A 115,343-nucleotide genomic window follows, 5' to 3' on the forward strand; every position below is an offset into this window, starting at 1 on the left:
AGGATTGGAACTCGAAATTTCATGAGGCGTCTGAAAGTCTGGAATAGAAGGACCAGGAGGGTCTGACCGGTTACTTGGAGACCTTGGCGGTGTGCGCGCCGTGACCTTTGAAGGTACGGGTGGGTGAGAATTCACCCAGGCGGTGACCGACCATGTTTTCCGAAACATACACGCTCACGAAGTCCTTGCCGTTGTGCACCAAGAAGGTGTGACCAACAAAGTCAGGTGTGATCATGGAGCTGCGGGCCCAGGTCTTGATAGGGCGTTTGGCGCCGGTCTCATTGAGCTGGTCGATCTTCCAGAGGAGTTTCTGGTTGACGAAAGGTCCTTTTTTAAGTGAGCGTCCCATGGTAAGAGGAGGGCTGAATCAGTAAGTTTCTAAATTGCAGTTACTTGCCTTTGCGGCCCTGCACGATGAGACGGTTGGAGTACTTCCGCTTCTTGCGGGTCTTCTGACCCTTGGCATGACCCCAGGGGCTGAGAAGGTGCTGGCGACCACCACCGGACTTGGAGCGACCTTCACCACCACCGTTCGGGTGGTCGATGGGGTTCATACACATACCGCGGACTGTCGGGCGAACACCCTGCCAGCGCGTACGACCGGCCTTGCCGCTCACCACGTTCATGTGCTCCACGTTGCCCACCTGACCGATGGTTGCGTAGCACACCGCAAGGATCTTGCGGATCTCACCGGAGGGAAGACGCACGAGGGCGAAGTCACCTTCACGGTTGGAGAGAATGGCTGCCTGGCCGGCGGATCGGGCGATCTGGCCACCCTTGTTCGGGGTGATTTCGATGTTGTGGATCTGCGTACCGAGAGGAATGCGGCTCAGAGGAAGGGCGTTGCCCACTTCTGGTGCTGCCTTCTCACCTGCGACCACCTTGGCACCCACTTCGAGTTTGACCGGAGCGAGGATATAGCTCTTCTGGCCGTCTGCGAACTGGATGAGGGCGATGCGGGCGGAGCGGTTCGGATCGTATTCGATGCCGACCACGGTGGCGACGTCGTCACGACGGGAACGCTTGAAATCAATGAGACGGTACCGGCGCTTGTGACCACCACCAATGTGGCGGCACGTGATGCGGCCGGTGTTGTTGCGACCACCGCTCTTGCGGAGGGCCACCGTGAGATTCGGCTCCGGGGTGCTCTTGGTGATTTCCTCAAAACCAGGCCACTGCTTGTAGCGGTTTGAGGGCGTGTTGGGCTTGTAAGTAGTAAGAGCCATAACGCTGGGTTTGGAAATAGGTTGGCGGTTGCTCGGGCCGTCGACTAGGCGAGTTCAATCTTCTCGCCGTCTTTGAGCCGGACGACGGCTTTCTTCCAGTGGTTGGTGCGGCCAAAGTCGGCGCGACGTTCGCGCTTCTTCTTGCCAGCGTAGTTCATCGTGCGGACGCCGACGACCGATTTGCCAAAGATCTTCTCAACAGCCTGCTTGATCTCAAGCTTGTTGGCGCGGGGATCCACGTTGAAGACGTACTCGTTGAGAGTTTCGCCAAGAACGGTGGCCTTTTCGCTCAACCGGATGGTCTTGATGACTTGATAAAGGTCTTTCATGTTAGGCAGTCCTCCGGGCGATGGTTTCAAGGGCGTCGCCCGAGATGATGATCTTGTCGAACGCGAGAAGGTTCTCGGCATTCACGTCAGAGGCGGCCATGAGCTGCACGTTCTGAACGTTGCGTCCGCTGCGGAATGTCAGCTCGTCAAAGCTGTTGGCGAGCACGAGCACCTTGCGGGCATCCGTGAGGCCGGCGATGGCGGCGACAAAGCTCTTAGTCTTGCCGTCGGCGACCTGGAAGTCAGCCGTAACCAGCACGTCTCCGTCGTTGATGCGGGAGGTAAGCGCCGTGCGGAACGCAAGGGTCTTCACCTGACGAGGGATCTTCTTGGAGTAATCGCGGGGCTTGGGACCCCAGACCACGCCACCACCACTCCAGATCGGGGAGCGGGCGCTGCCCATACGAGCGCGGCCGGTTCCCTTTTGCTTCCAGAGCTTTTTGCCACTGCCGGCAACTTCATTGCGCGACTTCGTGGAGGCGTTACCCTGGCGGCGGTTGGCGCGGTAGGCGATGATAGTGTCATGCAACGCGTGGGCGCCCTTGCGGCCCTCCACCACTTGCACATTGGCCTGCTTGGCCGCGTCGATCGTTAATACATTCGATGCCATGATGACTGCACTCCTTTCAAATTACTTCTTGGCCTGCTTCTTGAGAGCAGGACGGACGATGACATAGCTGCCATTCGGTCCGGGAACGGCGCCCGCGATCAGGAGCACGCCGTCTTCTGCGCGACTCTGGACCACTTTAAGATTCTGTGTCGTGCGACGGTCGAAGCCGTGGCGTCCGGGCATTTTCTGGTTTTTCCAGACGCGACCAGGGGTCAGACGGCAACCGATGGAACCTGTCCGGCGGTGCATCATGGAACCGTGGGAAGCGGGCTGGCCCTTGAAGTTGTAACGCTTCACAACGCCGGAGAAACCCTTGCCCTTGGTGGTGCCGATCACATCGACATACTCACCGTCAGCAAACTTGTCTGCACCGAGGGTGGAACCGGCCTCAGGGGCCTCCCCTTCCGTGCGGAATTCGCGGATGACATACTTCGCGGAAGCATTGTGCTTCTTGAAGTGTGCCAGCTCCGGCTTGGAGCAGCGAGTTTCCTTCTTGTCGTTATAGCCAACTTGCACGGCGCTGTAGCCGTCCTTGTCTGCGTTCTTGACCTGGACAACCTGGTTGCCGGCCACGTCGATCACCGTCACAGCGACGGCACTGCCGTCCTTGAGGTAAACCTGGGTCATCCCCACTTTTTTGCCAATCAATCCGATGCTCATGGATGGTAATCCTCAGGTGTGACTTAGATGCGAATGGTAATGTCCACGCCGGACGGGAGGTTGAGCTTCTTGAGCTCGTCCACTGTGCGGGCGGTCGGGTCAACGATGTCCAGCAGGCGCTTGTGCGTGCGGATTTCGAAATGCTCGGAGGACTTCTTGTCCACGTGCGGTGAGCGGTTCACGTTGAACTTCTCGATGCGCGTAGGAAGAGGGATCGGTCCCGCGACTTTGGCGCCGGTACGCTTGGCGGTCTCGACGATCTCGGCCGTGGACTTGTCCAGGACGCGATAGTCGTAGGCGCGCAGGCGGATTCTGATGCGTTGGCTTTGCATGATGGGTACTCCCGCTGGTTGAAATGTTGGTTGTTAATTAGGCCTTCTTGCCACCGCGCTGCTCGACGATCTGGTCCACGATCTGTTGCGGCACCTGGTCGAAATGGGACGGCTGCATCGAGTAGGATGCGCGGCCGCTGGAGAGCGTGCGGATCGTCGTGCTGTAGCCGAACATTTCAGCCAGGGGCACTTCGGCCTTCACGATGCTCATGTTGTTGCGGCTGTCGATCGCGGTGATACGACCGCGGCGGCGGTTGATGTCACCCATGATGTCGCCCTGATATTCCTCAGGAGTGGTGGCCTCGACTGCCATGATGGGTTCCATCATGATACACTTGGCTTTCTTGAGGGCGTCTTTGACTGCGAAGATGGCCGCCATTTTGAAGGCGTTTTCGTTGGAGTCCACTTCGTGGCTGGATCCGTCAAGGATGTCCACGTGGATGTCCACCACTTCGTAGCCAGCGATGATGCCATTGTGCATGGCTTCGTTCACGCCCGACTTACAGGCATTGATGTATTCCTTGGGAATCGTACCGCCGACCACTTTGTTCTCCACGGTGATGCCCTTGCCGCGCTCGGAAGGATACACCTTGAGGATCACGTGACCGTACTGACCACGACCACCGGACTGCTTGACGAGTTTGCCTTCGCCGTCGGCTTCCTTGGTAAGCGTTTCGCGGTAAGCGATCTGCGGAGCACCAGCGTTGGTGTCCACCTTGAACTCGCGCAGCATACGGTCGCGCAGAATTTCGAGGTGAAGCTCGCCCATGCCGGCGATGATCGTCTGGCCGGTCTCTTCGTCGGTCCGGACCACGAAGGTCGGATCTTCGTCGGAGAGGCGCTGGAGGGCCATGGCCATCTTCTCCTGGTCGCCTTTGGCCTTGGGTTCCACGGCCATGGAAATAACTGGCTCTGGGAACGACGGGGGCTCAAGCAAGATATCGTAATCGTCTTCGGCGAGGGTGTCGCCCGTGGTGACGTTCTTGATGCCGACCATGGCGGCGATGTCACCGGAATAACAGCAGTCGATGTCCTTGTGCTGGTTGGCCTGAATCTGGATCAAGCGGCCCACACGCTCAGTCTTGCGGGTGCGGGGGTTGTAAACGACGTCGCCTTTTTTGACGCAGCCGGAGTACACACGGAAGAACACCAGCTTACCGACGAATTTGTCGCTCCAGAGTTTGAAAGCGAGGGAGACAAACTTCTCGCCGTCGTCCGGACGGGCTTCGATCTTGATTGCTTCGTCGTCAGCGCTCTGGCCTTGGGCGGCTGGAATGTCGAGGGGGCCTGGGAGGTAATCCACCACGGCGTCCACAAGATACTGAACACCCTTGTTCTTGAAGGCAGAACCACCTGCCATCGGGATGATCTTGAGACCGATGACGGCGCGGCGGAGAGCCTGCTTCACGTCATTGACTGAGATCGGCTTCTCTTCGAGGAACATCGTGCCGATTTCATCGTCCACGTTGCAGAGTTCTTCGACGAGTTCATCGTAAGCCTGATTGGCGATGTCAACCTGATCGCCTTCAAGTTCGCGAACTTCGTAGGTGGAACCGAATTTGTCATCGTCAGAGAAGATGACGGCCTTCTTGTTCACCACGTCGATCTGGCCACGAAGGCTGTCTTCAGCACCGATCGGGATGAGGATCGGCCAGGCGTTTGCGCCCAGCTTGGTGCGAACGTCTTCCACCACACGCTGGAAGTTGGCACCAGTACGGTCCATCTTATTGACGAACGCAATACGAGGCACACCGTACTTCTCAGCCTGACGGTAAACCGTCTCGGACTGGGGCTGCACACCAGCCACGCCGCAAAGCACGAAGATCGCACCGTCAAGAACGCGCAGGGAGCGCTCCACCTCAGCCGTGAAGTCCACGTGACCGGGGGTGTCGATGATGTTAACGCGAATGTCCTGGTTTTCGAAGAGCTTGACCGTACCTGGCCCGGGGAGCTGCTTCCACTTGGTGGTCACAGCAGCGGAGGTGATCGTGATCCCGCGCTCTTTCTCCTGTTCCATCCAGTCCGTGGTGGCTGCACCGTCGTGCACCTCACCGATCTTGTGGATCATCCCGGTGTAGAACAAGATACGCTCGGTGAGCGTGGTCTTGCCGGCATCGATGTGGGCGCAGATGCCGATGTTGCGGGTCCGCTCAAGCGGGTACTCGCGTTGGGGGGAATTCGGGGTGGCGGACATGAGTCAAAGATCAGGTGAAGAGGACGAACGACGTACGGGGAAAACTGCAGGACCGACTACCAGCGGAAGTGGGCGAAGGCGCGGTTCGCCTGAGCCTGCTTGTGCACGTCATCACGCTTGCGGATGGCGTTACCCTGGTTGGTGGACGCGTCACGCAGCTCGTTGGCGAGGGCGCGGTGCATCGGAGTACCTTTGCGGGAGCGGGCGAAGTTGACGATCCAGCGGAGCGCCATGGCTTCGGAGCGAGCCGGCACCACTTCGAGGGGCACCTGGTAGGTCGCACCACCCACGCGGCGGGCTTTCACTTCCACACGGGGTTTGGCGTTTTCGATCGCACGGGTCACCAACTCAAGCGGATCCACGGCGTCGCTGTTCTCATTCAGGGCGTCGATTGCGGCATACACGATGCGCTCGGCGAGGGACTTCTTGCCGCCCACCATGATTTTGCTGATGAGGTGAGCCACCAACTCGCTGTCATAGCGAGAGTCTTTGCTGACCGGTTTGTCGAAAACGCGTTTCCTGCGGGACATGGTAAATTAGCTGCTAAAGATTAAAGAGGCAGAGAAGGCCGGGCTTATTTCTTGCCCTTGCCAGTGGCGGCGGCTTGGCCCGGCTTCGGACGCTTCGCACCGTACTTCGAACGACCACGGCGACGCTTGTCCACCCCAAGGCAGTCCAGCGTACCGCGAACGATGTGATAACGGACACCCGGCAAATCCTTTACTCGGCCGCCGCGAACCAGGACGATGGAGTGTTCCTGGAGGTTGTGTCCTTCACCGCCGATGTAGGCGATGACTTCGAATCCGTTGGTCAAGCGCACCTTGGCAACCTTACGGAGAGCCGAGTTTGGCTTCTTCGGGGTTCTGGTCATCACCTGCAGACATACACCACGACGCTGGGGGCAGTTCGCAAGCGCGGGTGACTTGGATTTGACCGCTTTATCCTTGCGGCCATGTCGCACGAGTTGGTTGATGGTGGGCATACGATGTCAAAGAATTTTCACGTTCGCGATCGATAGCGATACGGAAAGACACGTCACCCTTGTATTGTGCGCATCTTGTCCGGAGCAGCTTCCGATAGGAAGACCCGCCGAAGCGGGCCTAGAAACCGTCCCGCGGTTGGCGGGACTAAGATTGTGGGAGCGCAGATGCTACAGAGGTTTCAAAAACGTGCAACCTCTTTTTCCGAGTTTTCTCCCCTTTCGCCTCGAAATTGGCATCTTTTTTCTATTTTGAGAACGCTTTTTTACCCTTGCAGCCCGTATCATCCCCCTTCAGCCTAGCTAGCATTGTTTTTCTTCGCACTCTTCGGCCACAACCTTCATCAGTTCCCAGCACGTGAAGCTGCTTTCCCTCGGTTACTCCGCTCTTGCATTCCTCACCTGTGCTGGTGCCTGCCTCGCGCAGACGGCAGGTGAGTTGATCACCCAGGGCGTTGATGCTCAACGCAAAGGCAACCCTGACCTCGCCATCACGCACTATACTTCCGCCCTCGCCAAGGGGCTGGATTCCCGGTTCGAGGCGATTGTTCTGCAGAATCGTGCTCTCGCTTGGGTGGAGAAGTTCTCCTGGCAAAAGGCCATTGCTGATGCCGACGCCGCCTTGAAGCTCAACCCCAGCTCTGCCACCGCCTATGCCGTTCGCGCCGAGGCGAGAAAAGGATTGCGGGAGAATGATCGTGCGATTCTGGATTACAGCGAGGCCATCAAACTGGAACCTGGCGACCCCATTTATCTGAACAATCGCGGAAATCTCTTCGATGGGCAGCAAAAATGGGATCTCGCTCTCCAGGATTTTGACAACGCCATCAAAATCCAACCCCGCTATGCCCATGCCTTGGCCGGACGGGGCGAAGCCCGGCGCAATCTCGGCCAGTTTGAAAAGGCTCTGGAAGATTTTAATGCCTCCATTGAGCTGGATCCCAAAAATCCTGGGGCCTACAATAATCGCGGCCTGACCCAAGCCAGCCTTGGCAAGCGTGAGGAAGCCCAGGCCGACTTCAACAAGGCCATCGACCTGCTGCCCAATTTTGCTCCCGCCTACAACAATCGCGGGTTCAACTACGCCAACCTCGGCCGCCCCAAGGACGCCCAGACGGACTACAACCACGCTCTGAAGATCGACCCCGCTTACACCCCGGCCCTCAACAACCGGGCCATGTTGCGCGTCTCAGAAGGCTCCTTGAAGGACGCGATTGCCGATTTCTCAGAGATCCTCCGCCTCCGCCCGGACAACATCCACGCCTACAACAACCGTGCGGCAGCCTACGACAAGGCCGGTCAACCCGACAAGGCGCTTGCCGACCTCGACACCGCCATCAAGCTGGCTCCCCAGGATGGTCAGACCCACAAGAACCGGGCCATCGCCTACGTGAACCGGGGCCGCTGGGACGAGGCGCTTACAGAGTTTACCACCGCTTCCACCCTCCTTCCTGAGGATGTGGAAACATGGAATTGGTTGGGACGTTTGCTGGGCTCTCATCCCAAAGACGAACTCCGAGATGGCACCAAGGCCATCCAGGTCGCCACCAAGGCGTGTGAATTGAGCCAGTGGAAGAACGCAGATTGCCTCGACACTCTGGGTGCAGCGCACGCGGAGGCGGGAGATTTTGAGAACGCCAAAAAATACGCCCAGCAGGCGCTGGCCGATCCCAATGTGCCTGCGCCCACCCGCCAGCGGATGGAGCGCCGTTTCAGCCTGTACCAGCAGGGGTTGCCCTACCACATCCCAGCCATCGCTAGGTGATTCAGAACCATCCGCTGCCCGCCTAGACCCGCACCCAGTCAAAGAAACCGAGTTTCTCCAGCTCTTCCCTGAGCGCCTGCTGTTGAGCACTTCCCAGATTGGCGTTGGGGAGTCGGGCGGGGCCCACGTCCACACCTAGGAAGCTCATGGCTACTTTGGCGGCCCCCATGTAGCCCAATCCCGCGAAGAGCTGGATCAGTTGGACTCCCCGAAACTGCTCGATGCGAGCTGATTCCCAATCCCCTGCCTGAAAGGCACTGATCATCCGGAGATAGATCGGCGCTGCGAAGTTGAATCCGCTTCCCACCGCTCCTTTGGCCCCCATCGCCAGGGCACCCAGCATGTGCTCATCCACACCGAAGGGCAGATCCCATTTCCCCTCACCCGATCTCAGGCAGAACTGGTAAGCCATGAGGTCGGGATTGGTGAATTTCAGCCCCGCCAACGTTGGAATTCGGTCCGGCGCCTGATTCAGAAACTCTGCCATGGGAAACGACACCCCGGTCATGGAGGGAATGTCATAGTAGTAAAAGGGAGTGGCAGGTGCTGCCGAGGCGATTTCCGCGCAGCAGGCAATGAGTACATCCAGCGACCGCGGCTTGAAGTAGGACGGGGTCAAGGCGGAGATAGCCACCGCCCCCAGAGCCTCCGCCTGAGCGGCCAGCTCGCGGGCATCCGCGATGCAGTTGGTCCCCACGTGCACCACCAGGTGGAGCGGAGTCCCCTTGGCCACATCGCTCCAGCGCTGCGCCAGAGCTCGTCGCTCATCCAAGGTCAAAGAGCTGCTCTCGCCCGTCGTACCACCGAGAAACACGGTGCCCACCCCAGTGCGAAGGTAGTGAGCCGCCTGCAGCTCCACCGCCCCCAGGTTCAGGCTGCCGTCGGCGTGGAAGGGAGTGTGGCTGGCTACTACGAGACCATGAAGGGGATGCGTCGGTGTCATCTGGATGCGATTTGACCGCAAACATAGGAGAAGCATGACCCGCTCCCAGCGAGAACCACTTGTCTTTTCCCCAGACAGGTCACCTACTTCTTGAGCGTTCCACCCTTCACAAACGTGGGCATGATCCGCACCGTCCGGGGAGCGGATGCCTCCCCTTCCAGCCGTTCCGTGACCAGCCGGGAGAGTTTGCGGGCAAACAGCTCCACATTCGGGGAGTAACAGGCGGGCGGAGGGATCATATGCTCCAGCAAGGGATCATGATCCCGGCACACCACGGCAATCTCCTGCGGCACGCTCAGGCCGCGCTGTTGCAACCAGCCCAGAACAGTCAGCAGGTGCGGCACATGAAAAACAAACAACCCGGTCGGCCGGATCCGGCAGCCAAACGCCCGCTCCAGGCCCGCCACCACGCTCTCCACCGTGCCGTGATGCAGCACGCTGGTCACCGGCCCGCCTGCGCCCTGTTCAAACCCCACCACACTTTCCAGATCCCCGGCGATCTTGGTATCTGGCCGCACAATCGCCAGTCGCTGATGCCCCGCCGCCAACAACCGACCCGCCGCATGACGGCAGCAGGCGGTAAAATCCACATCCACTGAGGCCAGCTTGATCTCTGGATGCAGGGATCCCGCCACCACCGCAGGGAGCCGACGGTCCGCAAACCATCTCTGCATCTCCATGGTGGAGCGATACAGCACCCACGCAGCCGGGCGCAGCCGTGCCTTGAGCGATTCCAACGTCGCCCCTGGCTGCCGGCGATAGGCCGCAGCACATTCTTGAAACTCCAGCAGCCAGCCCCCGTCTGCCAGCTGCTCCCGCAGCTTGTCCATCCAGAGCACAGCCGCCGCAGGTAGCTGGTGAGCAGGCACCGCAGACAGCATCACCACCACACGCTGACTCATTGGCGGACCAGATCCCCTGCCCGCAGAAGCCACGATCTCCCGACGCCGCCCCTGCCCCCCTTTTAGCCAGTGATCCTGCTCCAGTTCCGTGAGCGCCGCCCTCAGGGTCACCCGGCTCACCTGCAACTTCTGAGACAGCTCATGCTCCCCGGGCAGCACCCCCACCCACTCCCCGGCCAGGATCGCCTCACGCAGCACTTCAACGGTCTGAGTGACCAGGGAGGATCGGCGGGGTAGACGGTGCATGAATTCGACAAAGCTAAGACACCAGACGCCAAATTTAAGAGCTCAATCCAGCCGCTGCAATGCTGCCAGCACCTGATCCACATGTCCGGCAGGTTTCACCTTTTCCAGCACCTCCTTGATCAGACCATCCGTGCCGATCACAAAGGTGCTTCTTTCAGTCCCCATGTACTTCCTGCCGTAGAGGCTCTTCTCCACCCACACGCCGTAAGCATTCACGATTTCATGCTGCTCGTCGCTGACGATCGGAAACGGCAGTTCGTGCTTCTTGATGAACCTCTCATGAGACTTAATGCTGTCGGGGCTCACCCCCAGCAGGTGGACCAGCTTCTTGAGCCGCCCCCAGGAATCCCGCACATCACAGGCCTGCGTCGTGCACCCAGGAGTGTTGTCCTTGGGGTAAAAGTACAGCACCACCGGCTTGTCCCTCAACTGGCTGAGTGTGATCACCTCGCCAGAAGCATGGCCTCCGCCTACGATAGGCGCGGTGAAGTCAGGTGCAGGGGTGCCAGGGAGAGGTTTGCTCATGCGCACTTCCTACATCCTCCAGGCCACCCGTGCCGTAAAGATTTGCAACCCAAGGTTACCGGGGTTAAGGAAGCGATCCCCTGTGACTGTCGCCAATCAAATCACCCTGGCTAGAATCCTCCTCATCCCCGTGTTCGTGGGGTTTGCGGTGTACTATTCTGACAGCGTGAAGGCAGGCCACCCCAACGAGTCTCTGCGCTATTGGGCGATGGCCGTTTTTGCCGCAGCAGCCCTCAGCGATGGCATCGATGGGTGGGTGGCGCGTCGGTTCAACCAACGAAGCAAACTGGGCGTCATCCTTGATCCTCTGGCGGACAAGCTGCTGCTCATGACGACCATCATCACGCTCAGCTTCACGGCCTGGCCGGCGAAGCTGCCGCTCTGGTTCGTCATCCTCTATCTCACTCGCGAGGTGCTCAGCATCGCGGGAGCTTTTGTTATCAAACATGTGGCTGGCTCAGTCCACATCCAGCCTCATTGGACGGGCAAGTCCGCTACCGTCGGCGAAATCGTCGTCGTCAGCGTGGCCATGCTCAATCTCACCCCCCTCGTGCTGCCTGCTTCCATCGTCGCCGGCGTCTTCATCTTCAGTTCCGGCATGGTCTATCTGGCTGTGGCGGTGCGTCAAATTCAAGCTTCCGGTCATGGAAATCCAGAATCCTAAAATGGTCGCCATCGTCGGCCGCCCCAATGTGGGGAAGTCCGCCCTGTTCAACCGCCTCGCAGGCAAAAACATCGCCATCGTTCATGATCGCCCCGGGGTGACTCGTGACCGCCTGGTCGCCTCCTGCCGCAGAGCCGTGGTGCCGTTTGACATCATGGATACAGGCGGCATCGGAGCCACCATCGAGGACGAGTTCGCCGCCCAGGTTCAGGCCGAGGCCAACCTCGCGATGGAAGAAGCGGACCTCATCCTCTTCGTCGTGGACGGCGTGGATGGCGTCACCCCCATCGATCTTGAGTTGTCCCGCACGCTTCGGAAGAGCCCCAAGCCCATCATCTTGGTGGTCAACAAGGCGGATTCTGACAAGCGCCGCGCCCATGGTGCGGAGTTTGCCAAGCTGGGCTTCAACCACCTCGTGGACGTCAGCGCCGTGCACGGTCTGCGCATTGACGAGCTCATGGCCCTCATCACCAGCGAGCTGGGGTTGAAGGGGGCAGACGGCAGCACGGAGCGGGTCAAGCCTGCCAAGCGTCCGTCCCGGAGCAGAGGCAAGGACAAAGACAAGGGCAAGAAAGCCACCGAGGAAGACTCCGGGGAGGAAACTGGCGATGAGGGCGAGGAAGAGGCAGCCGCCACCCGTCCGCAGAAGCCCCTTCGCATCGCCATCGTCGGGAAACCGAATGCCGGAAAATCTTCATTGGTGAATGCCATCTTGGGCGAGCAGCGCACCATCGTCAGTGAAATTGCCGGCACCACCCGGGATGCCATCGACATTCCCTGCACCGTTGCAGGAAAGAACTACACCCTGGTGGACACAGCGGGACTTCGCCGCAAGGCAAAGATCCAGGACGCCGTGGAATCCTTCAGCGCCATGCAGGCCACGAAGACGATCCGCCGCGCGGATCTCTGCCTGCTCATGGTGGATTGTGCGGAAGGCATCAGCATGCAGGACCGCAAGATTGCGAGCCTCATCGTGGAGTATCAAAAGCCCTGCATCATTCTCCTCAACAAGTTCGACCTCTACCATCCCTCAGGGAAGATGAAGGATCGCTCAGAAGAGTTGCTGGAGAATGCCGGGCGCGAATTCTTCTTCCTGCGCCACGCTCCGATGATCCCGGTTTCTGCCAAGGAGAAGCAGTTCCTCGACAAGGTGTTCAAGGCCATTGAACGTGTGCACCACGGAGCCAAGAATCCTCCCGGCACCGGCGTGCTCAACCGCATGCTGCAGAAGGCCATCGCGAACTCCCCTGCCGCCGTCGGCCGCTCCGGCAGTTCCTTCAATCTCCTCTACGCCACCTTCAAGAAAGAAGACGAACCGTCCCCCATTCCGGTGCCGAACATCGTCCTTTTTGCCAACCGGGCGGACAAGCTCCAGGAAAGCTACCTGCGCCACCTGGAGAGCACCATCCGCGAGGCTTGGCCCGCTGAAGGTCTCCCCTTCCAGTGGACCATCAGGGGGAAAGAGAAGAAGGCCGACATGAAGTCGAAGAAGAAGCGCAAGTGATGCCGCGCCGGCCTTGGCCGGAACGCTCCATCCCACGTCAGCCTCTGTATCGACGTTTCGCGATGCGGAAGGCGACGGTGTGTTCGTCTTGAAGACTCCTAGGGTGCTGGCGTCGATGACCCCGCTTCAGTGACCGCCGTCGCTGGGCGTCCCGCAGGCACATGCTCGCACTGGGCCAGCAGCACACGCTGCAACGGCCCAGTCTTGCCCCCGGCCAGCGTGGGCTCGTGAATGAAATAGAACTGCCAGGCCACCACCTGGCTCAGTCCGCCATGATCCTCATTCCAATGTCGTACCATCCAGTCCCCATACGCCGGACGGAACTCATGGTACCGTTGTAGCCAGAGATTCATCAGGTACTTTTGCCAGCGGGCATCCTTGAAGGTGGAGCTCAACCGGGGCGGTTTGCCCCAGTCTGTCGGAGCACCCGCGCGCAGCAGATCCACCTCGCTGCCGTCAGAAAGTCCCGCCCGGAGGACGAACCACCCGTCCTCCCGGGTCGGAAAAGGGGCGAACATGCTCCAGTGCTGATCCAGACGGAGCGCAAACGCCGCCCCGTTCAGGGATCGCGGAAAGAACTTCTCCCAACGTGGAAAATCGGTCCCCCGCAGATTCCAGAGAAAGACGTACATCAGGCAGGCTGCAGCGAACATCCCCACCACGGGATGGGTCCGCAGACCTGGCGTTCGCGGCGCCTCGGCGGAGCGCCGGTCCACCACCCCAAGGCGGTCCCACCACGCTCCCGGCAGGAGCCCAAGCCAGGCAGTGATCATCAGCCAGGGGAAGGCCCCAATGTTCATGCACAGTCCGATGCCCAGATGAAACAGGATGAAAACTCCACAGAGCAACCCTCGCAGCACTGGCCACCGCCCTGTCAGGAGCAGAAGAAACGGCCCCAACAGTTCCAGCCAAACCGTGCCCCTCGTCAGCCACCGGCACAGTTCCGCGTGCTCCCGGAGCCACACTCCCACCGGCAGAGCAAACAGGTCCAGATGCAAGGCGGTTTGCAGGGCCGTACCTTCCACGAACCACGCCCCTCGGTCCTTCATCATCGCAGAGAAAACATAAACAAACGCCACCTGCAGCACCCAGCACACTGCTGGAAACGAGATCCATCGTACGGGCAAAGCTTCCCTCCCCTGTCGCAGCTCCCGGCGAGCATCGCAGGACCACCATGCCCCCAGGGGAAGAAACAGGCTCCAGAAAAGCAGCAACCGCATTACCGCATCCGCGCCATTGGTCACCAGCGGATTGCGCGACTCTAATGAGCACGCCAGCACCCAACAGAGCAAATTCATCCACCGTGTGCGCCATCCCAGCACCAAGCCCACTCCCGTAAGCAGTTGCACGGTCAGGAGCAGCTTCGCAAAAGTCACGCCGCCGCTCAAAGCGTGAAGAGACCACTGGGCGGTATTCTCCCAGAGACGTTCCTTCAACACCTTGCTCGTCAGCACACCCGCATCGGAATAGAAGGCTTCCACGTTGGTGAACGCGATGCCGACATCCACCAGGATCAGCAACCCCAGTCCGATGCGAAACAGTGCCAGAGATCTTAGATCCAGAGAAAACGCCTCCCCCAGCCTCTTGCCGAACTTCCGCAGGAATCCCAACCATCTCCACCTTCCAACACCCCCCTCATCGGTCTCAACCGGTTCAGAAACTGGGGCGGCGGAATTCTGCATCCGCTAATATTCTACATGTCTTATGGAAACTCCACCCGCAATTCCCGTGCTTGAATGCGCGTTCTTCAAAACCCCGACGAACGTTTCTTGATCCCCCGCCCGTATTTCGACTAGCCTCAAAGACTCTCCCACTCATGACCCGGTTTGTACGCAGTTATTTCCACACGGAGCGGGATGCCGTGCGTGCGTCGCTCTATACCACCGTCCGGGCCGGGCACCTGACCGCCGACAAGACCCACCACATCGAGCGGGAGACCCTGGCCGGACACGAGCTGGTGTACTGTCTGCGAGGTTCCGGCACCGTGCGGGTGGCCGGCCGCGTTCACCGGGTCAAGGCCAGAGGCCTCTACTGGGTGTCCTGCTGGCATCCTCACCAGTATCAGGCCGATCCTACTCATCCTTGGGAGCTCTACTGGGTCCGCATCGAAGGGCCGGGGCTGGATGCCCTGGCCTCTCTGCTCCGGATTCGGGAGACGCCAGTCTTCCCCCTGCTGGACGATACCGCCGCAAAGGCATGCTTCATGGAGGCCTTTAACATCCTGGAGTCCCCCAGCCCCAATGCGCCCGCCTCCATGCACGTGGCCATCGCCCAGTTGTTGTCGCTGCTTTATGAGAACCGTTTCAAGGACGGTGGCCAGGACGCGGAGCCAGTCCCCAGCACACTGGAGCGCCCGCTCATCCGTATGCGCCAGCACTATGCGGATGCCCTGCGCCTCTCAGACCTCGCCCACCTGGCAGGCATGAGCGTGAGCCACTTCATCCGCACCTTCAAGCGCACCATGGGCACCAGTCCCATCGACTGGCTGCGTCGGGAAAGGATGAACCAGGCCAAACATCGACTCATCGATACGGACGAGCCCATCAAGGAAATCGCCCGGCAGTGCGGCTACCGGGATCCCTACTTTTTCAGCAAAGACTTCAAGAAGCTCACCGGGCTGCCGCCCACAGACTACCGCGTGCAAGAGCGCGGCCGCGCGCACGAGACCTCGTAGAACCCCTCTTACCGGAACAGGGCCAGAGCCATGGCGATCAGGAGCACCAAGGCGGTGAGCCACCACAGGGGTTTCAGCCCGCCAAAGTTCCACTTGGGGCGTTGACCGAACTCCCGGTGCATGAACTCGTCATAATCAAACTCAGCATCGGGCAGATCCAGACCATCGTAGTCGCTCGCAGCCAGATTCCATCCCGTGCTGTGATCAGCTCCGCATCCCCTGCAGGCAGCTGCCTCTGGCGGAACATCCTCCCCGCACACCGGGCACACGTCAGGCGTGCGCGGACGGCTGTTGTGGTATCGCTTCTTCACAGACAATCCCAACGTGGCATAACGCCCTCTGGATTCAACCTGTCACGACCAGCCGCGGATCCTCTTTCCCGGCCAGACCGCGTTGCAGCTTCGCCAGTGGCTCCTCGATTTTTCCTGAGTAACCTGCGAGGGCCTGGGTCAGACGGTCCTGCCAGCGAAGATGCATCTGGTTGAAGACCGTGCATCCCCACAGGAAAACGTCGCGCCCTTTGCGCCTGGCCCGGACTCGTTCGGATTCGATCAGCGGTCCCACCAGTTGGTTGGGATCCGCTCCATAGTTGCCATGGAGAGCGAGCAGTAACTGTCCCAGCAGAAGAAAGGGAGCATCATCGGCACACCAGCGCGCCGTCACCACCCGGGTGTGCATTTCCTCGTACACCTCTCCCAGCAGGCTCAAAAGCTTCTGGTCTCCCAGTTCCCATGCGTCATCGAGCAGGCTGATGGCGAGATAGTTCGGCGGCAGGTTGTCATCCGGCCCCTTGTTCCCGGAGCACATCGCTGCCCCTACCGCATTGGTGAAGGTGCGGAAACGGCGAAACCGATCCGGACTGGCCTCCTGATCCGCCTCACCCCATTGAGTCAACCCAATGGTCTCTGTGATGTTGAAGCTGTATACCTCCGGCACCTCACCGGCGTGATAAATAGCGGTGAACTGGTGAATGTACCCCGTCCCGCCTTGCTCTTCTGGGCAGAATTCAAAGATGTCCTGCGGCGTCACATGACTCAAGGCATCTTGAAAAAGCTGCTGACTGGCGGGGTTCATGATGAATGCATGTCCATTTCGAGCGGGCTGTGACAGTCGGACCAGCCATTAATTTTGCAACCAGTTCGGCAAAATTGGATCGATTCCGCCACTCCATAAGATTCAAGCGTCCCAGACCACCTCCGCTTTGTCCGAAAAGAACACCCCAAAGAAATTTCCCACGCGCAGCCAGCCATCGCGCCTTACGCCATCAGCATCAACAATGGCAATCCGGAAGACGTACTGCCCCCGAAGAAATGTCAGGATAAAAGGCCCGGTGTCGAAAAAGCGAACCTCCGACTGGATCGGCTGCTTGCCAGTCTCCTTCAACCATTCACGCATGATCTGTTTGGCACGCAGAATCTGCGCGCCTGTCCCGCCGGCTATCAGAGCCACCACGAGAGCCATTTGCAGGAGCCCGACGACCATGCGCCACAAGAACCACAACGTTCATCCTCATGCAAAGGCGGCTTCAGCAAACGGGGCCCGGCAATGTCAATCGCACCTCACTCTTGTTTCACCAGCTTCAACGCACTTGCCTCCACCCTCAGCTGCCTGGCTCTTGGCATGTTCCATCCTTTGGGCACATCATGATAGCCGATCCACAAGTCTCCGTCGGAGGGACCTTCGATGACATAGGGGTAAGTCACACTCTTGCCCCGGACCAGCGGCACCGGGCGGGACCAGCTCTTTCCATCGTCGGCGGAGAGTGCCAACTGCAGCTCCCTTCTCGCCTTGGCCCGATGGTTCCACACTAGCGCCACTCGCCCGTCCCTCAATCGAGTGAGGCTGGCGGGTGCGGAGGCGGCATCGATGGTTGTAGGCGCAGGCACCGTCCAGTTGAGCCCGCCGTCTGAGGAGTGAGCCTCCCAGAAGACCTTGCGGGTGGTGCGAATCAGCATCCAGATCCGGCCGTCCTTCAACGCCAGCACCGCTGGCTCCAGCGCCCCTTCGTGATCGCCCGCTCCACCGATGTCCAATGGAGCGCCCAGATCCCAGGTGGATCCGCCATCTGCGGAAATGGCAACGCGGCTGACCAGACGCCCCGGATTGTTCACGTAGTGGGAAAACGGCACCACCAGTTTTCCATCCGCCGTTTCAATCGCCCCATTGGTGGCCCCGCTGTAGCCGGTGAAGATCCTCTGGGGCGCTGACCACGTGACGCCCTGGTCCTCGCTGCGCGTCGTCCAGATGTCACTGGAAGTGTCCGGGGTGGGATTGACGCCGTGCCACGCCCACTTCTTGAATCCCAGGTAGAAGACATGAATGGTGCCGTTCTTGGAGACCAGCACAGAAGGGTGTGAGGGCTGACAGTCCGGATGGCGGGCCACTTCCTGCTCAGGCTCCCACGTCTTCCCGCCATCAAGCGTGCGCCGCGCGGCAATCCACACCGTACCGGGTTTGCTGTAGTAGCTGGAGGGGGTGGAATACACCGCCATCATGGTGGTTCGATCCTTCAACAACGCCAACCCACTCCCCAGGACAGTATCGTGCGGAGAATCGAGCGTGATATCCTTGGCGGCAGGATGGATGATCGCCGTAGCCCCACTCGTCTGCCAGGCTGGGGCAGCCGTGATGGGCAGCTTCCTCTCCTCCGCCACTTTCAGCAAAGCTGCCTTGAGCTGATTGCCCACCACACGGTGTCCTTCATCGTTGGGATGCATGCCGTCCGCGAGCAGTTGATCCACACTGCCTTTCATCTCAGCGGCTCGGGCGGACATCGCCGGCGGCACATCCACCAGCGGGACGTTCTCTTCCGCCGCGATGAGCCGCACCTTTTCCGCATAGGGATTCAGCGTGACATTGAAACCGTCGGGCTGATCCGGCAGATATGGTGCCCGTCCGTACATTTCCTTGAGATTGGCCGTCCAGCGCAGGGGATTGGGAGTCATCAAGACCACCGCCGTCTTTCTGGCCTTGAGCGTCTGCACAAAGTACCTCAGGTTCGCCTCATAAGCTTCCAGCGTCACTCGGGGCCCCGTCGCCGCGGGTTGTTTCCAGACATCCACAGCCGAGTCATTGATGCCAAACTGGATGATCACCACCTCAGGATGCTTCGCCAGCACCTCCCCCTCAAACCTCTGCCTCGCCATCGTGGTGGTGTTGCCTGGAACCCCGGCATTGATCACCTGCACCTGCCGCAACTCCTCCTGCAAAATGAGGGGATAAATTGCGATCGCACCACGCGGCGCGGTGGTGGAATCCCCAAAAGCCACAATGGTGACAGGCCTCCCCTGCTCTTGCCCCTCCGCAGGGAAAGCCCACGACATCAACAAGGCCCCAAGCCCGGCACACAGCCACCCATGGAATCGCAAAACTCGCATGCCTTCACTACGACCCCTACTCGGGTGACTTGCAGGAATGTCCTGGTCACAATCCCTGACCAGACGCTTTGCCCTCTTTCACCTCCAGGTGGCAACGTCGTCCCAGCCAGGCTACGAGCCACACAAAAGCCAGCGCACCCGCTGCGATGCCCAGACAGTACAGCGCCACCACAGAATAGCCTCCTACCACCCGGGGATTGAGGAACGGGTAGGGGTACCAGTGTGCCCAAGTGCCGCGCAGCAGCGACCAACCCGCATAGATCAGGGGATACACGGCCCACCGGGTGGCACAATGAACAAAGGTCATTTCTTTGCTGCGCGGAGGATCTACCAGCCAGTCCACCACCAAGACCAGAGGCATCAAGCGGTGCAGCACGGTGTCCACCCAGGGAATGGTCGTCTGCAACGCCACCTGATACCCCGCGAGCAGCAGGCCATAGACAACCCCGGTGATGCTCATGTAGAGCACCGCTGCACCACGAATGTGATGCCATGCGTCAGAACCCCCGCCAGATCGTGCGCCTCCCAACAAGACGGTAGCAGCAAAGAGATTGCTCTGGATGGTGAAAAAGCTGAAGAAGTTGACCACGGGAAACTGGGTGACCGTGTAACTTTCATAGAACTGCACCGCGATCGCAGACAGTGCCAGCAGGGCAAACGCGGCGCGTGCCCAACGCAGGGTCAGAGAGGCACCTTGCCCTGACCGCGTCATGGAGCCCCCCTTTCATCCGCCACCGCGAGCCGCCCTGCGTGAAGGGAGGCGTCTGAGGGATTGAACATCGCAAAATAAGGGGAATCGATCCAACCCCGCGTCGGATGCAGCAGCCAGGATCGGGCCTCCCCTTCCCTCTCAAAACCCACGGATTCCAGTAATCTCACGCAGCGATGGTTGAGGCTGTCACACATGGCATTGATCTTGAAAACGCCCAGTTCCTCAAACAGAATCGCGGTGACCGCCGCAACGGCCTCCCTTCCAAATCCTTTCCCCGCATGGGGATGGTGAATCACCACTCCCAGGTTCACGCTGTAGTAAGGCAGCACATAGCCAACCGGCACCAGCCCTACCACCTTGCCGGTTTCTCTCAAGACCACCTTGAAGACCAGACTCCGGGACTTTTTGAATCCCGAAGGAAACCTTCCCGCTCGAATCCTCCGACGAGTCTCCCGGGCCGTGTGGGGACCGGAGATCTCGAACTTGTAGTTTTCCGGATCCTTGTCGATCTCATGTACCTGACGCCAGTCACGGCGCACCGCCAGATCAATCTCCAGTCGCTCAGTGGAGCGGGCCAATGTCGGCACATGCACAGGTTTTCCAGACTCACGTGGCACGACCACAAAGACACCACACCCACCGCACACCATGAGCCTCCCCACCCAATGCTGCTCCACCTCGAAGGTGGCACGGCATCGGCAATGGAAGGCGTGAAGGGGCTGAGTCATGAAGCAGCTGTAGCGGTGTGGCCACTCGGGGAACCGTCAGAGTCATCCGGCGATCACCATCACCATCTCCCGAGTATGTTCGGAGAGCCCCTCCCACTCCTCTGCGTCGATGAGTTTCCCCGCATGCATCAACGCCAGTTGCAATAGAGCGGTGGACCTCCGGGGATTGTCAAAGATCCGCGCCATCTCGTTCTGAGAATCGCGCGCAAATTCGAACACATCCAGCAAACGCTCCTGCGGAGTCTTGCGTTCGGATACGGCAAGCCTCTGCAAAGCATCCAGTTTGCTTTGAGAAAAGCGCTGAAGAGCCGCCTGATGAATCAGCCTGAACTTCTTCCAATCCGCTTCTGGTATGTCTCTAAACATGGTGGCCAAAGATTTGCCCCATGCTATCCGAAACTCCTCTGCAAGCAACCCGCACCCCGCGTTCCCGTCTATTCCATCGCATCCCAGATCACCTTCGTGTCAGTGAACTGGCGGAAACGCTGCACCCGGCCTCCAATGAGATCGTAAATGTGTGCGGCCGGTGAATTGAACGTCTTGCCCGTCAATCGGTGCCGTCCGCGATAACGGCCGATCACGACGATGGAGTTGCCGGCATCAAGGTATCTTTCCACCTCATACTTCCAGTCCTCCCAGGTGTCGTCAAACGTGCGGAACACTCCATCCACTACCGCCTGCGGCCCATGCCACGTGGCCCCTCGCGGAAACCCCTCGTTCTGGATCCACTCCAGGTCCGGTGCACAAATGGCAATGAAGGCATCATAGTCCTTCTCGCGAAACGCCTTGTACAGGTCATGCACAATCTGAAGATTGGTTTTCACGCCAACGAGATACGTTTTCCAGCGCCCGTCTGGCGCACCAGTGCCGCAATTCAACGCGGCTTGTGAAGACTGCGGGCAATTCTCAAGGCCTCGTCATCTGGCGGAGTGACCACCGGAAATCCCGCCTCATCAAACGGCAGACGAGAAGTCGCCTCATAAAACTCTGCGTCCGTCAGGGGCTTGAAGTGCTCTCGAAAACCGGCAACAGGATCATCCAGACAGACCCAATACCCAGTGCCATCATAGTCACGCACGATCCGCCCTTTCAACATGCGCTCGTAGACTGCGGAATAGGACTCCTCAATCGCATAGTCCTTTCCGCCGAAGGACCCTGTGCTTCAGAATTTCCTCGACATAGTCTTTCGCAATCAAGAAGCGTCGCCCCTTGATCCTGGCCACCATCGTGAACCCGAGCATTTCACTGAAAAGCTCCACTACCTTTGGGGAAAAAGCGCCTCGATCTGCGAGGTAAGCACAGGTGAGTTCTTTGTCCGAGACGAAGTAATCTCCCATCGGCCCCATCCAAGGTTCAGGATGGTCGCAAAACCCAAGGTGATGCAGCAGAAGTGTGAGATAGCGGTGCATACAAGGCATCGTGGCCGTGAGATCAATCAGGGCTCACATTGCTGCCCCCTCAGCCACCACCTTGATGTGGTCGAGCACCCGGTGGTGAATCTGATGAATGATCGCGTCAGAGATGTTCCCCCAATACCACTGCGGTGCCATCTCGTGGCGATACCACGTTGTGCCTTCCAGGATCACTTTCCCATCCTCTTCGATGAGCCGAAACTGCCCACGCTCAGATCTCAAATGACCATGCAGATGGGCAGCATCCACATGCTCATAGGGGGAGAACTCATCCATGGGTGCCGGGCTCGATGTTACATCAAACGCCAGTAGATGCGGAGCTTCCCATCGGGTAATGGGTTCCACAAAGTCCCCTGTCGAAAAGGTACAGTAACGGATGGCTCCCACCCCGGCACCGTCAATCCTGGCTTCGATCGGACAGGCGATACCCGCCTTGAAAATCCAGGCTGGCTCGGAGGTAATCTTGGGGAAAGCAACCACGACATCCCAGACTCGCGCAATTGGCGCATCAATCTCGACCCTGGTGATCACTTGACGCAGAGGCGGGGAAAATGGCGTACTTCCCTCAAAGGCCACCAAACCTGGAAACATGACTACCGCGAGAAGGGGCACAAGAGTTGTGCCCCCTTTTGAAAAGGAAGCCCCCACTGCATTACCAATCAAAGCTCCGATGACATTGGCGATCATGGCCAGAGGCAGCGCCATCAACAAGCAAATCAGACCGTCCATTGCCACCAGCAGGATCATCAGCCCCAACGCCAGCTGTGAAACAATGGCAGTCCAGTAGGCTCTGCCGAACGTGACATCCCGGCGGTACGAGGTGCAGAATGCCGACAAAAATGAAACCAGAATCGGCACCCCTATGAAGAGGACGAGGGCATACCGCTCGAATGCACTGATCCCATACACTGCGATCCCAAAGCCCACGAGCGCGGGCGCTAGAATGGCGAACCAAGGATTACGAATGGCTGCTGTCATAGATGGTCCCTCAATCCTCCCATCTGGAACCCCGGACTACAACCTATGCCATGGAAAAACGCAAAGTACGATGAATCAGGAATGCGGTGTCTGCGCGCCGATCATCCCGACAAAAGCATCCGCATCCCGACGCAGGGTCACGCCTGGGCCTGGGACGTCGGGCTGCGAAGGACGTGAAGCGGCCACCCGGTTCCTGAAGGCGTGAAGCGGCGCGCGAATGCGAATCTGAGCCACCACATAGCCTTCTGAAGGCCCAATCGAGAACTCTGTCCGGCCCTCTCCTGGATAGAGGAGCTCCATGCGCCGGTGGAGATTGCTCAAACCCACGCCGCTGGCAGGGCTGACATTGACACGCTCATCCGCGACTTTCCAGACGCTGTTGCTCGTCACGCGGATGATCAACTCCCGCTCCATCGCCAGAAAATCTGGCACTTCACTGTCGAAGATCATCCCGGCCACTTCTTGCAGGTCCGGGGTAACTTCTTGCTCGTGGCGTTCACCATGCACAGGATGCATCCGGAGTTCCTCCAGCACCGCTTCGTCCCCAGATCCCTGACGATGGTCCACCTGAATCCAGAGATACAGAGGATGATTGCCTGGAGCCCGATGTTTGATGGCATTTTCCACCAGCGGCATCATGAAGACTCCTGGCACCGGGATGTGCCGGCTGGACGCGTTGTCCACATCGACCTTGAAGATGAGATCATCCCCAAAGCGTGCCCGCTCCACCTTCAGGTATTCACCAATGGCATCCAGTTCATCACCCAGTGGCACCAGCGGTTTGTCACGGTTGGCAAGACAGAAGCGCAAATAGTCCGATAACCCCCGCACCACGGGAATCACCCTGGTGTTGCCATGAGACAGGATGGTGATGGCATTCAGAGCGTTGAAAATAAAATGGGGCTCCAGGTGCGCACGCAGCATGAGGAGCTCCGACTCCCTCTGGCGTGCCGCCGTGAGCGCGAGGCGCTTCTCATTCCTCTTCGCGCGGAGGAAAGAACGAAGAATGAAGAACAGAAGCCCCCAGAAGAAAAAGAGGATGAGATGCAGGGAGAAGGAAGCAGCGACAAAAACCGGCGCGCTCACATTGCCTCGGCCGACCTGCATCATGTGAAACAGCCACTCTGCCGCCACCCCGTCCAACGCGGCGGCTAATGTGGCCAACCCCACGAGCAAGGGCGCCAGCTGAATAGGCTTCAACTTCTGGGCAAAGGGTCTGTGAAAAACCCACCGCAAGCCCAGGCAGAGAACAAATGCGATCAGGTCGCGGCTCAGAAAGAAAAGCATGTCCGGCACGACGGTCCCCCAAGCACCGCCCTCAGGCTTGGTGATCAGCACCCGGGCGGGGAACATGGTCAGAAAGAACAGCAGCCACCCTCCGCAATGGAACTTCCAAAACAAGGGTAGCCGTTGGAGAAACTGGAACACGTGCGGGGTAATAGAGGCCGAAGAGGAGGGATCCAAAACTGTACCGAACCCCACAATCGCCAACCCCGGGCACCTGTTCTGGTTGCTATCTGCTACAGATAAGAAGAACCCTTGGCAATTATTTTTACTAACACAATTAAGTTCTGTGATAGTTCGCCCCATTTGCGATTCTGCCCGGGCGAGGTATGACATAGGCCTTCCCTCCCATGTCCTTGATTCACCGGCTTTACCCACTGCTCCGTCCCCTGCTCTTTCAACTCGACGCTGAAACCGCCCACGAGTGGACGGTGAAGCTGCTCAAAATGGGGCATGCGCTGGGAATGCTGGAAGGTGCAGACTCCGACGCTGGTCCGGCCCGGCCTCCTATCAAGGTCCTCGGCCTCGAGTTTCCCAATGTCGTGGGTCTGGCCGCCGGCATGGACAAGTCCGCCGCGGCGGTGGATGCCTGGGGAGCCTTGGGATTTGGCTTCGTCGAGGTCGGCACGCTTACCCCGCGTCCTCAGCCCGGGAATCCCACCCCCCGCTTGTTCCGCCTGATTGAGAAGGAAGCGATCATCAACCGCATGGGCTTCAACAACCCCGGCATTCAGGCCGCTGTCGCCCGTCTGGAAAGGCGCCAGGGCACCGGAATCGTAGGCGTGAACATCGGCAAGAACTTCGACACCCCCAACGAAAATGCCGTGGACGACTACGTCACCTGCCTGCGGGCCGCTTATCCCGTGGCTGATTACATTGCCGTCAACATTTCCTCCCCCAACACCAAAGGCTTGCGCGATCTGCAGGCCGAGGAACCGATCCGCCGACTGGTCGGAACTTTGAAGGAGGAGCAGCAGCGTCTGGCTGCCCGCCATGGTGACAAGAAACCGCTGCTGGTGAAGATCGCCCCCGATCTGGACTCCACCCAGATTGACAGCCTGGCGCGTGTCTTCACAGAGCAGCAACTGGATGGCGTGATCGCCACCAATACCACCATTTCCCGCGAAGCCGTCGCGGGCCATCGCCTGGCGGATGAAACCGGCGGGTTGAGTGGAGCGCCTCTCACCACCCGGTCCACGGAGGTCATCTCCGCCCTGCGGGCCGCCCTTCCCGCGTCTATGCCCATCATCGGCGTGGGCGGCATCCTGACCGCAGACCACGCTCAGGCGAAGCTGGATGCAGGCGCCGCCCTCGTCCAGGTGTACACCGGCCTCGTTTACCGGGGCCCGGCGCTGGTTCGCGATATCGCCAAACTGGCCGTCCCGGGCAAAAATTGAGGGAATAAAGCTCCAACGAGCAGCTCCCATCTTCGTTCCTAGAAGTGTGAACCTGTCACCGCTGACAACATTTCAGCGGTGACAGTCGTTACTCCCCTATGTCTATGACCGCCCTCCTGTCCCAATCCCGACGGCACAGCCTGTTCCTCCTGGCCTTGATCGCTCTCACCCTGGCTCCACTCGGAGTGCGGGCTCAGTTTGGTCTGGACAACAAACCGGTGACTGGCGAGCTCGTTTCTGAGCTCAGCACCATCGGTGCTGGAAAGCCCTTCAAAGTGGCGGTGAAGCTGGAGCACCAACCTACCTGGCATGTCTATGGCAAGACCATTCCCGAAGGAGCTCCCGGCCTGCCCACCCGCGTCACCTGGAAGCTGCCGGAAGGCTGGAAGGCAGAAGAACTCCCGTGGCCAGCCACCCATCGCATTCAGTCCACGGGCGGAGTCATGATGGATGCCTACGAGGGCACCGTGTACCTCCCCTATCAAATCACCCCACCCGCCTCTGCGGCGGCGGGAAGCGAAGTGAAACTGGACGGACAAGTGGACGCACTGGTTTGCGATCCGCAAACCTGCATGCCAGTGAAGCTGCCCTTCACCCTGACGCTTCCTCTCGGTGCTGAACCTGCGGTCAATGCTGCAAACAGCACCGTTTTTGCTGCGGCCAGTTCGGAAAAAGCGCCACCTGCACCGACTCCAGCGGTGGAGCCCAAGCAGCCCGAGGTCTCCCCGGCACCCAAGACCGCTACCCCAGAGCCCGCTCCCGTGCCGGCCGCTTCTGCTGAAGCGACCCAAGCAACTGCACCGCCTCAAGCTGAAGGCGGGTTGGCGGGAAAGCTCCTCCTCGCATTCGCGGGTGGATTGATTCTTAACGTCATGCCCTGTGTGTTCCCCGTCTTGGGCATCAAGATTCTCGGTGTGGTGAATCAATCGGGGGAGGACCATCGCCGAATCGTGCTGCACGGGCTGGCCTATACCTTGGGGGTGCTGGTGTGTTTCTGGGTGCTGGCCGGCATCATCCTGGCGTTGCGCTCTGGCGGGGCACAGATCGGCTGGGGAGCTCAACTTCAGTCTCCAGTTTTCGTCCTGCTGCTCACCCTCTTCCTCTTCGCCTTTGGCCTGAACATGGCCGGTCTGTTTGAAGTGGGGACCTCAGCCACCGCTGTCGGCAGCGGGCTCACGCAAAAAGCAGGCTTGGGCGGCTCCTTCTTCTCAGGATTGCTGGCAACGGTGGTGGCCACTCCCTGTGCAGCCCCCTTCCTCGCCCCCGCTCTGGCCTACGCCTTTGTGCTGCCCCCCATCCCCTCTCTGCTGTTCTTCACCGTGATTGGGCTGGGCCTTTCATTCCCTTATCTGTTGCTCTCGGCATTCCCCAAACTCGTCGGCCTTCTGCCGCGTCCCGGAGCCTGGATGGAGAGCTTCAAGCAAGCCATGTCCTTCCTGATGTTTGCCACAGCTGCATTCCTTCTCTGGACCTTCGCCGGGATGGTGGACGACTACGGCCTGCTCAAGGGCATGTTCGGTCTCGTTCTCGTGGGCGTAGCGTGCTGGATCTACGGACGCTGGCAGCTCCCCTACAAGCCGTCCAAGACCCGACTCACTGCAGCCGTCCTGACCCTTGCTTTCCTAGTATCCGGCGCGGTGCTTGCCTGGCCGGAACCCCTTCGCAAGAAGTCCGCCGGCACCGCCAATGGCGAAGTAGCGGCGCTCAACTGGAAGGAATGGTCCCCCGAACTGGTGGCCCAACTTCGAGACGAGAAGAAGCCCGTGTACATCGACTTCACAGCCCGCTGGTGCGTGACCTGCCAGACGAACAAACTCGTGTATCGCGACGACTCCTTGCGTAGCGAATTTCACCGTCTCGGAGTGGTGACCCTCAAGGCTGACTGGACCAACCAGGATGAAGTCATCTTCAAGGCCCTCCAGGAACTGGGGAAAGCCGCTGTTCCCGTGAACGTGCTCTACGTTCCGGGCAAGAAGGAGCCGGTGGTGCTGAACGAGTTGCTCACCGTGGCCCATGTGAAAGAAACCCTGGGCAAGATCGAGCAGCCAGTGGCAGCGGTGAAGTAGCCTTACGGCCCGATCCCCGGTAATCAGCCTGGTCATGAGCCTTCGCCGTAATGGGCGAAGGCTTTTTGTTTGCCAATCATCGGCCGGCACCGTCCGACAAACAAAAGGTGTGACCCATTTCCAGGTCACACCTTCTTGATCTTGATCAGAGGAGTTCCGACAAACTACTTGCGGCCTTTTTCCTTCTCCTTGTCATCGTCCTTGTCGTGGCCGCGCTTGCCCCCCTCACGACCACCGGCCGGAGGATTGTCTTCACGGCGCTGGATCTGGGGTTGGGGACGGGACTCTTCGGCACGGCGTTGCTGGCTCTGCAACTGTTGACGACGGCCTTCCTCCGCTGCCCGGCGGGAGCGCTCTGCGGCCTCACGCTGGCTGTCATCACTGCGGCGACGGGCATCTTCCATGGCCTTGCGCTGGCCGTTCTCTGCTTCACGACGCTGCGCACCTTCTGCGGCAGCGCGCTGCCGGTCCTGCATTTCCTTGCCAGCACGCTGCTGTTTTTCGCGCTCGACGTTCCGCATGCGCTCCTGCGCTTCATTCTGCTCACGGGCCCGGGACTCCATCGCCTTGCGGCGTTCCCCTTCCATCCGTTCCTTGGCAGCCTGCTCACCGCCTTCACGTTCACGCTGCATGCGCACAGCATCATCGCGCTTTTTGGATTCCATGGCCGCCTGGCGCTCTTTGTCGCGCTGAGAATCACCCCGCATCTTTTCCTCACGGTCGCGCTGCATACGTTCCGCGTCATCACGCTTCTTGGACTCCATGGCCGCCTGACGCTCTTTTTCGCGCTGGGCATCCATTTTCATTTTCTCGCCGCGCTCTTGATCCACACGTTCACGCTCCGCCATCTCCTTTTTCTTGGCAGCATCTTCACCTTCCATGGCACGACGACGCTGCTCTGACTCGATGGCATCGCGACGTTCCTTCTCACGGCGGTCGGCCATGTCGGGAGGAGCCCCACCAGGGCGGCCTACGCGTCCATCTTCATCATTGTTGCGTTTGCGTTCGCGGTCATCCATGGCGGTGCCACCGCGCTGTTCACGCAGCTTCTTCTCCTCTTCCAAGCGACGGGCAATGTCCGCCTGCGAGGCACCGCCAGGGGTCAGGCGTTCGTCACGCCCCCCACCGGGCAGGGCACCAGGTCCAGTGCGACGGTCTTCGCGGTTCATGTCACGTCCATCACGATTATCCCGCCCCTTCTGATCCCGGTCGTCATTGGCACCAATCCGCCCATCCCGTTCCCGACCACCGACCACTTTCTCTGGCATCACTTGGGGACGCGTACGATCACCATCCTGACGCATGCGTTCGCGAATGCGTTGAGCCACCGCCGGGTCCTTGACGCCGTCCCAGCCGCGGTCAATGCGACGGTCCGTCACGCGTTCCTTCACCTTGGCAGGTTCACGACGCTCATCATCACGGAAACGGCGGATGTTCGGGGCAGCCACCAGGAAATTATCCCCCTCACGATGGTTGATGCCGCGTCCATATTCCTTTGGATCGCGGCGCATGCGCTCAAAGTCAAAGTCGTCCCGCCGACGCAGCTTCATTTCCCGCACTTCCCGCGCACTGCGTTCCCGCACGAACCCGTACTGGGGCCCGCCAATGTAAACGTTGTTCACGATCGAGTCACGGTAGCTGATGTGAGTGATGTTGACCGAGTTGTTGATGATCGTGACGTTCCGCTCGTAGGGCATGATCACCGTGCGCAGTCGGGGTTCGCCGAAATCACGGTATCTGACGAAGTTGTAGCAGGAGGGTCCAATATCGTAGTAGTCATCCACCCAGGTGTTGAACCCAATGGAGATCTCAAACCGTGCTTCAGGTGGCAAGGGAGCCCAGCCCACATACTCCCTGTCTGGCGTGTCACGCCATGACACCCATGCCGGTGCCCATTCATACCCAGGCACCCAAACCCATCCCATTCCTATGACGCGGGCCCAGCGGCCGTAGTGGTAAGTGGCCCAGCCAAAGTCTTCGTTAGAAACCCAGGTCCAGCCGCCATCGGTGTGCGCCCAGGATCCGTCGGAGTAGGGACGCCACATCGGGTCATCCATGGCCGCGTAGGGACGCCAACAATATCCGTAGTCATCGACTTCAACCCACTCCCCGTAGGGATCCAGGGAGTCGTAGAAGAGTTCAAACGAGACCGTTTCCTGTGCCTGCACGGCACGGGGTGGGAGCGCGACGCACCAGAGGGCGAAGCTTAAGAGTAATAACGGAAGTGTTTTCATGACGTTGCAAGGGGGTGTTGGAGTGAAAAGCCTAGGACCAGTCCCCGCCCATACAGACTGGCCCGGTCGCTCTTCTATTCACTAGATCGCAATCCAATCCCCCGGAGGCTGCTTCGATCATGACCTTCCTCGCAGAGCGCCGCCGCACGAGCACCCTTTTCTCCCATTCAGAAAAGCAAAGGCCTCCCGAAAGGCAAGCATGCCAGCCGGGAGGCCTGGTGAAGAATTTGTAGATTTAGGAACCGGCAGAACTCTAGGCAGCAAACGCCTCGGTAGACTCCTCTGCCGCGGTTGTGCTGGAGCGATGGGCCAGCGGGATGGCCGACCAGATGGCCTTGGCCATTTTTTCGGGTGTGGTGGCATCTCGCAGGGCTTTTACCCCCACGCGGCACTTCACCTCACAGAAGTAGGTGCTCTGAATCGGAAGCTGTAGCCCCATCCTGGTTGTGGGATTCAGCGCCGCGGGGAAGCAATTGTCCTCGGGCAAGCCGCTCACATCCTGACCAGTCTCCATCAAAAGCATCTCGCGGAGACGGGCGTGCACTTGGGCCAGCGTCATCACTAGCCTGCCACCAGGCGACACGCCCAAGGTGCGCTCTTTGACCGTGATCAATCGATTGATCGTGATCCCAGCATAGTGGGCGGCTTGTAGCGCCCGGGGCCGGTCCGTCGCAACAACCGCGGTTCGCATGGACGCCGCACGCGTGCGGCTCTGCGGCGGGATTTTGGGGATCGAGCCTCGCCGACCTCCCACCAATACATTTCTCTGTGCCGTGCCGACGCCGATGCACGAAGGCATGGACGTCCCATTCAATGATTTCCGCGATTTCATGGGGTGATGGAGTCTTGAGGATTTGCCTACCCGAACCAAGTGTCGGGGCTACTTCTCTAAATCCGTTTGGAGTAATAAAACGCACTGTGGATGACCTCTGTTGCCAGAGCAGCACGCGTTGGAAATAATATTAAGTAAAAGCCCTACCCTTCACAAGAATTATTTATGCTAATTGCGGAAATTTTTCAGGTTGCTGACCTTATAGCAATTTAGTTGCTGAAGGCTCCGGGGGAGGACTCACTTGAACCATCGAAACAAACGGCCAAAGAAGCCGTCTTTTTTTTCTCGAGGCTCAGTTCGGGTGAAAATTCCCCCTCCCCCATGCACCGCGCAAGCTGACTGCGGCACCATCTCCACGGGCAGTTCATCGGTGTAGGCTTGACCGGCCTGCTGGCAGGCAGCAGTGGCCAGCTGACCGCTCACCCGGCACAGGGTGACCTCGCTGTCGAGGGCCTCTGCCGCCAGCGCGACAGGTTTGTAATCCAGAGCCACCGCTGACTTCATCACATCCGCCCACACGGGGAGTGCCAGCTTGCCGCCATAGCCACCCGGAGCAATGGTCTGTGGAATATCCAAGCCCACCCAGACGCCGCAGGTAATCTCCCCAGTGTAGCCGACGAACCAGGCATCTTTATAGTCATTGGTGGTACCGGTCTTCCCGCCCGCCCTTTCCTTGAACCCATATTCGCTGCGGGCCGGGGCTCCCGTGCCCTGGTCCATCACCTTTTCCATGAGACGCCGCGTGGCATTGGCAATGTAGTGAGGCATGGCGATGGCCTCCAGCACCGGCGTGGAGTAGATGACCTCTCCCTCGGAGTCGGAGATGCGCTCGATGAGAAAAGGTCGCCGTCTCACGCCCTGATTGGCAAACACGCTCATCGCACTGGTAAGGGACTTCAGGCTTGTGCCCATGTTCCCGATGTAGATCTGGGGCGTGATCACTTGAGGCTCTCCCAGGCCGGAGTCACGCAGGAGCGCGAGCACATTCTCCATACCAGCATAGTTACCAACGCGCACCGTCATGGCATTGCGACTGCGCACCAATCCCACCGACGCAGGCTGCCACCCGAGAAACTTTCCGTCAGAGTTGTCGGGACTCCAGTTCGTGTCGGTGTCCTGCAACTCACCGGGGCGGATCGGAGCATCTTCCACCAGCGTGCCGGGCAGCAATCCCTGCTGGAAGGCTGCGGCATAGATGAAGGGTTTGACCGTCGAGCCGATGGGCCGCGTACCCTGAAGCGCCCGGTCAAAGCGGCTCTGGGTAAAGTCCCGCCCTCCCACCACTGCCAGGATGCCGCCCGTGTGGTTGTTCACTGCCAGCACCGCCCCTTGCAGATAGGGTACGGACTGAGGTTCCGTCACGCCATCCCAGGCCGCATCAAACTGCGCCTTGGTAGGGTGAGTGTAGCTGCGCTGCTTTTCCACCTCCTTCAGCCGCTTCTCCAACGATGCCTCCGCCGCAGCCTGAATGTCCTTGTCCAGGGTGGTGTGGATCACCAGCCCGCCGTCTTCCACATCCTGGTCGTTAAGGATCAGTTCCAGATCGCGGCGCACCGCCTCCATCATGTAGTTGTCCTGGGAGCGGATCACAGGCAGCGCCGCCACCACGATCTCCTCCTTCATGGCCGCATCTGCCTCGGCCTGGGTGATGGCCTTGGTGGTGACCATCCGCTTGAGCACATCGTCCCGCTCCTTGAGCGCTCCCTTCCAATTTCGAAATGGGGAAAAGCGGTTGGGGCTGCGGATGATGCCAGCCAGCATCGCGGCCTCACCCGGAGTCAGCTCGGACGCCGACTTGGCAAAGTAGGCCTTGCTCGCCCGTTCGATCCCATAAAGCCCACTGCCGAAGAAGATGCGGTTCACGTAAAGTTCGAGAATCTCGTCCTTGGACTTCTCAGCCTCGATGCGCCTCGCCAGCATGACTTCCACCAGCTTGCGATGGAGGGTCTTCGCATTCAGCCCGTCAAAACTGTTGCGCGCCAGCTGCATCGTGATGGTGCTGGCCCCCTGCACGGCGCGTTTGTCCTTCAGGTTGCGCACTGCCGCACGCAGCACCCCGATGTAATCCACTCCGCCGTGGTCATAGAATCGGGCGTCTTCCCGAGCCAGCAGCGCCTTGATGAAGAACGGTGACACCTTGGAGAACGGCACCACCACCCGGTTCTCCCCGTGTAGTTTGCCCAGCTCCCGCCCCTTCACGTCCAGCACCACTGACCGCTGCGGCATCTCTCCCAGCTTGGCCACATCATACTGGCGGGCCATCTGCCCAAACACCACCAACACGGTGGTGCCAGCAGCAGCCCCTAACAACAGCACGATCAATCCCAATCGGGTCAAAATACGACGAAAACGATGGCGCGGAGCTTTGATGGGCTCGGGAGTCGGCAGAGCGGGATCGATCATGCGGGATGGGATTGCAGTTCCTCTCACCTGTGCTTCCGCCAAATGCAAGCCGTGCGAACGGCGGGTGAATTCTCTGTGAATTGGCAAAGAAAACAAGACATGGCGGCACGCTTCTGGGGCAGTGAGGGAATCCAAAAGCGGAATCGGACTTTCCTTGCACAGTGAGCGTTGCCGTTTGAAGTATCCCCTTCCCCATGTCTGACACCTTTCTGCCCGAATCCGCTGTCACTCTCATCCAGGCCGCCCTGCTCGAAGATGTGGGCACCGGAGATCTCACGTCCGAGTTCTTCGTGCCGGAAAACAGCTTGGCCAAGGCCCGCATCTTCGCCAAAGAAAGCGGAGTCACCGCCGGTGCGGACATCGCACGACAGGTGTTTGAGGCAGTGGACTCCTCACTCTCGGTGCACCTAGAGCGGCACGATGGCGTTCCTTTCGAGCCGGGGGACACCATCCTCCAAGTGGCTGGCCGTACCCGCAGCATCCTCACGGCGGAACGCACCGCTCTCAATTTCCTCCAGCGCCTGTGCGGCATCGCCACGCAGACCCGCCGTCATGTGGAGGCAGTGCGCCCGCATTCGGTGAAGATTCTGGACACCCGGAAGACCACCCCAGGCTGGCGTCTGCTGGAGAAACATGCCGTCAAATGCGGCGGTGGCACCAACCACCGCATCGGCCTGTATGACATGGTCATGGTGAAGGACAACCACCTGCTGGCGGATGACCGCCAGGAAGACCTGCAAGCCGCGATTCACGCCGTGCATCAGAAGCACCCACGGGTCCGCATCGAGCTGGAGGCCGACACCCTGGAACAGGTGGAACGATTCCTGAAGCTCGAAGGCGTGGACGTGATCCTGTTGGACAACATGCCCCCGGATGTGCTCCGCCAGGCCGTAGCTCTGGTGGACAAGCGGGTGCTGCTGGAAGCCAGCGGTGGAATCACCCTCGACACGCTGCCTCAGTACGCGGCCACCGGTGTGGATGCCATTTCCATCGGCGCGCTGACCCACACGGTGCGGGCGCTGGACCTCTCTCTGGAGCTCCTTTAACGCAGCCCTTAGGGCGCGTCCCATGCGATGATTTTGTTCCCGGATGGTGGCGAGGCCTCCACTCCGGGTTCCAGATACCATTTCTTGGTCGCCACCCCCATGATCAGGATGTTGTCCTTCACGACCACTCCGGTAGGCTTTTCAAACTTCGAACCTCCAGCCGTGGCCAGTATCATGTGGGTAGGATTGCTGTTGCGACGGGCATCGACGTAGTTCCCCTCGATCACGACGCCATGTGAGGCATTGACCACCATGATGATGCCGTTGTTTTGCAGGGTGGAAGTCGTCACCACGGTATTGCCCTTCAGGAGGACTTCGGCAGAGCGGTCCTCCACATGCAATGCCTCTGCCCCGTAGTTCTCGATCCGACAGTCCTGTACAGTCGCCTTCTGAACATTGGCAAACCCGACGGCAAATCCACCGGAGGCGTTCTTGCTACGGTTGTCCCGGAACACACAGTCACGCACCAGGATGTCACGCATGGTGCCGTTGGGAGCATTGAACTCCAGATCGGAAGATTCATTCTCCGCAAACTCGGAGTTCCGCACCAGCACGCCCTCCACACTGCCCTTGGCTTGATTGGACTGGAAGAGACCGTACGTGCAGCCACGGATCTCCACCCCATCCATCTCAAACCGGGTCAAATCACCGCCCCCTACCTGAAGCGCATGGCAGTAAGTTCCGGGATGACTGGCCGAGTTTCCTATGAAGCGGCAACCGCGCAACGTCAGCCCTTCCACCTTGCCCACCACAGGCATCATCACCAGAGGAAAGGCACCTCGACGCTCCATGGTGATGCCCTCCAGCACCACTCCGCTCTGCGGGCGCAGAAACTCTCGGTATTCCTTGTCGCCCCCTTCGGAGGTCAGAACAAATACTGACTTCCTCCCCTGCCCCAAGATCGTGACCCCTGACGGGACCGTCAGTCCCCCCTTCCCCAGCACCACCCGGTACTCTCCCGGAGGGATCAGAAGGGTGTCACCTGCTTTGAGGGAACCTAACACTTTCCCCAGACTTTCCCGGTAGTCATTACTACCGTCCGCCAACTTCTGGACATCTGGCGGGGGGAAGACCACGGTGCCCGCCTGCGCCACCGCCCCCGACATCACGCCGAGGGTCAGACAAGTGAACCACAGCCAGGGCCGGAGCAAGGAGATGGTTTGGGACATGAGTGCGAGGAAAGAAAATACGTCCATCCCGCCCCGGTATTTTCAGCCACATGCATGCAGGCACGCAGTCAGTCAGACAGATCTGGCCTGCGTCACTTGACCCGCTCCCGCCCGGACATGCGAAGCCGACCGACCTGATCACGCGTGAAGGTGAACTTTTCCCGGACGGTCGCAGACTTCTCACTGCTGCCATACTCGACCCGCACCATGACGACAAAAGGCGCACAGACGATCTTCTGAATTCTGAACACAGGTTCCGCCTTGGGCCGGAGAAAGCAATACAGCGGCAGGTGGGGACGGTCAGCGTTCCAGATCCATCGCGCCAGGGGAAACTCGGGCACCTCAGAGAGCGCCACCAACAACTCACGCACCATCGCCTCCCCATACTCCCGGCCGAGCTTCCCAGCGGCCCGCCGGCTTCTCAGGTGCTCCATCCAGGCTGCCACGGGATTCTGATGCACCTCCTCCATCTCCTCAATGAGCTGGAGGGCGTGTTCGTTCATCGCTTCACGAAAGGATTCCCGCGAGAGATCCCCGCGATCAAAGGCGGCAAAGATCTGGCGCGGAGTCTGGAAGGAGGCGGGCGGTAGGGACGACACGAGACTGATACGTTGACGAGAGAATTCCCGGCCGCAAGTGCACGGCTGCGTTTCCCAGCCTTCGCCCCCAGGCTCGGTTCTGCGGTTGAACTGATGACCAGCCCCCGCCATGATGGCTGCCCCGCCTGCTCCCGACACCTGCCATGACTCTCGCCGACTGGTACGACACGCCCTTTTACTACGACATCATCTTTGACCAGGACACGGACAAGGAGGTCGCCTTCCTGGAGACGATGATGCGACGTCATGGAGGGAAAGCTGGCGAGAAACCTCTGAAGATCCTGGAGCCCGCCTGCGGGTCCGGTCGGCTCATGGCAGCCCTGGCACAACGAGGTCATGGGGTGTGGGGCTTTGACCTGAACGAAAACATGACGGCTTACACCCGTCAGCGACTGGAGGAACTGAAGGCCCAAGGGACAGTGTGGGAGGACCGGATGGAGGACTTCAACCTTCCCCGCAAAGCGAAGACGAAATTCGACCTCGCCCATTGCCTGGTCAGCACCTTCAAGTACGTGATGGAGGAAGCGGGTGCGGCCTCCCACCTACAGCGCGTGGCCGACAGCCTCCGGAAGGGCGGGCTTTATGTCCTGGGCCTGCACCTCACGGACTACGACGATCCCAACGAACAGCACGAGCGTTGGGTGGGAAAGCGCGATGGCGTCAAGGTCATCTGCAATACCCACACGTGGCCAGCAGATCGCAAGACTCGCCGGGAGGATCTGCGCACCCGCCTGCACATCACCCAGGATGGCCGGACCGGGATTCAGGAAACGCGCTGGCAGTTCCGCACCTACAATGCGCGCCAGCTCAAGGCTCTGCTAAGCAAAGTCCCGGACCTCACCTGCGTGGCCTGTCACGACTTCAACTACGATGCCGAAGACCTTCGGAAGCTGGATGACAGCTATGCGGACATCGTGCTGGTTTTGCGACGCAATTGACTTGCACAAAACTGGCAGCAATGACTACCTTGAAGGCATGAAGCATACCCTTCTGCTTGGTTTGGCCTTGGGAGCCCTCTCCCTGCTCCTCTCCTCCTGCATGGCCACCAAAGGTCTCGGTCAGGACATGCAGATCTTGGGCGAGAAGATCGAACACAAGGCTGACGAATCCATTGCCCCCCGTACCCCGCCACCCTCCGCTGGTGCGTACGTGGCACCGCCCCTCTGAAGCGGCGCAATATTTCCTCGGGCCAGCCCGACTGAATCAAGAATCAACGCACCACGGGGTCCCCGGCCACTCCGGAGCGGCTAATAGCCCGGATGGCCACCGCTTTGGCCCCCGGGGGCATGGTGTAGATTTTCACTTCGGTCGGCAGCAACCGCTTGCCCACCCAGTTGCCGTTCTCATAGGTCTGCACATACCACCACTTGGTCAGCGAGAGCATGCGCTCATCCAGGTAGTCCCATGAGACGGTGTTGCCTGAGACATTCATCACCGGAGTGAGCGGCTTCTCCATCCCCAACCACGAAGCGGAGGGCGGAATGGCAAAATCTTGGTAGGCCCGCTGACGGCACAAATCTGCCAACGTCCCTTTGTTCTTCCCCAGAGCGCTATAGTTCCAGTGCAAGTGGCCTGGCGGCATGTAGGCCGCCCGCGTCCGAACAATGCCGATCTGGCGGAGGATTTCATGCGGTTGACGGTCCTGCATCACCCGGTCTGAGGCCATGCCGGGCCAGATGTGCCGGCGGGCAGTGTTCTGCGAGAGCCACCAGTCATAGAGCGCGGCAAAGCTCAGGTTCTTGGGCTCATTCGGCCAGTAGAGCTGCGGAGCCATGTAGTCCACCCAACCGCGCTGCAACCACTTCAGGGAATCTGCGGCCAGGGCTTCGTAGGGATCGAGCGCCCCTTTCGCGTAGCCGACCGGGTTGTTGGGCCGCCAGATGCCAAAGGGGCTGATGCCCACACGGACCCAGGACTTTTCCCGCTTCACCATATTGTAGAGCTCTTCCACAAAGGTGTTCACGTTCTCCCGCCGCCAGTCAGACTTGCCCAGCTTTCCACCCGCTTTCTGGTAGGCACCGTAGCTGCGGTCATCCGGGAAGGGTGCCCCCTTCACGGGATAGGGGTAGAAGTAGTCATCCATGTGGACGCCATCCACATCATACCGCGTCAGCACATCCTGCATCACTGCCAGGGAATGGGCCCGCACGCCCGGCTCACCAGGATCCATCCAAGTGTCTTCACCGTATTTCATGCACCACTGCGGGTGCGTGATCGTGATGTGCTTTCCTGCCCCCTTGTACTTGGGGCCGCTCAGGGCGCGGAAGGGATTGAACCAGGCGTGCAGTTCGATACCACGGGCATGAGCTTCCTTGATGAAAAACGCGAGCGGGTCCCACATCGGATCGGGCGCCTTGCCCATCTCGTTGGTCAGCCACGGCGACCAGGGTTCTAGGTTCGACGCATAGACCGCATCCCCCGCCGGCCGCACCTGGAAGATGAGGGCGTTCAGCTTGAGTGTGACCGCCTTGTCGAGAATGCCCGTCAGCTCAGCCTGCTGCTTCGCCGTGGGATCGCCGGGCTCGAACGGAAAATCAATGCCGCGCACCGTGGCCACCCAGGCCCCGCGGAACTCACGCAATGGCTGAGGGGGTGGCGGCACCTGGCTTTGACCGGGCGCAGAGGATGGGACCCACCCTGCGGCCAACGCCGATGCGACAGAGATGGCCAGGCGTACCCGGATCCGGTGGAAGAAGGAGGGGGGCATGCGCGCACTTCATGCCTTGAAATGCGTCGTTGCGCAAGCTCCCAATCCCCTCACTCGAGCCCGGCTGGTCGGCTCGCTTTACCAGTGAAGATCGGTTCTCCCCGGCGTTAAAGTCCGCAGTCGCTCTCTTTGCATGAATGCTCCCCGCCTACCCCACGCTGACCTGCTGCAACTCAAACGCTGGAACACCCCTACCATTTATAACGGCTGGGAACAGATCACCCGCCGCAATCCCTGTGCAGACGGCTTTAATCGCGAGGAGACTCGGGACTACATGCCCCAGATGGGTCCCATGGTCGGGTACGCCGTGACTGTGGTCATCGAGCCCAGCAATCCCAACCACCGCACCCTGGCCGACGCTTGGCTGAGATACCGGGAATATGTGGCCAGTGTGCCCGGACCGAAGATTGTGGTTGTGCAGGATCTGGACAAACCGGGGGTGATCGGCGCATTCTGGGGAGAGGTGAACAGCAACATGCATCGTGCCCTGGGCTGCGTGGGCACGATCGTGGATGGAGCCATTCGCGATGTGGATGAGATGACCAACGCGGGATTCAAAGCCCTGGCACGACGCCTTTGCGTAGGGCATGCAGCCGTTCACCCGGTACGCTGGAACTGTGAGGTCGAGGTGTTCGGCACCCCCGTCCAGCCGGGCCAGCTCATTCACGCGGACAAACACGGCTTCCTCGCCGTCCCTGCCGAAGATGAATCAGGACTCCTGGATGCCGCCCGCTTCATGGACGCGAACGAATGCAACACCGTGATCCCTGCCGCGCGGGGCACCTCAGGTTTGGCGGCCGGGCAGATCCTTGATCAACTGGCAGCTGCGGGGCGTCAGTTCGGGGAAGCGGCTCGGGCGAAATTCCAAAGAGATGGCGAGTGGTAGCCAGCGATGGCGACCGTTCTCATTCACCAGTCATCCATGAAACTTCCCCGTCATCTCCGGTCACTGATCTCTGGTCTGGCCGCTGTCACTTTTTCCATGGCAACCGCTGCCGCCTCTGAACCTTCGTTGAAGTGGGAAAAGCTGCCCGCCCTGCCGGACCCGGAGGGCTTTGCCAGCATGTACAGTGGCGTCAGTCACGACACGCTGCTGGCCGCAGGTGGGGCCAACTTTCCCGGCAAACGCCCCTGGGAAGGCGGGACCAAGGTCTGGTATGACACGGTGTGGGCGCTGAACCAGCCCACCGGAACCTGGCAGAAGGCAGGTCAGCTTCCCCAACCGCTGGGCTATGGCGCGAGTGTGACTTGGCGGGATGAAGTGATCTGCGCCGGGGGCAGCCACTCTGCGGGACATGTGGCAGATGTCTTTGCCCTGCGGCTCGATCAAGGGAAGCTGGTCACGCGCTCCCTCCCCAAACTTCCCAAACCCTGCGCCAACATGAGCTGGGCGCTGGTGAATGACGTCCTCTATCTCTCCGGTGGGATTGAGCGGACCGATGCGACCTCGGCGATGGCCACCCTATGGAGTCTCCGCCTGAGCGATGCCAATGCATACTGGCAGGAACTTCCCCCCTGCCCCGGGACGCCCCGCATGCTGGCCGTGGCAGGCGCATGGGAAGGAGCCTTTTACCTCTTTGGCGGCGCGGGCTTACAGCCTGGCCCAGATGGCAAGCCCAGCCGGATCTGGTTGAAGGACGCCTGGCGATACACTGCTGGCAGTGGCTGGGAAAAGCTGCCCGATCTGCCTCGCGTAGCGGTTGCGGCCCCTTCCCCTGCGCCCTCCGTTGTAGAAGGGCTGGTGATTGCTTCAGGTGATGATGGCAGCAAGGTGGGGTTCAAACCGGAAACCGACCATCCCGGCTTCCCCAAGAACGGACTGCTCTTCTCGCCCCGCACTGGCACTTGGGTGGAGCTAGCCTCCGTACCCTTCTCCTTGGCCACCGCACCGGTCACTCCTTGGCAGGGAGGCTGGGTGATTCCCAGTGGTGAAGCCCGCCCCGGCTATCGCACCCCGCAGGTGTGGTTCATGAAACGCTGATCTTGTCCCGGTCGTCTTTGGGCGAGTCTCTATTGAGGCTCTGAGTCGTCGAGTGCGGTGACGGTTCCCAATCATCATCCATCGGAGACTTCCGCCCGACGGCCCGCCAAGCCATTACGAGGCCGATCAAAGTCACAACGGCCGCCCCGAGGAACGGCAGTCCCGGCCAGGAGCCGAGGGAAGGTTCGCCAAGCTGGGTGGCCGTCACGCCCGCGAACGCCGCGGGACCAATGACACCAGCGAGGTGAAAGACGGTGGCCCCCACCATATCACCAAGCCCGGGCTGCATCTTCGCGGGGTCAGTCCCGATCCCAATGGCAAACAGCCACGTCCAGAGCAGAGGCCCCACAATCCCTGCCACACTGGTGAGACTGTTGAGCGCCCCTTGCACGGCCCCCTGCTCATCCGGCCCCACTTCGCGCGTGATCATCGCCTGCGCGGCCGGGCCAGCAATGCAGCCCAGAGCTCCTACCACCAGCACCAGATAAACCATCCATCCTTGAGTGGCCAGACCATAGCCCACCATGCCCAGTGCCGTGGCCAGCAAACCAAAGGCCAGCCCCTTCCGGTCTCCCAAAACGCCAAGAATTTTCCCCGCCAGCCCTCCCTGGACCACCGCCATCAGAATGCCAACGATGGCCAGTGATGCGCCGACGTGCTTGGTGTCCCAGCCATATCGGATGCCTGTGTAGAGGACCCAGAGGCTGGGATAAATGTTCTGCGCCAGGTGGATGAAGAAGTGCGTCTCAGCCAGACTCACCACAATGGGCCATCTCCGCAGTGCCAGCAGGGAACGAATGGGGTGCGCACTGGCCCACTGAAAGGGGCGGCGGTTTTCCCGCTTCACAGATTCTGGGAGCACGAAGAGCCCATACAGGAAGTTCAAGAGAGTGATGCCGGCAGCCACGAGAAACGGCACCCGAAGCCCCACATCCCCCAGCCAACCGCCCGCCAGCGGCCCAGCTACAAAACCCAGACCGAATGCGGCGCCAATCATGCCGAAGCCCTCAGCTCGTTTCTCCGGTGGGGTGACGTCAGCGATGTAGGCACTGCAAGCGCTGAAGTTCGACGCGGTGATCCCCGCAATCACCCTGCCAACATAGAGCCATAGGAGGCTGGGGGCCCAGGCGAGCAACAAGTAATCCAGCCCAGAACCCAGCAGCGCCAGCAAAATGACAGGACGCCGTCCGAACCGGTCGGACAAGCTCCCGAGCACCGGCGAGAAAACGAACTGCATCAGGGCATAGATCGCCCCCAGCCACCCCAACGCATGAACGGAATGCAACACGTCCCCTCCCTCCATCTGTTCGACGAGCTTGGGAAGCACTGGCACGATGAGCCCGACCCCGAAGATATCCAAGAACAGGGTGATGAAGATAAAAATGACGGCGGGCTTCGGACGGGCCATCGGCGACCATAGCGAGGACCTGCTTCCAGGTGATGAAAATGTTTCCTCAGGGGAAAACAGGTTGATTCCGGCGAATTGTTTATTTGGCCGCAGCCACGTCTCTCCCACCGACGATTTATTTTCATCGGATGAATAGATTGCTCAGCAACCTCGTCAGTTGCAGCGTGACACTATTTCCCCAAAACGCCATGAAACTGAACCAGTTGCTTTCCACCGGATTGGCCGCACTTGCGCTCATTCCCCTCCTCGCCACCTCTGCCAGCGCTGCTCCCCCAAAAGGCGACCGTGACCGCGATCGGGATCGTATCCCTGCGGCAGTGATCCAGCTCGACAGCACCTCCCATCAGCTGGTGGACGCCTATGAGTCTGATCTCCGCCGTCACAAGCAAGGCCCCCCTCGTGGCAATGAGCGCCGCTTCCTGGACGCCACCCGGAGTCTGGAGGCTGCCAGCCACACCTTGAGGTCGGACGTGGAGTCCCGCCAGTCTCCCCGCAAGCTTCAGGGCACATTCTACTCCCTGAGAAATGCGATGGATCAGGTCTCCCTCGCCAGCCGGGATCTGCGCCTGACGGAGCGGACTCGGGGAGTACTCTTTCAGACCCGCTCACTTGTGAAACAGGTGGAGGACCAGAAGGGCTACCTCTTCGCTCGTGCTGAGGACAAAGACCGTCATGATCACGACCACGACCATGACCATGATCGCGACAAGGATCGCCCCCGCGGTCCTGGTGGAATTCTGAAGAAGCTCTTCGGAAACTGATCCCGCCATCTCTTTGAGCGTGAGTCACCCTTGTGTGGCTCACGCTTTTTTTATTGCCCGGTCCCGAGCCGCCCTGCACCTGCCATATCCGCCACTTGCACGAATCCTCCGTTTGCATGAAGGGAGTGCCCCATGCGGCTCACCCGTTATCTCCTTGCCCTCGTCAGCGGATTTGCCCTCACGTTTGCTTACCCTCGCTGGAACGTCGGCCTCCTCGCCTGGCTTTGGATCTTCCCAGTGCTCTACGCCCTCTGGAGCAACCGGCTCTTTAGCCTGGAGAGGAAAAAATCCAGGGTGCGGCACGGATTCAAGGTCGGCTACGCCGCTGGCTTGGCTTTCTTCGTGCCCAACCTTGCCTGGGTCCGACATTCCTCCCGGGTGGTCCATGGAGCCATTGGCAACGAATGGATGGGCTGGGGACCAGAGCTGATGGGCATGGGGGCCGTACTCGGCCTGAGCCTGTATCTGTCCCTCTACTGGGGTCTGTGGGGTTCCTTCGCCGCCACCATCGCCCGGCCTCGCATCAGCGCTGATGGACTGCCGACCGACGGAGACTCTGGAAAACTCTTCAGCGTCTCGCTGGAGTCCCTGCGCTCAGCGTTCCTGACGGGAGCCATGTGGGTGGCCTGTGAGTGGCTTCGCGGCATCGTCATGACCGGGTTTGGCTGGAACGGCCTCGGGGTGGCGCTCCATTCCAACATTGCCATGATCCAGAGCGCTGATCTGGTGGGAGTAACCGGCCTTTCCTTCCTGCCGGTGTTTGTGGCCGCGATCGGGTACAACACCGTTCTACGGTTCCGTCAGGAAATCCGTACTTCCCGGGTGCGACCGCATGCAGACTTCTTTCTGGCCATCTGCCTGCTCCTCACCAACTTTGGCTACGGAGTGTACCAGCTTTCCCGGCCCTCCGGAGAATCCGTGCGTCTCAACCTCCTGATGGTGCAGCTCAATCTGCCCCAGGGGGAAAAATTCCTGGCGCGAGGCACAGGGGAAGGGGTCGAGGAAATCTACCATGGCCTGGCGCGGCTTACCGAGCTCTTTGTCACCCGGCCATCCGAAAACAAGCCCGATCTCGTGATCTGGCCGGAAAGCGCCCTCCCCTATCGCTTCCATGATCCTAACCACATTCCTTTCCTCAATGACGTGCTTGGCATGGGAGATTTTTCCCTGCTGACGGGTACGGACATCGAGCTTCCCAATGAAGCGATGTACACGGGTGCCGCCCTCATGAAGGGGACCTTTGATCATCATCAGCTTTATCAGAAGATCCATCTCGTCCCGTTCGGCGAGTACCTGCCGCTCCGGGAGATCCCCTTGGTGCGTGCCGCATTGGGGAACGTGCTCCCGGGAGATTTTCAGCCCGGCACCTCCACCGAGCCCCTCCTGCTTGACCGCCCCTCAGGCGTCCAGTTGATCCCGCTGGTCTGTTTCGAAGACACCGTAGGCCGCTTGGCCCGGAAATTTGTCCGGGAGGCCCCGCAGCTTATCGTGAACCTCACCAACGACGGCTGGTTCCTGCAGAGTGAAGAAAACGAGGTTCATCTGGCCAACGCCATCTTTCGCAGCATCGAGCTTCGGCGTCCCATGGCCCGGGCCTGTAACACCGGGGTGACCTGCGTGATCGACGCCCAAGGACGCATCCCCAAAGGCGCCAAGCTGCTGGATCGCAAAGGCAGCGTCTTCACAAAAGGTGTCTTGGATCAACAGGTCAAGATCGAGAAGAAGCCGGAGCTCACCTTCTACGCCCGCTTTGGCGACCTGTTCTCCATCATCATGCTCAGCCTCTGCGGTCTCACCATCGCAGGAAAGTTCATCCTTTCCCGCAAGCAAAAGACCGCCCCCGCCGAAACAGCTTCAGGAGCCAACACGAAATAGAACCAAGAGCTACACCAGCTTCACGTAGTACTTCCCCGGAAGGGGTTTCACCACGCGTTTCATCTCGAGCTTCATGAGCGTCGCGGAGACCGCCGGGCCGGAAAGGGTGGTGCAGCGTCCGGCGATTTCATTGATATGCGCTTCCCCGGAGCCGATGGCTTCGAACACGGCGGCCTCGTCCAACGCCAGAGTGACGCCAGGTTGCACGCTTTCCACCCGTGGCGCTTGAGGCTCCGTCGGGAACAGGGTCATCAAATCATCCAGGACATCCCCACCATCCAGGATGAGCTTGGCCCCCTGTTGAATGAGCCGGTTACACCCTTGGGATGACGGCCTGTCAATATTGCCCGGCACGGCATAGACCGTCCTCCCCTGCTCCACAGCTTGTTGCGCCGTAATGAGAGAACCGCTTCGCCCCGGGGCCTCCACGACGACAATCCCGCAGCTCCAGCCGCTCACGATGCGATTCCGCATGGGGAAAGTCTGCTTGTCCGGCGGGCAGTCCACCGGAAACTCGCTGATGACGGCTCCGTTTTCGGCGATCTTCTCTGCCAGCGCTTTATTCTCCGGCGGGTACAGTTTCCCCAAGCCCGAGCCAATCACGGCAATGGTTCTTCCCTTGCTGGCCAGCGCTCCTTCATGCGCCGCGGTATCAATGCCTCGAGCGAGGCCGCTGATCACGCTGTAGCCTGCATAAGCCAGCTGGAATCCCAGCTTCTTGGCCGTGCTCAAGCCATACTGGGTGGCATGCCGTGACCCCACGATGCCAATGCCATGCTGGTCCCGTGGAAGCAGCGTTCCCTTCACGTAGAGCACCAGCGGCGGATCATAGATCTGTTTCAACAGCTTGGGATAGCTCGCGTCATCCTGCGTGAGGACCGTGATCTGTTCTTCGGCAATCCTTCGCAGCTCCCGGCTCAGATCCACGCGATCTTCCCACCCGGCCACCAGTTGAGCCAGCTCCTCCCCAAAGCCCTCCACCCGCTTGATATCTGATGCCAAAGCGGACAACGCCTCCACCGGACCGCCAAACCACTCCACCAATCGCCGCACCCTCACCGGGCCGATTTTGGGCAGAAGATTCAGAACGAGATAGGCTTCGGTACGGGTCATGGGAGGACTGAGTGGCAAAGGTCAACGCGAAGAGAAACAACTACTCATTTGTACAGTTGCCCTCGCGTGTGTCAACCACGCGCCGGGGTCCAATGTGAACTCTCCGGAGCAAGTACGATTATTATCGTTGACCAAATCAAACTACCTATGCCATTTTATACGATAATCATCGTACATCTACCACACATCGGCGAGCAGCTTGATCTATGGACTCGATCATCAACTCCCCCTGGCTCAATCATCTTGGGATGGGCTTGCTCCATTCCCTATGGCAGGGGTTGGTCATTCTAGCTGTCACGGCCACCATTTTGGCACTGTGCCGACGACGTTCCCCAGAAGTACGTCATCGGATCTGCCTGGCAGCAATCGCGTCGTTGACGCTTTGTGTACCAACAACCGTAGCTTGGTTGGGCCGAGCTACTGCCACGTCTTACGCCCTCCAGAACCGCTCTGAGGCTCCTGCAATCGCTCCCACAACGATGTCGCCGGGAACTCTATCCACCCCACGCGTAAATAGAGAGACCTCGTTGTCCTCGCCATTTTCCAACGAGCTTCAGCCTCTCTCAATCTCACAGTGGCGATTCAACTGGACCGCAATCATTGCTCTGGGATGGGTGCTGGGCATCGTACTGCTCACCCTGCGATTGTTGGTTGGGCACCGGATTTTCGCTCGCATCAGATTGGGAGCCTCCTCGTGGGTCGCGCCGCCCCACGTTGGCCAACTTCTGACCAGAATCGGTCTGCACACTGCCAAGATCCTGGCTTCCCCCGCTGTGCCTGTGCCCCTGGTCGTTGGCTGGATTCGTCCAGTGGTTCTGCTTCCAGCACAGCTGATTGGCAGGATGGACCAAGAGTCATTGCAGACGCTGCTACTGCATGAACTGGCCCATCTCAAACGACGGGATCCGGTGATCAATCTGGCACTCACAGCCATCGAAACTCTGCTTTTCTTCAACCCTGCGGCTAGAGAGTTGGTCCGCCGGGTCAGATGGGAGGCTGAACTCGCCTGCGATGACTTTGTCATTTCCATAAACCCAGATCGTCAGGTCTATGCCAGGGCATTGGCTCAACTGGAAACGTTCCGGGATGAGAGACTTGCATTGGCTGCCACAGGACACCATCACCTGCTGACGCGGCTGCAAAGGATTCTCCGTATGCCAGCCGATTCTAGCCCGAAAGGTCTGTGCCCCCTCTGGCATCCGGGTCTGATGATCCATGCGGTGACAGCTTTGTCGCTAGTCTTCGCCGTTATCGCCGTGCCTCGCGCGGCCCGCGCGATGACCGATGAGGAGAGGATTGCCTCAATCTCTGCCATCGAGATCAATCTACCAAAAGAGTCCGAGGTCCAATGGACGGCTCGAGCACAACTGGTTGACGACGCCGGAGTAACCTTGCCTGTGGTGAACACGAAGATCGCAACGTTTTCTATTGGAATATCAGACGCATTCGAGACGGATGTGTCGTCGAGCTTCAATGTCCGCGGGCGAGGGCAGTGGGCACAAGTCTCCGCCTGGCCTGATGGGTACGCTCCGGTCACTACGAGGATACCCTCGCCTGACCTTGCATCCGGCGCAGCCTCCCATCAGGTAAGAATCGAAAAAGGATTCCCAGCAGAACTAATGATCGTCAACGAGGCTGGCGAACCAATCCCTGGCGCGATGGTTACTGTGGATTCTCCGGCACCCGAAAGAAGCGCCTTCCAACTTCGATCTCCGTTTGAATCTCAATCAGACGGCCGAATTCGTTTCGGCAATGTTGCAGCTTCGTCCCGTGTCACGTTGGAAGCGTTTGCCCACGGTTATGAATGGACCCTTTTTGGGGGCATACGTTTTTTACCGGGCGAAGTGAGAACTCTTACTTTGAAGCGGGCCACTCCAATCACGCTGAAGGTGCTCGACCAGGAGACTGGGAACCCCGTCGAAGGCGCCTGGGCGTTCTGCGGAGGTCGCGGCTGGGGAAACTCCTTCAATAGCTGGTCTGATCAACAGCCCCCGCTCGCTTCGACTGCTTCAGACAGAGAAGGCCGCCTGGACTTGGATGTTTGTCATCCGTCCAGTCTGTATGGTGTGATCGTAAAGGCGCCTGGATATGCCCCCAAGGCATTGCTCATCCCGCAAGGTGGGGCCAGTCGCCCCAACCATCTGCAAGTCCATCTCACGAGAGGGCTGAAATTTGACGCAACGATCCACGACCCGCTTGGCATCCTCCCTGAACTCGCAGCAGGTGTGAAGTTCTCAGCGATTTCCACGCTCGATCTCCCGAAGCTAAACGATTGGCAACTGAGTGTGGGTTGGAGATCAGTCATCCCAATGGACCGCGGGCTCAGAAACCAACGAGTCGCCCTAGGAGAACTTTCTCCAGGCCCCTTGGAAGTAGTTTTGGGACGAGGACTCACCTGGAAAAGAGACCTCGCTCATTCGCTGAGCGACCTGGATCTGTACATCACTCGATCAGGAATCACCGAAACGCCGCCGGCCAACTTCGCCGAAGAACAAAGAGAGACCCGCAAGATCATCTTTAATCTGGTCCCTCCGAGAGGCGGTCCTCGGGCTTCAGGTGAAGTCGAATTCAACGTCCAAGCCAAACCGAAATTTGTCAGGGTGGAGAACAACTCCCTGCAATTCGACGCGCCTCTGGGAGCCCAGGTATCAACCGAGGGGCATGGGCTGAAAGGCTACACCCTGTTCGGAAGGTTTCCTTTCTTCGTGGTCACTGCAGGCGCATCCCCTGTCATACACGAACTGGCCTTGATTCCAGCAGGAAGTGTTATCGCAAAGCTGGAACTCCCCGAACGTCTTGGCAATGTCTCAGGTGATGTTCTGGACGATAGCGAGCTTGGCACCTCAAGACCTCCCATAGCCCCAAGGATCGAATTCTTGAAGGATTCTCAAACTATCTACATCTCGAACCTTCCATTTGGCAACAAATACCGGTTGATGCTCAACGCTCGCTCGCTCTTCATCGAAAGCTCATTGTTTGCAATCGATGAAGAGAATCCAATTCGTGAGTTCATCTTCACCGTCCGTCCGAGCCCACCCATCCAAGTCACTATACTGGAGCCGGACGGTTCACCTTGCCGCAACAAACCAGTCAGGTTGCGGTACACGAGCCACCTTTACACAAGTAACAAGGCAGAACAATTCACCGACGGAGATGGGAGGTTGACCATTGAGAGCCTCAATTTTGAGGCTCCCGGAAAACACCATCTCACGCTCCCCGCTGAACCAGGAATCCAAGCATTCGAAGCGTATCTTGTGCCCGACGCCCCCTTGCAGCAATTTCAACGGCAGATCGCGAACTAAAACCGCAGCCCTTTGATCGCGCTGATGATGTGCGCTTCGGTGACGTGCTTGCTCACGTACGCATCTCCCAGGGCACGAAGCAGCACGAACCGGATGCTGCCTTCGCTGAACTTCTTGTCGTGCTTCATGTAGTCCAGAATCGTCTCCGTCGTCATCCCTTCTGGCAGCCGGGTGGGCAGTTGGAAAAGCTTCACCATGTTGGCGATCTTGGCGCGCCCCACGGGAGGCAGACCCGCGAGTTGAGCGGACAAGGACGCGGCAGCGATCATGCCCAGGCTGATGGCCTCGCCGTGGAGCAACTGGCCATAACCAGCGCTGGCCTCAATGGCATGGCCGATGGTGTGCCCAAAGTTGAGCAGAGCGCGCTCGCCCGTGAGCTCATGTTCATCGGCTTCCACGATGCGGGCTTTGATCGCCACATTGCGGTGGATCAACGCTGCCAGGTCGCCTTTGCCCTCTGCCACCTCGGCGATGGCTTCAAACATGAAGGCATCCCGGATCGCAGCGTGTTTGATGATCTCTGCGAACCCCTCGCGATACTCCCGTTCTGGGAGGCTGGAGAGGGTGTCCACATCCGCCAGCACCAGGCTGGGCTGATAGAACGTGCCGAGCAGGTTCTTGCCCTCAGGGGTGTTCACCCCCGTCTTGCCACCTACACTGCTGTCCACTTGGGAGAGTACCGTGGTGGGCACCTGGATAAAGGGAATGCCGCGCAGGAAGATCGAGGCGGCAAACCCTGCCAAATCCCCGATCACGCCCCCGCCCAATGCGACGAGAAAGGACTTCCGGTCCAAACCTGCCTTCAGCATCTCACGGCAAACGTCTTCCACCACCGCCATGGCCTTGCTAGGCTCTCCCGCGGGCACCGCCACCAGTGTGGCCGTGATCCCACTCTGTTCGAGGCTGTCGATCACCGTCTGGCCGTAAAGCGGCTCGACGTTGGTGTCCGTCACCACCACACACTTTTTCCGGCCCAGAAGCTCGGTCGCGTAGGTACCAACATGCGGGAGCAAGCCGCTCCCCACATAGACATCGTAGCTACGTTCGGCGAGATTGACGCGGACAGAGAGGCAGTCGGACATGGAACTCCCAGTCATGAACGGGGAGGAGCCGAGCGCAAGCGGGTTTTAGCACCACCTCCCTCACTTCTTGGCTTTGTCCTCGAGTGAGTCCCAACCCCAAGGATTCTCCACCATCCAGGTGAGTGCCTGCCGCATTTCGGGATCTTCCAAGCCAGAGATCCACTTCCGCATCTCATCTGGCTTCCACATGGCCCAAAATCGCATTCCGCAGAAGGTCCGATCCAAGGCACCATCGTCGTCTGAGTCAAAGCTCTTCCCGGAGAATACCTTGATCAGCATGGAACGAGGATACTGTTCCATCAAGGCAGGGCTCGTGATGAACGAATAAGCGTAGCGAGCCGCCTCTCCGACATCAATCTGCAGCCAGCGCTCCATTTCCAGGATGCCCCAACCGTCGGGAAAATGAACCAGCCCTTGTCCTGAATGAGCGGTCTGCCACTTGCCAATATCGAAATCACGCAAGGCTCCCAGTCCCCAATGACTCCGGTTAAAAGCTCCACCGGTGGGATATGCCGCATGCCAGAGAACTTCTGAGAGTGGGTCGGGGCTTGCCTGCATCGCACCCGCCTTCAATGCCTCAACGGGACTTACCTCAGCCCAACATCCATAGAGGGCAGGCAAATATCCACCCCTATCCGCCTCCGCCAGCCATGCTTTCCTCGACTCCCCGGTCACATGCTCAAGAAGGATACCGCGTGCGGCCATGCCCGTTTCGCTGAACTTCGGGTTCTCACGTTTCGCCCAAGCCTCCATGGAGGCTCTATCCAGTTGCGCCCAAAGCGATAGGAACGACAACGTGATGGTCTGTTGTTCCGCATCGACCGTGCCGCCGTTCTCCTCCTTGCGAGCCATGTCGAGGGCCAAGTCGACAAGCTTCGAAGCAAACTCAGGCTTCACACTGAGGCAACGAACCATGCTAACCCGCCTCTCAGGACCTTCAGGTAGCAAGCTCGCAAAATGGTTCAGATTCCAATCCCCACTACTCCTGAGAATCTTGACCAGCCCACTGCCGTCAATAGAGACATCATCCCCCGATGGTCCATCAGGCAGACGCGAAGGAGGCAACGATCCCGTGCGATCGACATATGCTGCGGCATACTCCTTCAAAATACGGATCTTTTCATCCTTCCGCAGTTCCGAGGCTTCTATGGCTGGGCCAATCGCCGCGACATCTTCTGGCATGATCCAGAACGAAGACTTCTGGAATGCCGCTGGGTTGGCTGCAGTCACCTTGCCCCAGTCCCAGCGGGCGAGATCCAGAAGGTTGTGAGAAATAGTCACGTCCAGCAGCTCTCTTGCTTTGCGCCATGCACCTTCGGGATCGCGCTCGGCCCATACTCTCAGGAAAAATGACGTGAGCGCGCGAGGATGCTGTGTGCCTTCGTATACCACGCTCAATCGAAATGCTGACTCGAGATTCGCCACAGGGATCTCGCGAAGGTATTCGGCCAACATGGGATACCGGACCGTCACATCAGGTTCTTGGAACAGAACCTTCAGCACATCTGGCATGGATAGCCTTTCATCGTCCCATGGCACTCGCGTCAATGGAGCAAAATCTGAAGGCTTCCAGTCCAGTCGCTGGGCTGAGGCTGGCAGAATCGCCATCAGCGAGATCATGATCATCAACAGCCGCGCTTTCATGATTTAGAGAATCAACTTTTTCAACTCAGCGACCACTTGCCCGCTTCCCCCACGGATTCTCCAGGGTCCAAGTTAGGGCTTTCTGCATTTCAGGATCCTCCAATCCGGCAATCCAATTCCGCATCTCATCCGGCTTCCACATGGCCCAGAAGCGGAGCGCGCACAGGGTCCGGTCAATCATGTCGGAGTCTGAAGCCGCGTCATCGTCCCCCTTCAGCAATCTGATCAGGTCCCCTCTCGATATGGCCTTGGAGTCCGGAAACCGAGTGAGATACTCAAAACCATATCGAGCCGCCTCCCCCGCATCGACCTCCAACCACTGCTCCATCTCGGTGTAACCCCAATGCCAGACAACCGATTGCACTGCCTCTTCTGACATGTCCGGGAGAACACGACGCAAATCATAACCCCGCACTGCTTCCAAACCCGGATGACTTCGATTGTAAGATGAGGCCCCTGGATAGACGGCCTCATTTGCCACGCCACACAAGATGTCGGGATCGCCATATTTGCCTGCGGCTTCCAGCGCTTGCAAGGAGGTCACACGGCTCCATGCCTCCAGCAACTCCACAAGCGAGGATGGCGGATTCTCCGCGACTCGCGAGGCCGCATCAATCCAGCGTTTCCGAACATTCGCTTCAACGCTGCTCATCAGAATTCCCTGAGCCGTTCTCCTGACCGTGTCGCTCGTGAGGCGGGGTGCATCGATCCACTCGAGCATTCCAGATCGATCCAACTTAGACCAGAGCAGCAGATGACAATGCAAGTCACTGTCGATGGGCAAAAGCTCAATCCATTCCTCAGCAGCAGCAGGCTGCATAGCCATCAGTCTTGCCACCCCAGCGCGGATCGCCGCCGACTTGCGATGTGCTTCATCTACGGCCTGCAGACGCGTCTTCAGATTCTCCGCCGCAAGCTCGAGCACCTGATTCAATTCCAAGTCTCGTGCGGAATAGCCTGAAGCAGGTGAATTGGGCAATGTCCCCGCCTTGTCGATGAAGAGATTCGCGTAGTCTCTCATCAACTGCTTACGAAGCTCGCCAGGCCGTCCTGGATCCGCCAACGCAGGCCCCAATCCCCCTAGGGATGAGACGTTCAACCAGTATGAAGATGCCCGGAACGCATTGAGGTTCACCACTCGCAAGGGACGATTATCCCACCTGTCGAGGTCCAATGGATGTCCTTCCAACACCACACACTCCATCAATTCCTTTGTCTTGGCCAAAGCCTGTTCAGGCTCACGCGCAGCCCACAATGGTAACAGAAGCCCCACCAGATCATTTGGGCGCTGAGTGCCTTCCAACTTCACACAGAGCTCAAATGCTGCCTCCAATTCCGACCCTGGCAGATGCTTGCGAAAATACTCAGCCAGCACGGGATACCGCACTTCGGGATCGGGCTCCTTGAAAATCTTCTCCAGGACATCGGGCATCGACTGATCGTGCTCCCACCAAGGCAATGACGTGAGGGGCAAAAACTCGTCAGCCTTCCAGTCCAGCCGCTGGGCCACTGAGACACTGGCGAAGCAAAACAACACAGAGAGGCAGACAAACGGCAACTTCATTAGGAGGTGCCTTGGAAGGTACAGGCAACCGCCTTTCCCGTTCAAGAAGCTTCTGAGCCATCCTCTCCGTTTCACCATTGGCCCTGCGTTATCCCGGGTCCAACTAAGGGGGAACTCATCTCGAGATCATCTCCAAGACGGCGACAGGAGACTTTTTCGAGCAAGCCTCCAGCCAAGCCCTTCCTCGAAGAGGATGCGGCTACAAGCCCAACGTTGGCGAGCTTCCAGCGAGTCTACGTTGGGTGCATGAATGCAGTTGCTTACTCCGAAGGAGTTGCGGCGGTCTGCGCCACGTGATGTGCGCAGTGTTCAATGGCATTCAAGGTAGAAACTTCAGCGCAGTCTCCCTCAGCTCATCACCACTCGTCTGATCTTCCACTGTCCCCTCTCTTCTAGCAGGCCAGTTACTTGCTCAGTCCTTCGGCAACGGCTTCGATTTCACGGAACACAGCACCATCGACCTCTAACTCTTGCCTGATAACCGTGGAGTCAATCACCCAGACAGGTTGGTCCAACACTTCCGGCTTGGGTTTGGGAGGATAAACGGGCACGATGAAATACGGCCACTTGCTCCTTACCCGCTCTACAGCCGCAATGATCGCCTCGACTTCTTCTTGAGTGTGCTCGATTTGAGTCGTCCCCCAGTGGGAATAATACACGTGATGTGAAGCGAGGGTGTAGTATACGACTCCCTCGTGTAGGGCACGCCCCACGTTCGAGAAGATGTTCCCGATCAGCATCGTGTGGGTCGGGTGAAAGGGAGGTTCTGGGAGCAAAGCGGGCGAGGCGAGGAGGCTGTTCCGAATGTGAACCTGGTGAGGGTCAATTCAACTCTTCAAGAAAATGGAAACACCTTTCCCTGTCCGGCAGCAGCTTAATCTGGTCATCAATCAATCAATTCCCGGCAACTGAATTTCAGGCCAATCCCGCTGCCCCTCCTCCATCTCCAACACCTCGAACCCTTTTTCCCGACGGAACCACTTCTCCTGGCGCCGGGCGTACTGGCGGGTGGCGAGCTGGATGGCCTCGATCATCTCTATTTCAGACAACTCCCCAGCCAGATGGCGGCGAACCTCATTCACGCCAATGGCTTTGTCCGCGGTTCCGGAAAGGTCTCCCGCCGCAGCGACCTCTTCAACAAGGCCAGCCTTCACCATGTTCAGGACCCGCTGATTGATCCGAATGTGCAGCACCTCTTTGGGCCATTGGAGCCTTGCTCCCCGATAGTCGGGTTCATGCATCTTCCAGGCGGATCGCAATTCAGACTGCGGCTGGCCAGTCAGCAGACAGATCTCCAGTGCTCGAGTCACGTACCGATCGTTCTTCAGATTCACGGTGGTGGCAGCGTGCGGATCCCTCATCAACAACCAAGCCACCCGCTCCCTCGCGGTCAAGTGCTCCAGCTTGCTTCGCAAACCAGCATCAGAAGGCAAAGGGCTCAATCCATGCGTCAGCGCTTTGACGTACAAGCCGCTTCCTCCCACCACAATCGGCACCTTGCCTCGGGAAGCGATCTCGTCGATCACCTGCTTGGCCAGCTCAGCATAGAAGGCCGCGTCCCCGACTTCCGTTAGAGCCAGCACATCATAGAGATGATGAGGCACTCGTGCCCGCTCCTCTGGCGAGGGTTTCGCGGTGCAGATATCAAGCCCTTTGTAGAGCTGAAACGCGTCCGCATTGACCACCTCCCCTCCCCAGCGTTCCGCAAGCTCCACCGCGAGCGCAGACTTCCCCGACCCGGTGGGACCGACGACGAAAAACGGAGGGATGGCGGGATGCGTGGACACAGAGTGAGGCTGGGCAGCTCCTTCAAGGTGGTAGCTTAGCTCTCCGACTCAAGAAAAAACCGCCTGCCCACAAGAAGCGGACAGGCGGTTGGGAAGGTCAATTTTCGGTCGACGAAAGCTTAGGCAGCAAGCGTTGGGCCGGGCTCCTCAGAGGAGGCCTCGGATTCGGCAGGGGCCTCCGAAGACTCTCTCCGGGGCTCCTCGTCATCACGAGGAGACATCGGCTTGGCACCACCCACCACGAGGGGGCGGCCCATGAAGTCTTTGCCGTTCAGGTCTTCCACGGCCTTTTTAGCCTCGTCCACGCTCATCATGGTAACGAAGGCAAAGCCCTTGGAACGCTGAGTACGGTTGTTCACCACCACTTCGGCATTCTTCACACGGCCGGAACCGTTGAAGAGCTCGAAGAGATCGCTCTCAGAGGCATCGTAGCTCAGGTTACCCACATAGAGACGCTCAGTCGTGACTTCCGAAGAGATCGGAGTCTGGCGCGGAGGGCGGGCAGGTTTAGGAGCGGACTCCGGGCGGGTGGTTTTGGCAGCTTCACGATCACTGCGGGCGATCGGTCCAAGCTCACGGGGAGCTTTAGGCTGGGGGGCTGGTTTGGCAGGCGCTTTGGGCTTGCCAAGCAGACCGAAGGTCACCACGGAAAGGAACTTCTGGAATCCCGTGGGTTCAGGGGGCTTGGAGCGGTTGGGGCGGAAGTTTCCGCGGGTATCGCTGCTGCTGCTGCTGTGGTTGCTGTTAGGGCGGTTGCTGCCACTGCGGTGGCGGCGGCCTCCACGGCGCCCATTCGGGCGGCCGGAGCCATTGCTGTTGTAGTCGCTCATCGGAACGGTATTTTGTTTGCTCTGGTTTCGGAGCGAAGCATGAACCAAGGCGCGGCACGGCACGGATCCGCAAAAACGGCAGATCCAGCTATTTCCGAAGCGAACGGAGAAAGTGCGGCGCGGCTGGGGCTTCGCATGCAGTTCAGGCCACCGGCGGAGACGGCTGGCATCGCCGAAGATGCGCGGTGGCGGGTCAAGGCAGCACAAGAAGCTTCCGGAGTCACGGATGACTGGAAGGAGAGGCGGTTAGGTGCTTTTCGCGGGCTTGGACAGCGCATTTGCGAAGCATTTCCAGGACTGGGCCTCAAAGCGGCATGCTTTGACGAACTGATAGATTTGACAGTACGGGGATGCACGGAGTGGCGCAAGGGGTTTTTCCCGAGGCGAATTTTTGTCTCGCAACGCCTTCAAGCTCAGTAACAGCCCGCCCTTTCGTAGAATCACCCCACAACCAACAAAAAACGCCTGCACGCTGGAGAGCATGCAGGCGCTTTTTTAATGGATCAAAAAGTCAGCGATCAGGCAGGAACACCGATGACACCACCGGGAAGGCCGCCTTCCTGCTCGTCTTCAGCAGAGCTGGAGGTCCGTTCAGGAGTGGCTTTAGATACGGGTGGTGGTGTCGGAGGCTTGGGCGACTGGGGCGGATTCTGGATCTTCCCGGTTGCCATGATCTCCTTGATGTGGCTGCCATCGAGCGTCTCGAACTCAAGCAAGGCGTGAGCGATCGCGTCCAGCTTGTCCTTGTGGGCAAGCAGGATGTCCTTGGCCTTGGAATAGGCTTCGTCGATCAGGCGCTTCACTTCTTCGTCGATCTTCTGGGCGGTGGCGCCGCTGTAGTTCCGGGAGCGACCGAGGTCGCGGGCCAGGAAGACTGCGCTCTCCCCTTCCCCGTACTCGACCATGCCGAGCTTCTCACTCATGCCCCAAGCACAGACCATGCTACGGGCAATGTTCGTCGCCTGGCGGATGTCGCCCATGGCTCCGTTGGTCACATCGCCGAACTGGACTTCTTCTGCCACGCGTCCGCCCATGGCGACAACGAGATCGTCCAGAAGCTCGCTCTTCCGGTGAGTGAACTTGTCCTCTTCCGGCAGCCACATTGTGGAGCCGAGGGAGGGGCCGCGGGGAATGATGGTCACCTTGTGCAGGGGATCCGTGTGCTCCAGGAGTTCGATCAGGATGGCGTGTCCCGCTTCATGGTAGGCGGTGTTTTCCTTTTCCTTCTCGCTCAGCGCCAGACTGCGACGTTCCCGGCCCCAACGCACCTTGTCGCGGGCTTCTTCAAGCTCGGGGGTACCGATGGCCTTGAGGTTCTTACGAGCCGCCAGAAGAGCCGCCTCGTTGATGATGTTCGCAAGCTCTGCACCGGAGAACCCAGGAGTACCACGGGCCACCTTGCTCAAGTCAGCGCTCTCGCTCAGCTTCACGCGCTTGGCGTGGACGCGGAGGATTTCCTCACGCCCCTTCACGTCTGGAAGGCTCACCGTGACCTGACGGTCAAAGCGACCAGGGCGAAGCAAGGCAGGATCCAGCACGTCAGGACGGTTCGTAGCGGCAATGATGATGACGCCCTCCTGGGTGTCGAAACCATCCATCTCCACCAGCATGGCGTTCAGCGTCTGCTCGCGCTCATCATGACCACCGCCGAGGCCGTGGCCACGGTGACGACCCACGGCATCGATTTCGTCGATGAAGATGAGGCATGGGGCGTTCTTCTTGCCCTGCTCAAACATGTCGCGCACGCGGCTGGCACCGACGCCGACAAACATTTCCACGAAGTCGGAACCGCTGATGCTAAAGAAGGGAACGTCCGCCTCACCAGCGATTGCCTTGGCCAGCAAGGTTTTGCCCGTACCGGGGGAGCCCACCATGAGCACGCCCTTGGGGATCTTGCCACCCAGACGCTGGAACTTCTTGGGATCCTTGAGGAATTCCACCAGTTCCCAGACTTCTTCCTTGGCCTCTTCCACGCCGGCCACATCCTTAAAGGTGATCTTGTTGCGGTCCTGGCTGAGGAGACGGGCCCGGCTCTTGCCAAAGCTCATCGCGCCACGGCCAGCCATTTTCATCTGCTGGCGGATCAAGAGGAACAGCCCGACAAATACGAGGATCGGCAGCAGGGTGAAGAAGATGGTCCCCGTGTAGTTGGTCTCGTACTTGGGAGTGATGACGATCGACTCCACCTTGGACTTGTCGATACCTTCCTTCTCGGCATTGGCCAGACGCTCCGTATTGGCCTTGTCGATCATGCGATGCAGCTCGTCCTTCTGGAAAGCGACATTGACTTCCGTGGTGAAGTTGGCATCCGGCACCTTGGTTTTGCCATCCACCGGCACCCCTTTGGTGTACACACCACTCAGGTATTCCGTGCCCGTGCCTTGATTGGTGATCAAGAGCAGCGGTTTTTCCTTGGTGCTGATGATCTGGTCGTTCTCCAACAACTGCTTGAACTCAGCAAAGTTCAACTTGGTGCCGCCGCCGAGACTTTTGTCCTGATTCAGGAAAAAGGCCCATGCGATGATAAGCGCGGATGCGCCGAGGAGCACCAAGCCCTTCCAATTGAACTGGGGCTCAGGCGTCTTGCGGTTGTTGCGCTGGGGATTCTGTTCTTCGTCGAACATAGTGAAATAGTAAAAAGAGGGCTTTAGAGAGGATACACCGATCAGAGGTCGTGGAAACCCTTAAATTTTGGAACGCTGACACTAAGCCCCCGGACGCACCCGATTGCACGGTACGAGGGCTGAGCAAGGGTTTAGTGACAGTGTTGTCAAGATTGTTCAAGCCCTGAATCTTTCTCTGCATCAAAAAGCAGCCGGGCGCACGCACTTGCCCTTGTGTGCGCCCTCATGCCATGTCTAGTTTGAGCCTCCCTTGCCCATGTCGCCCTCCGCCGAGCCCCAGCCGCCTCCTCCGCGCCCCAAAAAAGGGCCGGCTCGTCCGGCGATATCGCCGCTGGCAGGCGGACGCACAACCTGGTGGCAGCGCCTCCTGACCCGATTTACCGGCCGCAGTCCGGACTCGGCGGGCAACACCATGTTGCCCGTGCTCATGGAAGTCTTCGCCGGTTTCTCGAAGATCGACGGCTCCGTGATGGAGGAGGAGATCGACTCCAGCCTGGGCTTCATGCGGTATGACTACCCGGAGGCCATCTACTCTGAGCTGCGCCGCATCTACTTCGAGGCACTGCAGAAACCGCAGGATCTCAGCGCCCGGGCCCGTGACCTCAGCCGCAGCTTGACCGTCGAGCAGAAGATTCTGCTGGGCGTCCAGCTCTACCTGCTCATTTCCCGCTCAGAAAACTCCCGCCAGCAGCTGGTGGAGTTCTACCTGTTCATGACCAATCTGGGCATTGCCGCCCAGGCCATCGACATTGTTTACCAGCTCAATGCCGAAGACAAACCTGCGGATGACGGGGAATTCCGGAGCAAGGGCGGCCAGCCCCTGGAGATGCTCCGGATCGCCGCCCATGAGCCGTGTGACGTGCTCCTGCGCTCCCTGGGGGAGGACTGCTCCGTGGCCGCCTTCCGCTATCAGAACCTGCTCCTGATCAAGAATGTCGGAGCCACGCCCGTGCTCGTACGAAGCCGCACCCTGCGGCCGGGGGATTTCTCCCGCCTCTATCAGGGCGAGCGGGTGGTTCTGGATGACGTCTCCCTCGACTACGCAGACCTGATTGGCTACTTCAACGCCAAGAAAAACCTCACGGGCACCCAGCTGTACCTGACCCTCACCGATGAGGGCAGCGCTGAAATCGCCCAGACACGCAGCCGGGGCACGAACCTACGCATCAGCTTCGGCCTGGGCGTCACCATTGAGGCGCTGCGTGACACCGACGCGAAAATCAATGGCAAGCGCCTGCGCGAAGGCACCATCATCGAGGCCTCGATCGAGGACAAGATCATCGCCAAGGGCGAGCTGGAGATCTCCCTCCAGGAACTGCGCCGCCGCGCCCGGGAGTTTGGCGAGCAGTTCCGTCTTGAGGGCAGCCGCAACACCTACCTCGTTTCCAACAACCCGGATCTGCTGGACGAAGGGGACATCCTCCTCTCTCAGGACGGCGACGGCGAGATCCTGCTCAAGATCATCTGCAACTACGAGGACAAGACTGGTGAACTGGAAGTGCTACGCGCCGACCGGCCCATCCTGGTGGGGAACATTCCCATCAAGGACCGGGCCATCCTCAATGACGGAGACACTCTGACGCTCGGGGAGGGGCAGTACCTGCGCTGCCACTTCGCCGACCGCATCATTGAAGAAGAGCGCAACATCATCCGGCAGGTGGAACTGCGTGAAGTGGGGCACCGCTTCGACCAGCGGGACACAGCGCTGGACAGCATCAGCCTCACAGCCCGACGCGGGGAGATGATCTGCGTCATGGGCCCCAGCGGCTGCGGCAAGAGCACCCTGCTCCGCACCATCGGAGGCCAGTTGCGCCCCCGCTTCGGCGACATCCAGATGAATGGCTTCCCGCTCTATGGAAGCCTGGACAACCTCTGCCCCTACGTCGCCTACATTCCGCAGGAGGACGCCTTTGACTCGCTGCTCAAGGTTCAGGAAAATCTCGACTTCTCCGTCGCTGTGCGCTGCCCGCACCTGCCTGGTGACGAGCGCCGGAAGCGTGTCGACGCCAAGCTCGTTGAACTGGGCCTCAACGAAATGCGAGGGCGGCTGGCAGGAACGCCCCAACAGAAGTTCCTGAGCGGTGGCGAACGCAAGCGGCTCAATGCGGGCCTGGATATGATCGGCATCGCGGATGTGTACTTGTTCGATGAGCCGACATCCGGCCTGTCATCGAAGGACTCCGAGCACGTCCTGGACCTCATCCGCTCCTTGGCGCGAAACAAGATCGTGCTGGCTTCCATCCACCAGCCGAGCATGAAGCTCCTGCAGATGTTCGACAAGGCGCTGCTGCTCGACAAAGGCGGGAAGATGGCCTACTTCGGCACCCCGCAGGGCATGCTGGAGTATTTCTGGCAAGCCTACTGCGAAGAGACCGCCCCCCAGGAGGAGAACGCCGCCAACGTGCCCATGCCTGACATGGTCACTCCGGACTTGGTGTTCGACGTGCTGGAGACACCCCTGCGCGATATCAGCGGCGACATCATCCACGAGCGCACTAGCGACGGCCACTTGATGGCGGCACGGCGGTTCCCGCCCAACTTCTGGCGCGACCGGTACCAGACACACGTGCTGATGAGCAGCATGTCGCAGTCGGAGACGCGACGGGAAAACGCCCGACGGGAGGAGTCCCGCGGGGAATCGCTTTCTCAACAGCGCAAACTGCCCAAGCCACCCCGGCTCACCATGCGGGAGGAGTCCATCCTCTTCGCCACCATGGTCAAGCGCGCGTTCCTGAGCAAGCTGCGGAACCGGGCGAACCTCCTGACGACCCTTCTGGAGGCCCCCTTGCTGGCTTTCCTCATCTCCATGGTGCTGCGCTACTCGGAGGATGACGCCTACACCTTTGCCAGCGCCTTCCACATTCCCACCTACCTGTTCCTTACCTTGGTGGTGGCCATGTTCCTGGGTCTCACAAACAGTGCGGACGAAATCATCCGCGACCGGCCCATGCTGAACCGGGAACGAAATCACAACCTGAGGGTGCGGTACTACATCATCGGGAAGATCCTCTCGCTCTCGACCTTCTCCCTCATCCAGTGCGTCATCTACCTGCTCATCGGCAATGCCGTGCTGGAACTGCGGGAGATGTTTGTCGTCCATTTGTTCTGGATGTTCATGACCTCCCTCACCGGGGTCTGCCTGGGGCTGCTTGTCTCCACCCTCGTGCATGACATCCGCACAGCGCTCAACATCATCCCTCTGCTGCTCATCCCCCAGATCATTCTCGGCGGGGCGCTGATCAAGTATGAGGAAATGAACCGCAACCTGGACTTCGTGTACTCCATCCGCCAGTGGTCGGCCAAGGGCGAGGACAAGGACACGACGGAGGCCAGCAAGCTCAAGGTCCCGCTGATCTGCCAGATCATGCCCCTGCGCTGGTCCTATGAGAGTGTGATCATCTCCCAGGCCCGGCTCAATCCCCTCAGCCGAGCCCAGTCCATGCTGGAGGACCGCATCCAGGGCCTGATCAACTTGCCCCGGCACATTCCCATGACCGAGGAGCAGCGGGCGGATCTGGACCTGACCAAACAGGCTCTCGCTGTCGTCTCCGGGTTGCAGGATGTGGACGCCTCTGGAGTCAGCAGCCGGCTGAGCCGCATTCAGGAAAGCGTGGCAAGGGGGCACCTCTCCCCCGACGACATGAAGCTGAAAAAAGGCGTCAGCGCGGAAGAAATCTATGTGAACCGCAAGGTCCTGGACCTGGTGACCAAGGCAGAGATGGAGCGTGAGGACTACCGCCGCACCGCCAGTCCCAACGTCTTCTTTGGCACGATCAAGACCTACCCCCTCTTCGAGCCATCGACCCCGGCTCCGGCAGCTGAGGATGAAGCAAGGGCGGGAGCACCTACCAGCCTCGGCGAATCCCGGGTGAGCAGCGCAGCCGCAAGCACGGCCAACAACGTCCGCAAGGCGAAGCCCTGGTGGCAGGAACTGCGGGTACCCACGCTGTGGATGAACTTCATCGTCATGGTGGTCACGCTCGTGATGGTGATCGCCGTGCTGGACATCTCCCTCCGTCATCAGCTATCCAGGGTGTAGAAATGCAGCTTCGCAGGAAGCGAGGCATTTTGCAGCTTGTCAGTGACAACCCCAGGTTCCTTCTGTATTTCCTCGGGCTGACAGATGCCTTCGTTGTCACCTTATCAGGATGCCATTCCCTTTCTCTGGCTGGGCGGTTTCGCGCTCTGCCTGGGTCTGCATCTTTTGCTTCACCCGCTCGCGAAGGTGTTCCGCCAGGCGCTGAACTGGCTGGGCAGGCACCCGGCCCCGGTGCTGTGGCTCACCGCAAGCCTCACTTTTAGCCGCTACTGGGACCATCGGCTGGCAGAGAAAGCTGCCGTCATCGAGGGAGCCCAGGGAAATGCCGCCGAACGGATGTCCCTGGAGATGGCCCCCTGGCCGGAGGTCTTTGTGGATGGGCTGATCAGCGGGTGGCAGCAGTTCGGCCTTCTCTTTCACCGCGTGCTGGCATTCCCCTCCCTCTGGCCCGGTCACTGGGCAGATGCCACCCTGCTGGCCCTGATCTGCGCCTTCACTCAGGTTTGGTTCGGCTGCTACCTGATCAATACCCGCAACATCTTCACTGAAGAAGGTCTCTCCCTCCGTCAAACGCTGGTCCGTTGGCCGAATGTGATCCTGCTGGCCGCCTGTCAGTGGCCCTGGTGGTGGATCCAAAAGCAGCCAGGACCGGAGTGGAACTTTGCCAAACACTGGCTCCTGCCGGAGTACCTGCTCTTCCTCGCCCCTCTCCCCCTGGCTATCGCCACCCTGCGGGGCAGTGTCCTGGCCGTGGGAGAGCTGACCCTCCACTGGTGGTTGCAGCGGGGAGGGCTGCTTGCGTCGTTCGCCATCACCGCCCTTCCCATCCTGGCACTCCTCCACTTTTGTTTAGGGGTTCTTCCTGACCAATTGCTGGTAAACTGGCCTATGGCAAAGTTCTTTATGGAAGGGGTCCTCATCGCCACCATCCATTTGTGGCTTTTCGTCAGCGCTGCCTTGCTTCTCTTGTGGGGTGGGTATGTTGATGATGCTCCCGTTTCCCTCGAAGAAGCATGACCCCTGGCGAGTCCGTCACCAACCAGATCGCACGACGCAGCAAGTCGAACCTCGCGTTCGCCCTGTCCACGCTGTCGCGAGCCCGGAAGCGGGACATGATGACCTTCTACGCCTTCTGCCGCGTGGTGGACGACATCGGAGACGAGGACATTGCCAGCGTGGAAACCCGGCGGCAGATGCTTCAGGAATGGCGGGACGGGCTCCTGCACGGATTCCCCCGCGCTGACGATCTGCAGAGCGAGATCGCAGAACTTCCCAAGCGCTATCCCATCGATCGCGCCATGATGGCGGAGATCATTGACGGTGTGGCCAGCGATCTGGACCACCGGTTCTATGAAACCCATGAGGAGGTCCTGGCCTACTGCTACAAGGTCGCCTGCGTGGTGGGCCTGGTTAGCATCGAGATTTTTGGCTACACGAACCCTGCCTGCAAGGATTACGCTGTGGCCCTCGGTTATGCCCTGCAACTCACCAACATCATCCGCGATGTCGGCGAGGACGCCCGCAATGGCCGCATCTACCTGCCTCTGGAGGACCTGAGGCGCTTTCACGTCACGGAACGCCAGATTCTGGAAGGACGTCCGCCTGCCAGCTTTGAGGCTCTCATGGAGCATCAGTACCAGAAGGCGATGCACTACTATGCGGAAGCAGAGAGACTGCTTCCCGAAGTGGATCGTCACCGCATGCTTGCCGCAGAAATGATGGCCCAGGTGTACAGCGAGATCCTTCAGAAGATCCGCAAGCACCGCTTCCAAGTCTTTGGTCGCCGCATTGGTCTGAGCAAGCTGCGTAAATTCGCCATCCTCGGTGCCTACACGGCCCGGGGGTTCATGCGTGCGGTCTGAGCCTGACTCCCGGTGGGATCTGTCGTCGCGGTGAATAGTTCATCCGGCTTCCTCGTCAGAGCCATCCCCTCTTCCCAGGTTTTCCCAGCCCAGTCCATGCCCGGGCCGAAACTTCGGATTTCCAAAGCACTTGCAACTCCGTCGATTTGGACCACCTTTTTTCGTCATGAAAACGCCCACCCAGCCCGGCTTCAGCCCCCTTTTTGTGGCCGCGGCCCTGCTTATCACCCCCGTCAGCCAAGGCTTCGCGGCAGATCGCGACCCTTCCCAGCCGCCTGAGAAGCTTGGCTCACGCATCGTCAATTTTTTCAAGGGATTGGTGGACCGCGATGAATCGCCCCCAGCCTACAACGAGTACCCGCCCTCCCGTTCCTACCCGCCTCAAGGGCAGGGTCGGCAACCCCGGCGCTTCAACCTGGATGCCCCGCCTCCGATCCCTGGTGACTCCGGGGACTACGGAAGGCCGACCTATGACCAGCCCGAACGCCCGGCCTCCCGCCCGCGCACGAATGCGAACGTCAGTCCGGATGAAGAGTACGATCCGCCCGTAAACCGCCAGGGCGCCAACTCAGGCCCACGTACCCAGCAGGACCTCCCGTACGAAACTCCGCCCACGGAGCCAGCGCCCGCTACGCGGCAAAAGCCCGTAGACCCCCCTACCCGGCGGCAGGAGCCGTCCCCCTCCATGAGCAAAACGGCGAACCAGAAAAATAATCAGCCTGCGACTTCGAAGCCCAGCGAGACGCCCTCGAAACCCGCGAGCAACAACCATTCCCCTGTCTCCACGACTTCCAACTCGCCGGTGAGCAGCCCTGATAGCACGCCAGAACCGCCACCGCGTCGGCAGGAAACTCCTGCGGATGAGCCGAGCACCGCCTCGTCCCCTCCTGCTCCCTCCAAACCCTCCACTCCCAGTCCGGCAGCTTCAGGTGCCCCATTGGTGGGCTCCAAGACCGCCAAGCCGGGCCGCGTGAAGAGCCCCTACCCGCCCTACAATGAGCTGGACGTGACCGGCCTTTCCAGCGGATCGCTGGCGATGGACCCCACCACCCAGAAGGTTTTCCGAGTGCCCTGAGACAGGGCTTGCACGACTGCCGCACTGACCTGAGCGCGTGGAGGAAGAGCCCTCTGGCCTTCCCCGCGCCCGTCAAGATTGCGGCATAAAGGTGCTAAATTGACCCTGCTTAAAGGCCCGTGATTCACGGGCTTTTATCCAATCAGGCTCTCAAACAAGCAAACCTTTGCACGGCGCTACATGCCTGCTAAGACAAGCGCGATGCCAGAACGCTCCCGTACGCACCTTCTCCTGATTCCCTCCTTCAACACGGGCTCCAAGCTCGTGGAGACGGTGAAGGGAGCCTTGGAAGAATGGGCCCCAGTATGGGTGGTGGTCGATGGCAGCACCGATGGCAGCGAGAAAGCGGTGGAAGCCCTCCTGCCCCAGCATGAAGGCGATCTCAGGATCCTCAAAATGCCAGTGAACTCCGGCAAGGGATCCGCCGTGCTCTTGGGTACCAGTGAAGCGGTGAACGCGGGATACACCCACGTGCTGACCATGGATGCCGACGGCCAGCATGCCTCCGGTTCCATCAGAAAGTTCATGGAGGCCTCCCTGAGCAAACCGGAAGCGGTCGTACTGGGTTTGCCTCAATTCGACAGCAGCGCCCCACTCATCCGGCTTCGGGGAAGACGGATTGCCAACTGGTGGGCCAGACTGGAAACCCTGTCAGACCTGGGTGACTGCCTCTTCGGGTTTCGCGTTTATCCGGCAGCCCCGCTGAAGCAGGTGATGCAGAGAACCCGCTGGGCGCGCCGCTTTGACTTCGATCCCGAAGTTGCCATGCGGCTGATCTGGAAGGGACATCCCCCGCTAAACGTCCCCGCCCCCTGTCGATACTTTACCAAAGCCGAAGGCGGCGTGTCCCATTTCAACTACTATCGGGACAACGTGCTGCTCACCTGGATGTTCGCCCGGCTCTTCTTTGGCTTTCTGTTAAGACTTCCAAAGTTGCTTGGAAGGAAGCTCCGTAGTAACTAGTTCCCATGAGAAGACCTCCCGCGACGCTGCTTAGACTCTGCCTGGGCGCTGGTATGGCGCTGATTCTTGCCTCCTGCTCCTCGACCCCAGTCAGCCTGGACTATCAGCCAGGACTGAGCCAGGGTCCCGTGGGCCCCCGCCGTGTCGCCGCCGGCCGTTTTGCCGATTTGCGCAACGATCACCCCTACTACTTGGGAACGGTCAAGACTCCCATCGGCACGCCGATCGAGAACATCATGGCCAACGTGCCTGTGGCAGAACTGGTTCGGAACGCCTTCGCGCACGGCTTGAGCGCCCGGAAGATGCTGGTCTCCCACACCACAGCACCGTACATGATCACGGGTGAGATCCTCGAACTTCGCTGCGACCAGGTCGTCAGGCCGGCAGCTTATGTTAAGATTCGCGTGAACGTGGTCCGGTCCGGCGGTGGCCAGGTGCTCTTCAGCCGCGTCTATGCTGGCGAGCGTGAACTGGGTGCCTACATGCCCGGGAGCGGCTCCCCGGTCCCGGTGCTGCGCGAGCTGATGTCTCGTGCTCTACAGGACGTAATTGACCGCGCCCTGGATGACAGCGCCCTTCGGTCACGACTCAAGTCCCCGGCGGCAACCAGCTATGGTACCGACGTGCTGTAACCTCCCTGTTTGACCCCGCTTCCTCCAGCACCTGCCCCAGCGCCTCCCACCCACGTGGCGAGGCGGATGGATGCGCAGCCGTTGAAGTTGGTCGCCCGCACCATCTCGGGCCGGTACGGCAAGCCGTTTGACCGCCACTTCGCCTACTGGAAGGTGCAGATGGACCCCCTCTACCAGGGGGTTGGCGGATTGCTGGCAGGCTCATCCCTGCCCGTGCTGGATGTAGGCTGCGGCACCGGGCTGCTCTGTTTCTACCTCCTGGAGCAAGGCGTCCTCGGCCCGCTGCATGGGCTGGACTTTGATCCCCAAAAGATCGCGGCAGCACGAAAGGCCGCAGAAGCCCTGTCGAATCCCCCTGTTTTCCATCAGGGAGACGCCCGTGATCCCTGGCCAGATATCTCTGGTCACGTCTGCCTCCTGGATGTGCTCCACTATCTGCCCCCAGACGCCCAGGCATCCCTGCTCACTTCCGCAGCCCGCCACGTCGCCCCCGGTGGGCGGCTCGTGATTCGCACCGGCCTAAAGGCGGAGAACTGGCGCTACCGCGTCACCCTCATGACGGACCGGCTCATGAACCGTCTGAAACTCATGAAATCCCCTCCCGTCTCCTATCCAGAGCAAGGGGCTCTGGAGACGATGCTGAATGGAGCCGGATTGCAGCTGATCACGGCGCGCCCCCTCAACGAGGGCACCCCGTTCAACAATCACCTGCTGATCTTCGGACGAGGGACCTCGCTGGAAAGCAACTTGGCCTAACGCCGCTGGCGAATGTTCTTCCCGCCCCCCTGGCTGACCTGGTTCCCCTCGCGGTCCAGCACAGATTGCGTCCAGTCCATGACTCCGTCCCGGGGAAACACTGCCCGGGTCACCATGGTGTATCCGGTGAGATCGTTGGCAGCGGTCCAGATGAAGGTCTTGGTCGCCGGGTCATAGGTCCCCTCGGCCACACTGGGTGTGTCAGTGTCCTTCGCCACGATCTGGGAGTGAAACTTCCCGGTCAGTTCATCGAACTTCATGATCATGGAGCTGTACACCGGGGACTGGGTCGCGGGATCAAGGGTGACACTGCTGTCACGCATCAACTGGGTGCGGGCCGAGTTCCAATTGCAGATCATTTTCACGCGAGAGTTGGCCTGACCATTGATGGTGCCGGACCATTCCCCGGCATACAGATCCAAAGGCGCCTGAGCTGTCGCCCTGGTCGCCGCAGCAGTCCCAGATGGTGACACCGGAACCGCGACGGTAGTCTTCGCTGGCGAGGGCACGGCCTTTGCGATCGTCTCCTCTGTCACTGCCAGAGCTTTCACTGGCACCGGGTCTCCACCCGTAAACGTGGCACGGAAGGCCATCAGCCTTGTCTCTTCACCAATAGGCCGGGCAAACAGGATCCAGCGGCCTTGATGCGATTCGCAGTGGCGAATGAGGGGCTCAACACTGGAAGCTCCGTCAGACAGCGGGTCTTCGATATCCACGGTGAAGGTCGCACTGGGCAGCGGCATCTGCCACTTCCACCGGACGACCATGGCGTTCCCCACCACCCGCTGGGGTTCTGAAGTTGCGGCCAGGGGCAGCGTCGGCAGAGCCGAAAAGGAACCTCCGGCTTCCTGCATCGTTTTGACAAGGAGGCCCCACTTCTCATCCGGCCAGTAGAGATCCAGCACCCGACCCGCATATGCCGGCGGGCGAGCCAGATCTGGACGCACATGATTCACCACTCGCCAGAAGAGCGAACTCGGCACACGCCCCTCTACCAACTGGAGACTGCCGCCCTGGAAACGAACGGGCTGCCCCGGTTGGGCCACCAGCGAAGGACGACTGGCAATCGGGAGGATGAAAACAGAGTGGTGCAACCGCGCCCCCGCACCCGGCAGCAGATGCCCAGCCACCGCAGTGGCTTGTTGCAACCCTGCCTCCCATTGGTACTCCAGTTCTTTGCCTGCCTGAGTGCCTTGCAGGCCGGCCAAAACGCCTGCGGTACGCCCTTCCATGGGAGCGCGGAGCAGACGGGTGAGCGTCAACCCCTCCTTCAGCGACTTCCCGGCTGGACTCAAAGCACCGATTGCAGCGGCGAATTGAAACTTCGCTCCATGCGCCTGGGCCACCATTCTTAGGGTCAGCCCCGGCTCCCGCACTCCTGGTCCGCCTGGCGTCGCCACCACCTGCCCGCCGGAAGAATCAAAATGGGGACTCACCGTACCGGCGCCCACCGGCATCAAAAATCCTTCGTCCACAATCACCTCACCACTTCTCGAGGTGCGCCACCGTTCCAGTTCCTGGTTGAAGGCGGATTCGCTCAACTGGGTCCCCTTCTCCACGAGCTGGGAACTGCTCTCCACGACTACAAGTCGGCAGACCAAGACCGGGACATCGTCATAGGATGGGGCACCTGCCGGAGCCGCCGTTGCGGATGCCAGTGCCAGGCCATTTAGCCCCCCCAAGACGGCGGCGATGATTTCACGTTTTAAGACCGGCCAGCGATGGAAGGAGGAAACACGACGCGCAGAAATCATGGAAATTTATGGATAAGCTACTTTCAACACAGAACGGGTTCCGGCTCGCGTCGTCAAACGCAAAGCTGTGGCCTCCCAGACCTGTGTGGATCACCTCTCCATCGCAACTGAAGGGCGTTTAGCGCTGCACTCGCACGCTGCGTCCACCTTCATTGATCGCTTCCTCGCCATTGGAGTGGATGAGGACCTGACGCCATTCCATGATGCCCTCTAGCGGGAACATCGCGGTGGTAACCATGCGGCTGCCCGTGCGCTTGTCGACCGATGTCCAGGTGAAGGTGCGCTTGACGGCATCCCATTCACCATCAGCCACCGCTGGAGGAATCTTGTTGGTGGGCACCATGCGGGACTTGAACACCCCGGTCACGGGATCACGCGTTAGGACGGTGGTATTCAAGATGGGCCGGGAGTAACCGGGCTCCATGTCGATCTTGGTATCACGGGTCAACTCCTGGCGCTTCTCATCCCACATGCAGCTGAGGCGCATCCGGGCGTTGGGGCGCCCATAGATCGTCCCCTGCCACTCGCCGGCATAGAGTTGGAGCGCCTGGGCCGCCGGGACCGGGGCCATTGGAGGAGCATCCGGGAGCGACGGGGGGCCTTTTGGTTCAGGCAACGCTGTTGGGGCTGGTGCAGGAGCAGGCGTGGGCGCGGAGCCCACAGGAGCGGTTGCCATCGCGCCTGGCACGGTATCCGGTACCGCGACGGCCCGGGAAGGCTCGACATTGGCGGCCTCTTCAAAATGAGGCCGGAACGCCAGCAGATAAGTGACACTCCCCGCCACCCGTGCGAAAACCGTCCAACGATTTTGATGCGATTCGCACAACGCCGGAAGCGAAACGCCAAACTGGTCCCCCGTGATCTTCGTTTCCCCTGCCTCGGATGTCATGGTGGGGCAGTCCAGCTTCAGCAGATAGCCTTGCGAAGGCAGTTCGCTGGCCAGAGAGATGCTGACGTTCATCTGGGGAGAGTTCAGCTTGATCGAAGGTTTTTCCTTCGAAAGCCGTGCATCGGGTAGGTTGGCCCATGCAGTCCCCGTCTGCTTGGTCATGTCAGTGAAGGTCTGCCACTCGGCATCGCTCCAGAAAAGTTCGAGAATCCCGCCACCCATCACCTTGGGACGAATGATGTCGGGCCGGGTGTTTTTGATGTGACTCCAGAAAGTGCTGGAGGGCACCGCGCCTCCCACCATCCGCAAATCGGCGGACTTGTACTGCTTGGGCAGTCCCGGCTGGTCGATCCAGGAAGGGCGCGAAGAGATCGGATTCAGGAACACTGTGCAATAGCGGCCCGATCCTGCGCCGGACTGACAAACCAGAGCCGTGACCGTCCGAAGGGCGCTGTCCCAAGCGTGCGTCACTTCTGGGCTCTGCTGGCACGCCACATCCCCGACCTTTGGCCCCTGGCTGCTCACCGGCGCGGCCCCGGTCACCATGGCAGGATTTTCCAAGGTGGTCAGGCTGTCCTTTAGCGAATGCCCCGCCATCGCCCAAACGCTGAGCTTCACTTCGGAATGGAATCCATCAGCAGTACGGGCAGACTTGATCCGCATGGAGGGGCCAGGAGAACGGTTGTCCTGGGTCCCCATCATGATGGCCCGGCCGCCGGCCCCGCTGAAATTGGGATCGATGGCCTGCGCTCCTTCTGGAAGGATGAACCCCTTGTCCACCACCACGTCAGCAGCGGCGCTTGATCGCCACTGTTGCAACTTGGCTGAAAATTCCGCTTCAGAAAACTGCGCGCCATGCTCGACGAGAGGCCGGCGGCTTTCCAGGATGACCATGCGGTAGATGATGACCGGGATGTCATCGAAGGAGGGCCCCACCTGGGTACCCCCACGATATACCTGGGCTTGCAATGCTCCGGCACCGGACAGCATCGCCAACCCAAGACACAACACAACCCGGCGGAGAAACTCCCCGGGGGTAAATCTTCCTAGGGTGAGAGAGCGTGTCAGCTTCATGCAAGAAACGACCGCAAATGAGCGACGACGGCCCCTGTCGTCAAACGCTATTCAGCACAATCCGCGCTGCCTTGCCAGCAAGGTGACCTCTCAGACGTCTTCGCCTGCCAGGCAATCAGTCAAGCTGCCTCCGACCAAGTCACCCGGCTCGCTGCATTCAAGTGCCCAGCAATCGCAGGAATGCTCTGTCGGACAAACCACAATTTCTCCACCACTGGTCCGTTGAGGACGAAGGGGTAAGAGTTGGGATGCCCCAGTGCACGGGACATCTCGTTGGTCAGGAGACTGAGTTTCACCCAAGCGTTGATGTCTTCCAGGAAGAGTCGCGCCTCACGCTTGGGCACCCGCGATCCCAGGACCTTCAAATCAAACTTCTGAATCGCGAACGGCAGCTGTCCGCCTTCCAACCCATAGGTGCGCGCCACATGCACACCCTCATGCAGGTGCAGGAAGTGAGCAAAGGTCTCCGCCCAGTCCTCCCACGGGTGCGCTGATGCATAGGGGGTGATGCAGTTCTGGTTCCAATCGAGCCTCGCCCCTCCCCCATAGTACTGGGTGAGACTGTCACCATAATCCACTTGCTCGTCTCCGAAGCGCTCCCGGAACGCAGGCAGCCACGCGGGGTCGGATGCCAGCAGATCCCAGTAGTAGTGAGCCAGTTCATGGCGCATGTGTCCGGCCAGAGTACGAAACTCCTCCCCCAACTGCTGCCTGACCAGTTCGCGAGAAGCGGCGTCGGCTTCATCCACGTTCAGGGTGATGACGCCATTCTCATGCCCAGTGATGACGGGCGCATCCCCAGGTGGGGTCTGCAGAAAATCAAAACACACACCTTCCGGTGCCAGCAACTGAGACACCAGAGGGATGCCCAACCGCTGCAACTGCGAAGCCACCCGCCGCTTGGCGGCCTCCGCCTGGGCCCACTTGGCATCATTGCCGGGAATGTTGATGTCTGGGTAGGTTCGGGTCAGCAAGCAGGATTGGCATTGGTTGACCGGCTCTCCGGTAGGGATCATCCAGTTACAGCCGAGAACACCACCGCGATGCTCACAGGCGCGGTAGTGCCGCTGTTTCAGCGCAGGATCGCCGCTGCGGTAGTTTCCTGAAGAAGCATCCTGGGTGAACGAATGGATCCGCCCCGTCTCCGGAACATATCCCAACAAGCGCCCGCATCCGACACAGGCGGTGTTTTCAAAAAAGACGATGGTACCACACTCGCACGTGGAGGGAACCGCTGCAGGGCGCTTGGGAAGGTTGAAGAAAAGCATGCCAGCCCATGGGCACAGGGCATACCAAGAGCACTCACCCTATTTCGAAGGCTCAGCATGAAGCGATTGTGCGATGAGGCAGGCTGTCGTTCAGAGCAACAAACATGCGGAATGCACTTCCCTCGCGCCTCCGAGCAGGAAAATCGCACGAGGCACACCCGCGGCCCCTATCAGACCTGATCCTTCGACGGCTGAGTTGGCCGCAGGTTTAAAAGGACATAGACAAGGATCGACTGGACCAGTTTCACTTCACTTTCAAGACCACTATGGAATCTCCAACTGGTAAACCAAAACAGCAAGATTCCGTCAATGGTTTCGTTCTCGGGCGGATGAAATTTTCTGCTTCGCTTGTCTTCCTAGTTTGTGCGGTAACGGCCGCTGCCGCGGCGGCGGCTGACAAGCCGCGCAATGTGCTGCTCATCATGGCGGACGATCTGAACACTTCGCTGGGATGCTATGGACACCCTTTGGTGAAATCTCCGAATATTGACCGGCTGGCCAAGCAGGGGGTCCGGTTCGAGACCACCTACTGCCAGTATCCGCTGTGCAGCCCAAGTCGCACCTCCCTGCTCACCGGACGCAAGCCCACCGCCACCGGAGTCCTCACCAATCCTGGAAGAAGGGCGGATACGGATGAACCCAACGCACATCCCCATTTTCGTGACAAGGTTCCCGACACGGTGACCCTGCCGCAGTTGTTCAAGAACGCCGGCTTCTTCACCGCGAGAGTGGGCAAACTGTTCCACTACGGTGTGCCGGGTGAGATCGGCACCAGTGGATTGGACGATCCACCATCCTGGCAGCAAGTCATCAACCCCAAGGGCGTGGACAAGGAGGTGGAAGATGAGATCCACACCATCGCGCCTCCCAATGCCAAAGGCCCCGGACGCTTCGGCGGCACCTTGAGCTGGCTCTCCGTCGCCAATGACCGGGGAGAACATGCGGACGGGATCGGTGCTGCGGAAGGCATCAAACTTCTGGAGGCGCACAAGGACAAGCCCTTCTTCCTGGCCGTAGGATTCTACCGGCCCCATACGCCCTATGTGGCACCGAAGAAATACTTCGACCTGTATCCTCTCGACCAGATTCCCCTGCCCTCCACTCCCGCCGGGTTCGCGGAACAAACTCCCAAACCCGCCATCACCACGAAGAAGAATGAGGAGGAGATGACCGACCAACAGCGCAAAGAGGCCATCCAGGCGTACTATGCCGCCACCAGCTACATGGATGCCCAAGTCGGACGACTGCTGGATGCCGTGGAGAAGCTGGGGCTGGCCAAGAACACGGTCATCGTGTTTGCGAGCGACCATGGTTATCACCTTGGTGAATACGGCATGTGGCAGAAGCAGAGCCTCTTTGAGCAATCGGCGAGGGTCCCCTTCATCATCTCCGCACCGGGCGCGGCCCGCAATGGCACGTCAGTTGAGACCCCCACCGAACTGCTCGATCTCTATCCCACCCTCGCGGATCTGTTCGCGCTTCAAGCGCCCGACTATCTGGATGGCAAGAGCCTCACTCCTCTGCTGGAAGGCACTGCCGTCTCCGTCAAGCCAGCGGCCTTTACCGAAGTGCGCCGGGGCAAGATGACCGGATACGCCGTGCGCACCTTCATGTACCGCTACATCGAGTGGGGCAAAAACGGGGCGGATGGCGTGCAACTGTATGACATGGCGGCAGATCCCCTGCAGACGCGCAATCTCGCCAATGATCCCGGCCTCGCCGAAGCCAGGGCGGAAATGCACGGGATGATCGAGGAGAACTGGCCGGAGTAGGCTCCAGGGGCGGCAGGTCGAAACCGCCATCATTTCGGCCACCTGCGCTTGGAGCTCGCCGGGATCACCCATCCGTCAATCCTCGTCTGAAGCCCCACGGGTAACGAAAGCGACACTTTCGCCACCTTGCCTGTTGCTCCAGACGAGGCACAAATTTTGCTACCATGAGCCCGGCGTCTTCCCCCTCAGCATGATGTCGTTCCCACCTCCTTTCTGGACCCCTTTGCGGTTGTGGTTGCGTCAGCATCGCTCTTTTTTCCTCTGGTTGGCGCTGGTAGGATTCATGGCCGGATTCTTCGTTTTCCGTTACGGAGAGCTACAGATTGCCTGGTTAGCAGTGCTTGGGGTGGTTCCGCTCCTGGTTTCCTACCGGAAGCGGGTGGGCCACATCCTGGTCTCCCAGCCCCTTCCTGCCGTGGTGCTGGGGGGAGCCGTGGTCATGCTGGTGACCTCCATCCTCATGCTGGATGATCCCCTACCAGACCGATGGCAGGTCATGGCCGCTCTTGCGAACCTGGTGCTGCTGGCGGCGTTTTTTGCCATCCCGACGCTGGCCATCGCCAGACGCAAGTTCCGGCTCTCCCGCATGCTGAAGACGGTGGTCGTTGTGGCCGCTGCCGCCACGCTTGTGAGCTTCATCGTGCACTATGGCATCCGTCAGGCGGTCTTCCCCATCGAGCGCTTCAAGAACGTGCTGGTGTACTCGGACGGGTTAAACCCCGTGCTCACCGGGCTGTCCTGCGGATTCGCTGGCGTGCTGTCCCTGGGTCTGGCCCGCCGTGCGGAGACTAGCGCGGGCTTCTGGGTTTGGTGGGGCACCTCGGTCATTCTCATGGCCGGAGTCTTCTATTCCGCCAGCCGCAGCGCCATGATCGCAACGGCGGCCGGCACTCTGGTGATGGTCCTCACTGGTCCCAAATACAAGCGCTGGCTCCTGGCAGCCCCCCTCGTCTTGGTAACCATGCTCTACGGCACGGGTTTGGTAGGAGCCAGCACGGGCCCCCTCGGCCCCGTGGTGGATCTCGTCAAACGGGGTGACTCCGGCCGGATGGCCATCTACAGCGCCATCAGCAAGCGGATGGTGGAGCCGGCCCACGTGTTTCTTGGACACGGCCTTTGGACTCCCGAATCCCTCCCTCCGGAGGAGGCGGGCTCCCTCGCCTTCCATGCTCACAGCATGTATGCCTCCACATTCTACCACAGCGGGCTCCTGGGAGCGGTCTGGCTCTTCGCCGTACTGGGGCTGGGCCTGGAGCGGGCGTGGTCGGTCTGGTGGCGGTCTGGCGACGCGGTCTGGCTGGGGCTGCTGGCCTTCGGCATGGTAGGCCTCCTGTGCGATGGCACCATGCCCTTTCGCGTGATGACCATCACCCGCATTGAGCCGGTCTTGATCCTCTTCCCTCTGGCCGTATCCAGCGCCATGGCCACCACTCTGGAGAGAAACCGACGCCGTGAAGAGTACCGTCAGACCATGCCCATGGCAGTCTCCTCACTGGTGGATGAAGCGGTGCCCGTGCCGGTGAGGGTTCGTCTGGATCAAAAGGGGTAACGCTGCCTGATGAATCTATCTCAGTCCCCGTCCCGGTGCACCGTGGCTGGGGAGAATGCGGGCAGACAGACAGCGATGTACTCCGCCCCCTCCGGCCCGGGACTGCTGTAGCGGATCCACTCACCCGCGTTGACAACAATCCCCTGCCCTGCGGACACATGCAGGATGCCAGCGCGCGTTTCCACCTGAAGGGTGCCCTTCAAGACGACTGTGTATTCATCGAACTCGGGGGTCTGACCGGGCTCGCTCCAGCCCTGGGGACTGACCATGCGGGCGATGCTGACCGCCGCGGTTCCGGTATTCACATGGCCGACATACTCCTCGATGATCTTGGGAGGGTGGCCGACGGCTTCGATGCGGGTAGGATGAGAGATCAGGTGCGCCATGGGATGAAGGATAAAGTTTTAACACTCGACGGATCAATCCAGAATCGCCCCGGCGGCCAGTGCCAGTGTGACCTCAGCGGCGGAGACGCTCTGGCAGACGGAGGCATTCTGCCCCGCCCACAGGGGTGAAAAGTCACTCACCCCCAGTCGGCTCCCCTCTGCCCGCAGAGGAGCCAGGGTGTTGCCAGCCAGGGGAAACTCGGGCACAGAGGCATGGAGAGGCCCCAGTTCGCTCATGATCCGGTTCACAATGCTGCGGGCCGGACGGCCTGTGAAGAGATTCGTCAACGCCGTGTGCCGGGCCCCTGGGCCGGTCAATGCCTGACGGTGCTGGGCACTGATGCGCGCCTCAGGACAGAGAAGATAGGCGGTGCCCGATTGCACGGCGGCAGCCCCCAGATCCAGCGCCGCCTTTACTCCCCGGGCATCCACAACGCCGCCCGCTGCGATCACCGGGACCCTCACCGCACTCACGATCTGAGGCAGCAGCGCAAAGGTGCCCATCTGGAGGGTGAGGTCATGGGAAAGGAAGTGCCCGCGGTGACCTCCTGCTTCCAGCCCTTGGGCAATGATGCCATCCACTCCCTGCTGCTCAAGCCAGCGGGCTTCGTCCACCGTCGTCGCAGAACTGATCACCCTGGCACCCAGCTTCCGCACGCCTTCAAGCAATGCTGGCTCTGGAAGACCAAAATGAAAACTGACCACGCGAGGACGGAATTGGGAAAGCACTTCAAGCTGCGCTTCGCCAAAGGGCTCCCGCTCCCCTTCCCGACGTACCGCAGGCTCCGCCAGCCCGAGCTCATGGAAATAACGCCGCAACAGCGCACGCCAGGCCGTTTCCCGGAATTCATCAAACACAGGCCGGCGGTGCGCGAAAAAGTTCACATTGTAAGGCTGGGCAGTGCCCTCGCAGATCTTCTTCAACTCCGCGCGCATGGCCTCAGGGCTGAGCAAGGCACAGGGAAGCGACCCCAAAGCCCCGGCGTTGCATACAGCGATGGCCATCTCACTCCCCTGGGCACCGGCCATGGGAGCCTGGATGACAGGAAGCTGGGTTCCCAGCAGTTCGCGGAATGCGGCAGTGGACATACTCGAGAGGTCTATCTGAAACCGCGAAAAAAGACAAGGGGAGGAAACGGCGACAGCCATCTCCTCCCCTGGTGCGTGATCAACTTGAAGACGGGAATTACTTCACCGGAGGTGCCGCTGGCATGGTGGCCATGGGCAGATGCGGCATAGGGTTGGCCTGAAGATAGCCTTCCACGTCTCCCGTCACCACCACTTGACCCCACATGATCATGGCATGCCCGGGGAAGGTGCAGACGAACTCGTAGTTGCCTTCCTTGTCAGGTGCCTTCAGCTGAAGCTTCTCCTTCTGCCCAGGCTCCAGCATGTGAGTGGCGTCCAGGACTTTGAAGTCTTTTGGCAGATAGGCGCGGCCTTTCTTGTCCTTGTCGTTCGGGGACATCGTCATGGCAGCCATGCCGATGTTCAAGTGCTGATCCGGCTCCACCACCACCAGGTTGTGGGGCATGACGTCCGTGTTCTCAAAGAGGATCTCGAACGGCTTGCCCTTCTCCACCACGATGCGCTGGGTATCGAAGCGAAGCTGCTCATGCACCGTCTTGATGACGAACACGCTCACGCCCAGGCTACGCAGTTCTTTGCGCAAACCCGCGTTCCCAGCCAGCGAAGCCAGCTCCATGCCGAGCTGGTTCAACTCGACAAAGTCCTGCTCTGCGCGCCGTTTGGCATCCACGGATTTGGCATAGTTCAGCACGCCTTGAGCGAGTTCACCGGCAGCGGCCTTGTCCCAGCTGGTCCGGGGCAGTTGCGCCATGGCGCTTGCCACGGCCGCCCGCTCACGACCTTCTTTCAACTCGTTAGCCAGCACCTTGAAGCCCGCCTCAGCATTCTGAGTCCCTGTCAGGGGGAGAGCCAGGATAGCCGCCTTGCGCACTGCACCTTCTGTTTTGGCATCGGCCAGCAGAGAGGTGAGCTGGGGGTAGAAGGCAGCCCGCACTGCAGGGTCCGTCACCAATGCCAAACCGGAGACCACCGCGAGGCGGGACTTGGCATCAGTTGAGGCAACCCAGACATCATCCGCCTTGCGATCCTTCATGATCAGGGTCGCCCAAGCGGTACGGCTCACGGCTGGCATGCGAGCGCCTTTGGCAAGTTCCGTGACCTGAGGGATCACTTTTTCCAGACGCGCAGCCGGAGTGGCCACGAGCATCTTGCCAAGTTCCGTGGCAACGGAGGCATCTGCCCCATCCTTGCCATCCAGGGTCTTGATCGCGTTGACCAACTCCGCCACTGGATCTGTGTTGCGAATGCGGGCGAGTTCCTTCAGGAATCGGTCACGCTTGGCGAGATCGTAGCTCTTGCGTTGCAGCTTCGCCACCAGCACGGCTTCCACCGCGGGCTGGGCGTCGAGCTCTTTGTCATCCATGCGGGTGATGAGGGCGGCAAGCACTGCCGGTTCGGCAGGCAACACCTTCTCCTTCGAAAGCGACTGCAGCTGGCGGAGAGTCTCCTTCAAGCAGTAGTCGAGATAGTAGTCGGTGTCGTACTTGAGGACATCGTAAGCAACATCAAGCGCCTTGGGAACGTCAGCGCCATTGAAGAAGCTGGCGGCGCGTACGGCTTCCAGCCTCACTCGGGGGCTGGGATCGTTGGCAGCGGCCTTGAGGAGCTCCAGGGCCTTCGGAAGGCGATCGCGCTGATAACACACCACACGTACCGCCTGGGCACGGGCGCGGGGTTCAGGAGACTTCAGCACCGTGGCGATCAGCTCTGGATTCACCACGTTGTGCCACTGGTGGACCCAGAGGGCTTCCAGGATGTGGTGGGCATCTTCCACCTTGTTCGGGTCAAACTGCTTCACCCATTTCTGGGTCGCAGCGATGACCTCTGCCGTGGCATGCTTGTGCAGCTCGATCTTCGTGCGGGTGCGCACGTCGTTCTCCGGTTCCTTGAGCAGGTCGAGCAGCTTCTCCACTGGCTCGCCGTCGATTTTCTTGGGCTCCAGCAACGGACGCCCTTCATAGGTCACGCGGTAGATGCGGCCATGGATGTTGTCACGGTTGGGGTCACGCAGGTGGTGCTGCATGTGCCCGATGATCGAGTTGCTCCAGTCACTAAAGAACAGAGAGCCATCCGGAGCCACCGCAGCGGCACTGGGGCGGAACTTCTCGTTGTCCTTCGGCGAGCTCTCCACCAGCGTGGTGAGTTTCTCGCCATTCCAGTCGTACTCGATGTTCTCGCCCTTCAAGCCGGAGCCCTCCTCGGTCATCTTCACACGGAAGATGCCATGGATGCTGATGACGTTGAGATTCAGGAAATTATCCTTGAACCCCTCGGGGAAGTGGCGGCTGCTCAGGATGGTCGTGCCGGCGCAGGGGCGGGACGGGCGATTCCAGAACTGCTGATAGTTGGAGTGCTTGCCTTCGCTCAAGAAACCGCTGAAGCCGGGTCCGTAGTAGTTGGCATTGCCGGTAGCGTCCGTGATGAGGTCGTTGCCCCAATAGTCGAACACGCGACCATGCGGGTTGGCGAAGCCGTAGGCGGCATAACGCTCGAACTTCCCGGTCTGGGGTTCGTAGCGGTAGATGGCACCATCCGTGTTGCGCACGGGACCTGCAGCAGTCTCAAGCTGGGTGCGGTGGAACACCCCATCCGAGCAGTACACGGCACCGCCGGGCTCATAGCACATGGAGTTGGTCTCATGGTGGGAGTCGGAGGCGCAGAGGCCGGTGAGCACGCGTTCTACTTTGTCGCCGCGGCCGTCGCCGTCCGTGTCACGGACGAAGAGCAAGTCAGGGGACTTCATCACCAGCACGCCGTCCTTGTAGAACTGGAACCCGGTGGGGCAGTTCAGATTGTCCAGGAAGGGAGTGCACTTGTCCGCCTTGCCGTCATTGTTGGTGTCTTCAAAGACGAGCAGGCTGTCACCTTTGGTGCTCGTGGGTGTGCGCTCGGGATAGTTCGGCCAGACGGCCACCCAGAGACGGCCTTTGGTGTCGAAGGCCATCTGCACGGGCTTGATGAGCTCCGGGAACATCTTCTCGTCCGCAAAGAGCTGCACCTTGATGCCCGGAGGCGTCTTCATCTTGCTGATGGACTCCTCACCGCTCAGGAAGGTGTGCTTGCCGTCCGGCAGGTCGCCGGGCTTGTTGGTCTCCACCGGCGTCACGGTCGGCAGATTGGAATCATCTGGCTTGGCGTCCTTGCCCTTGGCAACCGACCAGATCACTTTGTCGCGGTTCGCGGTCAGCACATCGCGTACGCTCATCTCCTCCTGCATCACCTTGTAGTTGGAGAGGTAGGGTGCCGGAGCGTTGCGGTCGTTGACAAATCCACCTTTGCCCGGCTGGTAGGCCAGGGCGGAGCGCCCGCCATACACGTTGTAGCCATCCACCGTGCGGTAGCGGTTGTGCCATGCTTCATTGCGGTCCACCACCGCGGCCCGCAGCTTTTCCAGCCCGTCCAAGGATGGTGCCTTTTCTCCGAAAAGAGCTTCGAAGAAGGCGGGGGCCAGCGCTTTGTAGCTTTCGTCCTTCAGGTGGATGCCATTAAAGGTCAGCGGGGTCTTGGACTCCGCAAAGAGCTTCTGGGAGATCTTGTAGAGATCTACGAACTGAACCCCTTCTGCAGCCGCCACTTCAGACATGGCTGCGGTATAGTTCTGAATGTTCGTATTGTTCTCGCCTGGATCAGGAATGTTGGGATCCGTCTGCTTCTCCGCAGCGATGGGTGAGACCAGCACAATCCGAGGCGAGCCTTTGCCGCTGTAGTTCTGCGCTTTGGCGTCCTTGAGGAACTTCTCCAGGTTCTTCTTGAAGGCATCGATGCCCTCGTAGCCCTTGAACGACTCGTTGAATCCGTAGAAGGCCAGGATCACATCCGTGCCTGTCTTCCCCAGCCATTCATCCCGTGTGCCAAAGTTGTCCACCCGGTGCCAAGTGTTCACCTCATCTCCACCGAAGGAGAGGTTGCGCATCACCAGGTTGTCCTCTTTGAACCGGCTGTAAATCAGCGTCTCCAGCCAGCCGAAGTGCTGCATGCGATCTGCGAGCGTGTTGCCGAGGATGCTGATGTGATCGCCGGGCTTGAGTTCCAGCCGGGCGGGTGCCTGGGCATGCAGCCCTCCGGCCATCGCCAGGGTGAGCAGTGTGGTGAACAACGTGGGTTTCATGAACTTGAGTAAGGAAGACTCCGGCAAAAAAGGCCGGACACATTTTACGGAGTTTGCAGCATTATTTGTTCAGTCGATTCCAGCCGGGCAATTCAGAGCCACCCCGCCCCATCCCTGAGCAAAGCTCACAGGTAATGGAGTGAAGGACGGCTCTGGGACTGGAATTTCCTGCACACATGGAGAGAATGACTCTGAAGGAGGGCAAGCCTCCGGCCATTTCCCCACCCGGTGCGCGGGCATGAAAAAGGGCGACGAGAGCTTCAATGGCACCCGTCGCCCCGATTGGGACAAAGAAATCTACCGCCGGGGGTTCCGAACTGAAACACCCGCCCGCCAGGATCAATCCACCGCCGCTTCCAGCACGCCGGTTTCGTAAGGCTCGTCCAGGTTCACATCTTCCACCGCATGGCTGGGGTCCACATTACCACTGCGGAACTGCAGGTGATAGAGACGTTTGTAGAGCTCGCAGCGCTGGAGCAGGTCGTGGTGCGGCCCGACATCCAACACATACCCCTTGTCCATGACCACGATCTTGTCGGCCTCCAGCACGGTGGAAAGACGGTGGGCGATGGCGATGACGGTCTTGCCCTTGGCCAGGGTCTCAATGGCCTCCTGAATGATCTTCTCACTCTCGGTATCCAGCGCCGCCGTAGCCTCATCCAAAAGGAGGATCGGGGCATTGCGCAGGATGGCGCGGGCAATGGAGATGCGCTGTTTCTGACCACCGGAAAGCTTGTTTCCGCTGTCACCCACGATCGTGTGGTAACCGTGCTCCTGATCCTGCACAAAGTCGTGCACGTGGGCCTTCTTGGCCGCCTCAATGATCTCGGAGTCGGTGGCGTTCAGACGGCCATAGCGGATGTTGGCCTCAATGGTGTCGTGGAAAAGGAAGGTGTCCTGGCTCACCACACTGACGTTGTTGCGCAAGGACTCCTGAGTCACCGAACGCAAGTCGTTGCCATCAATGCAGATGGATCCGGTGTCGGGGTCATAGAAGCGCAAGAGCAGGGAGAACAAAGTGCTCTTGCCTGCGCCACTGGGGCCGACCAGGGCGTAGAACTGACCCGGCTCCAGCTCGAGATTGACCCCCTGCACGGCAGGTTGCATCTCCCCTTCCTTGGTCTTGTGGAGCTTGGTCTTCTTCTTCTTTTTCTTCTTCTCGACCTCCTCGGGGGTCGGCACGTAGGCGTACGGGGAGGCTTTCTTCTCCTGAGCCCGGTAAGTGAAGGAGACGTCCTGGAAACTCAGGGCGCCCTTGGCGTTCTTGAGCTTCTTGGCATCTGGAGCGTCCTTGATGTCGGGCTCCCTCTCCATGATCTCGAAAAGACTGCTCGTGGCCACCACCGTCTTCTGCATGAGAAGCTGGATGCGACTGAGTGCCTTGGCATGAGGATAGATCTGGGTCAGCGCCATGGCGATGACGAGGAACTCCTTGGCCCCCATGCCACGCTGGGAGGCGTAGACCAGGCCCGCGGCAAGCCCCAGGGATGCAGTCGTCTCCACGATGGGACCCACGATTTCCAGGGCCTTCGTCCAACGAATGATGAGCTCCTGCATGCGAAGGGCCGCACGCTTGAACTTGGACATCTCATAGTCTTCACGGGCATGAGACTTCACCACGCGAATGCCGGCGAAGGTTTCGTGCATGGTGACCATGAGCATGCCAGCTTCCTCTTCTTCCTTGGCCCCCGCTTTGCGGACCTTGCGCCCGACCGCCATCACCGGCCCAATACAGAGGGGGAATACGATGAGGGATGCGACGGTGAAGAACCAGTCGTAATAAAGCAAGGCGGCAAAGATGGCCAAGATGGCGGCAGGCCTCTGCACCAGATCCTGGGAAAGCGTCACGACGTTCTGCTGGGCCACGCGCGCCTGGTTGAACACCACCTGAATGAGGTCTCCCACCTTCGCATGGGTGTAGAAGCTCAGGGACTGCCTCAACAGCGAGGCAAAGACCTCATTTCGCAGGTCATACAGCACCCGGTTCCCCACCCACATCAGGCAGTAGTTGGAGAAGTAAGTCAGCATGCCGCGCACAAAAATGAGCAGCGGGATGAGGGCGGAGAAAAAGACGATGAGAGGAATCTCCTGCGGCTGCTCCTCCGGCATGCCCAGCATGATGGGCATGCCCGTGGCCGCCATCATCTCAATGTTGGGCTGGGACCCGTCCACCTTGTCCGGGAACCAGTGGCTGACCCACTTGGCGGGATCCACCTGGCCGACGAAGGGGATATGAGGCTTCTCCATCGCCTCCCCGGGCAGCACCACAGAGAAGATGATTTGGAACCCAATGATCATCACGGCATTGAACAAGCCAGAAATGATCCCAAAGAATGCCCCCGCGACGAACCTCCCGCGGTAGGGCTTCATGTAACTGAAAAGCTTGCCGTAAGCCTTGGTGGCCACGCGAACCACTTCGCGTGTGCTCATTTGGGAAAGCTGTTTGCGGCTGATCTTGTGAGAATCGGACATCGGGGAAGGTACTGTCTCACTGTCTCCGGGGAGCCAGGGGGGTGAGCATCGCCCCTCCCTTCACGGAATCAAGAGATAAGCGCGTCCACCGCCTGAAGCACCGCCCGGGTGGGGATCGCGGCCATTTCACCCCCTTTAGCCTTGGGTTTGAACACTTTTTGAGGCAAATCACCCTCTGGCGTGAGCACCACGGAGCGCTCATGACGGGCGCGCCAGTGGAAGGGATTGGTGGGACCAAACAGGGCAACTTGGGGCCGATGCTGGAGCGCGGCGAGATGCATGGCCATGCTGTCCACCCCCACGATCATCTGGCTTCCAGCAATGAGGGCCGCCATTTCCATGAGGGAGCAGGCCCCCGTGAGATCCACGACGGGGGTGTGCAGGGCGGTCTTCAAACGCTCCAGATGGTGCCGCTCCAACCCGTCCCCCGAACCGGTCAACAACACGTGCAGGCCGTGACGGTCATGCAAATGCGCCGCTACCTCAGCCCAGCGATCATCCAGCCAGAACTTCTCCTCCCGGGCGGTTCCAGGATGGATGATGGCGTAGCGGGCATCACGATGCACCCCCAAGCTGGCCAGGCGGCTCCGCATGTCATCCCGCAGCGCATGCGCCGTGACCAAGGCCGGCCCCGGATCGGGATGGGTCGCCGGGTCAGGGGCATGCTCGCCCAGCTGGCCGAGGAGCTCATTGACCAGGGCCAGATGAAAATCCACTGTGTGCAGATCCCTCACCGACGCCTCGCTCAAATGGGTGTAGGCCATGCGGCGAAGACGCCTCCCGGCAAACTTCGCATAGCCGAGCCGATGCACCGCCCGTGACAACTGGACAATCAAGGCTGCGCGATCAGTCCCGGTGAAATCCAACACCGCTTCCCACTCCCCAGCCAGGGCAGAGCCCCAAGTTTCAAGATTGGCTCTCCCCGCGCGATAGGGAATGATTCTGTCCACCCCAGGCACACACTCAGCCAGTGCGGTCACCTGCGTGGGCACCAGCAGCACAATTTCCGCATCGGGCCGGGCTGCCCGCAATGCCTGCACAGCGGGCGCGGTGAGGATGAAGTCACCGATGCGCTTGAGCTGAATCAAAAGATATCGTGCGGAAGACATGTGAGCGCGTGGCGAAGGCGCAATGCACCATAGAAGCGGGTTGGGAGAATTTCAGTTTCTACTTTCAAGTTTTGCGGACCAAACCGGGGTTTCCCGATTCCCTGTTCCTCGCTCCATCCCCCGACCGCCGGGGTGGCGGGCTCCAGCTTTTTTGACCACCGGGAACCCGAAATGACTCAACCAGAAGTCATTCAGTTGCCCTTCGCCCGGCAGCGCAGGGTTCAGCGCCGGATTTCTCCTGCGATCTCCTCGGTGTGGACAAACGCCTTCACCACATCAGGCGGCAGCGCCGTGTCCGCGGCGAGAGATCGTGGAACGGTCATCGTGGAATTGATCACGCGAGTTGCCCGCGAGTCAGGAGCCAGAATGCGAGCCCCGTGAAGTACGCCGGGCGTATGGCAAGGATCACCCGGAGCGGTCGAGCAGTTGTTCACCACGACCACCCGCGGCTGAAGTTCCTGCCAGTCTCTCAGGAGGGTGAGATGACCCTCCAGCAACTCAGCCTGACCTGACATCATGGGATTGTGCGCGGCCAGAAACTTCTGTGGCGTGAGCCCCAAGTCTGCGGCACAACGCGAGTAGTCAGCTATCTGAAACTCGCTGGGCACCGTGGTCGGCTCATACCCCAGCATCAGGAATGAGCGAACGGGCGCCCCGTCAAGATGGAGCCTCGTGGTGTTCTGTTGGTCAAACCGCCCCATGGAGACGTACTCCAGCGGGTCCCCAAACCGACGCTCGTACAGGTTTGAAAGCGCCTCCTTCAGTGCGACCATCAGACCGCGTAGCGTCACTGAGCCAGTGGACTGGGGAAATGCCACCACGCAAAAGCCTGGTTCATGGAAATCGCCCCTGAAGACCCGGTCTGCCACGGCCCGTGCGACTTCCGGAGTGATGGAAGCCGTTTCCAAGTCGATCCAGCAGCGAGATGACGAAAGGGGCGTGTTCACGCTTAACCCGCGGCGGCGGCCTCTGCACCGCTGGTGCCTTTTTCTTCAACTCGCGCGATCAGCCACAGGACATCAGAGAGGCGGTTCAAGTAGCGGACAATCTCCGCATTCGGCACCGCCTCTGGGGTCCCTTCCAGCAGTACCAGACAACGTTCTGCTCGTCGGCAAACGGTCCGGGCCACATCGGCATGCGCGCCGCCCAGCGACCCTGCCGCCCCTGGCAGCGCCCACCCATGAAACTTGAGAGCGCCCGCCATTTCCAGATCACTCACCAGCGCGTCCAGATAGTCCACGGAATCTGCATTCACCCGCTGTGGGTGGCTCGCCGCATAGCGCTCCTCCTCACCAGGCGGCGTGGCCAGCTCTCCCATTAGGGAAATCAAAGTGAGCTGCACCTTGTGCACCTCCCGCGTCGCATAGTCCGTCTTGCCCGTCACCCGCAGCAACCCCAGCGCGGCGTTCAGCTCATCCACACACCCGATGGCATCAATGCGCGGATAGCTCTTTTTAACACGACATCCAAACAGGAGGTCGGTTTCACCGGAGTCTCCACGGCGGGTGGTGATGGACATGGGGCAGGAAGGTTGAGGTGAGGATGCTTGGACTCCCCAAGTGATACTGCTTCCTATGCGAGGGACAAGGGAAAAGGGAAGAGGCAAAAGCCAGCCCTTATCCCTCTTCCCTTTCCCCTTGACCCTGAGCCTTAAGCCAACACCTCCCGAATCACCCGGCCATGCACATCCGTGAGCCGGTAGTCGCGGCCGCCGAAGCGGTAGCGGAGTTTTTCATGATCGAATCCGGCGAGGTGGAGCACGGTGGCCCAGAGGTCGTACACGCTGGTGACGTTTTCCACGGCGTGGTAGCCGAGTTCATCCGTGGCACCGTAGATGGTGCCGCCTTTGACCCCGCCGCCGGCCAGCCAGATGCTGAAGCCGTAAGGGTTGTGATCCCGGCCATCGCTGCCTTGGGAGAAGGGTGTGCGGCCAAACTCACCTGCCCAGATGATGAGCGTCTCTTCGAACAGCCCCCGGGATTTAAGATCCTTGATGAGACCGGCCAGTGGCTGGTCCACCTGATAGCCCATCGCCCCGTGGCCTTCAAAGATCTTGCCGTGCTGATCCCAAGGATTGGCAGCGTTGCCCGCACCAATGCCTTTGTTGAGGCAGGTGAGCTCAATGAACCTCACCCCGCGCTCCACCAGACGGCGGGCAAGAAGGCACTGCTTGGCATACCCGGCTTTTTCCTTGTCGGCGGAGTCGAGTCCGTACAGCTTTTTTGTCGCTTCGGACTCATCGGAAAGGTCGCACAGTCCGGGCACCGCACTCTGCATGCGATAGGCCATCTCATAGTTGCGGATGGCGGCCTCGACCTGCGCGTCCTGCTGGGTCGTTTCCAAGAACCGATGATCCAGCTTGCTGATCAGCCCCAGACGGCGGCGCTGGGCAGCATCAAGCTCCCGCGGCTTGACGTTGCTGAGGGGCTCGTCGGCATCAGGATTGATGAAGGAAGCCTGGTTCACCGCAGGCAGGAAGCCGCTGCCAAACAGGCCCACCCCACCGTGGGGCACATTGCCATGGCTGAGGACCACAAACCCCGGCAGGTCGTTGGCTTCACTGCCCAGCCCGTAGGTGAACCATGCGCCGGCACTGGGAAATCCGCTGAAGGGCTGGGTGCAATGAAAGAAGTAGTTGCCTTGGGCGTGCTCGTTCACCTTGCTGGTCATGGAGCGAATCACCGCCAGATCGTCCGCACACTCCCCGATGCAGGGGAACATGCTGCTCACCGGGATGCCGCTCTGGCCGTAGCGTTTGAACTCAAACGGGCTGGCCATGATGTTCCCGTTGTTGTTGAACATCGTGGGCTTCACCGGCACCGGCATGGGCTGGCCATGCCGCTTGGCGAGCTCCGGCTTCGGATCAAAGGAGTCCACATGCGAGACCCCGCCGCTCATGTAGGCAAAGATGATGCTCTTCACCTTGGGCCGATAGCCAGAAGGACGGGCAGCAAAGGGATCCGCCAGCCCTGCGTAACTGCGTTCCGCCATGAGCGCCGAAAGAGCCGTCATGCCAAACCCCGTGGAGGCACGGGCGAGCATCTGGCGTCGGGAGAAGAGTTGTGGGGACATCAGGGGTTAGAGGAGATGAGGGTTAAACCACAGAGGCACAGAGAACACAGAGGAATGAATGATTTGCCGTGCTATCTCAGATAAATGAACTCCTTCAGAGCGAACACCGCCTGCAAGTAGTCCTTCCACACCGCTTCAGTGTCCTCTCCAGCGAAGTAATCTTTGGCCACCTGCTGTTCCTCTGGCGTAGGGGGTCTGCCGAGAGCGGTCGCGTAAACGGTCGCCACCTTGGCTTCAAGCGTTGCTCCGGCTTCGGGACGGGCCATCTGACGGGACCAGACGAGGGCCAGATCAATGACGAAGCGGTCGTTCATCATGGTCAGGCTCTGAGCGGGGATGTTGGTGGCATCGCGCTGACCGCGCGTGGTGGTGGGCTTGGGCCGGTCAAACACCTCCAGGAAGGCATGGGGAGCGGTGCGGCGCTCGCGCAGGTAGAGGCTGCGACGCTTTTGGGCATCGCCCACCGGCTCGCCGTAAAGGGTTTCACTCAATGCTCCGGAAACGCGGAGCATGGCATCGCGGATCATTTCCGCCTCCAGACGACGAACCCTGGCGCGGCTGAACCACTGATTGGCGGCGTCTCGTTTCACGGTTTCCGCCGGGGCCTCGCTGCTCTGCTGCCAGGTCTGCGAGGCGAGGAGGAAGCGGATCATCTGTTTGACCGATCCGCCCTCTTCCTCGAACCGTGTCGCCAGATAGTCCAGAAGTTCCGGATGAGTCGGCTTGTCGCCGAGGCGGCCAAAGTTGTCCACCGTCCCCACGAGCCCCTGGCCGAAGAGCCAGTACCAGATGCGATTGACCATGACACGGTCCAGCAGCGGGTTCTCCTGGTTGGTCATGGCGGCGGCGAGTTGCCGACGACCGCTCCCCTGATCTTCGCAATTAGCACCTCCCAGGGCGCTCAGGAAACCACGGTGCACCAGGTCTGACGGCTTAAGGTGATCTCCACGAACCATCAAGGGGGCGTTGTAACCATCTGCCTCTACCGGCCCGGGAGCCCGCTGAGGAACGGGCACCTCCGCCTCCAGCTTGCGATACTGCCGCACCAGCTCCGCCAGTTTGGGGGAAGAGTCAGCCGTCACCGGCACCAGGCCACGACGAACGAAGTCATTCAGATAGGCCAGCTGCTCGGGACTGATGCGCCCCTCCTTCCAGGCGACGACGGCGTCTGCCAGAGACTTGCCCATGAGCTGAGCCAGCCCACGAGCATCGGCGGGAGCGGGGCTCCCTAAGATGCCCGTCAAAGCCAGGGGCAACTCCCGGGGCGGATCATTCACGCCCGGTTTGTTGAGGACGATTCCCGCCACGCCGAACCATGAACGGCCGTCATACTCTTTTGGCTTCTGCCCTTTTTTGGGAGCCTGAGTGGAAGGAGGTTGCGGGCGGGTGGAGTCATCCCTTGTGCCGAGTTCCACGTACGCCTGCGCCCCTTTCCGGTAGCTGGTGTCCAGTTTCAACCAGCGCAGGGGCTCCGCTGCCGGGCGATACTGCGGGTAGGTGTTATTGTTTCCTAGAGGGTAGTTGTCCACCATGACGCGAACACCTCCCCCTTCGTCACCCGTGAGCTGCAGGCTGAGGGCCTCAGTATCCATCTTGAAGAAGGGAGACACCAGCAGGCCCGCGTGGCGGGCGGACAAGAGGGAACTATACACCCCGGCAGGCAGCAACCCATCCACCACTGCATTCCCATCGGCCTGAACCATGAACTCCCCTGCACGCGCAGGCTGGGGCGGCAGGCCCGTCCCTTTGCGGAACCAGCGGGAGTAGTCCTCCCCTTTGGACACATCCCAGAGGGTGGTGAAATTCTCCGCATTGAAACGACGACGCTCATCCAGATCCCGCGACCAGGTGGCCGCGAAGTCGCCCCACACCTTGCTGAACGACTTCCCCTGGCGGTCCTTCAGCTTTGCCCAGGGATAGAGGGCATCGCTCGCATTCTTCGCCGCACTGGAGAGCGCATCCCTCCAGGCATTGCGGGTGGGATTCTCTTCATCCTCCTTCTCTGCAAGCTTGAGGGCCTTTGTAAGCCTCTCGAACTCCGACTTCTCCCTATCCGACATGGCTGCCAGAAGTTCCTGCTCTGGCACGGCAACGGTGCCCACTTGGAAAGAGGCAGCCACTTCTGCGGGAGACAAAGCCCGATCATAGAGGCGGGCTTCCTCGATCTCCCCAGCCAGCAGCGCGTTCCCACCGCCCAGATGTCTTCGCCCCAACAGAAGATGGGCACCGCCGGGACCATAGGTTTGAATCTCCTCTTCGGACTGATAGGGCTGGCCGTAGGGCACGCCGTTGCGATAGATGGCCACCACATTGTCCGCACTGTAGGTGATCGCGATGTGCACGAACTGGTCCTTGGGCGTCATCTCCACAGGACCGCCCACATCCTTGGTGCGACGGTGAAAGTCACTTCCCGAGATCCATTCCCGGGGCTCTTTCTCACCGAAGACGATCCCATCAAACACATCCCCTCTTTCGGACTCAATCGACACCACTCCTCCGCCCCGCTGTTCGGTGTTGTCGAGCCGGACCCAGGCCTCCAGCGTCCTTGCCCGAATCGCCTTCCCCAGCGGGGCCGTTCTGACATAGGCGTCCTGCCCATTGAGCACGAGCCGACCGTTGCGCACCACTGCGCCGCCCACCAGTTCTCCATCCAGTCCGCCCATCTGGTCGCGGGCATCCCCTTCAAAGTTCCAACAGGCCATCGGGTCCGAGACTCGGGCATCCTTCACCACGCTCCCTTTTCGTGCCAGGGCGACGGCGCGGGCTCGTGATCTCAGATCCGCGAGCGACGCCTCCATTTCTCCTCGAACTCCAGCATTGCCTTCCAGACCAGCCGGATTGAGCAACTGGGCCGGCAGCGTCTCTGCCGACTTCAGCCACAGTCCCGCCAGCTCAGCCTTGATCTGGCCCTTCAGCCGGGTCAGCTCCTCGCGGTGCACATCGAGCTTGGCAGGAGGATCCAGCACCACCTGCGCCGGGCGTGTGCTGGCGAGGATGCCGTACAGAGCGTAAAAGTCTTTCTGGCTGATGGCATCAAACTTGTGATCGTGGCAGCGTGCACAACTCACGGTCAATCCCAGGAACGTCTTGGAGAGCACATCGATCTGGTTGTCCACCGTCTTCACCTGCTCATCCAGGGAGTCCACTGGCTGGAAGCCGTGCTCCATGAGCCGGAGATTGGCGGATCCCAGCAGGGCCTCGTTCACCCCCAGCGCTTCATTCCAGCGGGGTTTCAGGAGATCACCCGCAATGTGCTCCTGCACGAACTGGCGGTAGGGCAGGTCGGAGTTGAAGGCACGAACGAGATAGTCCCGGTACATCCAGGCACCCGGAATGGCCGGATCCCCCTCACTGCCATGGGTCTCGGCATAGCGCATGAGATCCATCCAGTGACGCGCCCAGGTTTCACCAAAGGTGGGGAGTTCCAGGTAATAATCAACCAGCCGGCCCCAGGCATCCGGCGAGGTGTCAGCCAGAAACTTCTCCACCTCCTCAGCCTTGGGAGGCAGACCCGTCAGGGCAAAGCTGAGCCGACGGATCAGCAGATGGCGGTCCGCGCTCGGCGCAGGCTGCAGCCCCTGCTCTGCCAGCCGGGCCTGGATGAAGCGGTCCACCGGATGCTCGGCCGTGCCGCTCGGCGGCACCACATTGTGGTTCACCGGCTGAAGGCTCCACCACTGCTTGCGCAGGGCAAAGATCTGGTCCCACGACACCGGTTGCGCCCCTTCCGCCACCGCAGGCTTGTCGCGAGGATCTGGCGCGCCCATGTTCACCCACTCCACAAAGTGTTTGAGGGCAGACGCATCCAGCTTGGCACCGTCTTTGGGCATGTGCAGGTCGGGATCCTTGTGGGTGTGCGCCAGCGTCTGAATCAAGAGGCTGTTTTGAGCATCACCGGGAATCAACGACGGGCCGTTCTCGCCGCCCTTGAGAAGACCGTCCCGTGAATCCACCACCAGCCCGCCCTTCTTCTTGCTGCCGGCGTGGCAGTCATAGCATTCCGCCACCAGCACCGGGCGAATGTGCGCTTCAAAATAGTCGCGCCCTTCCGGGGTGATCTCGGCAGCCCGGGCAGAGCCAACACCCAGCAAGTTGGGAAGAGAGGTCGCCAGAAGGACGGAGGCGATGGAAGTGACCTTGTTCATGGTTCTCCAGGTGAAGTACAGACTCCGGCTCAACCGAAATAGTTCAGTGCCGCCTCACGGGCGGCCTCCATCATGACGGCTCCAAACTCTGCGAACCGATGCGCGGGAATTCGGGCGGAAGGGCCTGCAATCGTAATCGCAGCCACCGGGTAACCATGGCGGTCCTTCACCGATGCCGCCACGCAGTGGATGCCTTCGAAATGCTCCCCCTCGTCCACCGCATAGCCTGCTGACTGAATTCTCCGGCACTCATCCTGGAGCCCCTTCTTGGTGGTGATACTGCGAACTGTGTGCCTCTCGAGTTTCAGTTCCTGGATGATCTTTGCCTGCTCCCCCGTCGGGAGACTCGCCAGCAGGGCCTTGCCGGGCGCGCAACAGTGCAAGGGCGGGCGGGAGCCGAGATCTACGATGTACTTGAACGGATGCGTGGAGGGCAACTGCTCCACCATGACGCTCTCGCTTCCGGCCAGACAACACAACTGCACCGTCTCACCCGTACGGCGAAGCACCTCACGCATCGGGGCCATACAGCACTCCACCAAGGCCCGCCCCTCGTGCTTGGGCTGGGCGAGCAGGAGCAGCTTTCGCGTCAAACTGAAGCGACGCGACGGCTCCTCTCGCCGCACATAGCCGGACTCTTCCAGGACTCCGGTCAGACGGAAAATGGAGGCGGGAGAGAGACTGAGCGCGCTGCTAAGTTCTGAGAGCGTGGCCCCTTCCTCCCGGCAGGCCAGAAACTCCAGAATGTTCAGCCCCCGTTGCAGCGCAGGAGCTTGAGATTCTGATCCTGCCGGCTCAAGGGCAGAAACTTCCTCCGACCCGCGAGTGGAGGAGCGGGAGGCTGCTGGGGTAGAGCGGGTTCCGTTTTTCATAGACGTAAATCATTACGCAGATGAAAAACCGATCTTTCAAGCTTAAAACTCCTCAATCAAATGGACCCAGGTTCGCTTTGATCCCCGGCGGCAGCGTGGCATCTTGTATTCCCCTACAAAAAAACACCCCTGCAATTGCCATGGACCACCTTGAAGTGACGGTCACTCCGACCTATCTCGCGCCATCGGAAGCCGACGACTTGTTTCACGCCCTCACGACCCAGATCATCTGGGACGAGCGCATGAAGTCCCGGAAGACAGCCTGCTTTGGCCAGACCTACGACGACTCCGGCATCGCCTATGAAGAGGTGCTCATGCACCCTCTCCTGGCGCTCCTCTGCCAGAAGCTAACCGCGACACTCGGTTTCGCCCCGACGAACTGTCTCATCAATTACTACGAGAATGGACGCTCCAGCATGGGGTTTCACTCTGACGCCACCTACAATCTCGCTGCAGGCACCGGAGTGGCGATCATTTCACTTGGAGCCGAACGTGTCCTGACCTTCCGCAGCAAAACAACGCCCCATCTGGAACATGCGTTCTCGTTGCCATCGGGCTCACTGCTCTACATGACGCAGGCCACCCAGGACCACTGGATGCACGCGGTCAAGAAGACCGACACTGATGATGCCCGCATCAGCCTGACCTTCCGCCACATCCTGAAGCCCGCTGAGCTGGCAGCGAGGCAAACGGCAGCCAGATAATCAGGAAACAACTTCCATCACCTCATTTCACAAAAAAAATGCCGGCGGACATCCATCCGCCGGCATCCACGAAATTTCTCCGGCCAGAACGCGCTACTTCCTGCCGCTCACCAGGCGGAAGCCCAGGAGCAGGATCAAGGAGCCAATGATGGCGATGCCCAGGCTGCGGAAGTCAAAGGCGTTGACGTCGCCCCACCCAAAGAGGGTCGAGCCCAGCCAGCCGCCGACGATGCCGCCGGCAATCCCCAGCACGGAGGTGAGAATACAGCCGCCCTTTTGATCGCCCGGCATGATGAGCTTGGCGAGTGCGCCTGCGATGAGGCCGAGAATGATCCAGGAAAGAATGCCCATATAGGTGTGCAGTTAGAGGTTATGCTTGTTTGGTTGGATGTGGTTTCACTGATTGATCCAAGCCACTGGCGTCCGAACCGGCGGCTCTGGAAATGATTGCGCCATGCAACTTCTGATATCGTTTTTCCCCAAGCGTTCATTCATTTGTCGCTCGGGACACCCAGTTCAGAGGGTGTTTCTGGGCACGCTGAGGAAAGCCGCCGCTGTGAGCACCAGGAAGACGAAGCAGAGGATTTTTGCCACCCACGCTGCTGCTCCGGCGATGCCAGCAAAGCCGATCACCGCGGCGACGACCGCGATGATCAGGAAAAGCAGGGCGTAGGGGAGCATGGGGAATAGATGAGGTAAGCTGTGTTTCATGGCTGTCCGAGGGAGTGAGAGTTTAAGATGCGACCTCTTAACTTGGGACGTCCATTCTGGAGGAAGGGGTACTGGGCGCCCCAATGCCGGGGGTCGGGGTTGGCTTAAATGCGGGATCTGCCGCCTCATGATTGATGCCGGGCGTGAACCAGCCGCCGTTGGCGATGTAACTCAGGTCCTTGTCGTCTTGGAACGCCTGCTCTAGCAGGTGCTGCAGAATTTCAGCCACTTCACCCAGCTTTAAGCAGCGGGCAAAGGCCCTGGCCGTGCCAAAACCCGCGATTTCATAGTGGGCGATGCGTTGCGCATTGGAGATGAGCGAGGCATCAAGCGTTGCGGAGTCACCCCAATCTGAAGAAGTGTCCTTGGCCTCACGAACCAGACCCTTCATCGCCTCACAAGTCACCCCTTCGGCGGACACTTCGAGGATTCGGCAAGCGTGAGCCACCTCTTCAGCGGTGCTCAGCACTCTGTCCGAGATTTCACTCAGCTTGTCCTTCAGATGCGAGGAAGTTGCTTTCGCCACCATCTCCGGAAGCTGCGAGCCGTATTGCTTTTCAGCATCATGCAAGTCACGCAGTTGTTCGCACAACAGGTCCTTCAGATTGAAGAAGGGCCGGGAAATCTGGATGGGAGTCATGTTGAGGTGGATCAAAAGGGTTTTGACTCCCTAAGGCGCATTCCTCGTGCCACCCACCTAACTCGAAATGCAACTCGTTCATTATGAGCATGAAACACATCTCCACACTTCAACGACACTACACTCAACGCCCAAAATTCAGACACGATTTTGCAAGATCCCCTGCCCTCCGCGATGCTTTTTGCAAGGCGAGGAAAACACCGCTTGCAGGATCAGGGTAGCAGGCGTGACACTCACCTGGGTCTCATGCGGTTTCAAAGACAGCCAACCAAGGGTTTTATCGCCTTCGTCGCGGGTGCGATGGCGGTCACCTCCCTCATCTTCACGGCCGTCACTTGGTCCAAGATGAATGCCAGCATCGATGCGAGCCAGCATGCGATGCTCATGAAGGCCGGATGGGAACGCACTTTTTCCGCCATCAAGGACGCCGAGACAGGTCAAAGGGGATTTCAGATCACCGGAGATGAAACTTACCTAGAGCCCTTCCAGAGGAGTGTGGTGGCCGTCCCCAGAGATCTGGATGAACTGGTGGCGGCGGATCAAACGGAGTCAGTCTCCAGCGGCGACGTGAGCAGCATCCGTCGCCTGGTGGATGAGATGTTTGCGGAACTGCGGGAAGCGATCAGTATCCGCAAGCGGGAAGGCCCTGGGCCAGCCCAGGAGTTCATCTCCGCGGGCAGGGGAAAGCGCATCATGGATGAACTCCGCGGGCGGGTCGAGGCGGTAACATCCCGACTGGATGGGATCATCGTTCAAAAAAACGCCGTAATGCGGCAAGATCAGAAGTGGGGACTGATCAGCGCCACCGGCTCCGGGGTGGTCGCACTGGGAGCGGGTGCTCTGGCGTTGATGCTTTTCCGGGAATCTCTCAAACAACTGCGGCGGGAAGAGCGGCTGGCCGCCGCGAAAGTGCGGGCCGAGCAATCCGAAAAGGAGAAGAGCATCTTCCTCGCCACGATGAGCCACGAGATCCGCACGCCCATGAACGCGATTCTCGGTTTCAGCGAACTGCTGGCCAATGAGGCGAAGTCTGACCAGGAGAAGCGGCATGCGGAAACCATCTTGGTCAGCGGGCGGGCCCTGCTGCAAATCATCAATGACATCCTGGACCTCTCCAAGATCGAGGCGGGCATGCTCCAAATTTCCTCGGACCCTTGTGATGTGCGGGACGTGGTGCGCTTCGTTCAGCAGATGTTTGCCCGGCAGGCCATTGAACGCGGCCTGGAACTGCACGCCGAGATCTCCCCAAATGTGCCCAACTCCCTGCTGATCGACAGCATCCGGCTCCGGCAGATCCTGGTGAATGTGGTGGGGAACTCGCTCAAGTTCACCGAACGTGGCGGAGTGACGGTGCGCCTGCACGGCGAGCGAGACACCCAACACCGCAGCCGCATGCTGCTGACGGTGGAAGTGGAGGATACCGGCGTCGGCATCCCTCGCGAGATGCAAGCGGAAGTCTTCCGACCCTTCGTTCAAGTGAACGGAGGAACAAAGTCCCAAACCCGCGGCACCGGGCTGGGGCTGGCCATTGTGAAACGGCTGTCCGATCTGATGGGAGGCCGCATCCTTCTGGACAGCCAGCCGGGTCGCGGCACGATCTTCCGCTTTGAGTTCCCCCATGTGGAGATCTCGGCGCGCCTTCCCGAGAGCCAGACCAAGGAGCACCTCGCGGTGGATTTCAACAAGCTGAAGCCCTCCAAAATCCTGGCGGTGGATGACAATCCTACGAACCGCAGCCTGGTCGCGGATATCTTCGCCAGCACCCACCACAAGATCCTCCTCGCCTCCAGCGGAGCAGAGGCGATCAAGACGGCCGCGGCCGAGAAGCCAGATGTGGTGCTGATGGACATCCGCATGCCAGAAATGGATGGTCGAGAGGCCATGCGACTCATCCGCCAGCAACCTGACCTGGAACTGCTGCCCCTGGTGGCAGTCACAGCCTCAAGCCTGTCGCATGAAGAGCAGGCCCTCCGCCGCTCATTCGACGGGTACATCCGCAAGCCCTTCTCCCTTGCAGAGCTCTACCGTGAGCTGGCGCAGTTCATCCCGCAACACACCACCATGGATTCCATCCTGGGCGTCGCAGAGGTGGCCAAGCCTGCTTCAGATGAGATTGCCGCGCGCTGGCGGGAGTTGCTGCCACGCTTGAAGGAGCTGGAAAAGAATGTGTGGCCCGGCGTCATGCAAGGCATGGCGATGTCTGATGTTCAAAGTTTTTCCAACCAGCTTGCAGGTCTCGCACGATCTTCCTCATGTCCCCCGCTGGAACTCTATGCTCAGAAGTTGATGGAAGCCGCCGAGGCCTTTGCCCTGGCTGCGCTGGAAAATCAGCTTGGGCAATTTCCGACCCTTACCGCCCAATTGACCTCAGCATCCGTATCTGACTCCGACTCCGCCTCTCCAGCATGACCCCCACAGTCTTTAAGGACACCATCCTGATCATCGACGACCAGGAACAAAATCTTCAAATCGTAGGAACCATCCTTTCCATGATGGACTACGACATCATTCCTGCGCTGAGTGGGGAGCAAGCTTTCAAGCGCTTGGGCGTACGCAAGCCCGATCTGATCCTGCTGGACGTGATGATGCCGGAAATGGACGGTTTGGAGGTGTGCCGCCGCTTGCAGGCCAACCCTGACTGGTCTGGCATCCCGGTCATCTTCCTCTCCGCCGCCGACGATAAGAACCTCATCGTGCAGGCGCTGGAAACCGGGGGCGTGGATTATGTGACGAAGCCCTTCAACCGGGCGGAACTTCTCTCCCGTGTGCGCACCCATCTGGCGCTTAAACACGCCCGAGACGATTTGCGCCTGCTGGCAGAGGACAAGGACGAACTGCTGGGCATCCTGGCCCACGACTTAAAGAACCACCTCGCGGGCATGAAGCTGAGCACGAAGCTGCTTCAAGACCGCGTGTCTGAACTGCCGCCCCGCAGCGCCCGGCTGGTGGACAACATCCATGATTCCACGGAGCGCATGCTCGTGTTCGTGAAGGAATTCCTCGCCAACCAGCTGGCAGAGAACCTGAAGGTGGATCCGACGCCGATCGACCTGAAAGAGATTCTCACCTCCGTGGGAGCCCGGCACGAACCGATCGCCGCCGCCAAGCAGATTAATATTGTGCTCGAGCTGGCTCAACGCCCTGTGATGATCAAGGGTGACCACGAAATGCTTGAGCAAGCGATGGAGAACGTGGTCTCCAATGCCATCAAATTCTCCCCAATGGGGACCACGGTCACCCTCAGAGCCATGACGGGAACCACTGGATTCGCCGTGTGCGAAGTGGCCGACCAAGGACCCGGCTTCACCGAGGAGGACATGTCCCGCATGTTCCGGCGCTATGGCCGGCTCAGCGCCCGGCCCACCGGCGGAGAGCCTTCCACAGGGTTGGGACTTTCCATCGTGAAACGCCTCATCGAACGCATGGGCGGCACGATCCGAATGATCAGCGGCCCCGGGGAAGGGGCCGTGTTTTCCCTCCAGCTGCCGCTGGCTATTCCTGAAACCTTGGAGCAAACTCCGGAACCCCCATCGCCCGCCGCCAACCTGACCCGATAAAAAGCAGAGAGACAACCGCACATGGACATCCTCGTCATTGATGATGAAAAACTCATCCGCGAAGCCACGATGCAGATCGTGGAGGACGCGGGCCACTATGCGGAAAGCGCCCAGGACAGCGCCACCGCCCTGGAAGCCATCAAGGAGTCCACTTTCGATCTGGTCCTGCTCGATGTGAATCTGGGCCGCGAGTACGGTCTGGACATTCTGGACGAAATTCTCAAGCGGAATCCGCAACTGCCCGTGGTCGTCTTCACTGCGGCAGCCAACATCAGCCTGGCCGTGGAAGCGATGCGCCGGGGTGCGCTGGACTTTCTGGAGAAGCCCTTCACCGGCACCCAACTGGGGCTGGTGATCACCCGCGCGCAGAAACACCGCAAGCTGGCCGAGCGAGTGGTGGAACTGCAGACCCAGGTGGCAAGCCACAGCCCGGAGCCGGTGTTTGACTCGTCCAATCCAGCGGTGAAGGACACGCTCGACGTCCTTTTCCGCGCGGCCCCCACTCCCGCCTCCATCCTCATCCTGGGCGAGAGCGGCACGGGCAAAAGCGTGGTGGCACGCGCAGTGCATCACCGCAGCGACCGGGCGAGCAAACCTTTCATCACCGTGAACTGCCCCAGCCTCTCGAAGGAGCTGCTGGAGAGCGAACTCTTTGGCCACACGCGTGGATCCTTCACCGGCGCGGTGAAGGACCAGTGGGGCAAGGTCAAGGCTGCGGAAGGCGGCACCCTTTTCCTGGATGAGATCGGGGAGCTGCCTCTGGAGATCCAGCCCAAGCTGCTCCGACTCCTGCAAGATCGCGAATACGAGCGCCTGGGGGAAAACACCATCCGGCAGGCCAACGTCCGCATCATCGCCGCCACCAACCGTGACCTTACCAAGGCAGTGGCGGACGGCACCTTCCGCGAGGACCTTTACTACCGCCTGAACGTCATCACCGTGACCATGCCGCCGCTGCGCCAGCGTCAGCAGGATGTGATGCGCTTTTCCGAAGAGTACCTCAAGTTCTTCGCAAAACAATGTGCCCGCCCCCTTCCGGCCTTTTCAGAGGAGGCGCGCCGGCGGGTCATGGCCTACCCCTGGCCTGGTAATCTCCGCGAACTTCGCAACGTCATTGAACGTGTCGTCATCTTGGCGGCGAGCCGGGAAATCAAGGCTACGGACCTGCCCGCCACGCTGAATGGGAGCGCCGTAGCGGAGACGTCCCCAGACGGCCCCAACAAAGGCGACTGGGTAAGCCTGGAGGAGCTGGAGGCCGCCCACATCAAGGCCATCCTGAGCAGAACCCAAAGCCTCGCGGAAGCCGCATCCGTGCTCGGCATCGATCAGGCCACGCTCTACCGCAAGCGCAAGAAGCTGGGCCTAGATGCCGAGTAGCCCCGGCTGTGGTGGTTGCATTAACACCTCGAACTCCCGTTGTGGATTTCGAGGTTTTTTCTTTTGGGGAGCAGGCTCGCCTTGATCGGCCTCCACCCCCTAAGAAACTTGGCATCTCAGCCACCGATCCCTGAGTGAGGCATCAGGTGTTCATGCATTCTGCAAACGAAAAACACCAGTTCGCGATGCAGGATGCAACCTCAAGCCCGGCAACCCTGCCGGGCGCAAAGGTGTTTTTCACTGATGCTCAACTACTTACACTGACCTAGATGACGTGGCACAGCCCGTGCGACTTAGGAACTCGCTATGAATACCACACCTTCAGTCATCAAATTCCCCTCTCCAACCCCGGTCGTGAAGCGCCCCTTCACGAAGGCAGCCATCCTGATCGGCACCCTGGCCGTGGCCGGTAGCATGGTCTCCTGCAACACGGTGGCCGGGCTGGGGCGTGACACCCAAAAGGTCGGAAACAAGATCGAGGAGAAGGCTCACGAAGTCGCCCGTTGATCTTGACCGCCCTCACCGCCCCCAGCGCTTCAAAAAAACCCCGCTTTCATCCTTTGCCATGACCCCGGCACCAGCCCTTGTCCTCTACCCTGAAAACATCCTCCGGGATGTGCGGCATGCCCAGCATCGCCTGACCCGGCTGACCCACCACCGGGTGCTCGATCACCTGCGTCCCGTGGTCCACTCCGCCGCGGCTGTCACCCGCGAGGCCCTGAATGGCGCAGGCCGTCCCGCATCCTGGGCTGTCTCCAACCCGCTCACCGCTGTCAGTCTGGCATTGGGCGCGGGCGTCTTGGTCGCCGCCACCATTCGTGTCCGTCACCAACAGACGAACGGCTGATTCCGTTCCCAGCATGTCCCCCTCATGCAGTCTCCCCCACACTCCGACCCGGAGAAGAGCTCCGCGGGCGTTACCGGCACATTGCGGCGACTTCTAGCTGCAGCCGTGATGTACCTGGAGGCCCGGTTTCGCCTGGCCTGTATGGAGGGGGGAGGCGCCTTCAAGCTGCTCGCCGCCGTGATCGTGGCGGGACTGACCAGTCTGCTCTTCGTCGCCATCGCCTATGTGCTGCTCATGTTTGCCCTGGTGGGCTGGGTGGCGGCCCACTGGTGGCAGGGCGACCTCGCCCCCGCGGCAACCGTCGTGGCGGCAGCCCATCTCGTTGGCGCAGCTGGCCTGGCCTTCTGGGTGGTCCGCGCCCTCTCCACCTCGAGCAAGACGCTCTTCCACGCCACCCGGCATGAATTCCAACAAGACAAGCTATGGCTCACCAGCTCCCAGTCGAACTCCAGAAACTAAGACGTCAACTCGAAGCCAGCCGGTGGGATCTGCGCTGCGCAGTGGACGATCTGGAACATTCCTTGAACCTGCCTTCCCGGGCCCGTGAGGCCATCGCCTCCCATCCGATGCGCTACGCCCTGTACGCTCTGGCAGGAGGAGCGCTGGCCAGCAGGGTGATCCCGATGGTGTTCCGCATGGCCCGGCCCACCATGAGCGCCAAGATGCTGCGCACGATGCTCCAGGCGGTGGTCCCCCTGGCAGCGCCTTACGTCCTGCAGCGACTGTCACAGATGGCCCCCACCCCGTCCCTCCCTGTCCCCGGCACTCCGGCAGTCGGCAGTTGAAGATTGCCCGATTCCAGATTTTCTGCGACACTGGTTCTCCCCTAGCGCCGTGAACTCAACTGAACCGCTTCCCAAGAAGAAACGGCGGCTGCGCCGATTCCTCATCGGGAGCCTTGTGTTCCTGCTTCTCCTGGCTGGCGGCGTATGGCTGGGCCGACAGTGGATTGGCGACATTCTGGCGGCCGAAGCCAACTCCCGCCTGGATGATGCTGGTGTTTACATGACCTGGGAGGATGCCAACTGGATCCCCGGTCCAGGAGTCAGCCTCACCAATGTGACGCTCTATCGCGACGACGCCAAAACAGACGCGGCGGTCAAGGTGTCCCACCTCAGCCTGGTGAAAGACAGCCCGGGCTGGCGCAACTGGAATGCGGGAAGATTCACCACCAAGAAAGCCCACCTTGAGCTACTGGAGGGCGAAACCCGCATGCAGGTGGAGGACTTCGGGATCGACCTGAATGTACGCCAGGACCGGGTGGAGCTGGTGCGAGCCCAAGGCCTGATGGAAGGGTGGAACGCTCTGATCACCGGGGAGTATGCCTGGACCTCCAAAGCAGATCTGGCCCCTGAAGAGCAGGCCAAGCAACCACCGCGGGAGAAGGGACAGGCTCTGAAGTCTGCCCTGCGTTTCCGCTGGCTGGCTCCGACGCAGAAGTACATCAAGATCGTTTCCAAGAACCAACCGCCCGAGGCCAGGCTCGACTTCCGCAAAGCCCAGCCGGAAGACCGGGTCAAAATGAACCTCGAACTCAGCGGCGGTGACTTCACCTGGAGAGGCATCCATCTCACAGAGGCAGCGGCCAAGATCGACACCGCTGCCGAAGGCGACCCATGGTCCCGGATCGAGATCCCTTTGCTCCAGCTCTCCAGCGGCGGCGGCACGGCCACCATGTCTGGGCATGTGGACCCCGGCCAGGAGCACATCCTGATCAAGCAACTGGACTCCTCCCTGGACCTGCCCGCGGTGATCCGCCAGCTCTCTCCCAATGCCGTGCACCTGCAGAAGCTTCGCTCGGAGGGCACTTGGAAACTTACCGGCACCGGCCTGCTGCCGTTTTCTGATCCAGGGGCCCTGGAGTGGCACGGCCACCTTGAATTGGAAGGACACCTGGCCTGGGCACTGGAGTCCGGCACCATTCATCTGGACAACCTGCGTTCTGATCTCGCGCTGAAAGATCGACGGGCCTCGCTCAAGGATGTGAAGGCCACGCTCTGGGGCGGCACCCTCTCCACTGACGAGCTCGACCTGGACTACTCCCAACCTGCTACCAGCTTCAAAACCAGCGCCCGTCTTGCGGGTGCCAATCTAGATGTGGTGATGCGCAGCTTTGGCAGCACGGAACCTCGCCAGGGCACGGTGACGGGCACCTTTTCCGGCGGCGGCGTGATGACACCATCTGGGGTGAAGGGCTCAGGCTCTATCGTCATCACTCAGGCGCGTTTCTATCAGGTCCCCTTCCTGGGAGCCTTGCACTTGTTGATCAATCCCCTGCAACCCGAATTTGGCAAAGATGTGGCCTCCCGCCTGGATGCCAGCTATCACCTGGGTGGAGGCACCCTGGTCTTTGACCAGCTCGACCTCTCCAGCAACACGACCAAGGTGGATGCCAAGGGCTCGATCAATCTGGAATCCAAGTACGCCCAGTTTGAAGCGCAAGCCCGGCTCAAAGGGCTGGTGCTGAAACTGGCCACCGGTGCCTTCAGTGAACTGCTCTCCTTTGAAGGGGCGGGCACGCTGCCAAACCTGAAGTGGCAGCTGAAGTTTGCTCCGGGGACACAGATTGTGAAGGGAACGGTGGACGCTGCCACAGGCATTCTCAAGGAAGGTGCCAAGATCGGCGTGGAGGGGGTGAAAGTAGGAGCAGGGGCCGCTGAAGGCATCCTGGAAGGCACGGGCAAGGCCGCCAAGGAGATCTTCAAACTGCCCGGGCGCTTGATCCCGGGCAGGAAGTAGCCAGCGTTGAGTTCGACTGGCGAACTCAACCTCTACACCTTCACCGCACCCGGGGTGGCGGAACCCATCTCGAACATGAACCGCTGACCGCGGGAGATCTGGTCGTGGATGACATACCAGAGCAGGAAGGCCAGCACCAGGGACACCAGCTTGGCCTCCCAGTCGCGAGTAAACCAGAGTTTGATGCGAGCAACCGTGGCTTTGACGTCAGCGATGGTGACTCCCTCCTGTTTGCCAGGTGTAGCCTCCTCCTCATCGTCGTCGCCGAACATGAGGATCTGCTGGAGCCGGGTACGGAGTTCGTTGGCCTCCAGGTCATGCTCCAGCTTGCCTTTGTAGCAGAGGGAGAGCGACCCCGTTTCCTCACTCACCACCAGCGCGATGGCGTCCGTTTCCTCAGAGATGCCAATGCCGGCGCGATGGCGCAGCCCCACGCTGCGGTCGTTCAGATCCTTTTGAGTTACGGGGAAGACACACCCAGCAGCGATGATGCGGCCTTGATCCACGATCATGCCACCGTCATGCAGAGGGGTCTTGGGATGGAAGATGGTCCCCACCAGTTCCAACGACATCTTGGAATCCATGCCTACGCCGCTCTCGGCATAGGGTTTGAGCTCAATGCCACGCTGGAGGGCGAAGAGCGCGCCACAACGCTTGTGGGACAAGCTCACCATGGCCTCGATCAACTGGTCCACACTGGCCTCTTCCGTCGCATTGAACGAGAAGAACCGGTGTGAGCCCAACTCGGCCAGCACGCGGCGCAGCTCTGGCTGAAAGAGCACGACCAGACCCACCGCCAAGAAGACGGAGAACCGCTCCAGCAGCCAGTTCATGACCTGAAGCTCCAGCAACTGGGAAATCAGCGTCAGTCCGAGAAGCAGGACGAGCAGGCCGGTGAGGATGCGGGCGCCACGGGTAGCACGCAGGAACCTGTAACCATGATAAAGCAAGACGGCGAGAATCAGAATCTCCACCCCGTCTCTCCAGTGATCCTGGATGAAATTCCACATGGTTGGCGGAAACTAATGTGCAGCCCCGTCCGGCGCAAATGATTTGCTGCCAGCGTCCTACGGCAAAACGCAGCGGTACCCATGCTGCCGCAGCCAGGTGAGGAGTTTCTCCAGCACCTGAGGGGCCAGTCGCCCTCCTTGCCCGTCATCCCGCCCCTCATGCATGAGAAGAATGGCTCCCGGCTTCACCCCCGCGATCAGTCGGCTTAGGATGGCTTCCTGGTCCTTGATGACGCCATCCCGCCCCCGGCTGCTCCATCCCGCGAGACGCAAGCCCTGTCTCTCCACCTCAGCCTGGACCAGAGGATTTTTGAAACCTGCGGGAGCGCGGAACCAGCGCGGAGCTTCCCCACCCGACAGCTCCCCCAGCACATCCTGGCATGCCCCTACCTCGCGGGACACTGAGGAGGGCCCGAATGCCCAGAACCAGAACTGCACGTGATTCAGGGTATGGTTTCCCACGGTATGCCCCCGCCGCAGGACCTCACCCACCAGCTCAGGATGCTGGCGCGCCCGGGCACCGATGAAAAAGAAGGTGGCCCGGGCTCCAAATTGATCGAGCAGATCCAGCAACAGGGGTGTGTCCACAGGATCAGGGCCGTCATCGATGGTCAGCCACACTTCCTTGGCCTCCTCGTCATACGGCCGCTCATGCTGGCCATCTCGCGCTTCCTTCAAGGTGCAGACCACCTCCCCCAGCCAGTCGCAGGCAGGCCAGAGCGTGGGTACCAGCCAGAGGGCATGCGCACTCATCAGGATGGCCAGCGCCAGCCAGCCCTGCCCGCGCAGGAGCAAGACCAGAGCCACCACAGGAGCCACTGCATTCCAAAGGATGACTCCCCGTCGAAACTGACGCCGCAAATTCTTCACCACCTCTACCATGCCTCCTGCTGAGTCGCATCACAAGCAGCGGCTTGCACCAAAACTGGGCCAAAACAATTCGTCGCCATCACCCGCGACAAATGCTACCCATTTCCCATGAGCTTGTTCGTCGTCTATCTGAGCACCCAAGAGCAGCCGAAGATCCTTCGCGCTTTGAAGGCGGTGCCGGAAGAGGACCGCTTTGAGTTCATCGTCGAGGCAGGCGAAAACGTGGTGCTGCCCAAGTCAGACATCATCTGCTGGGAGGAGTACGCGGAGGGACAAACTGCCGCCATCCTCTCCCGCGAGGCGATGCTCGCCAAGCGGGCACTGGCCATGCGCCACGACGAGGAAGAGGATCTCTAGCCCGGATCGTGGCGCTTATCGATCAGCCTACGACTTCTTGGGCTGTTCCTTCACGACCTCCCCGCCGGAGGGCAGGCAGATCTTGTCGCGCACCTGCTCGAATGAGCGTCCCTGGCCCGAGGCGTGGATGAAGAGCTTCTGCTGACGGCGCTTCAAGTTCTTCAGCACGGCTTCCATCTGCTCGTCGTCCACCTCGTCCTGAAAGTCTGAGAACCAGTACAACGCATCCGCATCGCGCACTTCACGGATCAACAGGGAGACCCAGGCATACTGAATGCCCTGGCTCTTGATGAAATAGGTTTCGCCCCGAGTCGCCAGCACATCGTAAACTTCCTTTTCCGGGATCGGCTCAGGCTCGTCTTTCTTCTTGGGCGGCGGAGGCGGCATACCCGGCTTGGGAGCGGGCTGGTGACTCTTCCGCCAGAAGACCTCGAAGCTGCGCTCCTCATTCTTGGTGCTGGTGCGGGTGGACATGGCATCGTCATCCAGACGCACGCCCTTCTTCGGGCTCGCCACCCCGCAGCCGACATACAGCACGACCCGGCTGCCTGCCGCCACGCGATCGAGCTCCTTGATGACCTTCGTCAGGTGCGGGGTCATGGAACCGGACACATCCATGATCACGGCAATCTTCCGGGCCTTGATGCTCTGACCGAACATGATGATCGGCTTGAAGACGGCTCCGGAGTTGCCCCCCATCCCCTGCCCAGTGCCAAAGCCACCGCCAGCCCCGCTGCTGCCAAATCCTGCACTGCCCATGGTGCCTCCACCCATGATGCTGCTGAGCTCCGCCACGTCCATGGGCTCGGCCGGCATGTCCGGCAGGGCGATCGCGGCATTCGCGCTCGTGGAGACCACCTTCTGCATGGGCGTGCTCTTGTTCAGCAGGCTGCGCTTCTTCATCTGTACCGCCTTGGAGAGAGCCTGGTTGGCCTCCTGTCCCTGCTTGCTGCCCCCGCCGGGAAGGAAGTCCACTCTCTTCTCAGACTGGACGATGGTGGTGACCATGAGTGCCGCCACGGCCAAGATGCCGACGTGAATGAGAATACTGAGGATGAGCGAGCCCCCTCCCACCTTCCGCCAGGAGTTGTAAAAGAAACCCCGCCTGGGTGCCGGTGGCACCGATGTTGAGAGCAACAACGGACCGTGGTCCACGGAAACAACCACCGGCTGCACGGCAGGAGCAGCAGGCACAGGCATCGGGGCCGCCGGAGGGCTGGCGGTTTGCACCGGCTGGGAGGCTGTCCCGGGCTGCACGCCGGAGAGGCTCCCCTGGATGACGATCGGGGGCACTGGACCGGAGGCGGAGGGCCGTACGGGCGACGAGTTTGATTTGTCTGGATTCATGGAGGCGGTGTGGAGCGGAAGGCACAACACTCCTGGCAAACCACGTCGCCACGCCAGGAGATGGCTGAATAATGCAAATTCTATTCCAACCCAGATCTAACGTCCATGACAAGCTCATTGTTAGGCGTTTACAACCATACAATAACCTAACTAATGGACACTATTTATCCACTATCATTGTCCGATTGATACTAAAATATCCATTCGCTACCGACGGGGCTTTTTTCCGCTCTTCAGGCGCCGCTGCAAAAGCACGACCACTGCTGCCTCTTCCGGGCGCATTCGACGCAGCGAGGCATCAATGCCCTCCCGGATGCGCTGCGATACTGTGGAAATGGTGGCCCCGCTGAGATAGGAGTCCAGAATGCCGGGATGGATATAACACTTCCGGCACACCGCAGGAGTATTTCCCAGCATGGCGGCGACGGATTCCACCGCGGTGAGGATGTTCTTCTTCACCTGAGCCTCTGAGGTGCAGGCCTCCATTTCCCGGAGGGCGATGGCGGCCAGGACCGTGCCGGCCCAGGTGCGGAAGTCCTTGGCCGTGTATTCTCCTCCAGTGATCTGGCGCAGGTAGTCGTTGACCTCCTGAGATCCTACGTCCACCACCGCGCCGTCCTCGCCCTCGTACGCGAAGAGCTCCTGCCCCGGCATCTCCTGGCAGCGACTGACCACAGCGGCCAGCCGACGATCTTGGAGTGTTATGTCATGAACCCTGCCGCTCTTGCCACGGAATTTGAAAGTGATCTGCCCGCCTTTCACCTTTGCATGGCCGTTGCGCATCGTCGTGAGGCCGTAGGATTTATTGGTGCGGGCGTATTCATCGTTGCCAATGCGAATCAGCGTGGTCTCCAGCAGCTTCACCACTGCCGCCAGCACCTTGTTCCTGGGCATGCCGCTTGAGGCGAGATCTCGCCCGACCCGACGGCGGATCTTCGGCAGCATCCGGGCAAATCCCAGCACATGGCTGAACTTGTTGTCGTCCCGGTGGCGTCGCCATTCATGGTGGTAGCGGTACTGCTTGCGCTGACGCAGGTCCCGCCCGGTGGCCTGGAGGTGGCCGTTCGCGGTGGGACAGATCCAGACGTCGGTCCAGGCTGGAGGAATGACCAGCGACTTGATGCGCCCCAGAGTCGTGGCATCGGTGACACGCCGCCCCTTCGCGTCCTTATAATCGAAGCCGTCTCCCTTTCGGTGGCGGCTGATCCCGGGGCGGTTGTCACTGGTGTAGCGCAGCCCTGCCGCGTCGGCAGCGCGGAGATTCTCAGCCGTTGGGGCATCGAGCACGGCGTGTTTCATAGTGGGAAGGGTGGCACACACCACCACCTCCGATTCGCGGCACCATTTGCTTTCGGCGGTGTGCACCACGCGTCCCAAATCGGCGTCTGGAAGAATTTCAGAAAAGTTGTCCCGCATGTCCTTCCCCCACCGGGCGGTTCGTCATTTCACTGAAGCACCCGGCCCCCAAACACAGGAGGGATCCACCTCAACATGAGCACCCGAAGCAACGACCTGCCCGCCCGCAACACCATCGCCATCCACCCTGAGCCGCGAAGGCACCGGGTGGTCTCCCGCCAGGCCTGGATTCAAGCTCGTCTGGCTCTGCTGGAAGAGGAGAAGGACCTCACCCATCGGCGGGATCGGCTAAATGCCAAGCGCCGGGAACTGCCCTGGGTGCGGGTGGAGAAGTCCTATGTCTTTGAAGGTCCCCAGGGCAGGCTGACACTCGCTGATCTTTTTGACGGGCGCAGCCAGCTCATCGTGCAACACTTCATGTTGGGCCCCGGCTGGGTGGAGGGCTGTGTGGGATGTTCCTTCCTGTCCGACCACATTGAGGGAGCCCGCGTGCATCTGGAAAACCACGGGGTCACCGTCGCGGCCATCTCCAGAGCCCCGTGGTCGGAGATCGCCCCGTTCAAGGCCCGCATGGGCTGGCAGTTCCCGTGGGTCTCCTCCTGCCACAGCGATTTCAACTTCGACTACCACGTCTCCTATACCGCCGAGGACCGTGCCCGGGGCGTGGTGGAGTACAACTACCAAACCTCCCCGTACATGATCGAGGAACTGGGGGGCACCAGCGTGTTCTACAAGGGCCCGGACCATGTGGTGTACCACACCTACTCATGCTTTGCGCGGGGCGACGAGCTCCTGCTCAACACCTACAATTTCCTGGACCTCACCCCGCTGGGACGCAATGAAAACGGCCCCTCGTTCGACCTCACCGACTGGGTGCGCCACCACGATCGGTACGAGGAAACTCACCACGGCGCAGATTGCGCCTGCGGCGGCAACCGCCCCGGGAGGACACCATCATGAACACCCCTGATGTCAGCCCCCGGCCCGCCCCCCGGGGATTGCGAGCCCTGGGTTGGGTGGGCCCGGGGGCCCTCCTCATCCTCATGCCCAAGTGCCCGGCCTGCATGGCCGGCTACATTGCGGTGCTGACCGGTCTGGGGGTCTCACTCTCCACCGCGGCCCTGGTCAGATACGGTCTGATGACCCTTTGCGTGTTGGCACTGGTCTATCTGGTGATCAAGCGGGTCCGCCAGCTCTCCCACCGACGACGCCCCCACCTGCTGTACGGGTTGAATTCACTCGCCCGCCGATCCAGAATATCTCAACTTCCTCAGCGAGACACCGAAGTAGTCAGCGTCCTCCATCCCCTTTCTCTCGAATCCTATGAACTCCAACTCTCCCGTCCACAACGAATCCCAGTACCTGCTCCTCTTTCGCGGCACGCATTGGGACAAAGGCCTGGCTCCTGAAGAACTCCAACGCGTGATGTCGGAGTGGATGGCCTGGTTTGACCGCATCTCCGCCTCGGGCAAGATGGTGGGGGCCAACCCTCTGCATCCGGAAGGGCGCATCCTCACGGGAAAAAAAGGACGCCAGATCGCAGACGGCCCATTTGCGGAGTCCAAGGAGACCATTGCAGGTTATTTCCTCATCAGCGTGGACACCCTGGAGGAGGCGGTGGCCCTGGGCCAGCAGTGCCCGGCACTGGAATACGGCATGCAGGTAGAGGTGCGCCCAGTCGCCGCAGCCTGCCCGCCAAGCATCGTCGCTAAGGAGTACGCGGAAGCCGCCGCCGCAGCCGCCGCGGGTGCCTGAATCGATTGACCCTTCTTCAGCAGCCCCGTCATGCAATTGACCCGTCACACCGACGAGCCGGATCCGGACCAGGAGCCACTGCCGGACAGCCCGCCGCCGCGGGAGATCCCCCGGCTGGCGGAGCACCTCTTCCGTCGGGAGTCCGGACGTCTGGTCTCCATGCTCACGGGCATCTTCGGGGTGGAGCATCTGCAGCTGGCGGAGGACGTCGTCCAGGAGGCCCTGGCCCGCGCCCTGCGCACCTGGCCCTATTACGGTGTGCCCTCGAACCCCACGGCCTGGCTCATGCAGACCGCCAAGCACCTGGCCCTGGACGTGGTGCGGCGGAACAAGATGGCGGCAGACAAACAGCCGCAGATCATCGCGGCCACGGACCTGTGGTCTGGCGGCAACTCAGAGGAGACGCCGCCGATGTTCGAAGACGAGATCAAGGATCAGGTGCTGCGCCTCATGTTCGTGTGCTGCCACCCTGAGATCCCCGCAGACGCCCAGGCGGCCCTCGCGCTGAAAACGCTCTGCGGATTCGGCGTGACGGAGATCGCCCGAGCCTTCCTGGCCTCAGACGCCGCCATCGCCAAGCGTCTCACCCGAGCCCGACAGCTCATCCAGGATCTGAAGATCCCTTTTGAGATCCCTTCCGGGCAGGAGCTCAAACCGCGCCTGGACGGCGTCATGCAGATCCTGTACCTCCTGTTCAACGAGGGATACAAAGCCTCCAGTGGCGAGCATCTCGTGCGGGAGGACCTCTGCAATGAGGCCATCCGTCTGACCAGCCTCCTCGCGGGTCACCCATCCGCCAATCTCCCGCGCACTCATGCGCTGCTCTCCCTCATGTTGCTGACCACCGCCCGACTCTCTGCCCGCCTGGACGGAGCCGGAAACATCCTGCGTCTGCAGGAGCAGAATCGCGCCACTTGGGACCAGATGATGATCGCCCGGGGCCTGGTGCACCTGTCCCGGTCTGCCTCTGGCACGGAGTTGAGCGAGTACCATCTGCAGGCTGGCATCGCCGCCTGTCACGCCACAGCCAGAGACTTCTCATCCACCGACTGGATCCGCATCCTGGATCACTACGACCGCTGGGTGGCCATGAGCGACTCCCCGATTGTTGCCTTGAACCGCGCGGTGGCGGTGGCTCATGTGGACGGCCCGGCTGAAGGGCTCCGGGCGGTGCAGCAGATGAAACACCGGGACCAGCTCGACTCCTACTTTCTGCTGGATGCCGTGCTGGGTGACCTCGAGTACCAGCTGGGCCGCACGCAGGCGGCTGCCGGACACTTCCGCCGAGCACTGGACAAGGCGGACCTGCCCTCAGAAAGGGAGTTCATCTCCCGCAGGCTCCGGGAGTGCGGCGTGGGAGCGTGAACTAGACGCCCATCCCGCTCTTCAGCACCGCCGCCAGCTCGCGGATGCGTGACTCCTCGATCCCGCGACGTTGCATCTGCCGCTCACTCCAGTGCAGCACCAGGGTGCGAACGTGGGGCTGCAGGAAGGCCATGGGCAGAAGTTGAAAGCGCCGAGGATCCAGCCGGGTGGTGAAAAACTCCGGTAGAATCCCCGCACAACAACCGCTCTCCACCACGGCCCGGACTTGCAGGAAAGACTGGCAGGCCACGACCGGCTCCCAAGTGACCCCGCTCTCCAGCAGAGCCTCCGTCACCATGTGATGAAACGTGCCGCCCGCGACCTGAAGCGCCAGCGGCAAGCGGGCCGTGTCTTCCAATTGCGGGCGTTCCGGCAGTTTTGCCTTCCTGGCCAGCGCCACCGGCACCGCCAAGAGATAGCGGGCACGAGCCAGCTTCAGGCGCAACTGGTCTTCTGGCACCGCATTTTCGCGCACCAGGGCAAAGTCCAGCCGCCCGTCCCGCACCCGATTCACCAGTTCTGCGCTGCGCCAGGTCTCGAGATGGAGCCGGGCGTTCGGAAACTGTTTGAGGAGTTCCGGCATCCGCGGGCACACGAGCCATTCCATGAGGCTCGATGTGGTGCCGAATGAATACGTGCGCAACTGACCGGTCTGCTCCAGCCGAAAATCATCCAGCGCGTGAAGGTGCTGGCGGATCAGCGCCGCCAGGCGGAGCCCCTCGGCCGAGATGGCAATCGACTTGCCCCGGCGATGAGTGAGCTCGACACCGAAGAAGGCCTCCAGGTCCCGGATCTGCCGGCTGAGCTGGCTCTGCTTTACCGGATCACCCGCCGCCGCCCGGCTGATATTGCCTGCCTCCGCCACACACAGAAACCCATGCAGGCGGTCGAGGGAGAGGCCGTGTCGGGAGAGCAAGTCTTCAAACATGATCGCACAATGATATATCCTGCATTATCCTCACTACAACATTGTGTTTTCAGAATGCACTTTGAGTTCGTCATGAAACACGAACTTCTCCTCCAGTGCCCTCCCCTTCATCACGCAGGCTACGACTTCATTGGCGACATCCACGGCCAGCATGGCAAGCTGCTGCAACTGTTGCACAAGCTGGGCTATGAAGAGCGCAACGGCATCCACCGCCATCCGGAAGGGAGGATCCCGGTGTTCCTGGGTGATCTGCTGGATCGTGGGCCAGACGTCCGCGGACTGGTCCGCCGGGTCAGGACCATGGTGGAGGCGGACGCTGCATTCTGTATTCTGGGCAATCACGAATACAACTTCATCCTTCTGCACACTCCTGACCAGCAGGGAGGATGGCTGCGCCCGCGGACGAAAGAGAACCTGCGCCAGGGCGAGGCCACTCACCGTGCTTTCGCTGGGTACGAGGAAGAACTGACCGGTCACTTGCACTGGATGAAAGGTCTCCCTCTCGCGTTGGATCTGGGAAAGTGCCGGGCCATCCACGCCTGCTGGGATGATGCCCTGTTGGAACGCGTGGCCCATCATACCCTGCGCGATCCCGAATTTCTCCTCGCCTGCGGAAACCGCACCACGGAGGCGCATACCGCCATGGAGATCCTCGCCAAGGGACCCGAACTGGCCCTGCCTCAGAATCTGGCCTTCCTCGACAAGAAGGGCATCGAGCGGCGGAACATGCGCACCCGCTGGTGGAATCTGAAGGGCCTGACCAAGCTGGCGGAGCTCGCCATGCCACCGGGCACCCTGGTGGGCGACATGCCCGTCCAGGAGGAGGACCTGCGCCTTCTCCCGAATTACCCGGCGGAGGCACCTCCGGTCTTCTTCGGGCATTACTGGATGCCCCCGGCAGGCCCCAAAGCGCCGCTGGCGCCCAACCTCGCCTGCCTGGACTACGGAGCCGGGCTCGACGGCCCGCTCACCGCGTATCGCTGGAATGGAGAAGCCGCTCTGGACGCTGCCAACTTCGTGCAGACCGACTACCCTGCGGAAGAGAGAGCCGCAGCTTGAGACTTCACGGTGTGAGTGGCTGATACTCCAGACGGCGGAACCGGGTTACGCCCGTGGCGGAGGGATCCGCGTAGCGCTCCAGCATCGTTTGCTGGCGACTCTCGGCCGTGATCACCAGATTGCCGTTGCGCGTCTGTTTCAACGCCTGGCCGATGCTGTACACCATGAAGACGCTGCCCCGGGTGGTGACGAGGTTCGCAATACCTCGAACCACCGCTTCGCTCTCCTCACCCCCGTCCGCCACCCCCGCAATCTCCACGATCTCCCCGGGTGAGTCGTAGGCATCGGCATAGCCATACTTTTTGCCCTTGGCAGCGAGGGTGCGGTTGTAGATGTTCTTGGCGATCGTACGCGCCTTGGCGATGCTGATGGTCTCGCTGCTATTGGTGGAAGTGGGGGCCGCCACCCCGGCCAGCAGGGCCACCAGCGGCAAGGAACGCTCCAGAGGCGAAGAGACCTGCAAGGCATCGCCATACGGCTGGACCTGGGAGTTGATGTTGATGCGACCCGCCGTGCTGGTGGAATGCGGAGCAAACATGCCTTTGGCGCGATCCGGCACATCCACCGGCACCGTGAACAAATCCATAAAAGCCCAGTCGGGCACCATCGTGGCCGCATCTTCATTGGGCTGAAGGTGGAGCGTGCGCCAGGGCACCCCGGCTCCGGCACCGCTCTCCATTCCCGTATGAATGTAGCCCAGCTCACCCACAGAATCGACCTGGCCACTCGCGTTCCCCGTAGAGCCCGCCGGGGCTGGCATGTAGAGGCTGGTATCGGTGATCACGCCACTGGCATTCGTGTCCTGTTTGGGAGTCGTGGTCGTTGCCTTTCCCAGCGTGCGAATGGCCACTCCGCCCACTGTGCCATCGTTCTCTTTGCCGAAGCTGTTTCCGTAGTCGCGCTTCTTCCAGTCATTGCGATGCGTGTTCACCCGCGGATCGTCCACCTCGATCGAGTGGATGTCCTTCTCGGCCACCCCGGTGCCGTCCAGCGTGCAGGAGGCGGCCGTACCCAGTGGGGCCACATCAAGCCTTCGGGTGCGGGAGATCGCATACCGCAGACTCACTGTGGTCGGCCGCGTGCCGGTCAGGGTCGCCGTGGAGGTGCGGGTGATGCTGGCGTAGCCGCCTGCAGTCAGGATCGCATTGCCCCCCTCAATCTCCGCCGCAGTGATCGCGGTTTCTGTCGGTGAACCACTCAGACCAGTGCCGGAGGCGGAAAGAAAAAGGTTGAGCTTCGTGAGGTCGATCTGGTCCAGTCCGAAGTTCTTGGGCAGATGAACCTCCAGTTTGTACTTGGCCTGGTAGGTGGTGCCGCTGCTGGCAGAGGCTGCCACCCACAAGCCCATCTCTGTGATCTTGGGTGAG

Annotated in this window: 100 protein-coding genes (2 of these 100 cut by a window edge); 37 read left to right on the plus strand and 63 right to left on the minus strand. The window is 60.3% G+C overall.

What is annotated here, in order from left to right:
- The 10 genes in view from BV106_RS29430 to rpsL are tightly spaced (at most 56 nt apart) and all read right to left on the minus strand, a layout consistent with a single transcriptional unit that may run on beyond the window.
- Window positions 1-23 carry the 5' portion of a hypothetical protein gene (locus tag BV106_RS29430; RefSeq protein ID WP_038170831.1) on the minus strand. 763 nt of this gene lie to the left of the window's left edge, so the window shows 23 of its 786 coding nt (coding positions 1-23); it begins with the start codon at window positions 21-23; its stop codon lies beyond the left edge, outside the window.
- A gap of 47 nt (window positions 24-70) precedes the next feature.
- Window positions 71-349: a 30S ribosomal protein S19 gene (gene rpsS / locus BV106_RS29435; protein ID WP_009963533.1), complete on the minus strand. Its 279-nt coding sequence runs from the start codon at window positions 347-349 to the stop codon at window positions 71-73.
- Window positions 350-389: 40 nt separating this feature from the next.
- A complete protein-coding gene (gene rplB, locus BV106_RS29440; protein WP_038170832.1) occupies window positions 390-1,226 on the minus strand; it encodes a 50S ribosomal protein L2 in 837 nt (278 codons plus the stop codon).
- A gap of 44 nt (window positions 1,227-1,270) precedes the next feature.
- Window positions 1,271-1,555, minus strand: coding sequence for a 50S ribosomal protein L23 (gene rplW, locus BV106_RS29445; RefSeq protein WP_038170833.1), 285 nt, complete (start codon window positions 1,553-1,555; stop codon window positions 1,271-1,273).
- A gap of 1 nt (window position 1,556) precedes the next feature.
- Window positions 1,557-2,165 (minus strand): 50S ribosomal protein L4, encoded by a 609-nt coding sequence (gene rplD, locus BV106_RS29450; RefSeq protein ID WP_038170834.1) that lies wholly within the window; start codon window positions 2,163-2,165, stop codon window positions 1,557-1,559.
- A gap of 21 nt (window positions 2,166-2,186) precedes the next feature.
- Window positions 2,187-2,825, minus strand: a complete 639-nt coding sequence (rplC, locus tag BV106_RS29455) for a 50S ribosomal protein L3 (RefSeq protein WP_038170835.1) — start codon at window positions 2,823-2,825, stop codon at window positions 2,187-2,189.
- 23 nt (window positions 2,826-2,848) lie between these two features.
- Complete coding sequence (gene rpsJ / locus BV106_RS29460) at window positions 2,849-3,157, minus strand: 30S ribosomal protein S10 (RefSeq protein ID WP_009963539.1); 309 nt, start codon at window positions 3,155-3,157, stop codon at window positions 2,849-2,851.
- 37 nt (window positions 3,158-3,194) lie between these two features.
- The gene (gene fusA, locus BV106_RS29465; RefSeq protein WP_038170836.1) at window positions 3,195-5,351 is read right to left on the minus strand and encodes an elongation factor G; all 2,157 of its coding nucleotides are present in this window, start codon (window positions 5,349-5,351) and stop codon (window positions 3,195-3,197) included.
- Window positions 5,352-5,407: 56 nt separating this feature from the next.
- On the minus strand, window positions 5,408-5,881 hold the full coding sequence (gene rpsG, locus BV106_RS29470) for a 30S ribosomal protein S7 (RefSeq protein WP_038170837.1): 474 nt from the start codon (window positions 5,879-5,881) through the stop codon (window positions 5,408-5,410).
- Between the two features lie 44 nt (window positions 5,882-5,925).
- Complete coding sequence (gene rpsL / locus BV106_RS29475; RefSeq protein ID WP_038170839.1) at window positions 5,926-6,333, minus strand: 30S ribosomal protein S12; 408 nt, start codon at window positions 6,331-6,333, stop codon at window positions 5,926-5,928.
- A gap of 355 nt (window positions 6,334-6,688) precedes the next feature.
- On the opposite strand from rpsL, the gene BV106_RS29480 reads away from it, so the two are divergent.
- A complete protein-coding gene (locus tag BV106_RS29480; protein ID WP_038170840.1) occupies window positions 6,689-8,095 on the plus strand; it encodes a tetratricopeptide repeat protein in 1,407 nt (468 codons plus the stop codon).
- 22 nt (window positions 8,096-8,117) lie between these two features.
- Here the strand turns inward: BV106_RS29480 and BV106_RS29485 are convergent, their stop codons facing one another.
- From BV106_RS29485 to bcp, 3 genes are all read right to left on the minus strand, one after another.
- On the minus strand, window positions 8,118-9,038 hold the full coding sequence (locus BV106_RS29485) for a dihydrodipicolinate synthase family protein (protein ID WP_038170841.1): 921 nt from the start codon (window positions 9,036-9,038) through the stop codon (window positions 8,118-8,120).
- 83 nt (window positions 9,039-9,121) lie between these two features.
- Entirely contained in the window at window positions 9,122-10,186 is a 1,065-nt protein-coding gene (locus BV106_RS29490) for a substrate-binding domain-containing protein (protein ID WP_038170843.1), read from the minus strand.
- Window positions 10,187-10,228: 42 nt separating this feature from the next.
- Window positions 10,229-10,711 (minus strand): thioredoxin-dependent thiol peroxidase, encoded by a 483-nt coding sequence (gene bcp, locus BV106_RS29495; protein ID WP_038170981.1) that lies wholly within the window; start codon window positions 10,709-10,711, stop codon window positions 10,229-10,231.
- 82 nt (window positions 10,712-10,793) lie between these two features.
- Here bcp and BV106_RS29500 point away from each other — a divergent pair, with 82 nt between their 5' ends.
- Together BV106_RS29500 and der are read left to right on the plus strand one after the other, a co-directional pair.
- On the plus strand, window positions 10,794-11,375 hold the full coding sequence (locus BV106_RS29500; RefSeq protein WP_265596196.1) for a CDP-alcohol phosphatidyltransferase family protein: 582 nt from the start codon (window positions 10,794-10,796) through the stop codon (window positions 11,373-11,375).
- Window positions 11,356-12,879 (plus strand): ribosome biogenesis GTPase Der, encoded by a 1,524-nt coding sequence (gene der, locus BV106_RS29505; protein WP_265596197.1) that lies wholly within the window; start codon window positions 11,356-11,358, stop codon window positions 12,877-12,879. The genes BV106_RS29500 and der overlap by 20 nt, the downstream gene beginning before the upstream one ends.
- A 98-nt stretch (window positions 12,880-12,977) precedes the next feature.
- Here der and BV106_RS29510 read toward each other — a convergent pair whose 3' ends face one another.
- Complete coding sequence (locus tag BV106_RS29510) at window positions 12,978-14,561, minus strand: HTTM domain-containing protein (RefSeq protein WP_038170846.1); 1,584 nt, start codon at window positions 14,559-14,561, stop codon at window positions 12,978-12,980.
- 134 nt (window positions 14,562-14,695) lie between these two features.
- Here BV106_RS29510 and BV106_RS36435 point away from each other — a divergent pair, with 134 nt between their 5' ends.
- Entirely contained in the window at window positions 14,696-15,553 is an 858-nt protein-coding gene (locus BV106_RS36435) for an AraC family transcriptional regulator (protein ID WP_051946472.1), read from the plus strand.
- A gap of 8 nt (window positions 15,554-15,561) precedes the next feature.
- Here BV106_RS36435 and BV106_RS29520 read toward each other — a convergent pair whose 3' ends face one another.
- The 12 genes from BV106_RS29520 to BV106_RS36445 all read right to left on the minus strand — a co-directional run bounded on the left by BV106_RS29520 (window position 15,562) and on the right by BV106_RS36445 (window position 24,113).
- Window positions 15,562-15,864 (minus strand): hypothetical protein, encoded by a 303-nt coding sequence (locus tag BV106_RS29520; RefSeq protein WP_265596198.1) that lies wholly within the window; start codon window positions 15,862-15,864, stop codon window positions 15,562-15,564.
- Between the two features lie 34 nt (window positions 15,865-15,898).
- Window positions 15,899-16,627: a hypothetical protein gene (locus tag BV106_RS29525; protein WP_038170849.1), complete on the minus strand. Its 729-nt coding sequence runs from the start codon at window positions 16,625-16,627 to the stop codon at window positions 15,899-15,901.
- A 102-nt stretch (window positions 16,628-16,729) separates the two neighbouring features.
- The gene (locus BV106_RS29530; RefSeq protein ID WP_265596199.1) at window positions 16,730-17,044 is read right to left on the minus strand and encodes a hypothetical protein; all 315 of its coding nucleotides are present in this window, start codon (window positions 17,042-17,044) and stop codon (window positions 16,730-16,732) included.
- 68 nt (window positions 17,045-17,112) lie between these two features.
- Entirely contained in the window at window positions 17,113-18,876 is a 1,764-nt protein-coding gene (locus BV106_RS29535) for an exo-alpha-sialidase (protein ID WP_038170852.1), read from the minus strand.
- Between the two features lie 100 nt (window positions 18,877-18,976).
- On the minus strand, window positions 18,977-19,642 hold the full coding sequence (locus BV106_RS29540) for a Pr6Pr family membrane protein (RefSeq protein WP_051946473.1): 666 nt from the start codon (window positions 19,640-19,642) through the stop codon (window positions 18,977-18,979).
- Complete coding sequence (locus BV106_RS36440; RefSeq protein ID WP_051946474.1) at window positions 19,639-20,370, minus strand: GNAT family N-acetyltransferase; 732 nt, start codon at window positions 20,368-20,370, stop codon at window positions 19,639-19,641. Before BV106_RS36440 ends, BV106_RS29540 begins: the two co-directional genes overlap by 4 nt.
- A 42-nt stretch (window positions 20,371-20,412) precedes the next feature.
- Entirely contained in the window at window positions 20,413-20,745 is a 333-nt protein-coding gene (locus BV106_RS29550; RefSeq protein WP_038170854.1) for a hypothetical protein, read from the minus strand.
- A 59-nt stretch (window positions 20,746-20,804) separates the two neighbouring features.
- Window positions 20,805-21,194 (minus strand): nuclear transport factor 2 family protein, encoded by a 390-nt coding sequence (locus BV106_RS29555; protein ID WP_038170988.1) that lies wholly within the window; start codon window positions 21,192-21,194, stop codon window positions 20,805-20,807.
- 50 nt (window positions 21,195-21,244) lie between these two features.
- Window positions 21,245-21,466, minus strand: a complete 222-nt coding sequence (locus tag BV106_RS29560) for a hypothetical protein (protein WP_038170856.1) — start codon at window positions 21,464-21,466, stop codon at window positions 21,245-21,247.
- Between the two features lie 28 nt (window positions 21,467-21,494).
- Window positions 21,495-21,779: a hypothetical protein gene (locus BV106_RS29565; RefSeq protein ID WP_265596200.1), complete on the minus strand. Its 285-nt coding sequence runs from the start codon at window positions 21,777-21,779 to the stop codon at window positions 21,495-21,497.
- 33 nt (window positions 21,780-21,812) lie between these two features.
- The gene (locus BV106_RS29570; RefSeq protein WP_051946475.1) at window positions 21,813-22,760 is read right to left on the minus strand and encodes a hypothetical protein; all 948 of its coding nucleotides are present in this window, start codon (window positions 22,758-22,760) and stop codon (window positions 21,813-21,815) included.
- Between the two features lie 75 nt (window positions 22,761-22,835).
- Window positions 22,836-24,113: a histidine kinase gene (locus BV106_RS36445; protein ID WP_265596201.1), complete on the minus strand. Its 1,278-nt coding sequence runs from the start codon at window positions 24,111-24,113 to the stop codon at window positions 22,836-22,838.
- Window positions 24,114-24,394: 281 nt separating this feature from the next.
- Between BV106_RS36445 and BV106_RS29580 the strand changes: the two genes are divergently transcribed.
- Both BV106_RS29580 and BV106_RS36450 read left to right on the plus strand, forming a co-directional pair.
- Window positions 24,395-25,441 carry a quinone-dependent dihydroorotate dehydrogenase gene (locus BV106_RS29580; protein WP_038170859.1) on the plus strand — a complete coding sequence of 349 codons (1,047 nt, stop codon included), beginning with the start codon at window positions 24,395-24,397 and terminating at the stop codon, window positions 25,439-25,441.
- A gap of 104 nt (window positions 25,442-25,545) precedes the next feature.
- Window positions 25,546-27,507 carry a thioredoxin family protein gene (locus tag BV106_RS36450; protein ID WP_051946477.1) on the plus strand — a complete coding sequence of 654 codons (1,962 nt, stop codon included), beginning with the start codon at window positions 25,546-25,548 and terminating at the stop codon, window positions 27,505-27,507.
- Between the two features lie 164 nt (window positions 27,508-27,671).
- On the opposite strand, the gene BV106_RS36455 is transcribed toward BV106_RS36450, so the two are convergent.
- The 3 genes from BV106_RS36455 to BV106_RS29600 form a co-directional block, all read right to left on the minus strand.
- Window positions 27,672-29,741: a DUF6600 domain-containing protein gene (locus BV106_RS36455; RefSeq protein ID WP_265596202.1), complete on the minus strand. Its 2,070-nt coding sequence runs from the start codon at window positions 29,739-29,741 to the stop codon at window positions 27,672-27,674.
- Window positions 29,742-29,994: 253 nt separating this feature from the next.
- Window positions 29,995-30,432, minus strand: a complete 438-nt coding sequence (locus tag BV106_RS29595; protein ID WP_265596203.1) for a hypothetical protein — start codon at window positions 30,430-30,432, stop codon at window positions 29,995-29,997.
- 378 nt (window positions 30,433-30,810) lie between these two features.
- Window positions 30,811-32,976 carry a transglycosylase domain-containing protein gene (locus tag BV106_RS29600; RefSeq protein WP_081892424.1) on the minus strand — a complete coding sequence of 722 codons (2,166 nt, stop codon included), beginning with the start codon at window positions 32,974-32,976 and terminating at the stop codon, window positions 30,811-30,813.
- A gap of 194 nt (window positions 32,977-33,170) precedes the next feature.
- Here BV106_RS29600 and nadC point away from each other — a divergent pair, with 194 nt between their 5' ends.
- Window positions 33,171-34,022: a carboxylating nicotinate-nucleotide diphosphorylase gene (gene nadC, locus BV106_RS29605; RefSeq protein ID WP_051946479.1), complete on the plus strand. Its 852-nt coding sequence runs from the start codon at window positions 33,171-33,173 to the stop codon at window positions 34,020-34,022.
- Window positions 34,023-34,030: 8 nt separating this feature from the next.
- Here the strand turns inward: nadC and BV106_RS29610 are convergent, their stop codons facing one another.
- Together BV106_RS29610 and BV106_RS29615 are read right to left on the minus strand one after the other, a co-directional pair.
- A complete protein-coding gene (locus BV106_RS29610) occupies window positions 34,031-35,191 on the minus strand; it encodes a right-handed parallel beta-helix repeat-containing protein (RefSeq protein WP_038170864.1) in 1,161 nt (386 codons plus the stop codon).
- Window positions 35,192-35,283: 92 nt separating this feature from the next.
- A complete protein-coding gene (locus tag BV106_RS29615) occupies window positions 35,284-35,790 on the minus strand; it encodes a hypothetical protein (RefSeq protein WP_038170866.1) in 507 nt (168 codons plus the stop codon).
- A 143-nt stretch (window positions 35,791-35,933) separates the two neighbouring features.
- On the opposite strand from BV106_RS29615, the gene BV106_RS29620 reads away from it, so the two are divergent.
- Together BV106_RS29620 and BV106_RS29625 are read left to right on the plus strand one after the other, a co-directional pair.
- On the plus strand, window positions 35,934-36,728 hold the full coding sequence (locus BV106_RS29620) for a class I SAM-dependent methyltransferase (RefSeq protein WP_051946480.1): 795 nt from the start codon (window positions 35,934-35,936) through the stop codon (window positions 36,726-36,728).
- Between the two features lie 37 nt (window positions 36,729-36,765).
- Complete coding sequence (locus BV106_RS29625) at window positions 36,766-36,957, plus strand: hypothetical protein (protein WP_265596204.1); 192 nt, start codon at window positions 36,766-36,768, stop codon at window positions 36,955-36,957.
- Between the two features lie 43 nt (window positions 36,958-37,000).
- Here the strand turns inward: BV106_RS29625 and BV106_RS29630 are convergent, their stop codons facing one another.
- A complete protein-coding gene (locus BV106_RS29630; RefSeq protein ID WP_051946482.1) occupies window positions 37,001-38,497 on the minus strand; it encodes a family 10 glycosylhydrolase in 1,497 nt (498 codons plus the stop codon).
- Between the two features lie 133 nt (window positions 38,498-38,630).
- Here BV106_RS29630 and BV106_RS29635 point away from each other — a divergent pair, with 133 nt between their 5' ends.
- On the plus strand, window positions 38,631-39,383 hold the full coding sequence (locus BV106_RS29635) for an RraA family protein (protein WP_038170870.1): 753 nt from the start codon (window positions 38,631-38,633) through the stop codon (window positions 39,381-39,383).
- A 36-nt stretch (window positions 39,384-39,419) separates the two neighbouring features.
- Window positions 39,420-40,478: a hypothetical protein gene (locus BV106_RS29640; protein WP_038170997.1), complete on the plus strand. Its 1,059-nt coding sequence runs from the start codon at window positions 39,420-39,422 to the stop codon at window positions 40,476-40,478.
- On the opposite strand, the gene BV106_RS29645 is transcribed toward BV106_RS29640, so the two are convergent.
- Window positions 40,465-41,994, minus strand: a complete 1,530-nt coding sequence (locus tag BV106_RS29645; RefSeq protein WP_343123383.1) for a TCR/Tet family MFS transporter — start codon at window positions 41,992-41,994, stop codon at window positions 40,465-40,467. The two genes, BV106_RS29640 and BV106_RS29645, sit on opposite strands and share 14 nt — an antisense overlap.
- 80 nt (window positions 41,995-42,074) lie before the next feature.
- Here BV106_RS29645 and BV106_RS29650 point away from each other — a divergent pair, with 80 nt between their 5' ends.
- Window positions 42,075-42,647 (plus strand): hypothetical protein, encoded by a 573-nt coding sequence (locus BV106_RS29650; protein ID WP_038170874.1) that lies wholly within the window; start codon window positions 42,075-42,077, stop codon window positions 42,645-42,647.
- Window positions 42,648-42,779: 132 nt separating this feature from the next.
- On the plus strand, window positions 42,780-44,522 hold the full coding sequence (gene lnt / locus BV106_RS29655; RefSeq protein ID WP_038170876.1) for an apolipoprotein N-acyltransferase: 1,743 nt from the start codon (window positions 42,780-42,782) through the stop codon (window positions 44,520-44,522).
- A 9-nt stretch (window positions 44,523-44,531) separates the two neighbouring features.
- Here lnt and dprA read toward each other — a convergent pair whose 3' ends face one another.
- The gene (gene dprA, locus BV106_RS29660) at window positions 44,532-45,635 is read right to left on the minus strand and encodes a DNA-processing protein DprA (RefSeq protein WP_051946484.1); all 1,104 of its coding nucleotides are present in this window, start codon (window positions 45,633-45,635) and stop codon (window positions 44,532-44,534) included.
- Window positions 45,636-45,883: 248 nt separating this feature from the next.
- Here dprA and BV106_RS29665 point away from each other — a divergent pair, with 248 nt between their 5' ends.
- Window positions 45,884-48,937 (plus strand): M56 family metallopeptidase, encoded by a 3,054-nt coding sequence (locus BV106_RS29665; protein ID WP_343123384.1) that lies wholly within the window; start codon window positions 45,884-45,886, stop codon window positions 48,935-48,937.
- On the opposite strand, the gene aroB is transcribed toward BV106_RS29665, so the two are convergent.
- The 7 genes from aroB to ftsH all read right to left on the minus strand — a co-directional run bounded on the left by aroB (window position 48,934) and on the right by ftsH (window position 58,468).
- The gene (gene aroB, locus BV106_RS29670; RefSeq protein ID WP_265596206.1) at window positions 48,934-50,019 is read right to left on the minus strand and encodes a 3-dehydroquinate synthase; all 1,086 of its coding nucleotides are present in this window, start codon (window positions 50,017-50,019) and stop codon (window positions 48,934-48,936) included. The two genes, BV106_RS29665 and aroB, sit on opposite strands and share 4 nt — an antisense overlap.
- Window positions 50,020-50,079: 60 nt before the next feature.
- Complete coding sequence (locus BV106_RS29675; protein WP_265596207.1) at window positions 50,080-51,663, minus strand: hypothetical protein; 1,584 nt, start codon at window positions 51,661-51,663, stop codon at window positions 50,080-50,082.
- Between the two features lie 25 nt (window positions 51,664-51,688).
- A complete protein-coding gene (locus BV106_RS29680) occupies window positions 51,689-53,227 on the minus strand; it encodes a hypothetical protein (RefSeq protein ID WP_038170884.1) in 1,539 nt (512 codons plus the stop codon).
- 404 nt (window positions 53,228-53,631) lie between these two features.
- A complete protein-coding gene (locus BV106_RS29685) occupies window positions 53,632-53,967 on the minus strand; it encodes a hypothetical protein (protein WP_038170886.1) in 336 nt (111 codons plus the stop codon).
- Between the two features lie 150 nt (window positions 53,968-54,117).
- On the minus strand, window positions 54,118-55,014 hold the full coding sequence (miaA, locus tag BV106_RS29690; RefSeq protein ID WP_038170888.1) for a tRNA (adenosine(37)-N6)-dimethylallyltransferase MiaA: 897 nt from the start codon (window positions 55,012-55,014) through the stop codon (window positions 54,118-54,120).
- Window positions 55,015-55,133: 119 nt separating this feature from the next.
- A complete protein-coding gene (locus BV106_RS37685) occupies window positions 55,134-55,844 on the minus strand; it encodes an RNA-binding protein (protein ID WP_081892428.1) in 711 nt (236 codons plus the stop codon).
- Between the two features lie 518 nt (window positions 55,845-56,362).
- On the minus strand, window positions 56,363-58,468 hold the full coding sequence (ftsH, locus tag BV106_RS29705; protein WP_038170892.1) for an ATP-dependent zinc metalloprotease FtsH: 2,106 nt from the start codon (window positions 58,466-58,468) through the stop codon (window positions 56,363-56,365).
- A gap of 256 nt (window positions 58,469-58,724) precedes the next feature.
- Here ftsH and BV106_RS29710 point away from each other — a divergent pair, with 256 nt between their 5' ends.
- The 7 genes from BV106_RS29710 (at window position 58,725) to BV106_RS29740 (ending at window position 67,795) form a co-directional block, all read left to right on the plus strand.
- Window positions 58,725-62,507 carry an ABC transporter permease gene (locus BV106_RS29710; RefSeq protein ID WP_038170894.1) on the plus strand — a complete coding sequence of 1,261 codons (3,783 nt, stop codon included), beginning with the start codon at window positions 58,725-58,727 and terminating at the stop codon, window positions 62,505-62,507.
- Between the two features lie 84 nt (window positions 62,508-62,591).
- The gene (locus BV106_RS29715; RefSeq protein ID WP_038170896.1) at window positions 62,592-63,524 is read left to right on the plus strand and encodes a hypothetical protein; all 933 of its coding nucleotides are present in this window, start codon (window positions 62,592-62,594) and stop codon (window positions 63,522-63,524) included.
- Window positions 63,521-64,369, plus strand: a complete 849-nt coding sequence (locus tag BV106_RS29720; RefSeq protein ID WP_038170898.1) for a squalene/phytoene synthase family protein — start codon at window positions 63,521-63,523, stop codon at window positions 64,367-64,369. The genes BV106_RS29715 and BV106_RS29720 overlap by 4 nt, the downstream gene beginning before the upstream one ends.
- 166 nt (window positions 64,370-64,535) lie before the next feature.
- Window positions 64,536-65,444, plus strand: coding sequence for a hypothetical protein (locus tag BV106_RS29725; protein ID WP_038170899.1), 909 nt, complete (start codon window positions 64,536-64,538; stop codon window positions 65,442-65,444).
- A 201-nt stretch (window positions 65,445-65,645) separates the two neighbouring features.
- Complete coding sequence (locus BV106_RS29730; protein WP_038170901.1) at window positions 65,646-66,407, plus strand: glycosyltransferase family 2 protein; 762 nt, start codon at window positions 65,646-65,648, stop codon at window positions 66,405-66,407.
- 5 nt (window positions 66,408-66,412) lie between these two features.
- Window positions 66,413-67,039, plus strand: coding sequence for a hypothetical protein (locus BV106_RS29735; protein ID WP_265596208.1), 627 nt, complete (start codon window positions 66,413-66,415; stop codon window positions 67,037-67,039).
- A 9-nt stretch (window positions 67,040-67,048) separates the two neighbouring features.
- Window positions 67,049-67,795, plus strand: coding sequence for a methyltransferase domain-containing protein (locus BV106_RS29740; protein ID WP_265596209.1), 747 nt, complete (start codon window positions 67,049-67,051; stop codon window positions 67,793-67,795).
- Here the strand turns inward: BV106_RS29740 and BV106_RS29745 are convergent.
- The 3 genes from BV106_RS29745 to BV106_RS29755 all read right to left on the minus strand — a co-directional run bounded on the left by BV106_RS29745 (window position 67,792) and on the right by BV106_RS29755 (window position 72,780).
- Window positions 67,792-69,549, minus strand: a complete 1,758-nt coding sequence (locus BV106_RS29745; RefSeq protein ID WP_038170905.1) for a hypothetical protein — start codon at window positions 69,547-69,549, stop codon at window positions 67,792-67,794. The genes BV106_RS29740 and BV106_RS29745 overlap by 4 nt on opposite strands.
- A 118-nt stretch (window positions 69,550-69,667) precedes the next feature.
- Window positions 69,668-71,374 carry a hypothetical protein gene (locus BV106_RS29750; protein ID WP_265596210.1) on the minus strand — a complete coding sequence of 569 codons (1,707 nt, stop codon included), beginning with the start codon at window positions 71,372-71,374 and terminating at the stop codon, window positions 69,668-69,670.
- A gap of 257 nt (window positions 71,375-71,631) precedes the next feature.
- Window positions 71,632-72,780 (minus strand): putative zinc-binding metallopeptidase, encoded by a 1,149-nt coding sequence (locus tag BV106_RS29755; RefSeq protein WP_051946488.1) that lies wholly within the window; start codon window positions 72,778-72,780, stop codon window positions 71,632-71,634.
- 329 nt (window positions 72,781-73,109) lie between these two features.
- Between BV106_RS29755 and BV106_RS29760 the strand changes: the two genes are divergently transcribed.
- The gene (locus BV106_RS29760) at window positions 73,110-74,552 is read left to right on the plus strand and encodes a sulfatase (protein WP_038170910.1); all 1,443 of its coding nucleotides are present in this window, start codon (window positions 73,110-73,112) and stop codon (window positions 74,550-74,552) included.
- Between the two features lie 283 nt (window positions 74,553-74,835).
- Window positions 74,836-76,101, plus strand: a complete 1,266-nt coding sequence (locus BV106_RS29765; protein WP_038170913.1) for an O-antigen ligase family protein — start codon at window positions 74,836-74,838, stop codon at window positions 76,099-76,101.
- A 20-nt stretch (window positions 76,102-76,121) separates the two neighbouring features.
- Here the strand turns inward: BV106_RS29765 and BV106_RS29770 are convergent, their stop codons facing one another.
- The 10 genes from BV106_RS29770 to BV106_RS29820 all read right to left on the minus strand — a co-directional run bounded on the left by BV106_RS29770 (window position 76,122) and on the right by BV106_RS29820 (window position 93,354).
- On the minus strand, window positions 76,122-76,487 hold the full coding sequence (locus tag BV106_RS29770) for a cupin (RefSeq protein WP_038170915.1): 366 nt from the start codon (window positions 76,485-76,487) through the stop codon (window positions 76,122-76,124).
- A 33-nt stretch (window positions 76,488-76,520) separates the two neighbouring features.
- Complete coding sequence (locus BV106_RS29775; protein ID WP_038170917.1) at window positions 76,521-77,576, minus strand: nitronate monooxygenase; 1,056 nt, start codon at window positions 77,574-77,576, stop codon at window positions 76,521-76,523.
- A 97-nt stretch (window positions 77,577-77,673) separates the two neighbouring features.
- Entirely contained in the window at window positions 77,674-81,684 is a 4,011-nt protein-coding gene (locus BV106_RS29780; protein WP_038170920.1) for a PVC-type heme-binding CxxCH protein, read from the minus strand.
- 339 nt (window positions 81,685-82,023) lie between these two features.
- Entirely contained in the window at window positions 82,024-84,156 is a 2,133-nt protein-coding gene (locus BV106_RS36460; protein WP_051946490.1) for an ABC transporter ATP-binding protein, read from the minus strand.
- A gap of 68 nt (window positions 84,157-84,224) precedes the next feature.
- Window positions 84,225-85,265, minus strand: coding sequence for a glycosyltransferase family 9 protein (locus BV106_RS29790; RefSeq protein WP_081892432.1), 1,041 nt, complete (start codon window positions 85,263-85,265; stop codon window positions 84,225-84,227).
- Between the two features lie 221 nt (window positions 85,266-85,486).
- Window positions 85,487-86,212 carry a hypothetical protein gene (locus BV106_RS36465; protein WP_265596211.1) on the minus strand — a complete coding sequence of 242 codons (726 nt, stop codon included), beginning with the start codon at window positions 86,210-86,212 and terminating at the stop codon, window positions 85,487-85,489.
- Window positions 86,213-86,214: 2 nt separating this feature from the next.
- A complete protein-coding gene (locus BV106_RS29800; protein ID WP_038170924.1) occupies window positions 86,215-86,784 on the minus strand; it encodes a cob(I)yrinic acid a,c-diamide adenosyltransferase in 570 nt (189 codons plus the stop codon).
- Between the two features lie 131 nt (window positions 86,785-86,915).
- On the minus strand, window positions 86,916-88,337 hold the full coding sequence (locus tag BV106_RS29805; protein WP_038170925.1) for a DUF1501 domain-containing protein: 1,422 nt from the start codon (window positions 88,335-88,337) through the stop codon (window positions 86,916-86,918).
- A gap of 71 nt (window positions 88,338-88,408) precedes the next feature.
- Entirely contained in the window at window positions 88,409-92,482 is a 4,074-nt protein-coding gene (locus BV106_RS36470; protein ID WP_051946495.1) for a DUF1553 domain-containing protein, read from the minus strand.
- A gap of 29 nt (window positions 92,483-92,511) precedes the next feature.
- On the minus strand, window positions 92,512-93,354 hold the full coding sequence (locus tag BV106_RS29820; protein WP_038170926.1) for an IclR family transcriptional regulator: 843 nt from the start codon (window positions 93,352-93,354) through the stop codon (window positions 92,512-92,514).
- A 140-nt stretch (window positions 93,355-93,494) separates the two neighbouring features.
- Here BV106_RS29820 and BV106_RS29825 point away from each other — a divergent pair, with 140 nt between their 5' ends.
- Window positions 93,495-94,058, plus strand: a complete 564-nt coding sequence (locus BV106_RS29825; RefSeq protein ID WP_038170928.1) for an alpha-ketoglutarate-dependent dioxygenase AlkB — start codon at window positions 93,495-93,497, stop codon at window positions 94,056-94,058.
- A 93-nt stretch (window positions 94,059-94,151) separates the two neighbouring features.
- Here the strand turns inward: BV106_RS29825 and BV106_RS29830 are convergent, their stop codons facing one another.
- The 3 genes from BV106_RS29830 to BV106_RS29840 form a co-directional block, all read right to left on the minus strand.
- Window positions 94,152-94,409, minus strand: a complete 258-nt coding sequence (locus BV106_RS29830) for a GlsB/YeaQ/YmgE family stress response membrane protein (RefSeq protein WP_038170930.1) — start codon at window positions 94,407-94,409, stop codon at window positions 94,152-94,154.
- A gap of 165 nt (window positions 94,410-94,574) precedes the next feature.
- Entirely contained in the window at window positions 94,575-94,739 is a 165-nt protein-coding gene (locus tag BV106_RS37690) for a DUF1328 family protein (RefSeq protein WP_009963623.1), read from the minus strand.
- Between the two features lie 67 nt (window positions 94,740-94,806).
- Entirely contained in the window at window positions 94,807-95,409 is a 603-nt protein-coding gene (locus BV106_RS29840) for a ferritin-like domain-containing protein (RefSeq protein WP_051946497.1), read from the minus strand.
- Window positions 95,410-95,655: 246 nt separating this feature from the next.
- Here BV106_RS29840 and BV106_RS29845 point away from each other — a divergent pair, with 246 nt between their 5' ends.
- From BV106_RS29845 to BV106_RS29875, 8 genes are all read left to right on the plus strand, one after another.
- Window positions 95,656-97,818 carry an ATP-binding protein gene (locus BV106_RS29845; RefSeq protein WP_265596212.1) on the plus strand — a complete coding sequence of 721 codons (2,163 nt, stop codon included), beginning with the start codon at window positions 95,656-95,658 and terminating at the stop codon, window positions 97,816-97,818.
- Entirely contained in the window at window positions 97,815-98,966 is a 1,152-nt protein-coding gene (locus BV106_RS29850; protein ID WP_038170933.1) for a hybrid sensor histidine kinase/response regulator, read from the plus strand. The genes BV106_RS29845 and BV106_RS29850 overlap by 4 nt, the downstream gene beginning before the upstream one ends.
- Before the next feature lie 21 nt (window positions 98,967-98,987).
- Window positions 98,988-100,343: a sigma-54 dependent transcriptional regulator gene (locus BV106_RS29855; protein WP_038170934.1), complete on the plus strand. Its 1,356-nt coding sequence runs from the start codon at window positions 98,988-98,990 to the stop codon at window positions 100,341-100,343.
- 306 nt (window positions 100,344-100,649) lie between these two features.
- Entirely contained in the window at window positions 100,650-100,850 is a 201-nt protein-coding gene (locus BV106_RS37695; protein WP_081892436.1) for an entericidin A/B family lipoprotein, read from the plus strand.
- A gap of 58 nt (window positions 100,851-100,908) precedes the next feature.
- Window positions 100,909-101,190: a hypothetical protein gene (locus tag BV106_RS29860; protein WP_038170935.1), complete on the plus strand. Its 282-nt coding sequence runs from the start codon at window positions 100,909-100,911 to the stop codon at window positions 101,188-101,190.
- A 24-nt stretch (window positions 101,191-101,214) separates the two neighbouring features.
- Window positions 101,215-101,649 carry a phage holin family protein gene (locus tag BV106_RS29865; protein WP_081892438.1) on the plus strand — a complete coding sequence of 145 codons (435 nt, stop codon included), beginning with the start codon at window positions 101,215-101,217 and terminating at the stop codon, window positions 101,647-101,649.
- Entirely contained in the window at window positions 101,613-101,975 is a 363-nt protein-coding gene (locus BV106_RS29870; RefSeq protein ID WP_265596213.1) for a hypothetical protein, read from the plus strand. The genes BV106_RS29865 and BV106_RS29870 overlap by 37 nt, the downstream gene beginning before the upstream one ends.
- A gap of 49 nt (window positions 101,976-102,024) precedes the next feature.
- Window positions 102,025-103,929 carry an AsmA-like C-terminal region-containing protein gene (locus BV106_RS29875; RefSeq protein WP_038170939.1) on the plus strand — a complete coding sequence of 635 codons (1,905 nt, stop codon included), beginning with the start codon at window positions 102,025-102,027 and terminating at the stop codon, window positions 103,927-103,929.
- A 32-nt stretch (window positions 103,930-103,961) separates the two neighbouring features.
- On the opposite strand, the gene cdaA is transcribed toward BV106_RS29875, so the two are convergent.
- Window positions 103,962-104,939 carry a diadenylate cyclase CdaA gene (gene cdaA, locus BV106_RS29880; protein ID WP_038170941.1) on the minus strand — a complete coding sequence of 326 codons (978 nt, stop codon included), beginning with the start codon at window positions 104,937-104,939 and terminating at the stop codon, window positions 103,962-103,964.
- Between the two features lie 57 nt (window positions 104,940-104,996).
- The gene (locus BV106_RS29885) at window positions 104,997-105,821 is read right to left on the minus strand and encodes a polysaccharide deacetylase family protein (protein WP_081892440.1); all 825 of its coding nucleotides are present in this window, start codon (window positions 105,819-105,821) and stop codon (window positions 104,997-104,999) included.
- Window positions 105,822-105,917: 96 nt separating this feature from the next.
- Here BV106_RS29885 and BV106_RS29890 point away from each other — a divergent pair, with 96 nt between their 5' ends.
- Window positions 105,918-106,166: a hypothetical protein gene (locus tag BV106_RS29890; protein WP_038170943.1), complete on the plus strand. Its 249-nt coding sequence runs from the start codon at window positions 105,918-105,920 to the stop codon at window positions 106,164-106,166.
- 27 nt (window positions 106,167-106,193) lie between these two features.
- On the opposite strand, the gene BV106_RS29895 is transcribed toward BV106_RS29890, so the two are convergent.
- Both BV106_RS29895 and BV106_RS29900 read right to left on the minus strand, forming a co-directional pair.
- A complete protein-coding gene (locus BV106_RS29895; RefSeq protein ID WP_038170945.1) occupies window positions 106,194-107,513 on the minus strand; it encodes a hypothetical protein in 1,320 nt (439 codons plus the stop codon).
- Between the two features lie 207 nt (window positions 107,514-107,720).
- A complete protein-coding gene (locus tag BV106_RS29900) occupies window positions 107,721-108,812 on the minus strand; it encodes a DNA topoisomerase IB (RefSeq protein ID WP_038171018.1) in 1,092 nt (363 codons plus the stop codon).
- Between the two features lie 192 nt (window positions 108,813-109,004).
- On the opposite strand from BV106_RS29900, the gene BV106_RS29905 reads away from it, so the two are divergent.
- The 3 genes from BV106_RS29905 to BV106_RS29915 all read left to right on the plus strand — a co-directional run bounded on the left by BV106_RS29905 (window position 109,005) and on the right by BV106_RS29915 (window position 111,989).
- Window positions 109,005-109,829, plus strand: coding sequence for a thioredoxin family protein (locus BV106_RS29905; protein WP_051946499.1), 825 nt, complete (start codon window positions 109,005-109,007; stop codon window positions 109,827-109,829).
- Between the two features lie 363 nt (window positions 109,830-110,192).
- Window positions 110,193-110,624 (plus strand): YciI family protein, encoded by a 432-nt coding sequence (locus BV106_RS29910; RefSeq protein WP_038170947.1) that lies wholly within the window; start codon window positions 110,193-110,195, stop codon window positions 110,622-110,624.
- 30 nt (window positions 110,625-110,654) lie between these two features.
- The gene (locus BV106_RS29915) at window positions 110,655-111,989 is read left to right on the plus strand and encodes a DUF6596 domain-containing protein (RefSeq protein WP_051946501.1); all 1,335 of its coding nucleotides are present in this window, start codon (window positions 110,655-110,657) and stop codon (window positions 111,987-111,989) included.
- A 1-nt stretch (window position 111,990) separates the two neighbouring features.
- On the opposite strand, the gene BV106_RS29920 is transcribed toward BV106_RS29915, so the two are convergent.
- Window positions 111,991-112,917 (minus strand): LysR family transcriptional regulator, encoded by a 927-nt coding sequence (locus BV106_RS29920; RefSeq protein ID WP_051946503.1) that lies wholly within the window; start codon window positions 112,915-112,917, stop codon window positions 111,991-111,993.
- Between the two features lie 72 nt (window positions 112,918-112,989).
- On the opposite strand from BV106_RS29920, the gene BV106_RS38970 reads away from it, so the two are divergent.
- Entirely contained in the window at window positions 112,990-113,976 is a 987-nt protein-coding gene (locus BV106_RS38970) for a metallophosphoesterase (protein ID WP_063768024.1), read from the plus strand.
- 4 nt (window positions 113,977-113,980) lie between these two features.
- On the opposite strand, the gene BV106_RS29930 is transcribed toward BV106_RS38970, so the two are convergent.
- Window positions 113,981-115,343: the 3' portion of a hypothetical protein gene (locus BV106_RS29930; protein WP_038170949.1), read on the minus strand. Its footprint extends 1,337 nt past the window's final position; 1,363 of the gene's 2,700 nt are visible here — the last part of the coding sequence; the start codon falls outside the window, past its right edge; it ends in the stop codon at window positions 113,981-113,983.

The organism is Verrucomicrobium sp. BvORR106, from assembly GCF_000739655.1.
GTDB lineage: Bacteria > Verrucomicrobiota > Verrucomicrobiia > Verrucomicrobiales > Verrucomicrobiaceae > Verrucomicrobium.

Bases quoted from the DNA above. Each gene is read 5' to 3' on its own strand.
- BV106_RS29805 (WP_038170925.1), bottom strand. From the start codon at position 88,337: ATGTCCCCACAACTCTTCTCCCGACGCCAGATGCTCGCCCGTGCCTCC.
- BV106_RS36445 (WP_265596201.1), bottom strand. From the start codon at position 24,113: ATGTTCCCCGCCCGGGTGCTGATCACCAAGCCTGAGGGCGGTGCTTGG.
- BV106_RS29510 (WP_038170846.1), bottom strand. From the start codon at position 14,561: ATGCAGAATTCCGCCGCCCCAGTTTCTGAACCGGTTGAGACCGATGAG.
- BV106_RS29600 (WP_081892424.1), bottom strand. From the start codon at position 32,976: ATGATCGATCCCGCTCTGCCGACTCCCGAGCCCATCAAAGCTCCGCGC.
- BV106_RS29860 (WP_038170935.1), top strand. From the start codon at position 100,909: ATGACCCCGGCACCAGCCCTTGTCCTCTACCCTGAAAACATCCTCCGG.
- aroB (WP_265596206.1), bottom strand. From the start codon at position 50,019: ATGTCCGACTGCCTCTCTGTCCGCGTCAATCTCGCCGAACGTAGCTAC.
- BV106_RS29800 (WP_038170924.1), bottom strand. From the start codon at position 86,784: ATGTCCATCACCACCCGCCGTGGAGACTCCGGTGAAACCGACCTCCTG.
- lnt (WP_038170876.1), top strand. From the start codon at position 42,780: ATGCGGCTCACCCGTTATCTCCTTGCCCTCGTCAGCGGATTTGCCCTC.
- BV106_RS29845 (WP_265596212.1), top strand. From the start codon at position 95,656: ATGCGGTTTCAAAGACAGCCAACCAAGGGTTTTATCGCCTTCGTCGCG.
- fusA (WP_038170836.1), bottom strand. From the start codon at position 5,351: ATGTCCGCCACCCCGAATTCCCCCCAACGCGAGTACCCGCTTGAGCGG.
- BV106_RS37685 (WP_081892428.1), bottom strand. From the start codon at position 55,844: ATGAGCGACTACAACAGCAATGGCTCCGGCCGCCCGAATGGGCGCCGT.
- dprA (WP_051946484.1), bottom strand. From the start codon at position 45,635: ATGACCCGTACCGAAGCCTATCTCGTTCTGAATCTTCTGCCCAAAATC.
- BV106_RS36460 (WP_051946490.1), bottom strand. From the start codon at position 84,156: ATGTCCGATTCTCACAAGATCAGCCGCAAACAGCTTTCCCAAATGAGC.
- BV106_RS36440 (WP_051946474.1), bottom strand. From the start codon at position 20,370: ATGACTCAGCCCCTTCACGCCTTCCATTGCCGATGCCGTGCCACCTTC.
- BV106_RS29770 (WP_038170915.1), bottom strand. From the start codon at position 76,487: ATGGCGCACCTGATCTCTCATCCTACCCGCATCGAAGCCGTCGGCCAC.
- BV106_RS29640 (WP_038170997.1), top strand. From the start codon at position 39,420: ATGAAACTTCCCCGTCATCTCCGGTCACTGATCTCTGGTCTGGCCGCT.
- rplC (WP_038170835.1), bottom strand. From the start codon at position 2,825: ATGAGCATCGGATTGATTGGCAAAAAAGTGGGGATGACCCAGGTTTAC.
- BV106_RS29685 (WP_038170886.1), bottom strand. From the start codon at position 53,967: ATGCTGATCGGGAACATCTTCTCGAACGTGGGGCGTGCCCTACACGAG.
- nadC (WP_051946479.1), top strand. From the start codon at position 33,171: ATGTCTGACACCTTTCTGCCCGAATCCGCTGTCACTCTCATCCAGGCC.
- rplB (WP_038170832.1), bottom strand. From the start codon at position 1,226: ATGGCTCTTACTACTTACAAGCCCAACACGCCCTCAAACCGCTACAAG.
- rplW (WP_038170833.1), bottom strand. From the start codon at position 1,555: ATGAAAGACCTTTATCAAGTCATCAAGACCATCCGGTTGAGCGAAAAG.
- BV106_RS37690 (WP_009963623.1), bottom strand. From the start codon at position 94,739: ATGCTCCCCTACGCCCTGCTTTTCCTGATCATCGCGGTCGTCGCCGCG.
- BV106_RS29580 (WP_038170859.1), top strand. From the start codon at position 24,395: ATGTCCTTGATTCACCGGCTTTACCCACTGCTCCGTCCCCTGCTCTTT.
- BV106_RS29735 (WP_265596208.1), top strand. From the start codon at position 66,413: ATGAGAAGACCTCCCGCGACGCTGCTTAGACTCTGCCTGGGCGCTGGT.
- BV106_RS29905 (WP_051946499.1), top strand. From the start codon at position 109,005: ATGAGCACCCGAAGCAACGACCTGCCCGCCCGCAACACCATCGCCATC.
- bcp (WP_038170981.1), bottom strand. From the start codon at position 10,711: ATGAGCAAACCTCTCCCTGGCACCCCTGCACCTGACTTCACCGCGCCT.
- rpsJ (WP_009963539.1), bottom strand. From the start codon at position 3,157: ATGCAAAGCCAACGCATCAGAATCCGCCTGCGCGCCTACGACTATCGC.
- BV106_RS29900 (WP_038171018.1), bottom strand. From the start codon at position 108,812: ATGAAACACGCCGTGCTCGATGCCCCAACGGCTGAGAATCTCCGCGCT.
- BV106_RS29910 (WP_038170947.1), top strand. From the start codon at position 110,193: ATGAACTCCAACTCTCCCGTCCACAACGAATCCCAGTACCTGCTCCTC.
- BV106_RS29675 (WP_265596207.1), bottom strand. From the start codon at position 51,663: ATGAAAGCGCGGCTGTTGATGATCATGATCTCGCTGATGGCGATTCTG.
- BV106_RS36450 (WP_051946477.1), top strand. From the start codon at position 25,546: ATGACCGCCCTCCTGTCCCAATCCCGACGGCACAGCCTGTTCCTCCTG.
- BV106_RS29830 (WP_038170930.1), bottom strand. From the start codon at position 94,409: ATGGGCATTCTTTCCTGGATCATTCTCGGCCTCATCGCAGGCGCACTC.
- BV106_RS29610 (WP_038170864.1), bottom strand. From the start codon at position 35,191: ATGTCCCAAACCATCTCCTTGCTCCGGCCCTGGCTGTGGTTCACTTGT.
- BV106_RS29560 (WP_038170856.1), bottom strand. From the start codon at position 21,466: ATGTTGAAAGGGCGGATCGTGCGTGACTATGATGGCACTGGGTATTGG.
- ftsH (WP_038170892.1), bottom strand. From the start codon at position 58,468: ATGTTCGACGAAGAACAGAATCCCCAGCGCAACAACCGCAAGACGCCT.
- BV106_RS29850 (WP_038170933.1), top strand. From the start codon at position 97,815: ATGACCCCCACAGTCTTTAAGGACACCATCCTGATCATCGACGACCAG.
- rplD (WP_038170834.1), bottom strand. From the start codon at position 2,165: ATGGCATCGAATGTATTAACGATCGACGCGGCCAAGCAGGCCAATGTG.
- rpsL (WP_038170839.1), bottom strand. From the start codon at position 6,333: ATGCCCACCATCAACCAACTCGTGCGACATGGCCGCAAGGATAAAGCG.
- der (WP_265596197.1), top strand. From the start codon at position 11,356: ATGGAAATCCAGAATCCTAAAATGGTCGCCATCGTCGGCCGCCCCAAT.
- BV106_RS37695 (WP_081892436.1), top strand. From the start codon at position 100,650: ATGAATACCACACCTTCAGTCATCAAATTCCCCTCTCCAACCCCGGTC.
- BV106_RS29820 (WP_038170926.1), bottom strand. From the start codon at position 93,354: ATGAAAAACGGAACCCGCTCTACCCCAGCAGCCTCCCGCTCCTCCACT.
- BV106_RS29540 (WP_051946473.1), bottom strand. From the start codon at position 19,642: ATGACGCGGTCAGGGCAAGGTGCCTCTCTGACCCTGCGTTGGGCACGC.
- BV106_RS38970 (WP_063768024.1), top strand. From the start codon at position 112,990: ATGAAACACGAACTTCTCCTCCAGTGCCCTCCCCTTCATCACGCAGGC.
- BV106_RS29775 (WP_038170917.1), bottom strand. From the start codon at position 77,576: ATGTCCACTGCCGCATTCCGCGAACTGCTGGGAACCCAGCTTCCTGTC.
- BV106_RS29725 (WP_038170899.1), top strand. From the start codon at position 64,536: ATGAAAACGCCCACCCAGCCCGGCTTCAGCCCCCTTTTTGTGGCCGCG.
- BV106_RS36455 (WP_265596202.1), bottom strand. From the start codon at position 29,741: ATGAAAACACTTCCGTTATTACTCTTAAGCTTCGCCCTCTGGTGCGTC.
- BV106_RS29490 (WP_038170843.1), bottom strand. From the start codon at position 10,186: ATGCACCGTCTACCCCGCCGATCCTCCCTGGTCACTCAGACCGTTGAA.
- BV106_RS29730 (WP_038170901.1), top strand. From the start codon at position 65,646: ATGCCAGAACGCTCCCGTACGCACCTTCTCCTGATTCCCTCCTTCAAC.
- BV106_RS29485 (WP_038170841.1), bottom strand. From the start codon at position 9,038: ATGACACCGACGCATCCCCTTCATGGTCTCGTAGTAGCCAGCCACACT.
- BV106_RS29595 (WP_265596203.1), bottom strand. From the start codon at position 30,432: ATGCGAACCGCGGTTGTTGCGACGGACCGGCCCCGGGCGCTACAAGCC.
- BV106_RS29650 (WP_038170874.1), top strand. From the start codon at position 42,075: ATGAAACTGAACCAGTTGCTTTCCACCGGATTGGCCGCACTTGCGCTC.
- BV106_RS29825 (WP_038170928.1), top strand. From the start codon at position 93,495: ATGGACCACCTTGAAGTGACGGTCACTCCGACCTATCTCGCGCCATCG.
- BV106_RS29565 (WP_265596200.1), bottom strand. From the start codon at position 21,779: ATGCACCGCTATCTCACACTTCTGCTGCATCACCTTGGGTTTTGCGAC.
- BV106_RS29570 (WP_051946475.1), bottom strand. From the start codon at position 22,760: ATGACAGCAGCCATTCGTAATCCTTGGTTCGCCATTCTAGCGCCCGCG.
- BV106_RS29755 (WP_051946488.1), bottom strand. From the start codon at position 72,780: ATGCTTTTCTTCAACCTTCCCAAGCGCCCTGCAGCGGTTCCCTCCACG.
- BV106_RS29710 (WP_038170894.1), top strand. From the start codon at position 58,725: ATGTCGCCCTCCGCCGAGCCCCAGCCGCCTCCTCCGCGCCCCAAAAAA.
- BV106_RS29715 (WP_038170896.1), top strand. From the start codon at position 62,592: ATGCCTTCGTTGTCACCTTATCAGGATGCCATTCCCTTTCTCTGGCTG.
- BV106_RS29890 (WP_038170943.1), top strand. From the start codon at position 105,918: ATGAGCTTGTTCGTCGTCTATCTGAGCACCCAAGAGCAGCCGAAGATC.
- BV106_RS29895 (WP_038170945.1), bottom strand. From the start codon at position 107,513: ATGAATCCAGACAAATCAAACTCGTCGCCCGTACGGCCCTCCGCCTCC.
- BV106_RS36470 (WP_051946495.1), bottom strand. From the start codon at position 92,482: ATGAACAAGGTCACTTCCATCGCCTCCGTCCTTCTGGCGACCTCTCTT.
- BV106_RS29625 (WP_265596204.1), top strand. From the start codon at position 36,766: ATGAAGCATACCCTTCTGCTTGGTTTGGCCTTGGGAGCCCTCTCCCTG.
- BV106_RS29865 (WP_081892438.1), top strand. From the start codon at position 101,215: ATGCAGTCTCCCCCACACTCCGACCCGGAGAAGAGCTCCGCGGGCGTT.
- BV106_RS29915 (WP_051946501.1), top strand. From the start codon at position 110,655: ATGCAATTGACCCGTCACACCGACGAGCCGGATCCGGACCAGGAGCCA.
- BV106_RS29525 (WP_038170849.1), bottom strand. From the start codon at position 16,627: ATGAACCCCGCCAGTCAGCAGCTTTTTCAAGATGCCTTGAGTCATGTG.
- BV106_RS29630 (WP_051946482.1), bottom strand. From the start codon at position 38,497: ATGCCCCCCTCCTTCTTCCACCGGATCCGGGTACGCCTGGCCATCTCT.
- BV106_RS36435 (WP_051946472.1), top strand. From the start codon at position 14,696: ATGACCCGGTTTGTACGCAGTTATTTCCACACGGAGCGGGATGCCGTG.
- BV106_RS29765 (WP_038170913.1), top strand. From the start codon at position 74,836: ATGGCCGGATTCTTCGTTTTCCGTTACGGAGAGCTACAGATTGCCTGG.
- cdaA (WP_038170941.1), bottom strand. From the start codon at position 104,939: ATGTGGAATTTCATCCAGGATCACTGGAGAGACGGGGTGGAGATTCTG.
- BV106_RS29840 (WP_051946497.1), bottom strand. From the start codon at position 95,409: ATGACTCCCATCCAGATTTCCCGGCCCTTCTTCAATCTGAAGGACCTG.
- rpsG (WP_038170837.1), bottom strand. From the start codon at position 5,881: ATGTCCCGCAGGAAACGCGTTTTCGACAAACCGGTCAGCAAAGACTCT.
- BV106_RS29855 (WP_038170934.1), top strand. From the start codon at position 98,988: ATGGACATCCTCGTCATTGATGATGAAAAACTCATCCGCGAAGCCACG.
- BV106_RS29680 (WP_038170884.1), bottom strand. From the start codon at position 53,227: ATGAAGTTGCCGTTTGTCTGCCTCTCTGTGTTGTTTTGCTTCGCCAGT.
- BV106_RS29620 (WP_051946480.1), top strand. From the start codon at position 35,934: ATGACTCTCGCCGACTGGTACGACACGCCCTTTTACTACGACATCATC.
- BV106_RS29665 (WP_343123384.1), top strand. From the start codon at position 45,884: ATGGGCTTGCTCCATTCCCTATGGCAGGGGTTGGTCATTCTAGCTGTC.
- BV106_RS29720 (WP_038170898.1), top strand. From the start codon at position 63,521: ATGACCCCTGGCGAGTCCGTCACCAACCAGATCGCACGACGCAGCAAG.
- BV106_RS29870 (WP_265596213.1), top strand. From the start codon at position 101,613: ATGGCTCACCAGCTCCCAGTCGAACTCCAGAAACTAAGACGTCAACTC.
- BV106_RS29745 (WP_038170905.1), bottom strand. From the start codon at position 69,549: ATGATTTCTGCGCGTCGTGTTTCCTCCTTCCATCGCTGGCCGGTCTTA.
- BV106_RS29635 (WP_038170870.1), top strand. From the start codon at position 38,631: ATGAATGCTCCCCGCCTACCCCACGCTGACCTGCTGCAACTCAAACGC.
- rpsS (WP_009963533.1), bottom strand. From the start codon at position 349: ATGGGACGCTCACTTAAAAAAGGACCTTTCGTCAACCAGAAACTCCTC.
- BV106_RS29535 (WP_038170852.1), bottom strand. From the start codon at position 18,876: ATGTCGTGGGCTTTCCCTGCGGAGGGGCAAGAGCAGGGGAGGCCTGTC.
- BV106_RS29885 (WP_081892440.1), bottom strand. From the start codon at position 105,821: ATGGTAGAGGTGGTGAAGAATTTGCGGCGTCAGTTTCGACGGGGAGTC.
- BV106_RS29780 (WP_038170920.1), bottom strand. From the start codon at position 81,684: ATGAAACCCACGTTGTTCACCACACTGCTCACCCTGGCGATGGCCGGA.
- BV106_RS29760 (WP_038170910.1), top strand. From the start codon at position 73,110: ATGAAATTTTCTGCTTCGCTTGTCTTCCTAGTTTGTGCGGTAACGGCC.
- BV106_RS29790 (WP_081892432.1), bottom strand. From the start codon at position 85,265: ATGTCTTCCGCACGATATCTTTTGATTCAGCTCAAGCGCATCGGTGAC.
- BV106_RS29920 (WP_051946503.1), bottom strand. From the start codon at position 112,917: ATGTTTGAAGACTTGCTCTCCCGACACGGCCTCTCCCTCGACCGCCTG.